Genomic DNA, 115,343 nt, shown 5'->3' with positions numbered 1-115,343 from the left:
CAGTCAGCCGCACACCGGCGAGACGCCCATCGCGATCGCCTACCAGCACGTCAACGAGGACGTCCCGCGTCCCTCGCACTTCCTGCCCGGCCTGCCCGCGGAGGTCGACGCCCTGGTCACCAAGGCCACCGAGCGCGACCCCAGGTACCGCCCCAGCAACGCGGGCCAGTACCTGGCCAAGGTCCTGGCGGTGCTCAACGGCCTGCCCGACACCCCCGCCTCCGCCGCGGACCAGGCCCCGCTGGCACCCGTCGCCCCGGCCGCGGCGGTCACTGCCTCGGTGACCGCCCCCCAGCTCATCGCCGGGGGCGCCGGTCCGGGCACCGAGAACGCGACCATGGTCGTGGACATGGCCTCCGCCGGCCTGGAGGGCGACCGCTACGACGACTACGACCGCGACAAGGACGGGTACGGCGACGACGGGTACGACGACTACCGGGACGGTCCCGACGACCGGCGCCGCCGCAACCTGCTGATCGGCATCGGCGCGGCGGTCCTGGCCATCGTCCTGCTCGGCTCGGGCTGGTGGTTCCTCGTCGGCCAGTACGAGAACGTCCCGGACGTGGTGGGCAGCGACCCCGAGGCCGCGAGCCAGATGATCCGCGACGAGGGCCTGCGCTACGACCTGTCCTCCGAGACCGTCTACAGCGACGCCGAGCCGGGCACGGTCGGCGAGACCGACCCCGAGGTGGGCGCCCGCCTGTCCCCCGACGACGTGGTCACCGTGTACCTGTCCAAGGGCCCGCAGACGGTGGAGATGCCCGACCTGGTCGAGATGGACGCCGCCAACGCCCTCAAGGAGTTGGAGGACCTCGGCTTCGCCCCGGACAACATCGTCCAGGAGGACATGAGCTCCACCGAGATCGAGCCCGGCGCGGTGATCTCCACCTCTCCCGAGGCGGGCGCGGAGGCCGACCGGGAGGAACCGGTCACGCTCACCGTCAGCCAGGGCATCCCGGTGCCCGCGGTGGTCGGCGAGGACCTGGACACCGCCCGCCAGATGCTGGAGGGCGAGGGCCTGTCCGTCGAGGTGGTCGAGGAGGAGAGCGCGGACGTCGAGGAGGGCAAGGTCATCCAGCAGAGCCCCGACAGCGGCTCCAGCATCGGCTCCGGCGGCACCGTCACCCTGACCGTCTCCACCGGCCCGCCCGGCGTGGACATCCCCGACGTGGTCGGCATGCGCGTCAATGAGGCGCGTGAGGCACTGGAGGATGCCGGTTTCAAGGTCAAGGTCGAGCGCGTCTTCGGCGGCCGTGAGGTGGCCCACCAGTCGCACACCGGCAGGGCGCCCGAGGACACGGAGATCACGATCACCGCGACTCCGGGCGGCATCGACCTGGGCGACTTCGGCGAGGGCGGCGGCAACGGCCGTGGCGACGACGATGACGACTGACCCGCCCGGGCCCGGCGCCTGAGGTACGGGCGAGGGGGCGGGACCGGATCCGGTCCCGCCCCCTCGCCGTGTGCGCCGTCCGGGATAAGGTCACCTGCATGGCGAGCGAGGAGATCCGGGTACTGGTGGTGGACGACCACCCGATGTGGCGCGACGCGGTCGCGCGCGACCTCGGCGAGGCCGGGATCGAGGTCGTGGGCACCGCGGGCGACGGCGCCAAGGCGCTGCGCATCGCCCCGGCCGCGCGTCCCACCCTGGCCGTCGTGGACCTGCACCTGCCCGACATGAGCGGGGTCGAGCTGACCGCGGGCCTGGTGGCCCTGTCCCCGCCCCCGCGGGTGCTGGTGCTGTCGGCGAGCGGCGCCAGCGACGACGTCCTGGCCGCGGTGAAGGCCGGGGCGACCGGCTACCTGGTCAAGTCCGCGGGACGGGAGGAACTGCTGGACGCGGTGCGCCGGGTGCACGCGGGCGAGGCCGTCTACACCCCGGGCCTGGCCGGGCTGGTGCTGGGCGAGTACCGCAGGCTCTCGTCGGCGGACCGCTCCGGGGAGCCGGAGGCGCCCGAGCTGACCCCCCGCGAGACCGAGGTGCTGCGCCTGGTCGCCAAGGGGCTGGCCTACAAGCAGATCGCGCAGCGGCTGGGCATCTCCCACCGCACCGTACAGAACCACGTGCAGAACACCCTCACCAAGCTCCACCTGCACAACAGGGTGGAGCTGGTGCGGTACGCCATCGACCGGGGCCTGGACGACTGACGCGCGCCCGCGCGTCCGCTTCGCGCGGTCCGCGCCGTCTGCCCCGTACGCGCCGGGCGCGTTCACCGCCTATTCGCCTCCCCGGGTTGGCCCCGGATCACCGCTCCCACTATGGTCTAGACCATATGGCGCCATGCGCCGTAAAAGCACACAACGTCGAGGAGAGTTCGTATGCGAGTCGGGGTGCTGACCGGCGGTGGGGACTGCCCTGGTCTGAACGCGGTCATCCGCGCAGTGGTCCGCAAGGGCATCAAGGACTACGGCTACGAGTTCGTCGGCTTCCGGGACGGTTGGCGCGGTCCGCTGGAGGGCGACACCATGCCGCTGGACGTGACCGCCGTGCGCGGCATCCTGCCCCGGGGCGGCACGATCCTGGGCTCCTCGCGCACCAACCTCATGAAGATCGAGGGCGGCGTCGAGCGGGTCAAGGACAACATGGCCGGACTGGGCGTCGACGCCCTGGTCGCCATCGGCGGCGAGGACACCCTCGGCGTGGCCCGCCAGCTGCACGACCGCGGCGTCAACGTCGTCGGCGTGCCCAAGACCATCGACAACGACCTCAACGCGACCGACTACACCTTCGGTTTCGACACGGCCGTGAACATCGCGATGGAGGCGATCGACCGCCTGCACACCACCGCCGAGTCGCACCACCGAGCGCTGGTCGTGGAGGTCATGGGCCGCCACGCCGGGTGGATCGCGCTGCACTCGGGCATGGCCGCGGGCGCCAACGTCATCCTCATCCCCGAGCGGCCCTTCGACATCGACGAGGTCGTCAAGCACGTCGAGAGCCGCTTCGAGACCCAGTACGCGCCGATCATCGTGGTCGCCGAGGGCGCGCACCCCAAGGAGGGCCAGATGGAACTGGCCACCGGGGAGACGGACTCCTTCGGCCACGTGCGCCTGGGCGGCATCGGCCAGCGACTGGCCGAGGAGATCGAGAAGCGCACCGGCAAGGAGGCCCGCTCGGTGGTCCTGGGCCACGTGCAGCGCGGCGGCACGCCCACCGCGTTCGACCGCGTGCTGGCCACCCGTCTGGGCGTGAACGCCATCGAGGCCGTGCACGACAAGGCGTTCGGCAAGATGGTCGGCCTCCAGGGCACGGACATCGTCCGCGTGAACCTGGCCGAGGCGACCGACACCCTCAAGACGGTGCCCTCCGCGCGCTACGAGGAGGCCGAGGTCTTCTTCGGCTAGGCACGGCTCCGGCCGGGCACGGCCGCGGACCACGCGGCCCGAGGACCCGGAGCCCGGGAACCGGATTCTTCCGAGGCTCCCCGGCCGCCGGCCACGTGCGCCGACCCCCGCCGGAACGGTCCGCGCCCCCTTCCCAGCTCCCAGGGAGGGGGGCGCGCCGCGTTCGGGGAGCGGCCGCCGTGTGCCCACCGCCTCCCGCCCGTCCCGTCCGGAAACGGACGGAGCGGTGGACGGGATGTTCGATACTGGAGGGTGGCGATGAACGCTCCCGGCCCCGTCACCGCCACTCCCACCTCACACCGGGACACGAAGGTATCCACCGGAGGTAGCACCATGTCCGCGTCGCTTGAGTCCGCGCCGCCCCCCGCAGCCCTGGCCGGGGCCGACGCCGGGCTCGGCGAGCTCTGCGTGCTCATGAAGCTCGGCGAGATCGTCCTCAAGGGCTCCAACCGCAAGCTGTTCGAGCGGCGGCTGCACAACAACATCCGCTCCTCCGTGCGCGACCTGGGCGAGATCCGCCTCTCCCAGCGCGGCGCGGGCGTGATCATCGTGCGCAAGCCCGGCGCCTCCGACCTGGAGGTCGCCGAGATCGCCGACCGCATGGCCAACGTCATGGGCGTGGTCTGGGTGCACCTGGTCCGCCGCGTGCCCAAGGACCTGGACGCCGTCACCGACATCGGCGTGCGCGTCATGGAGGGCCGCGAGGGCACCTTCGCCGTGCGCGCCCGGCGCCGCGACAAGCGCTTCGAGATGACCTCGTCGGAGCTGGCGGGGTACCTGGGCTCGAAGATCATCGAGGCGCACGGCTACAAGGTCAACCTCAAGCGCCCCGACAACACCCTGTTCGTCGAGGTGGACAAGGACGAGGCGTTCGTGTTCACCGACGGCGTGCCCGGCCAGGGCGGCCTGCCCGCCGGGATGAGCGGCCGCGGCCTGGTGCTGATGTCGGGCGGGATCGACTCCCCCGTCGCCGCGCACCGGATGATCCGGCGCGGGCTCAAGGTCGACTTCCTGCACTTCTCCGGTATGCCGTTCACCGGCCCGGAGTCGATCTACAAGGCCTACAGCCTCGTCCGCCAGCTGGACCGCTACCAGGTGGGCTCGCGGCTGTTCGTCATCCCCTTCGGCAAGGCCCAGCAGCAGCTGAAGAGCTCGGGGATCGAGCGGCTCCAGATCGTCGCCCAGCGCCGCCTCATGCTCAAGACCGCCGAGGCCCTGGCCGACGACCTGGGCGCGGAGTGCCTGGTCACCGGTGACGCGCTGGGCCAGGTGTCCAGCCAGACCATGACCAACCTGACCGCCCTGGACGACGCGGTGGACCTGCCGATCCTGCGTCCGCTCATCGGCATGGACAAGACCGAGATCATGGACCAGGCCCGCCGGATCGGGACCCTGGCCATCTCGGAGCTGCCCGACGAGGACTGCTGCACCATGCTGACCCCGCGCCAGGTGGAGACCGCGGCCAAGATCCCGGACCTGCGCCAGATCGAGAAGCGCCTGGACGCCGAGGAGCTGGCCGAGCACCTGGTCACCACCGCGCAGGTGCACAAGCCCAGCTTCCTGGGCGACGCCGCGCCCAAGCGCGTGGCGCCCGCGTCCGCGTCGGTGGCCGCCACCGCCTGACCGGCGACGACGGCGCCCCGGCCCCGCCCCGCGTGCGGGGAGCGGCCGGGGCGCCGTCGTGTTCAGCCCCGCGGTCTCACAGACCGGCCAGTTCGCGGCCGGGCGCCGGGGTCAGGGTGCGGCCGGTCAGGGCGGCCAGGGTGCCCGCCAGGTCCCGCAGCTCGGCCAGGTCCTCGTCCAGGAGGGCCTGCGGGCCGTCGCACAGGGCGTTCTCCGGGTGGGGGTGCACGTCGACGATGACGCCGTCCGCGCCGACCGCCACGGCCGCGCGCGAGAGCGGCAGCACCAGCTCGCGCTTGCCGCCCGAGTGGGACGGGTCGACGATCACCGGCAGGTGGGACAGGTTCTGGGCGACCGGGACGGCGCTGATGTCCAGGGTGTTGCGGGTGGCCTTCTCGAAGGTGCGGATGCCGCGCTCACACAGGACGATGTCGAGGTTGCCGCGCTGGGCGATGTACTCGGCGGCCATCAACCACTCCTCGATGGTGGCGCTCATGCCGCGCTTGAGCAGGACCGGCTTGCCCGCGTCGCCCGCGGCCTGGAGGAGGGCGAAGTTCTGCATGTTGCGGGTGCCGATCTGGAGCATGTCGGCGTAGGAGGCGACGAGCTCGACGTCGGCGGCGTCCACGACCTCGGTGACGATGGGAAGGCCGGTCTCCTCGCGCACGTCGGCGAGGATCCGCAGGCCCTCCTCGCCCAGGCCCTGGAAGGCGTAGGGGGAGGTGCGGGGCTTGTAGGCGCCGCCGCGCAGCAGGGACGCCCCCGCAGCCAGCGCCATCTCGGCTGCAGCCAGGGTCTGCTCGGGGGTCTCGACGGCGCACGGCCCGGCGATGACGGTGACGTTGTCGCCGCCGATCGGCACGCCGCGCACGCTGACGACGGTGCGGCTGTCGTGGTTCTCGCGGCTGACGAGCTTGTAGGGGGCGGAGATGCGCAGGACGTCGCTGACGCCCGGCTTGGCGGCCAGGCCCAGGTCCTGGAACCGCTCGACGTCACCGACGAGGCCGATGATCGTGCGGCTCACACCGCGCGTCACGTAGGCCTCGCCTCCGGCGGAGGAGACCAGCTCGACCAGATCGTCGATGTTCTCGGGGGTGGCGTCCTGCGCCATCACGATGACCATGTGCGTTGTCCCTAGCTGCTTGTCGGTTGGTGAACGAGCCGACCGGCGCCCGGAACGAGAAAAGCCCCGGGCTCTACCGGCCCGGGGCTCAAGTCGTCTGTGTCAGCGCAGCGCTTTACAGGCGACCGGGGTGTCGGGCCGGTAGCCATAAAAGCGCCAGAAGTTCCGCTGCATGGCTGGAACTATAGCGCACGGTCGCCGCGTGTCCGCACGACCGGGGTGAGTGACCTGCCTCTCGTCGGCGCCTGACAGGATGGCCGGACGCACGTTCCCCCATGGGGAGGGCGTTCGCTCCGGCCCTGCCGGTCGGGCGCGCCGCGGGGGTCCGAAGACGAGCAGGGGGACGGAAGTGTCCGAGGGAACGGACGAGGACGATACGGGCAGGGCCCGGCCCCGGATGCCTCCCGGGCAGGCGGTGCGCCATGAGCACAAGCCGCTGCACTACGGACCGGTGCCCGCCTTCCGCCCGCAGCGGTGGGACCTTCGGGTCACGGGGGCGACCGAGGACCTGGGAGCCTACCGCTGGACCTGGGAGGAGTTCGCGAGGCTGCCTCGCACGGACTCCGTGAGCGACTTCCACTGCGTGATGCGGTTCAGCGCCCCGGACGTGCCCTGGCGCGGGGTGCGCGCCCTCGACCTGGTCGCCGCGGCCCCGCCCGCGCCGGAGGCCACGCACGTGATGGCCTGGGGCGAGTACGGCTACGGCGCGAACCTGCGCATGGACGACTTCCTGGCGGAGGGGGTGCTGCTGGCGACCCACCGCGACGGCGAGCCGCTCGCCCCCGAGCACGGCGCGCCGGTGCGCCTGGTGGTGCCGCACCTGTACGGGTGGAAGAGCGTGAAGTGGCTGCGCGCGGTGGAGTACATGGCCGCGGACCGCCGCGGTTTCTGGGAGGAGCGCGGCTACCACAACCGGGGCGACCCCTGGCGGGAGCAGCGGTTCTCCTACCAGGAGGAAGAGGAGGAGCCGGGCCGGGGCCCGCGGCGGTGAGCCGTGCGGGGCCTCAGCGGCGCGGGACGCGCATCTCCACCTCGGTGCCCTGGCCGGGGACCGACACGTACTCGACGGTGCCGCCCAGGTCGCGCACACGGCCGAGCACGGACTGGGCCACGCCGATGCGCCCCTCGGCACGGGCCCGCTCCAGGCGGCCGGGTTCGATGCCGGGGCCCTCGTCGCGGACGGACACGGTCACCGCGTCGTCCTCGTCCTCCACCAGCACCCAGGCGCGCGTGCCCTCGGGGCAGTGCCGCTCCACGTTGTCCAGGGCGGCGAGGACCGCGGCGGCCAGCTCGTCGGCGGTGTGCGCGGGCAGGATGACGGGCGTGGCGGGCGCGGACACCGACACGCGGACCGACTCGGCGCGGCGCAGCGGCTCGCACAGGTCCACCGCGGCCTCGCTCCCGGACGAGGCCGCGCGTCCGGAACCCCCCGCCCCCGCGGCAGCGCGTCCGGAGCCCTTGCGCCCCGAGGCCGCGCGCCCCGTGGAAGGCGGCGCCGCACCACCTGCCCCGTTGGTACCGCTTCCCCCGTCCGCCCCGGCGGAGGCGCCCTCCGACAGCCCGATCGCGACCAGCGCGCGCAGACGCGCCTCCTGCTCACCGGCCATCCGGCCCAGTTCGGCGGCCTCTCCCCCGGCCTCGGCGCCGCGCCTGCTCACCAGGGACAGCACCTGGAGCACCGAGTCGTGGATCGAGCGGGCCAGCTGCTCGCGCTCGCGGGTGCGCGCCTCCAGCGCGACCGCCTGCGCGAAACGCCGTTCGGCCCGCTCCGACATCCAGGACATGTACCCGACCGCCAGTCCGGCCAGGAGCAGCAGGACCACCCCGCGCGCGGTCGCGGCGGTGACGGCGGCGTCCATGACCGTGCGCAGGGTGAGGTCGGCGACGCCGTAGAGCACGGCGACGGCCGCGGCGGCGCGCCCGCCCCAGATGACGCTGGCCGCCAGCGCGGTGCCCGCGAACCAGTAGCCGCTCAGCGGCGGGGCCTGGGTGAGGTAGAACGGCGTGGCCGCCAGCGCGGTGGCGAACAGGCACGCGAAGGCCACCGCGAGGTCGGCGGTGAGCAGGCGCCAGTCGCGCAGGTGCGGGCGGGCGTAGGCGCGGGTGGTGAACACCGTCCACACGACCATGACCGCCAGCACCGTCCAGGCCAGCCAGGGCCGGGTCAGGTGCTCGTGGTGCTGGACGAGGAGGAGCAGGGCGTAGACCAGGGACGCTGCGCGGAAGACGGCGAAGGCGCGCCAGAGGGGGAAGTCGAAGCCCAGGGGTCAGACCACCGCCCCGTTGTCGGGCCCGCCGTCTCCGGGCGGACGGGAGTCGGTCATGCGCAGGATGAGCACGACGAAGCTGACCAGGAAGGCCAGCACCGCGGCGAACATCAGCCAGTTGGGCAGGGTGACGCCGACGAAGGCGGCCCCGAACACCAGCACCGGCGCGCCCAGCAGGCACAGCCAGGCGGCGATGCCCACCCGGTCGCCCTGGAGCAGGGGCGGCGGCGGTGGCGGCTCGTAGTGGCCCTCCAGGTCGGCCTCGGCCCGGCGGCGGGCCTCCTCCCCCTCCGCCTCACGGTCCTCCCCGTCCCCGGCGCCGACGGCCCCTCCGGCCAGGAGGTCGCCGCCGGAGGAGGCGTCCCCTCCCGAGGCGCTGAGGTTCTCGGCGTCGGGCCAGGCGGCGCGGCGGCGCTGCCCCCGGGTGTCGGCGTCGTCGTAGAAGCGGGCGACCAGGTCGTTCCAGACCTCGTCCTCGTCCGCGGGCCGGGCGGGCGCAGCGTCGGGGTCGACGTTGGCGGGCGGGCCGTCCAGGAGGTCGCCGCCGACCGGTGCGTCGGAGGCCTCGTGCGCGGCGGCGGCCTCCCCGCCCTCCTCTGCGTCGGCGTCGGAGCGGGGCTCGCCGCGCGGCGCCAGCAGGTCGGGGGCCGTCTCGGGCTGTCCGTCCAGGTCGGGCAGTTCGGTGCCCAGGACCCTCTCGGCGGCGGCCCGCTCCTCGGCGTCCACGTACAGGTGGTCGGTGGGCGGGTCGTCGGCCTGGCTGCCCGCGGGCTCCAGGACGTCCTCGTCCAGCGGCACGGCGTAGGCGGCGATACCGCTGCGCCGGAGCGCCTCCAGCATGAGGTCGGCGTGCGAGGGCGCGAGCAGGATCAGCGGAACGTAGGCGTCGGCGAGCAGGCCGTTCCCCCGACGTTGCGTCATCGGTCGGCTCCTTCCCCGCTTCTACTGTGCTCTCGCACGAAGGCGAGGCTCCCGTCGAAGACGACGGCGGCGTCATGGTCGAGGGTCGCCACGTGGTAGCTGTCGTGGAGCAGGTGGATCGTCAGCCCGGTGTTGACCGCTCTCCTAGCGAGGATACGCAGACTGCGCGGTCCGACAACGTGGTCCTGGGTGCTCCGGTAGGCCAGGATCGGCGCTCGCAAACCGGACATGCCCTCCTGAACCTCGCGCCACAGCTTCGGGAGTGTCGCCGCGGCCGCGGTGGGGACGCGGTCGTACCCGCCCTCGGTGGTGTCGTCCTTGGAGACGTCGCAGCCCAGACCGGGCGTGGAGGGCATGATCCGGGAGACCAGGCGGCGGACCGGTGCGATGACGGGCAGGCGCCGGTCCTCCACCGCCAGGGAGGGGTTGACGAGCACGACCCCGCGCACGAGGCCGGGGTGCCTCTGGGCCAGGCGCAGACTGAGGGCGCCGCCCATGGACAGTCCCATGACGAACACCTCCTCACAGCGCGAGGCCAGGTCCAGCAGGGCTCGTTCGGCCTCGGCGAGCCAGTCGTCGCTGGTGGTGAGGTTCATGTCGTGCCAGACCGTGCCGTGGCCGGGCAGCAGGGGCGCCTCGACGCTGAGCCCCGCGGCGGCCAGGTGCTCGCCCCAGGGGCGCATCGAGTACGGGGAGCCGGTGAAACCGTGGCAGAGCAGGACGCCCGTGCCCGACCCGCGGTGACTGAACGGCTCAGCGCCCGGGATCAGGGGAGGGGCGTCGGTCGGTCTCACGGAGCGGCTCCAGGAATCGTGCGGTGCTCGGGAAAAAAAAAGGGGGTTGCGGCGACCGGAGCGGAGGCACGAGAACCCTGGCTCCTGCCGTGAGGCTAACCGTTCGGCGGTCCGTTCGCCATGAGTGCACAGTAACGTCCCCGTCCCCCGCGACCGGAGGCAGGCACCCGCCACGCGGGCCGACTGAGTATCCTCTTCTGCGTCGGGCCGACGGCCCGTTCGGGGGCGCTTTGGCACTTGCGCTCGCACGGTGGGAGGATGGCGCACGTCAGGCGGCGGCTCCTCCCCCACTCTCCGGGCGCGAGCCCTCCTGGCAATGTCGGCAGAGCGGGACGGTGAATCGTGGCAGACCCTGCCCAGTGCTCCCCGCGTGTGCAGGGGTGATCTGAGCGATGTTCTACTGGGTGGTCAAGGCGTTCCTGGGGCCGGTTCTGGCCGTGCTGTGGCAACCGCGGGCCGAGGGTGTGGAGAACGTGCCGCGCCGCGGCCCGGCGATCATGGTGAGCAACCACCTGTCCTTCTCCGACCACTTCTTCGGTCCGCTGCCGCTGCCGCGCAGGATCACCTTCCTGGCCAAGGCCGAGTACTTCACCGGCACGGGCGTCAAGGGCCTGCTGAGCCGGGCGTTCTTCACCGGTGTGGGGCAGATCCCCATCGACCGCTCGGGCGGCAAGGCCAGCGAGGCGGCGCTGCGCACGGGCCTGAGGGTGCTCAAGCGCGGTGAGCTGCTGGGCATCTATCCCGAGGGCACCCGCTCCCCCGACGGCAAGCTCTACCGCGGCCGGACGGGTGTGGCGCGGCTGGCGCTGGAGGCCAAGGCCCCGGTGGTGCCGATGGCGATGATCAACCTGGAGAAGATCATGCCCCCCGGCCGCACCGTGCCCAAGCTGGGCGTGCGCCCCAAGGTCAAGTTCGGCAAGCCGCTGGACTTCTCCCGCTACCACGGCATGGAGAAGGACCCGCGCGTGCTGCGGGCCGTCACCGACGAGATCATGTACGCGCTGATGGAACTGTCCGGCCAGGAGTACGTGGACCGCTACGCGCAGTCGGTCAAGGCCGAGCTGGAGGCGGAGGCCAAGGAGGCCAAGCGCGAGCAGCACGCCAGCGACAAGGACCGCAGGCGGAGCGAGCGCGAGCGGCGCAAGGAGGACCGCCGGGCCCGACGCGAGGAGAAGCGGGCCGCGCGCAAGAACAAGGACAAGGACGCGGAGGAGTAGCCCGACACGCCGGACGGCCCCCGCGACCTCCACAGGGAGGTCGCGGGGGCCGTCCGTTCTCCGGTGGCCGGGTCAGTGCCGGGCGAGGTCTCCCGCGCCGACGATGCCCGCCTCACCGCCGAGCTCGGCCAGGCGCACCTCGGCCATGCGGCGTCCGGGGCGGCCCGGGACGTTGCGTGCGAAGGAGGCGCGGACCGGGTCCAGCAGGATGGACCCGGCGTCGGAGACGCCGCCGCCCAGGACGAAGCACTCGGGGTCGAGGATGGCGGCGAGGTCGGCCAGGCCGTGTCCGGCCCACTCCCCGACCTTGGCGAAGCACTCCAGGGCGGCCCTGTCCCCCTCCAGCGCCGCCTGGGTGATGACGTGGCCCTCGACCTGGTCGATGACGCCGTCGGCGAGCTTGAGCATGCGCTCGGCGGCCGCGGGGTCGGTCAGCGCCAGGTCCTGCGCCTCGGCGACCAGGGCGCGACCGCTGGCGTACTGCTCCCAACAGCCGTGGTTGCCGCAGGCGCAGCGGCGCCCGTGCGGGACCATCCGGTAGTGCCCGACCTCCGCGGCCACGCCGTAGCGGCCGCGGTGCAGGGCGCCGCCGATGACCAGGCCGCCGCCGATGCCGGTGCCCAGGGTGATGCACACGATGTGGTCGCTGCCGCGCCCGGCGCCGAACCTGGCCTCGGCCCAGGCGGCGGCGTTGGCGTCGTTCTCGATGACCACGGGCAGCCCGACGCGCTCCTGGACGTGGTCCCGGAGGGGCTCGTCGCGCAGGCCGAGGTTGACGGCGACCTGGACGGTGGCGCGGTCCTCGTCCACGAACCCCGCCACACCCACCCCGACGGCCTGGACCGCGTCGGCGTCCCGTCGGCCGCGCAGCTCCCCTACGGCCCCGGCCACGACGTCGGCCAGGGCCTGCGGGTCGTTGGAGGGGGTGGGGTACTTGACCTTGTCGAGGATCTGCCCTTCGGGGTCGACGACCCCGGCGGCGACCTTGGTCCCGCCGATGTCTACGCCGATGGTCAGCATGGGGGCAGCTCCTTCGTACTTACGCCCGAACTCTGACATAAGTCTCAAGGTTCATGGCAAAGTGTTTTCAGATGATGTGTGCCATCTGATTAAACCAGGCATGAGGCGACCCCCGACACCCCCGGAGTCGAACCGTGATCTCCTCCCGTTCACCCTGCGGTGACCTGGCGTTCGTCACCTTCCGTATTGCCTTCGCCACCCCGCGGGCGGCGCCCGTCGGCGTCGTCGGCACGGGTCTGCTCCAGGGAGCGCTCGACCACGTCCCAGGTGCGGCCCAGGGCGCCGACCGCGGCCAGTCCGGCGCGGCCGAGGTGTCCGACGACCTCGGGGCCGGACGTGCGCACGATGTCGAGGAGCTCCTCCAGCGGGGGGCGCCGGTCACCCGTCTCCAGGCGGATGGCCTCCTCCCACACGTCGCCCTTGCTCGGGGGCGGCGAGGTCACCGCGCTCACGCCGCGCTTGACCCCGGCCGTCAGCAGCCTGCGCTGAAGCGTGGTCACCAGCTTCAGCGCGTCGTCGATGAGGTCGGGGTCCTCACCCCTGCCCGCACCCGGACCGCCGTTGCGACCGGTGTTCTCCGTCATGTCACTTCCTCCTTCGCGCCGCGTTCTGCTTCACGGTAACCGGCCGCCCAGGCGCCGGGGAGGTTTCTCAGGGCAGGTTCAGGGGCGAACCAGGGACGCGGGCCGTGCGGCCGAGAGAAACCCCAACAATCCTTAAGTCTCACAAAGCACACATAAGCCACATAGCACTCACTACGTGCGTAAACGCTACGTCGGGCGTATAGTCTCGCGTGCGTACGGGGAGTGACCCGGATTCCCGCCTCCACGACCCAGGGTCACCGTTGGGTACCGAACGACAACGTGTTCTACTCATGAGTAGGGTGGTGTTGTTACGGTCATCACGTCCCGTACTACCCGAACCCGTACACGTCCAGGAGCACCACGTGCGCGAATACAGCTCTCCCGCGAAGGCTGAGATCTCCGACGACGCGCGACTGACCGACACGCTCTACGCGCGTGCGGCCAGCGAGCCCAACGTCGTCACCGCCCGTCGCCAGGAGTCCGGCCAGTGGCACGACGTCACCGTGGCGGAGCTGCACGCCGACATCGCCGCGTACGCCAAGGCCCTGATCGACGCGGGCATCGAGCACGGCGACCGCGTCGCCCTGATGTCGCGCACCCGTTACGAGTGGACGGTCGTCGACTACGCCATCTGGTCCGTCGGCGGCGTGACCGTCCCGATCTACGAGACCTCCTCCGCCGAGCAGATCGAGTGGATCCTCTCCGACTCCGGCGCCAGGGCCGCTTTCGTGGAGAACGACGCCCACGCCGAGCGCGTCGAGTCGGTCCGCGCCCGGACCCCCGAGCTCGGCCCCGTCTGGCGGTTCGACGACCCCGGATACGCCGAGCTGCGCTCCGCGGGCTCCGAGGTGGGCGACGAGACACTGGAGAAGCGCCGCACCGCGGTCAAGGCCGACGACATCGCCACCCTCATCTACACCTCGGGCACCACCGGCCGCCCCAAGGGCTGCGAGCTCACCCACCGCAACTTCCTGTTCATCTCCCGCAACGCGCTGGAGGGCCCGGCCCGCCAGGTCCTGCGCAGCAAGGAGAACCCCTCCACGCTGCTGTTCCTGCCGCTGGCCCACGTCTTCGCCCGCTTCGTCCAGGTCATGGTCATCGAGGCCAAGGCCACCCTCGGCCACTTCCCCTCCACCGGCCCCGAGCTGATCGAGCAGTTCTCGGCGTTCCGGCCCACCTTCCTGCTCGCGGTCCCCCGCGTGTTCGAGAAGGTCTACACCAAGGCCGAGCAGAAGGCCACGGCCGAGGGCAAGGGCAAGATCTTCAACGCCGCCGCCGAGACCGCCATCGCCTACAGCAAGGCCCTGGCCACCGGCCGGATCCCCCTGGGCCTCAAACTCAGGCACGCGCTGTTCAGCAAGCTGGTCTACGGCAAGCTCCTGGCCGCCCTGGGCGGCAACGCCGAGTACGCCGTCTCCGGCGGCTCCGCCCTGGGTGCGCGCCTGGGCCACTTCTTCCGCGGCATCGGCTTCACCATCATCGAGGGCTACGGCCTCACCGAGACCACCGCCCCCACGTCGGTGAACAGCCCCGAGTTCAACAAGATCGGCACCGTGGGCCAGCCCCTGCCCGGCACCACCATCAGGATCGCCGAGGACGGCGAGATCCTGCTCAAGGGCGACCACATCATGGTCGGCTACTGGAAGAACGAGAAGGCCACCAAGGAGGCCTTCACCGAGGACGGCTTCTACCGCACCGGCGACCTCGGCGCGCTGGACGACGACGGCTTCCTGAGCGTCACCGGCCGCAAGAAGGAGATCATCGTGACCGCGGGCGGCAAGAACGTCGCCCCGGCCGTCCTGGAGGACCGCATCCGCGCCCACGCCCTGGTCAGCCAGTGCATGGTGGTCGGCGACAACCGCAAGTTCATCGCCGCGCTGATCACGATCGACCCCGAGTCGTTCGTCCAGTGGCGCGAGGCCAACGGCAAGAGCGGCGAGATCGCCGACCTGACCGGGGACGCCGACCTGAACGCCGCCATCCAGGAGGCCGTTGACAACGCCAACAACGCGGTGTCCAAGGCCGAGGGGATCAAGAAGTTCAAGATCCTGCCCAGCGACTTCACCGAGGAGAGCGGTCAGATGACCGCCTCCCTGAAGGTCAAGCGCCACGTGGTCAGCAAGCAGTGGAGCAGGGAGATCGACGACATCTACGCCGGCTGACCCACCCGAACCCACAGGAGCCGGTCCCCTCGGGGTGACCGGCTCCCGTCGTTCGCGCAACCCGCACGCCCGTGGGGTCGAGGAAGCCGCTCCGGTGACGGCCGGGCCGCCCCGGAAATCGGCGTGGAGCGCTCAGCGGCGCTCCACCGCGGGGGTTGGGCCCTGCATCGAGCACAGCCATCCGCCCGTGGAGCGCGCAGCGGCGGCCCGCCCCGGCGGGCGCCCCTTGTCAGGTGTGCTCGGCCGGGCACCCGTGGAGCGCGGGCCGATGCTGGGGACAGCGGGGCCGGCGCGGAACCTCCGGCAGACCCCGGCCACACACCCGTGGAGCCCCGCCTGACGCTGACCCAACGGGGCCGGCGTGGAACGTCGCCGGGTCGGCGGCCACCCACCCCTCTCCCCGCAGTCCGCGCCCTTCCTCCCGCGGGCCCCGGCCACAACACGACGGACCCGGCCGCGCCGCGACCGGGTCCGTCGACAAGAGGGAGGAAGCCCTAGTGGGCCGCCTCCTTCTCAACCTCCGAAGAGGAGGAGTGGTGCAGGTGGTGGCCGTTGTGCGCCTCCACCCCCTCCAGGGACACGTCGTCCTTGGTGTACCAACGCGCCAGGGCCTTGCGGAGCCTGCCGCTGCCCTTGCGGGCCTCGGGGTTCTCCACACCCTTGTCGTCGACGTCGGCGTCATCGGCCAGCGCCGTCGAGGTGATGACCGGCTTGCTCTCCAGGACGTGGACCGTCTCCGGGGAGCTGCGCTTGTGCACCTCCACGAACTCACCGCTGGGCAGCTGCTGGATCGTGCCGCTCTCGTAACCGTGCTCCAGGGTCTCCCTGTCACGGCGCTGGAGCCCCAGGCAGATCCGCTTGGTGATGAAGAAGGCCGCGATCGGACCGACGATGACCAGCACACGGAAGATGTACGTGGTCAGGTACAGGTTGATCGAGAAGGTCTCCGACAGGATGTCGTTGGACCCGGCCAGCCAGAGCAGACCGTAGAAGGTGATGCCCATGGCGCCCACGCCGGTGCGCACCGGCGCGTTGCGCGGACGGTCGGCGACGTTGCGCGCGCGCTTGTCACCGGTGATCCACTGCTCGATGAACGGCCAGGCGGCCAGGCCGCCGAAGACCAGACCCGGGATGATCAGACCCGGCACCAGCACGGCCGTCGGGATCGCGTAACCGAAGGGCGCGATGTCGAACCAGTTCGGGAAGATGCGCAGCGACCCCTCCATGAAGCCCATGTACCAGTCGGGCTGGAGCCCGGAGGTGATGGACGTCGGGGTGAAGGGCCCGAACAGGTGGATCGGGTTGATCTGGACGAACGCGCTCAGCAGGGCGATCACGGCGAACGTGAAGAAGAAGAACCCGCCGGCCTTGACCGCGAAGGCCGGGAACATGGGCGTTCCGACCACGGTCTTGTCCGTGCGCCCGGTACCGGGGTACTGGGTGTGCTTCTGGTGCCACAGGATCATGAAGTGCGCCACGATCAGGCCCAGCAGCAGGGCCGGGATCGCCAGCACGTGCAGCATGTACAGCCGCGTGATGATGTCCTCGCCGGGGAACTCCCCGCCGAAGAGGAACATCGACACGTACGGGCCGACGAGCGGCAGCGCCATCATCACACCCTGGAGGATGCGCACGCCCATGCCCGAGGGCAGGTCGTCGGGCAGCGAGTAGCCGAAGAGGCCCTCGAGCATCGCCAGGGTGAAGATCGCGACGCCGATCAGCCAGTTGATCTCGCGCGGCTTGCGGAACGCGCCGGTGAAGAACACCCGGAGCATGTGCACGACGAGCGAGGCCACGAAGATCAGCGCGGCCCAGTGGTGGATCTGGCGGACCAGGAGCCCGCCGCGCACCTCGAAGGTGATGTGGAGCGTGGAGGCGTAGGCCTCCGACATGGGAACGCCCTGGAGGCGCTCGTAGGAGCCGTCGTAGATGACCTCCACCATGCTCGGCTTGAACCAGAGCGTGAGGAAGACACCCGTGAGCAGCAGGATGATGAACGAGTACAGCGCGATCTCGCCCAGCATGAACGACCAGTGGTTCGGGAAGACCTTGCGCAGGTTCTTCTCGCCGGTCTTGGCCAGGTGGAAGCGGTCGTCGATGAAGTTGCCGACGCCGCGAAGCGCCTTGGGTGCTTGCGTGGTCTTACTCATCGACTAGTCCTTCGCGTAGTCCCAGAACGTCGGACCGGGCGGCGCGGTGAAGTCGCCGGTCGCGATGAGGTAACCCTCGTCATCCACACCGATCGGCAGCTGCGGGAGCGGCCGGTGCGCCGGACCGAACACGACCTCGGCCGCGTTGGCCGCGTCGAACGTCGACTGGTGGCACGGGCACAGGATGCGGTGCGTCGTGCGCTCGTACAGGGCCGCGGGGCAGCCCACGTGGGTGCAGATCTTGGAGTAGGCGACGACGCCGTTGTGCGTCCAGTTCAGACGCGTCTGGCCGTCGGTGCCCTCGATCTCCTCCGTCATCCGCTCCTGCCAGTCCTCCTCCGGGATCTTGATCAGGAGGATGACGGACTTGGCCTGGTCGTCGAGGCTGATCCCGTGCGGGTAGTGGTCGTCGTCGATGGCGGGCAGCGCCGAGACCATACCGTTGGGGTCGTTGTCGAAGTCCTCCGCGCGGATGGCGCGGTGGGTGCCCTCGACGTACATCCGACGGCCGTTCTGCCACGGCGTGGTCTTGAGCTTGTCGCCGGGCAGCGGGCCGGTGTCGCGCAGCAGCACGATCGGGGCCAGGCCCAGCGGCAGCATCGCCAGGATGAGCGTGCGGCGCATCAGCGGACGCTTGGTGAAGCCGCTCTCGTCGGCGCCCTGCATGAAGAAGGCGCTGAAGGAGCCCTTCTCCTTCTCGTCCGAGGGCAGCTCGTCGTAGGGCGAGGCCACCTCGTAGTGCGGCATCACCTGACGGGCCCAGACCGTCATGCCCGCGCCGATGCCGAACATCGCCAGCGTCAGCGTGCCGCCCAGCAGCATGTTCGAGTACTGGGCGATCTGCGGGTCGGCGATCTGGCTCGGGCCGAACAGGAAGTAGGCGACCAGGAAGCCGATCCCGGCCAGGAAGGCGATCACGAACCACACCGAGGCGACCTTCTCACCCCGGCGCTGCGTCTCCTCCGGCCGCGTGTGCGTCTCGGAGGCCTTGTACGGGCCCTCGTGCCCCCCCTCCGAAGTCGTGGAGGTGCCGGAGACCACGGGGTCCCCGGCCTTGGGGGTGCCGACCACGCGCTCGGGCGTGGGGTCCCCCCCGTTGTTGTCGTTGGTGTTGTTCTCAGTCATGGGCTCGCTGCTTCGCGGTGATCCAGATCGCGCAGGCAATGATCAGGGCAAGGCCGACGACCCAGCCGATGAAGCCCTCAGCGACCTGGCCGACACGGTCGAGGTCGAAGATGCCTCCGGCGTTGGGTTCCGCCTGGAGGGTCTTGATGTAGGAGATGAGCTCCTGCTTCTCCTCCGGCTCGACGACGGTGTCGCTGAACATCGGCATGGCGCCGGGACCGCTGACCATGGCCTCGTAGATCTGACGCGGGGACGCGTCGTGGATCTCCGGGGCCCAGCGGCCGTCGGTGAGCGCGCCGCCGCCGCCGGACCAACCGTGGCAGTGCGCACAGTTGGTCAGGTAGAGGCGCATGCCCATGTCGGTGTTGTCGGCGCCCTCGACGTAGGCGTCGTACTCGGCCTCGTACTCCTCGAGCGCGGCCTCGTAGGCGGCCTCGTCCTCGAACTGGTCGCGCTCGGGCGCCTCGTCGGGGACGTCGTAGGGAACGTCGGGCCCGCCGGTCCTGATCTGCGCGTTGTAGTACGCGATCAGGTCCTGGAGGTCCTCCTCCGACATCGCCATCGGCTTGCGCGGCATCTGCGCGTCGGGGTTCATGGACGGCATGCGCCCGGTGCTGACCTGGAAGTCGATGGCCGCGGCGCCGGAGTCACGGAGGTCCGGACCCCGGGTGTACTCCCCGTCCTCGCCGTACGTGCCGCTGCCGTCGTAGTTGTGGCAGGTCGCACACGTCTGGTTGAAGATGTCCTCGCCGTTGGCCACGTCGACGTCGTCCGGCGACGGAGGAGTGTCAGCGGCGAGGGTCTGCGCCTGGGCCTGGTCGGCGGTGGGCGCCAGGGCGGCGTACCCCACCCCGAACAGGGCTAGCGCGAGGATGACGACGACATACCCCGCAAGGGGATGCCGCCGCCGCGCGGTAATCCATTTCACGGTTTCCCCGTTTCGGGTTACTGGATGAAGTAGATGGTGAAGAACAAAGCGATCCAGACCACGTCGACGAAGTGCCAGTAGTAGGACACGACGATCGCGCTGGTCGCCTGCTGGTGGGTGAAGCGCTTCGCGGCGTACGTGCGTCCCAGCATGATGAGGAACGCGATCAGCCCACCGATGACGTGGAGTCCGTGGAAGCCCGTGGTCAGGTAGAACATCGACCCGTAGGCGCTCGACTGGAGAGTCAGGCCCCCGTGGAAGATGAGCTCGTAGTACTCGTAGGCCTGTCCAAGGACGAAGAACAGGCCCATGAAGAACGTGATGAAGAACCACATGCGCAGCTTCTTGACGTCGCCGCGCTCGGCGGCCCAGACGCCTGCCTGCGCGGTGAAGCTGGAAGCCACCAGGACCACGGTGATGGCCGACGCCCACGGCACGTTCAGGTGGGTGTCGGGCCACTGCCCCAGATCGGGGTTTCCGTTGGTCACCGATCGGATGGTGAAGTACATCGCGAACAGCGCAGCGAAGAACATGAGCTCGTTGGCCAACCAAACGATGGTGCCAACGCTCACCAGGTCAGGACGCTTTGCCGCACCATGTGCTGGTGTCGGTGCTGATTTTGGGTTCGCGGTTGCTGTCGCCACGGGAGCATTATTACGGCATCTCGCGGAGGGCCGTACCCGACCCCCCGTAACGGGGCGGATCAGCGCCGACTCGAAGTGCTCCCGGCGCCGCTGACGTCCTGTTCGCCGTGACTGGGACGTTACTGTAGCGGCCCGGCGGCCCCGCCGGGTCCCGTGGCGCACCGGGGAGGACCGAAAATCGCGATCCGGGGCGGCTGAGGCCTTCCGTACCCCTGCCAATGACGCCTCAACCTCCGCCGGTCAACGCCCAGGCATCGAAAGCATCACCGTTGCATAACGCCGAACCGGGGGCGGGTGAACGGGCGGCCCCGGGGTGCTGGCATCCTTGGTGTCGAAGGTCTCAGTGCCGGGTACGGCCTCCGTGCCGCTTCTGTGCAGCGGGGCCGCAAGGCAATACAGTCAGAGGGCATACAGCCAACGAACGCCTCGGCCGCACCCCCCACGGCGGCGGCCGCGGACAGACGCGATGGGACGGTTGCGCGATGGTGGTCAGCGGTACGGACACGGGTGCCAGGATGCGCGTGCTGGTCTACAGCGACAACGCCGACACCCGCGAGCAGGTGCGGCTGGCGGTCGGCCGCCGCCCCGCCCTCGACGTCCCCCGTGTGGAGTTCGTCGAGTGCGCGACCGCGCCCATGGTCCTGCGCAGGCTGGAGGACACCGATCCCGCCGCGCGCGTGGACGTGGCCGTCTTCGACGGCGAGGCCTCCCCCGTCGGCGGGATGGGCCTGTGCCGCCAGGTCAAGGACGAGATCTACCGCTGCCCGCCGGTCCTGCTGCTGGTGGGAAGGCGCGACGACGGCTGGCTGGCCACCTGGTCCCAGGCCGAGCAGGTCGTCAGCCACCCGATCGACCCCGTCGCGCTCGCCGAGGCCCTGGCCGAGCTCATGCGCCAGCGGGTCGCGGCCCTGAGCGGGTGACACGGGTGCGACACGGTCTCGGAACGGGTCACCACGGCGACGCGGAGCCGCGCCGCCGCCGCGCGGTGGGCGCGGCCCTGCACCACGGCGCCGACATCGGGCGATGGCGCACGCACGCCGTGCCCCTCCTTCCCAACGTCTGAGGGCGGTCCGCCCACGCGCCGCGCCCAGGCCCCTCCGTGCCCGTTCCTTCACCGTGGAGCAACCGAGATGAACGTCCCCGCCGCGAACTCCCCCGCCGACTCCGGAGCCGCGGGCTCCGACGAGCGGTCCGCCGTCACCGAGCGGACCTGGTCCAGCCTCATCACCGCCCTGCTGGGCGGACGGTCCCTGAGCGCCGACGACACCGCGTGGGCGATGAACGAGATCATGTCCGAGGCCGCGACCGACGCCCAGATCGCCGGGTTCGCCATCGCGCTGCGCGCCAAGGGCGAGAGCGTGTCGGAGGTGACCGGGCTGGCCCGGGGCATGCTCGACAACGCCGTGCGCATCCACGTCCCCGGCCCGACCCTGGACATCGTCGGCACCGGCGGCGACCGCGCGCACACCGTGAACGTGTCGACGATGGCGGCGATCGTGGCCTCGGCCGCGGGCGCCCGCGTGGTCAAGCACGGCAACCGGGCGGCGTCCTCCTCCTGCGGCACCGCCGACGTGCTGGAGTGCCTGGGCGTGGTCCTGGACCTGCCGCCGGAGCTGACCGTGCGGGTGGCCGAGGAGGCGGGCATCGCCTTCTGCTTCGCCCCGGTCTTCCACCCCTCGTTCCGCTTCACCGCCAAGCCCCGCCGCGAGCTGGCGGTGCCCACGGTGTTCAACTTCCTGGGCCCGCTGACCAACCCGGCCCAGCCCACCACCTCGGCCATCGGGGTGTTCGACGAGCGCATGTGCGAGGTGATCGCCGGTGTGTTCGCCCGCCGCGGCTCCTCGGCGCTGGTGTTCCGGGGCGACGACGGACTGGACGAGCTGACCACCACGACCACCTCCACGGTGTGGGTGGTGCGCGACGGCGGGGCCCGGCGCGAGACGCTCGACCCGGCCGACCTGGGCATCGCCCGCTCCCGACCCGAGGACCTGCGCGGCGGCGACGTCGGGTTCAACGCCCAGGCCGTGCGCGACCTGCTGGCGGGCCGCACCGGCCCGGTGCGCGACGCCGTGCTGCTCAACGCGGGCGCCGCCCTGGCCGCCGTGGACGGCGTGCGGGGCTCCCTGCTGGAGGCGGTGCGCACCGGCTACGAGCGGGCCGCGGCGGCGGTGGACAGCGGCGCGGCCGAACGCGCGCTGGAGCGCTGGGTGGAGACCAGCCAGCAGTACGCCAAGGCGCTGTAGGCGCGAAGCGGGGGCGCGGCGCCGGGGAGGACCCGGCACCGCGCCCCGGTGTTCGGCCCGCCCGCCGGGACCGGTGGTCCGCCCACGGCGGGGCTCAGGCCTCGAAGCGGGCCACGAAACGGCGCTGCCAGGGGGTCTCCACCGCACGCGGCAGGTAGTGCGCGCGGACGTAGGCGACCGCCTCGCGCGCGGGGACGCCGTCCAGCACCGCCAGGCACGCCAGCGCCGTGCCGGTGCGCCCCCGACCGCCGCCGCAGGCGACCTCGACGCGTTCGGCCCCGGCGCGCTCCCACGCCTCGCGCAGCGCCGCGCCCACGGCCGCGGGATCGGAGGGCAGCCCGAAGTCCCGCCACCGCAGCCAGCGCCCCTCCCAGGGCACGGGCGCCGGTTCGCGGCCCAGCAAGTACAGCCCGAGGTCGGGCGGGGGTCCGGGCGGCAGCGGGCGCCTCAGGCCCCGGCCGCGCACCAGCCTGCCCGAGGGCAGGGCGAGAACCCCCGCCTCCTGCGCGCTCCAGGTACCGGCTACGACCGGCTACCAGCCCAGAGCGAAGGCCGACTCCAGGTCGTGCCTGGAGTAGGCCTGGAAGGAGATGTGGGTGTCGGAGGAGAGCACGCCGGGCACCTTGTTCACCCGACCGGGGATCACCTCGGCCAGGTCCTCGTGCTTGCGGACCCGCACCATGGCGATGAGGTCGACGCCGCCGGTGACCGAGTAGACCTCGCTCACCCCGTCGATCTCCGCGATCGCCCCGGCGACCTCGGGGATGCGGTGGACGTCGGCCTTGATCATGACGATCGCGGTGATCACTGTGCCTCCAGGACGGTTCCTCGGAAAAATATCGGGACGGGCGCGACGACCCCGCCGGGGCGCACCAGGGCGTGTGCCTAGTAGACGTCGGAGAGCCGCGTCCCGGAGCGCCATCGCAGCCGGTAGACCACCAGTCCCACGACCACCCCCGCGACGAACCCGTACACGTGCGCCGCGTAGGCGACGCCGCCTCCGGCGCCGGGGGCGCCCGATGTGGTGACGTAGAGAAGATACTGAAGAGCGAAGTAGCTGCCCACCACGGCCCACCCGGGCAGGCGCATCGGGATCACCCCGAACACCAGCGTGGTCACCCGGCTGCGGAACTGCACGACCAGGTAGGCGCCCAGCACCCCCGAGATGGCCCCGGACGCGCCGACCATGGGCATGGTGGCGTCGACGTCGGTCAGCGCGAAGCCGTAGGCGGCGGCGACCCCCGTGGCCAGGTACAGCCCCGTGAAGCGCAGCTTGCCGATCCGGTCCTCCACCACGGGCCCGAACACGAACAGGTACACCAGGTTGCCGATCAGGTGCCCCGGCCCGCTGTGCAGGAACATCGAACTGAACACCGAGAACCACACCGGCTTGCCGTCGAGCCGCCCGCACTCGGGGACCGCGTGCGGGACCAGGTCGGTCCGGCCCGTGATCTCGGCGGGCACCGCCCCCCAGTACATGAAGTAGTCCTGGATCGCGCAGAAGCGCTCGAACATGTCCGCCGGGTACCACACCGCGGTCAGCGCCTGCGGCGACACCAGGTAGACGAGGACGTTGACCGCGACCAGCGTGTACGAGACGACGGGGACGCGGCGGACGGGGTAGTCGTCATTGAGCGGAAGCGCGGCCATGCGCCCAGTGTGTCATCCCGGTGTGCGCCTCGGCGCTGCGCAACGGGCATGTCCACTCCCCGTCGATCTCGACCAGCCGCGTGGCGGGGTCGGCGAGCCAGTCCAGGACCAGCTCGGTCTCCCCCGGCAGGGCGCCGGGGCCGGTCCCGGGCCCGGCGGGCACGTACTCGGCGGTGGCCACGAGGGAGGCCAGGAACGCGGCGGGGTCGGTGCCCGGGCGCAGCACGGCGCTGGCCGCAAGGCGTCCGTGGCGGACCACGCAGGTCTCCCAGCCCGCGGCGGTGCGGCGGGAGGCCACCAGGTGCGCGACCGAGGCGATGGCCGACAGGCGCTGGGCACGCCGGGCACCGCGCAGGAACGCGGTGAGGCGGTCGCGCAGGTGCGCGGCCTCCTCGTAGCGCAGGTCGGCGGCGAGCTCGCCGATGCACGCGGTGTGCGCGTCCACCACGGCGGCGGGGTCCCCGGTCATCGCCGCGCGGGCGGCCTCGGCGTGCACCGCGTACTCGGCCTCGCTCTCGCTGCCGTCGCAGGGAGCGCCGCAGCGGCCCAGCTGGGCCACCACGCACGGGCCCGTCCACCGCGCACCCGAGGTGACCACCTCCGGGGCGACGCGGGCCCCGCCGCTTCCCCCTGCGGTCGCCTTCGGCGGCCGGAAGGTGTGCGCGCACTGGCGCAGCGGGAAGACGTGGAGCAGCGCCTCCCGGGCCTGCTCGGCCTCGCGGGGCGAGGCGTAGGGCCCGATGTGGGCCGCGCCGTCGCCGCTGACCGCGCGCACCACGGACAGGCGGGGGAAGGCGTCGTCGGTGAGCCGGACCCAGGAGGCGCGCTCGGGGTTGCGCGAACGCCGGTTGTAGGGCGGTTTGCGTTCGGCGATGATGCGCAGCTCGCGGACGGAGGCCTCCAGCTCGCTGGAGCACACGATCGGGGTCACGCCCGCCACCAGGCCCGCCATCTCCCGGATGCGCTGGCGGCTCTCGGCCGCGGTGAAGTAGGTGCGCACCCGGCGGCGCAGGTTCTTGCTCTTGCCGACGTAGAGACTGGCGCCGCGGGCGTCGGTGAACACGTACACGCCCGGCTCCTCGGGCAGGTCCTCGGCCAGGTGGCGCCTGCTGCGCTGGGCCTTGGTGGGCGGTTTGGTGACCGCCCGCAGCTCCTCCACGCTGGACACGCCCATGGGGCGCAGGCGCTCCACCAGACCGTGCAGGACGCCGACGGTGGCGCGGGCGTCCTCCAGGGCGCGGTGGTTGGGCGCGACCGGGACCCCGAAGTAGGCGGCCAGCGTGGCCAGCCGGTGGTTGCGCGTCTCGCCGCGCGCGAGCACGGCGCGGGCCAGACGCAGTGTGTCCACGACCGGGTAGCCGGGCCAGTCCGTCCCGTGGCGCTCGCACGCGGCCTTGAGGAAGCCGGTGTCGAAGGGCGCGTTGTGGGCCACCAGCACGGTGTCCGGTTCGGCGTCGAGGAAGGCCAGCAGCCGGGGCAGGACCTCCTCCATCGGCGGGGCCGAGGCCACCATCGACTGGGTGATCCCCGTCAGGAGGGTGATGTTGGCCGGTATGGGGGTACCGGGATCCACCAGGGTGGTGAACTCGCCGACGACCTCGCCGCCGCGCACCCTGACCGCGCCGACCTCCGTGATCCGGGAGCCGCTCGCGCTGGTGCCGGTGGTCTCCAGGTCCAGCACCACGAAGGTCGCCGCGGCCAACGGCGTACCGAGGTCGCTGATGCTGGTTTGGACGCCGGCGGGCGCCGCGGACTGTCGAATCACCCGGTCAGGGTAGTCGGCGGCGGGGACAACCCGTCGGAATACGGTCTGACCTGCCCGACATGCAAAGATGTGGGTCATCGGGGCGGCGGCCGGACCGCCGACCCGCCAGAGCACGACACGAGGGAGGAACCGTGGGGATCGCGATGCCGGGTGACAGTGAGCGGTGGCGGTGCACCGGATGCGGCAATCTCACGCGGTTCGACGTGACCCGGACCGTACGCTCCCAGGACTACGTCCACCTGGACCTGGCCGGTGAGGGCGGCGTCGAGGAGCGCACCGTGCTCTCCGAGACCATCGAGCGGGTGCGGTGCCGCTGGTGCGGCGCCACCGACAGCGTCGAGATCATCGCCCGCCCCGACGCCGACCGGTCGGTTCCCGGTTCCTCGGCGGAGAGCCCGACGGGTCGGGCATGAGCGCCCGCCCCGGCGCGGGCGGCGACTCCGACAGCGGCGACCCGCTCGACGGGGACGCCCACCCGGCGAACGACGGCGGCCACGGCGGCGACGGCGCTGACGGCGGCGAGCGGCTGGCCCGACCGCTGCCCGAGCCGGTGCGCGCCCGGGTCGTCGAGTACGGCTCGGACGTGCTCGGCGGCATGCGCGCGAGCGACCTGCCGCCGCTGCTGCGCAGGGTCGCCAGGTTCGAGCCGCGCCGCAGGGCCCGGCTCGCCGGACCGCAGATCGCCGCCCAGCTGGAGAGCGACGAGGCCTTCCGCGGCATGGTCGCGGCCCGCGTCGACCAGGTGTGGCCCGAGCTGGCCGAGGGCCTGCGCTCGGGCCTGGTGCCCCCCGCGGCCGACCCCGTGGCCGTGGCGGCCTGCGCCTACCTGCTGCGGCCCCCGGGGTGGCCCGGCATCGTCGAGGACGTCCACCGGGAGCTGGAGCGCCAGACCAGTGCCAAGGAGGCGGACCTGGCCGCGGAGGCGCTGGACAGCGCCCGCCGCCAGCTGGACGAGACCCGGCACGGCCACCAGGAGGAACTGGAGCGCCTGCGGAGCCAGATCAAGGCCCAGCGCACCGAGATCGCCGAGCTGCGCCGCAAGGTGCACACCGAGCGGCAGCGGGCCAAGGAGGCCACCGAACAGGCCTCGCGGGCGCTGACCGAGACGGCCGGACGCGAGTCGGAGACGGCCGCGCGGGTCGGCGCCCTGGAGTCGCAGAACCGGCGGCTGAGGTCGCGGCTGGCCGCCGCCGAGGCCCAGTTGGACAACGCCAGGCGGGCGGTGCGCGCCGGACGCAACGCCGACGAGGCCCGGCTGCGCGTGCTCCTGGACGTGCTGGTGGAGGCCTCCCACGGCCTGCGCCGCGAACTGGCGCTGCCCACCGCCCTGGACAGCCCCGCCGACCTGGTGGCCGAGACCGAACAGCAGCGGCGGGTGTCGCTGGGCGGTCTGCCCGACGACGATCCCGGTCTGCTGGAGCACCTGCTCACCGCGCCCCGGGTGCACCTGCTGGTGGACGGCTACAACGTCACCAAGACCGGCTACGGGACCCTCCCCCTGGCCGACCAGCGCACCCGGCTGATGAACTCCCTGGAGGGGCTGGCCAGCCGGACCAAGGCCGAGATCACGTGCGTGTTCGACGGCGCGGACGTGGACACCCCGCCGGTGATGGCGGCGCCGCGCCGGGTGCGGCTGCTGTTCAGCGCGCCCGGGGAGACCGCGGACGAGCTGATCGTGCGGCTGGTGCGCGCCGAACCCCCCGGGCGGCCGATCGCGGTGGTCACCTCCGACCGCGAGATCGTGACGGCGGTGCGCCGCGCGGGGGCGCGCGCGGTGCCCTCGACGATCTTCCTGCGCCGCCTGGAGTCGCACGGCTGACGGGGCCGGGCGCCCGCCGCACGGGCGGGCGCGGCCCCGCCCCGGCGCCGTGGGGACACACCGACCCCAGACGTTACCTCTTCGTTACCCCGCTCGGCCCGCGGCTCCCTCCCAGGAACGACGCGCGTGCCGCGGACCGCGGCACGCGCTGTGAACACCGGCACGTACGGGGTCCCGTGGTTGAGCTGTGCAGAACGGTCCGCTAGGTTCTTCCCGGAACGTGAGTGCTCCACCGGACAGCAAGGCCGCGACTGAGCCCGCCGGTCGGGACCCGCACACTCACCCGCGCCCGCGCCCCGCGCGGGCCCCGTCACTGTTCTCCCCGCACCCCTATGCGGACTTGCCCGACCCCAAGGAGCGTGGACCGCCATGAAGAACCCCGGTGGACGACGTACGGCTCGCCGATTCGCCGCCACGACCGGAATCAGCGCGGTCGTCGCGGGCACCATGCTCGTCCCGGGCACCGCCTACGCGGAGCCGACCCAGGACGAGGTCGAAGACAAGATCGAGGAGCTGCGCGAGGAGGTCTCCACCGCGGTCGAGGAGTACAACCAGGCCAAGGAGGACCACGACGTCGCCGAGACCCTCTACGAGGACCTCGACGAGCAGGTCGGCGACGAGGAGGAGCGCTACGAGGAGCTGCGCACCAAGGTGCAGGAGCTCGCCAGCGCCACCTACCAGTCCGGCGACCTGGACTCCATGACCAACATCCTCTCCTCCGACGGCCCCGAGAGCCTGCTGGAGCAGAACGCCGACCTGAACTACCTGTCGGAGGCCCAGAAGGCCCAGCTCGACGAGTTCGGCGCCTCCCACGAGCGGCTGTTCGCCCTCAAGGACGAGGCAGAGGAGGCCCTGGAGGAGGCCGAGACCGCCCTGGAGGAGGCCGAGGAGGCCAAGACCAGCGTCGAGGAGAAGCTGGAGGAGCAGGAGACGCTCCTGGCGCAGTTCCCCGACTCCGACCCGGCCGCCGAGGGCGCCGACAGCAGCGGCGGCCAGTCCTACACCGGCTCCGCCTCGGGCAGCGCGGGCGCGGCCCTGGACTTCGCCTACTCCAAGGTCGGCCTGCCCTACGTCTGGGGCGGCACCGGCCCCAACGGCTACGACTGCTCCGGCCTGGTCCAGGCGTCCTGGCGCGCGGGCGGCGTCGACCTGCCCCGCACCACCTACGCCCAGGCCGAGGTGGGCAACCGCATCTACGACATGAGCGCCCTCCAGCCCGGCGACATCATGTTCTTCTTCGGCGGCCTGAGCCACAACGGGCTCTACGCCGGCAACGGCCAGATGGTGCACGCGCCCAGCAGCGGCCGCAACCTGGAGGTCGTCGGCCTGGCCGCCTACTGGGGGAGCGAGTTCCAGTTCGCCGTCCGCCCGTAGAGGGGACCGAAGCACGCAGGGCCGTCACCCTCCGGGTGGCGGCCCGCCGCTATTTAACGGACAGCAACCCGGTTTTCGGACACGTAGCACCAACCGGTGGAACATCACGAAAAGGTTGAGAGCGACCCGGCGGATGCACTAGTGTTCATCGCCGAGCGCGGTTGCCACCTCATTCACCGCCCCCTGGCGGTGACGGCCGCGCCCCGGTCGGGCCGACCCCACCCCGCGGGTCACGGCCCCGCACCCTCCCGGCCCCGCCCGGAAGGCCCCCAGCCCCCGCCCGGCGCATCCCTCGACCCTTCCCCACGGCATGGGACAAGGGGAGAAAGGTCTACCACGTGTTGGCATCCCGTCACGTCCGCAGGCGCCGCACCGCGGCCCTGTCCTCCCTGACCGCCGCCGCCCTTCTGCTACCCGCCGCGGTGGCCCACGCCGATCCGACCGCCGAGGAGGTACGCGAGGAGATCGAGACCCTCGAAGAGGAGTACATCGAGCTCAACGCGGCCTACAACGAGGCCAAGGAGACGCACGAGGCCGCCCAGGAGGAGCTGGAGGGCATCCTGGAGGAGATCGAGGCAGCCGAGGAGAAGACGGCCGAACTCGGTCTGGGCGCCCGACAGCTCGCCAGCTCCACCTACACCGGCGTCGACTTCACCTCCTTCCACCGCCTGCTCAGCTCCACCGGCCCCGAGGACGCCCTGACCCACCAGGCCGACCTGGACTACCTGTCGGCCCAGCACAACGGCAACCTGGAGCAGTACGTCACCGAGCTGGAGAACCTGGAGGTCCTGGAGGCCGAGGCCAGCGCGACCGAGGAGGAGGCCGCCGAAGCCCTCAAGGAGGCCGAGGAGGCCACTGAGGCTGCCGAGGAGGCCATCGAGGAGCAGGAGGGGCTCCTCTCGGAGCTGACCGCGGAGGAGCAGGCGGCCGCCACCCAGAACGTCGGCCAGACCGGCGGCGGGGGCAGCGGCGGAAGCGGCGGCGGAGGAGGAGGCGGCGGCAGCTACACCGGCCCCGCCTCGGGCAACGCCAGGACCGCCCTGGACTTCGCCTACGCCCAGATCGGCAAGCCCTACGGCTGGGGCGCCACCGGCCCCGGCTCCTACGACTGCTCCGGCCTGACCCAGGCCGCCTGGGCCTCCGCCGGAGTCAGCCTGCCCCGCACCACCTACCAGCAGGTGAACGCGGGCCAGCGCGTCTCCTGGGAGAACAAGCAGCCCGGCGACCTGCTGTTCTTCTACCCCGGCGGCAGCGGCCCCGAGCACGTGGGCCTGTACGCGGGCGACAACGTCATGGTGCACGCCTCCACCTCGGCCCGCCCCATCGGCACGGTCACCCTGAACGACTACTACCGCGCCAACTTCGTCACCGCCGTCCGCCCCTGACCGGCGCCCGGCCCCGGTGCCCCGCGACGCACACCGTCGCGGGGCACCGCCGTCTCCGGGGCCGCCACGCACCGCGGCCCGACACGCGCGCAGCACCCCCGGCGGCCCCGCCGCGCCTAGACTCGCCCCTGTGTCGCGAACTCTGATCATCACCAACGACTTCCCGCCCAAGGCCGGGGGCATCGAGGCCTTCGTCCACGAGATGGCCCTGCGCCGCCCCCGCGGATCGGTCGTGGTCTACTGCTCCTCCCCCGCCCGGGCCGACGCCGCCGCCGACCCGCACTTCGACCTGCGCCAGCCCTTCCCCGTCGTGCGCGACGCCGCCCGCGTCCTGCTGCCCACACCCCGGGTGGCGCGGCGGGCACGCGCCATCGCCGACCTGGAGGGCTGCGACACGGTGCTCTACGGCGCCGCGGCCCCGCTGGGGCTGCTCGCCGCCGGACTGGGCGAGCGCACCCCCGTCAAGCGCCAGGTGGCCATCAGCCACGGCCACGAGACCTGGTGGGCCGCGATGCCCGGGTCCCGCGAGGCGCTGCGCCGTATCGGCGACACCACCGACACCGTCACCTACCTGGGCGAGTACACCCGGCGCCACCTCGCCCGGGCCCTGTCCCCCGACGCGGCCGCCCGCATGCGCCAGCTCACGCCCGGCGTGGACACCGAGGCCTTCCGGCCCGGCGCCGGCGGCGAGGAGGTCCGCGCGCGCCTGGGCCTGGGCGACCGCCCCGTGGTGGTGTGCGTGTCCCGGCTCGTACCGCGCAAGGGCCAGGACACCCTGATCCGCGCCTGGCCCCGCGTCCTGGCCGACGTGCCCGACGCGGTCCTGCTCGTCGTCGGCGACGGCCCCCACCGCCGGAGCCTGCTCTCGGCCGCGCGCGGGACCGACTCGGTGGTCTTCACCGGCTCGGTCCCCCACCGTGACCTGCCGCCCTACTACGACGCCGCCGACGTGTTCGCCATGCCCTGCCGCACCCGCAAGGGCGGCCTGGAGGCCGAGGGGCTGGGCATCGTCTACCTGGAGGCCTCGGCCTGCGGCCTGCCGGTGGTCGCGGGCGACTCCGGAGGCGCCCCCGCCACGGTCCGGGACGGCGAGACCGGCCTGGTCGTGGACGGTTCCCTGCCCGGCCCCTCCGCCCGCGCCCTCATCGCGCTGCTGAAGGACCCCGAGCGCGCCGCCCAGATGGGCGCACGCGGCCGCGCGTGGGTGAGCCGTGCGTGGACCTGGGAGCACACCGCCAAACGCCTGGACGCCCTCCTGGAGGGCTCCCCGGACCTGCCCGCCTAGCCGCACTGACCGCGGCGGGCCCGCCGGGCCGCCACTCCCACGTGCGGCCCGGGACATCAGGCGTCACACCGGCAGCGTCCGCGACCGGCTCAGCTAGTTCTCCTCGCCGTGCACGGAACCGGGGACGCCCGACCCGTCGGTCACCTGCGGCTCACCGGTGGCGCTGTTGGACAGCCACTCGTCCCAGGACCTCTGCCAAAAGCCCCACCCGTTGTCCCACTCCAGCTCCCGGTCGGTCCCGGTGGTCTCCAGGACGTCGCCCATCAGGGAGTTCTCGTAGAACCAGCGGGCGTCCTCCACCGACATGTTCGTGCAGCCGTTGGAGGTGTCGGCCGACCCGATCCGGTTGTTCCAGGGGGCGGCGTGGGCGAACTCGCCGCTGTTGGAGGTGCGCACCGCCCAGTCCACGTCGAGCTTGTAGTAGTCGGGCGAGTCCTCGGGGATACCCAGGGTGGCCGCGTCCATGACCAGGGACTCGTACTTCTCCATGGTCAGGTGCGTCCCCGAGGTGGTGGTGTTCAGCCGCTTGGAGGCCTCGCCGTTGCTCACGGGGATGGTGCGCGCCGCCTCGCCGTCGATCTCCACCAGCATCTCGTGGTCGGGCACGTGCATGGTGGCGACCAGCTCGCGGCCGACCTCGAACTCCAGGCGGTGGTTCCCGACCCCGTAGACGCCCTCGGAGGCCTCCACCCCCGACAGGCGCATGTCCACGCTGACCTGCTGGTGGGGCTCCCAGTACTCACGGGGCCGAAACACCGCGGTCTTGTCGCCGACCCAGTTCCAGGCGCCCTCCACCTCCTGCTCGGAGGTCACCTCCATGGAGTTCTCCACCTGGGCCTTGTTGGTCACCGGCAGGTCGAAGTTGACGATGACCGGCATGCCCACGCCCACGGTGTCGCCGGAGGCCGGGAAGTTCGAGGCCAGTTCGAGGCGCCGCCCGGGTACGGCCGCCTCGGTGGAGAACCCCACGACGGCCTCGGAGGCCTGCCCCGCGTCGTCCTCGGCGGTGGCGCGGACGGTGACCGCCGAGCCCGGGTCCAGGTTCCAGTCGCTCACCCACCGGGTGCCGTCCTCGCTCAGGGTGCCGGTGAACTCCCACTGCCCGGCGTCCCCTGCCGCCCCGGCATCCCCGCCCTGTTCCCCGGAGGGGACCTGTTCGACGCGGACGCCGGTGAGCGAACCCTCCTCCACCGACACCCGCACCGGGGTGTCGGGGGCGACGGAGGAGGCCCCCTCCTCGGGGGTGACGGTGATCCGCGGCCCCGTCTCGGCCTCCTCGCTGGGAGCCGCCGCGGGCTCCTGCTGGGCGGGGCCGGTGCAGGCCGACGCGGCGAGCGCGACCGCGACGGCGGCCGCCGCCAGACCGCGGGGTGCGCAAACTCGTCCCTTCACGCCAAGGACCTCCAGCGTCCGTTGCGACGGGACCTCGGCGCGCGGGGCGCACCCGTGTCCGCGGTGCCCTGTCGGATCAGGTCAAGTGCACGGAAACCCTACCCAGGCGAACAGTCATGTCACACAGGACACCGTTTTCCGGGCAGTGACAAGAAAGACGGCCGGACGCGTCCCGGGGACGCGTCCGGCCGTCGGGCGGGGGCCGCGGCGCGGCGGCCCTCCCCCTAGTGCTGGAACTCGTTGCGGTAGTACTCGAAGATCCAACCGATGGCGGTGAGGATGATGGCGAAGGCGCCGATGAACACCATCCACCAGCCGATCGCCACGCCCACCGCGGTGAACGCCACGGCCAGCGCCACCCACAGCGGCCACGAGCTGTGCGGGCTGAAAAAGCCGTACTCGCCGGAGTTCTCGGAGATCTCCCCGTCCAGCCGCTCCTCCGCGGGAAGCCCGTGGAAGTGCTCGCTGCGGCGGGCCGCCTGCCAGAGCCAGAAGCCGATCATCCAACCGAAGCCGATGGAGACCACCAGGGCGGTGGTGCCCGTCCACTCGATCGCGCCGGTGTCCTGCCAGGACCAGTACACGTACAGGGCGGCGGCCAGACCGAAGAAGGTCGAGACGCCCATGAACAGATAGGCCTGCGTCTTCATTGCGCCCTACTCCTTCGTGACGCCCACCGGGACGGCGCCCGGGGCCGCGGCGTGCGGGTGGTTCAGGTCGAACGCGGGACGCTCGGAACGGATCCGCGGCAGCGACGTGAAGTTGTGCCGCGGCGGCGGGCAGGACGTCGCCCACTCCAGCGAGCAGCCGTAGCCCCACGGGTCGTCCACGGTGACCAGCGGCGCCTTCTTGGAGGTGATGTAGACGTTCCAGAAGAAGATCAGCGTCGAGGCCGCCAGCACGAACGAGGAGACCGAGGAGATCTGGTTGAGCTCGGTGAACCCGTCGGTGGGCAGGTAGTCGGCGTAGCGGCGCGGGAAGCCCGCGGCGCCCAGCCAGTGCTGCACCAGGAACGTGCCGTGGAAGCCCAGGAACAGCAGCCAGAAGTGGAACTTGCCCAGCTTCTCGTTGAGCATCTTTCCGGTGAACTTGGGCCACCAGAAGTAGAAGCCCGCGAACATCGCGAACACCACCGTGCCGAACACCACGTAGTGGAAGTGGGCCACCACGAAGTAGGAGTCGGTGACGTGGAAGTCGATCGGCGGGGAGGCCAGCAGCACACCGGTCAGACCGCCGAACAGGAAGGTCACCAGGAACCCGATGACGAAGAGCATCGGCGTCTCGAAGGTGATCTGGCCCCGCCACATGGTGCCGATCCAGTTGAAGAACTTCACGCCGGTCGGGACCGCGATGAGGAAGCTCATGAACGAGAAGAACGGCAGCAGGACCGCGCCGGTCGGGAACATGTGGTGCGCCCACACGGTGACCGACAGGCCGGTGATGGCGATGGTCGCCGCGACCAGGCTCTTGTAGCCGAAGATCGGCTTGCGGCTGAACACCGGGATGATCTCGGTCACGATGCCGAAGAACGGCAGCGCGATGATGTACACCTCGGGGTGGCCGAAGAACCAGAACAGGTGCTGCCACAGGATGGCGCCGCCGTGCTCGGCGTTGAACACCTGGGTGCCGACCATGCGGTCCGCGCCCAGCGCGATCAGGGCCGCGGTCAGGACCGGGAACGCGATGAGCACCAGCACGCTGGTGAGCAGGGTGTTCCAGGTGAAGATCGGCATGCGGAACATCGTCATGCCGGGCGCGCGCATGCACAGGCCGGTGGTGATGAAGTTGACCGCGCCCAGGATGGTGCCCAGACCCGAGACCACCAGGCCCAGGATCCACAGGTCACCGCCCAGGCCCGGCGAACGCACCGCGTCCGACAGGGGCGTGTAGGCGAACCAGCCGAAGCTGGCCGCGCCGCCCGGGGTAAGGAACCCGCTGATGGCGATGAGGCTGCCGAACAGGAACAGGTAGTAGCTGAACAGGTTCATCCTCGGGAACGCCACGTCGGGCGAACCGATCTGCAACGGCATGATCACGTTGGAGAACCCGACGAACAGCGGCGTCGCGAACATCAGCAGCATGATCGTGCCGTGCATGGTGAACAGCTGGTTGAACTGCTCGTTGGACATCGCCTGCATGCCCGGGAAGAACAGCTCGACGCGCATGAGCACCGCGAGCAGACCACCGAAGAGGAAGAACACGAACGAGGTGATCAGGTACATGTACCCGATGACCTTGTGGTCGGTGGACGTCATCCATTTGACGATCATCGACCCCTTGCGTGACGGTACCTGACCGCCCGCGGGAACGGGGTTTGGTGTGGTGCTCATGACTGCTCATTCTCCTCGGCGTCGGCCCCGCCGGAACCGGTGTCCTGCTCGTCGGTACCGGAGCCCTCGGCCTCGGAGCCGCCGCTGCCGGTGCCCTCCTCGTCGGTGCCGGCGCCCTCGGCGCCCGCGCCCTCGGCGCCGGAGCCCTCACCGGAGGCCGGCTGGTCACCGGTCTCGGCGGCCTCGAGCTCGGCCTCCTCGGCGGCCTGCTGCTGCTCGGCGGCCCAGGCGTCGTACTCGTCCTGGGGCAGGACCTCGACGTTGAAGAGCATGCGGGCGTGGTCGACACCGCACAGCTCGGCGCAGCGGCCGACGTAGTCGCCCGCGGTGCCCTCGTTGATGTCGGCCTGGAAGGCGTTGTCCCGGCCGGGGATGACGTCCATCTTGAAACCGAACTCGGGGATCCAGAACGAGTGGATGACGTCCGGCGAGTGCAGGTCGAAGTGGACGGTCGCGCCCTCGGGCAGCACCAGGGTCGTCTGGGTGGAGGGGTCGGCGCTGCCGTCCGGGTTGGGGATACCCGTCTCGGAGAAGAGCACCTCCCCGCCGTTCTCCTTCTTGTCGTCGAGGTAGTTGAACTGCCAGGCCCATTGGAAGGCCACGACCTCGATGTTGACGTCCGCCGGCTCGTCGGTGTCGAGCAGGATCGCCTGGTCCCGGGCGGTGAAGAAGAACAGCACCGAGATGATGACGATCGGCAGCACGGTGTAGAGCGCTTCGATGGGCATGTTGTACCGCACCTGCGGCGGCAACTGCTCAGAGCGCTTGCGGTGGAAGATGACCGACCAGACGATCAGCCCCCACACGAGAATGCCGACCGCGAAAGCCGCCACCCAGGAGCCCTGCCAGAGCGAGAGAACACGCTCGGCCTGGTTGGTGATCGGCTCCGGCATGCCCAAACGAGTGAGATCGTTCGACGCGCAGCCGGTCGCGGCCAGCCCCAGCACGGCGAGCGCGGCGCCGCGTGGTGCCCATCGGCGCAGGTTGCGGCGCCGATTCTCTTGGCGGGTCGGACTCACGGATTGCCTTCCCAGCGGTGTAGCCCGTGGAACCTCCACGGGCGGCCTAAGTATCCAAAGCTTTTCAGGGGGAAACATTATCGCGAACCGCCCAGCGCCCAGTTCAGGGGCTTGCCTGGTCAGCGTGTTGCCGACGCCCCCCGAGCGGAGCTCGCGGCGGTACGTGGAGCCGGGCCCGTTCGCCCGCGGAGGATATCCTCCCGGCTGGCTACGGAGCGCGGCCCGGCGTTCCCCCGGGCCCTCTTCCTTTCTTCGATCGCGTCCCCTCCGCCTCTCGGGGGCGGCGCGGACGTTTCACGAGGAGAGAACAAGGTGAGCGTATCGCTGGGTTTACGACGCCCTTAACCGGGTTCGCCTTAGGGGCGGGACCAGGTCAGGATGGGCGTCAGCAGACGACGACACACGGGGGTTTTCCGTGCCCGAGTACCCGCCCCGGCCTCCCCTGGTCACCGTGGAGGCTGTGGGCCGCAAGTGCCCCATCCCGATCATCATGCTCGCCGCCAGACTGCACGAGGTGCCCATAGGCGCGGTCATCGCGGTCACCGCGGACGATCCCGCCGCCAGCGCGGACATCCCCGCCTGGTGCCGGATGAAGATGCACGAGTTCGTCGTGGAGCGGCCCCTGGCGCGGGGCAGCGCCTTCCACGTCCGACGCATGTACTGACCCGCTCCGGAGCCCGGCGGCCGCCCGCCGCCCCAGGGGCGGGAGAAAGGGGACACGGGGGTGAAGCGGAGGGTTTAGAGGAGGACCGAAAACCCCGTAACAGGAGGGCTCGGGAGTTCCGGTTCCGGTGCGATAACGATTCACGCCCCGCCGAATCCTGGGCGTGGCGTGTTCCACACCGACCCAGGACACGGCGAGGCCGCGCGGACCCTGTCCGCGCGGCCTGCCTGCTCCGCATCGGCCGCCCCCCAGGGAGGAGGCGACCGCGCACCCGGCTCGGCGGGTGGCTAGCGGGCGTAGAACTCCACGACCAGCTGCTCGTCGAAGGGCACCGGGATCTGCTCACGCTTGGGGCGGTCGACGACCGCGATGCGCAGGTCCTTGTGGCTCACGGCGAGGAATCCGGCGATCTTGTCGTCGGCGTGGACACCCTCGGTGGCCTCGACGAACGGCACCATGTTGCGGGACTTCTCCCGAACACTGATGATCTGACCCGGCTTGACCTGGTACGACGGGATGTCGACCTTCTTGCCGTCCACGGTGATGTGACCGTGGTTGACGAACTGGCGCGCGGCGTAGATCGAGGCGGCCAGACCGGCGCGCAGCACGACCGTGGCCAGACGCAGCTCCAGCTCGGCGAGCATCTCCTCACCGGTACGCCCCGGGCGCTTCTTCGCGCTCTCGTAGACGCGCAGCATCTGCTTCTCGGTCAGGTCGTAGTACCAGCGCACCTTCTGCTTCTCCGCCTGGCGGACCGCGTAGTCGCTGCTGTTGCGGCGGACGCGGCGGCCGTGCTCGCCGGGCGGGTAGGGACGCTTCTCGAAGTAGCTGACCGCCTTACGGGTCAGCGGAGTGCCGGCGCGCCGGGACAACCGCACCTTCGGTCCGGTGTAGCGCATGCAATGTCCTTTCCGGATGAATCCGGGGAATCCCAGGTAAGGCTGGCCTAGATCTGGGAGGCGCTCAACGCGCCCGGGCCCGCGTGGGCGTGCCGGAGCACACGCAGCGGGACAGGTTCCCCACCGTCGCGGCGACCCGGCGCGGACGGCTTGGGCTGGGTAACCGGCACGCGTTTCAGCGCACCGGCGGGCACGGGGCTCCCCGTGCGGGACACCGGCTCCCAGGGAGCGGCGGCCGTGCGGGGCGCGGCCCGGTCCGACAGGCGGACACGGGTCGTGCGGGTCGCGGCTACCCACTCTACGGGCTCGCGGACACCACCCCGACCCGTTCCGGCTACACGAAGGGCGCGACCTCGGCCGAGACCCCGGCGCCGTAGGACTCCTCCAGACGCGCCAGGAGGGACGCCCCGGTCAGCGTGTACTCCTGCGGCCCGTCGGCCTCCAGGCAGTGCACAGCGGTCGCGTTGCCCACCTGGGCGGCCCGCTCCAGGGACAGCCCCCAGGAGTGCGCGGCCAGGAAACCCGCGCGGAACGCGTCCCCCATACCCGTGGGGTCGACCAGCTCCCCCACCGCCGCGGCCGGGACGTGCACGCTCGGCTCGCCCCCGCGGTCGATACGCGCCCCCTTGGCCCCCAGCGTGGTGACACGGGTACCCACCCGCTCCAGGACGTCGGCGTCGGACCAGCCGGTCTTCTGCTCGGCCAGCGCCTTCTCGTACTCGTTCGTGAACAGGAAGGTCGCGCCCTCGATCAGGCCCCGCACCTCGGGCCCCTCCATCCGCGCCAACTGCTGGGAGGGGTCGGCGGCGAAGGCGATACCGCGCGTACGGCACTCCTCGCTGTGACGCACCATCGCGGCCGGGTCGTCCGCCCCGATCAGCACCAGGTCCAGCCCGCCCAGGCGGTCCGCGATCGGCTGGAGCTCGATGTTGCGGGCCTCGGCCATGGCCCCGGCGTAGAAGGACGCGATCTGGTTCTGGTCCCGGTCCGTGGTGCAGATGAACCGGGCGGTGTGGCGCAGCTCGGAGATGTAGACCGCGGAGGTGTCCACACCGTGGCGGTCCAGCCAGGCGCGGTAGTCCTCGAAGTCGGCCCCGGCCGCACCCACCAGCACCGGGCTGAGGCCGAACCCGCCCATGCCGAAGCAGATGTTGGCCGCGACGCCGCCGCGCCGGACGTCCAGCTCGTCGATCAGGAAGGACAGCGACAACTGCTGGATCTGGTCGGGGATGATCTGTTCCGCGAAGCGCCCCTCGAAGGACATCAGGTGGTCGGTGGCGATGGATCCGGCAACCGCGATACGCACGGGACGAAGACTCCTTGGTCGGGAGGTGTCGGTCTGCTGACCGGACGGGGGCTGCGGGCATGGCAGAGGACGTGCCCGGTTCGGACTGCCCCAGGTTAGTGCAGTGCGCCCGCGGCGCCGTGGACACCCGCTCGCGGCCGCCCGCTTCCCCGGCGCCCCGGCGGGCACGACAGCACCCCGCGCACGGCGAGGGGGAGGGCGGCACGAACCGCCCTCCCCCGAAAACCGCGTCCCCGGTCCACCGGAGTCCTGAGCCCCGGCCCGACCGACGGCACCCCAGAACACGTCACGTCCTGGGTCGCGTTCCCCGCGACACCCCGGGCCCACCGGCCCGGAAGCCTCCCGGGGGACACCCCCTAGTTGAAGGAGTCACCGCAGGCGCAGGAGCCGGTGGCGTTGGGGTTGTCGATGGTGAACCCCTGCTTCTCGATGGTGTCGACGAAGTCGATCGTGGCGCCGATCAGGTAGGGGGAGCTCATCCGGTCGGTGACGACCTCCACACCACCGAAGTCGCTGACCACGTCGCCGTCGAGCTCGCGCTCGTCGAAGTAGAGCTGGTAACGCAGCCCCGAGCAACCACCGGGCTGAACGGCCACGCGAAGACGCAGGTCGTCCCGCCCCTCCTGCTCAAGGAGCGCCCTGACCTTGCTGGACGCCTCGTCGGTGAGGATGATGCCCTCGGTGGTCTCGCTCTGAACCGTCATGCTGGAAAGCTCCTCTGGAAAGGGGTAGCGGCTGGCCGGCGACCCCCTTGGTCGCGTCTGGACCGGCCCGCCGCGGCGGGTCCCGTCCTCTTCAACGGTTCTCAACGCCCGACACCGGTACCGCATTCCTGCGCACCGGCGGACACGGGCGTCACAGCGCCGCTGTGTTCTCCCCCGCCCCCGCCCGCACTGCGGACGGGGCCGCGGCCGGGCACGGACGTGCCCGTCCCCCCAGGGTAATTTGTCCCGACCCGGGACGCCATCTCCCGGCCGGCCTGTGCACGAAGCCACCCGCCCCCGCGACACGCACCGGCGGCGCCCCGCACAGAAGCGGGGGCGGAGCCCGCCACGGACCCCGCCCCCTCCCCCGACGCCTCAGCCCTTGGCCAGCGTCCCCAGGTACAGCTCGATCACGTTGGGATCGTTCAACAGGTCCGCACCCGTACCGGTGTAGGCGTTACGCCCCTGGTCCAACACGTAGCCGCGGTCACAGATCTGGAGGCAGCGACGCGCGTTCTGCTCCACCATGACCACCGACACACCCGTCCGGTTGACCTCCTTGACCCGCTGGAAGACCTCCTCCTGGTAGATCGGCGACAGACCCGCGGTCGGCTCGTCCAACAACAGCACCGACGGCTCCATCATCAGCGCACGCCCCATGGCCACCATCTGGCGCTCACCGCCCGACAACGACCCCGCCTTGGCCCTGCGCCGGTCCGCCAGCAGAGGGAACAGCTCCGCCACCGCCGCGAACCGCTTCGTGAACGACCGCGGCCGCAGGAACGCCCCCATCTGGAGGTTCTCCTCGATGGTCAGCGACGGGAACACGTTCTGCGTCTGCGGAACGTAACCCACCCCCCGCTCCACCAGGCTGTGCGCCGGCAGACCCGCGATGTCGGCCCCCCGCAGCGTCAGAGCGCCCTCACGCACCGGGATCAGCCCGAACACCGTCTTGATCAGCGTGGACTTACCCGCCCCGTTCGGGCCGATGATCGCCACGACCTCGCCCTCGGACAGCGTCAGGGTGCACCCGTTGAGGATGTTCACCCCCGGCACGTACCCCGCCACCAGCTCACTGGCCAACAGCAGGTAGTCCTCCGGACCACCCACCGGCGCCGCCCCGCCGGCGCGCTCCAGGACCTCCTCACGGTGCTCCTGCACGGCGGCCGCCTCCCCGGCCTCCACCGGGACCTCGTCCGAAACCTTCGCCACCTTCTCCGGACTCGGCTTCGCGCTCTCAGTCATCACCACTCCCCGGGGCCTCGGCCGTCTCCTCCTGGGCGCCCAGGTAGGCGTCGATCACCTGCTGGTTGGACCGGATGTCCGAAGGACGGCCCTCCGCGATCACCTGACCCTGCGCGAGCACCACGATCCAGTCGCTGATGCCCATGATCACGTCCATGTCGTGCTCCACGAAGAGCACCGTCTTGCCCTCGTCGCGCAACGACGTGATGTGCCCCAGCAACGACTGCACCAGCGCCGGGTTCACCCCCGCCATCGGCTCGTCCAGCATGATCATGGTCGGATCGGTCATCAGCGAACGCGCCATCTCCAACAGCTTGCGCTGACCGCCCGAGAGCGAACCCGCCATGTCGTCGCGCTTGTCGATGAGCTTGAACCGCTCCAACAGGTCCAGCGCGCGGCGCGTGTTCTCCTTCTCCTGCCCTTGCCACACCGGCCGCAGGAACGCACCCGCCATCCGCTCACCGAACTGGCCCGGCGCGCCCAACAGCATGTTGTCCAACACCGTCATCCGGGTCAGCGCCTTGGTCAGCTGGAAGGTCCGCACCATCCCCGCACGCGCCACCTGGTGACCGCGCCTGCCGTTGATCGGCTTCCCCTGGAAGGTCCAACGCCCCCCGTCCACCCGGTCGAAACCGGTCAACAGGTTGAACAGCGTCGACTTACCCGCACCGTTCGGACCGATCAACGCCGTGATCGTCCCCCGCTGCACCTGCAGATGACCCACGTCCACCGCGGTCAGACCGCCGAAGGAACGGCGCACACCGTCCGCCACCAGGATCGGGTCCGGCTTCGCCGAACCCGGCACCGGCTCCGCACCGGCCACGCGGTCGACCCCGGACCCGACGCCGCCGCCCACCTTGTCACTTGACATTGATCAGCATCTCCTTGCGGTCGCCGATGAGACCCTGCGGCCGGAAGACGATCAGCAACACCAGCAGCAGACCCACGAAGGCCAGCTGGATCGCACCGTAGTCCGGACCGTCCAGGAACGGCAGCCACCCCATCGAGCCGAAACCCTGGAGCACACCGTCGGTGAAGTTCATCAGGAACCAGAACACCATCGCGCCCAGCACCGGACCGAACACCCGACCGGCACCACCCAGCAGCAGGATCACCCACAGGAAGAACGTCACCTGCGGCTTGAACTGGTCCGGCTGGATCGACGCCTGGTACACGGCCAGCATGCACCCCGCCAGGGCACCCACCAGACCGCCCAGCACCAGCGCCTGCATCTTGTACGCGAACACGTTCTTGCCCAGACTGCGGACCGCGTCCTCGTCCTCCCGGATGCCCTTGATGACACGCCCCCACGGGCTGTGCATCAGCATCCACGTCAGCCCGGCCATCAACAGCACCAGACCCCACGTCACCACCAGGACCCACAGGTGGTTCCCGTTGTAGGACAACGCCCCGAAGCCGTAGCGCTCACCCCCGTCGAACGGGTTGATCGCGCGAAAGTCCGACGCCAGGTTCTGCAACCCGTAGACACCGCCGGTCAGCGGCTCGGCGAAACCCGCCCGGTACACCAGACGGATCACCTCCGCCGCCGCGATCGTCGTGATCGCCAGATAGTCCGAGCGCAACCGCAGCGTCGGGATACCCAGCAACAGGGCCATCACGAACGCACACAGCAGGCCCACACCGAAACCCACCACCAACGGCAGGTCGAACACCGCCACACTGACGCCCACGCCGTAGGCGCCCACCAGCATGAACCCCACCTGGCCGAAGTTCAGCAGCCCGGTGTAACCGAAGTGGAAGTTGAGTCCGATCGCGGCGAGCGCGTAGATCGCCGCGATCGGGCCGAGCGCCGATCGGGTGGACTCGGCGAGGATCGAAAGGATATCCATCGTCTTCTCTCCTAGCCGACCCGCTCACGCCGACCGAGCAGGCCCTGGGGCCTGACCAGCAGCATGAGGATCATCAGCGCCAGAGCCCATGCCTGCATGAGCTGGGACGGGAACCACAGGGTGGACAACATCGCCACCAGGCCGACCGCCAGGCCGCCGACCATCGCACCGTAGGCCGTGCCGAGACCGCCGAGGATCACCGCGGCGAACATCATCAGCAGCAGACGGAAGCCCATCTCGTACTCGACCACCTGGTTGAGCCCGTAGAGCACACCGCCCAGAGCGGCCAGACCGCCACCGAGCCCCCACACGTACAGCGTGACCCGGTCCACGTCGATACCCGACGACTCCGCCAGGTCCCGGTTGTCGGACACCGCGCGCATCGCCTTGCCGATCCGGGTGAACTGCAACAGACAGGCCACCCCCACCAGCACCACGATCGCCACCGCCATGACCACCAGGTCGCGCGGCGGCATCGACACCGGCCCCAGACGCACCATCTCCTGGAGCTGGAAGCCCGCGTAACGCTCCCGACCGGCCCCGAAGAGCACCAGGATCACGTGCCGCACGACCAGCGCCAGACCGATCGAGACGATGAACATCTGGATCATCGCCACGTTGCGGTGCCGCAGCGGACGCCAGATGTAGCGCTCCATCGACCCGCCCAGCACCGCGCCCATCAGGACCGCGACCACCGCCGCCAACCACAGCGGCACACTCCAGCCGACCGCGTCCCCCATCACACCGAGAACCGTCGCCAACGCGATACCCGCGAAGATCGACAGCCACTGCGCGACGACCAGCGCCGTCCGCGACAACCTGGTCTCCAGGAAGGCACCGATCAGCACCGCCGCGCCCAGCCCCAGGAAGAGCGCCAGCAGCGCGTTGCCCATACCCGCGGCACCCGTGCTGAAGAGCAGCGCGATCATCGCACCGAAGGTGACCAGGTCACCGTGGGCGAAGTTGATCAGCTTCGTGGTGCCGAAGATCAGCGAGAGCCCGATCGCGGAGACCGCGATGACCAGGCCGAACAGCAGACCCGCAGCGGTGAGCTGGATCGCCCGGTCCGCGAAGGAGCCACCGGCGTCGGTGTTGGGCGCCAACGACTCCTCGTCGGCCGCCTCCCCGCCGGAGTCCTCGGTTTCCTCCTCCGAGGGCGAGGCCGACTCCTCACCGGCCGCGCCCGCCGCCTCCAGGGCGACGATCAGCGGCCGCTGGTCGTCCGCCTCGACCTCCACCTCGGTCTCTCCGTCGACGAAGAGGGCCTCGATCACCGCGAACTCCTCGGGGACGGACTCCTGGTCCACCACCACGCGGTAGGTGCCCGGTCCGGGCAGGCCCACTTCCCACATTCCTTCAGAGTCGGTCTCCGCCGCCCCGACCTCGTCCTCGCCGTCGTAGACCGTGATCATGATGCCTTCGACACCCTGGTCCCGGTTCTCCGGATGGAGGATCTGACCGTGCAGCGCTTCACCGCCCTGTTCGTCTGCCGTCGCCGCTGGCCCCGGGATCACCAGGATGGCGGTGATCAGGGCGAGCAACACGGTCACAAGACGTGTGCGCACGCGCGCTCCTTGCGCATCTGAGGGTGGCGGTGGCGAATGCGCGCACGCGCCACCGCTGTCCTTTGCTGTTCGGTGCGGTGAGTTTAGCCCGATTTAGGCAAGTTGTTCAGATGCGCTAATGCCACGTGACCCAACCGTCATCCCATCGTGTGCAAACGAGACCAAACTGGTACACCTGGCACATTGACCCTGAACATCTGTCTCGTTTCCACCGCGTTAAACGCCTGAACTGCATAGTTTCTCCACACCCGGCGTACCGGAGTGATCACGAGGAGCCGGGAGGAGAAAGCGCGGGCGGAGACGACGAAGGGGGGCCGCACCCGGTCGGGTGCGGCCTCCCTTGTCCAACCTGTTCAGTCCGGCTGGCGCGGACGCGTAAGCGCCGCTTACCGGCGGCGGCTCACTGCTTGCCGCCCAGGGTCTCCACGACCGTCTCGGCGACCCTGCGCATGGTGAGCCGCCGGTCCATCGAGTTCTTCTGGATCCAGCGGAACGCCTCGGGCTCACTCATCCCGTGGCGGCTCTGGAGCAGACCCTTGGCCTGTTCGACCAGCTTGCGGGTCTCCAACCGCTCCTGGAGGCTGGAGACCTCCGACTCCAGCGCGGACAGCTCCGCGTAGCGCGAGGTGGCCATCTCGATGGCGGGCACGAGGTCGGCCTTGTTGAACGGCTTGACCAGGTACGCCATGGCCCCGGCCTCGCGCGCCCGCTCGACCAGCTCCCGCTGGGAGAAGGCGGTCAGGATCACCACCGGGGCGATGCGCTCGGCGGCGATGCGCTCGGCGGCCGAGAGGCCGTCGAGCACGGGCATCTTGATGTCGGTGATCACCAGGTCGGGCTTGAGCTTCTGGGCAAGGCGGATCACGGTCTCACCGTCACCGGCCTCGCCCACGACGGCGTAGCCGTCCTCCTCAAGCATCTCCTTGAGGTCCAGGCGGATCAGGGCCTCGTCTTCCGCGATCACCACACGGCTCTGCGTCCTCGTCACGTACACGAGGTTACCGAGATCAGCTAGGATGCTGGACGTCGGGACGGGCATGCGCGTCAATCGTGATACCACTGTTGACGGAGCAACCCCGACCGAACAGGTAGACGAACACCAGCCAGGATGTCCGTTTCACCCAAAAAAGCCCTGATACCCCAATCGGCAGAGGGAAATAGCTCAAACCTATTACAGTGTGGGTTCGAGTCCCACTCAGGGCACAACACCCCAGAGCCGCCCCATTCGGGCGGCTCTCTTCATTTAGGGCATATCAACCCACGGTAGTCACACCATCGACGGAATGTCACAGGCATGAGCAACTATTCCTGTCATGTACTCACGTGACGTAGTAGACGAAACCTTCCGCCTCAAAGCCCTGGGCCTGACCGACAAAGCCATCGCGGCACAGTGCGGCGTCTCCGTGCAGGCGATCAGGCACTGGCGCTACGGCAACAGGCGTGCGCCCGCGACAGAGGGAAGGCGCCGAGACCGGACGACCTACTGCCCCAAGTGCCACAACGCGCGTCTTGATGACAACGCCTATGCCTACCTACTGGGGCTCTACCTCGGAGACGGTCACATCACCGCCTCAAGGCACGGGGTGTACGTTCTCTGGATCTTTTGCGACAACAAGTACCCGGGACTGATGGACCTCTGCGGCGATGCCATGCAGAAGGTGTTCCCGATCACCTCTTTCCGTGCCAGCCGCGGCGAGGGGTGCACGGCTGTCAAAGCCGCCTCCAAACACTGGCTCTGCCTGTTCCCCCAGCACGGACCGGGCCACAAGCACTCCAGGAGGATCGCCCTGGAAACCTGGCAGCAGGAAGTCGTCGACCACCACCCTGAGCTGTTCGTCCGGGGCCTGGTTCACTCCGACGGATGCCGTGCCCTCAACCGGATACGCAAGAGGGGCAGGAGGGACGAGTACTACGAGTACCCGCGCTACCACTTCTCCAACACGTCGCAGGACATCGTGGACCTCTTCACGTCGTCCCTGGAGCGGCTCGGCATTCCCTGGACGAGCCACATCCAGCGCCAGCCCCCGTTCAAGGACAAGACCGCCATCTCAGTGTCGCGGAAGGAGGCCGTGGCGCGTATGGACGCCTTCATCGGGCCGAAGTACTGAGGGACCGGACAGACGGGCCAGAACCTGCGTAACTACCCAGCCGGTACCGCCCTAAATAGGCCCTTTGTCACTTTATGCCGGGGCAACACGGCGGAACCGGTCACATCACGGCCACAACCTGAGTACAACCCGTGAGTTCGGTCGCCTACTCGGGCGCGCGTCCTTGATCCTGGAGTTCCAGAAGCGAGTTCTCAGGAGAGGAGCAGCGGGTGCTGACCGCGGTGGCCGGGATCGTCGGCGCACTGGTTATCGGCGCCTGGGTGGTGGTGGCGTGGGGTTCCCAGCGCCGCCAGCCGTGGCTGCTGACCCCCGTCGCGCTGCTCATCGTCCTTCTCGTGGCCGTCGGCCAGCCGGGTTGGGCGTTCGTGCCCGTCGTGGCGCTGGTCGCCGGTTCCTTCGCTGAGCTGGTGGTGGGCTCGCGCGAGTCCCCCGCCCTGCGCACCAAGGACCCCGACGCGCCGTTGAGCACGGAGCGCTGGGCGGCGGCCGTGGCGGCGCCGTTCCGGGTGGCGCTGGCCGAGCCGTGGGACGTGGTCGCCCGGCCGTCGCTGCGCCGTCCCTACCAGCGGATGCTGGAGCGCCAGTGGGGGGTGACCGACCGGGAGTCTCTGCTGGAGGCGGTGGACGCCCTGTTGGAGGAGCTGCGCACGGGTCCGAAGCTGGATCTGGTGGTGGATCTGAGCGCGGGGGTGGCCAGGTCGCGTCTGCCGCGTGAGCGGGGCGGGCAGGTGACGGGGGCGCACGTGCGGCTGGGTGAGGAGCAGGTGGCGCGGTTGCGCGCGGTCACGGGGGTGGCCGAGGCGGACGAGACGGTGCTCATCGGGGCCTACCAGTGGTGGAAGTCGGTGCACGTGATCCGGCTGGTGTGCGGGGGTGCGTCGTTGGACTGGTTGAGTCCGGTGGAGACGCAGACGCTGTTGCGTCGGGTGGCCTCGGATCTTCAGCGGCGGTACGCGTCGTGGCAGCAGTTGTCGATGGCTTTCCACGCGGGTTACCTGTTGTGGCCGGAGAAGGGTGTGGAGGGCGACCACGGCGGGACGGACCGGGTGTGGGCGGCGCTGGGTCTGCTGACGGAGGACGAGCGCAGTCCGTGGAACCTGTTGCCGTGGGACATGCCGTTGGAGCGTGTGCTGCCCGAGGGCGGGGCGGCGGCGACCGGGTCGGAGTCGCGGGGGGATGTGCGCGGGGAGTCGGCGGCCTGAGGTGGTGCGGCGGGGCCGCACCTGGTCCTGACCCGGTGGGCGGCGCGGCTCATACGCCGTGTCCTCCGGGCCGGACCTGATGCGGCACGTCGGGGGCGCCCTGTGCGGGGCGCCCGGGTCTCCCTACTGCGCCGCGAGGGCGACGGCGTCGCCGAGGCGGTGGACGCGCAGGGAGTTGGTGGAACCGGTGGTTCCGGGCGGGCTGCCCGCGACGATGACGATCTTGTCGCCCTTGTGGTAGTCGCCGAGTTGGAGGAGTTCGGCCTCCACCTGGCGGACCATGTCGTCGGTGTTGTCGACCCAGGGCACGAGGTTGCTCTCGACTCCCCAGGTGAGGGAGAGCACGCCGCGGGTGGTCTCCTCGGTGGTGAAGGCCATCAGCGGGATGGGTGAGCGGTAGCGGGCCAGGCGTCGGGCGGTCTCACCGGACATGGTGAAGGCGACCAGGGCCTTGGCTCCGACGGTGGCGCCGATCTCGGCGGCGGCGCGGGCGATGGCTCCGCCGGTGGTCTCGGGTACCCGGTTGAGGATGTGCGAGGCGCGCAGGGACTCCTGCTCGGCGGCGCTGACGATGCGGGCCATGGTCTCGACGGTCTCGACGGGGTACTTGCCGACGCTGGTCTCTCCGGAGAGCATGACGGCGTCGGCGCCGTCGAGGACGGCGTTGGCGACGTCGGAGGCCTCGGCGCGGGTGGGCCGGGGTGATCCGATCATGGATTCGAGCATCTGGGTGGCGACGATGACCGGTTTGGCCTTGTCGCGGCAGCGTTCGACGGCGCGTTTTTGCACCATGGGGACGTTCTCGAGGGGGAGTTCGACGCCGAGGTCGCCGCGGGCGACCATGACTCCGTCGAAGACCTCGATGATGTCCTGGAGCCGTTCGACGGCCTGGGGCTTCTCGACCTTGGCGATGAGGGGGACGGTGATGCCCTCCTCGTCCATGATGCGGTGGCACTCCTCGGCGTCGGCGGGGCTGCGGACGAAGGAGAGGGCGACCATGTCGACGCCCTGGTGGAGGGCCCAGCGCAGGTCCGCCTCGTCCTTTTCGGTGAGTGCGGGGACGCTGACGGCGACGCCGGGGAGGTTGAGTCCCTTGTGGTTGGAGACGGTGCCGCCGACGATGACGCGGGTGTGGACGTCGGTGCTGGTGGTCTTGGTGCACTCCAGCGCGATGCGGCCGTCGTCGATGAGGACGCGGTCGCCGGGGCGGACGTCCGCCGGGAGTCCCTTGTAGGTGGTGGAGACGCGGTGGGCGTCGCCCGGGACGTCGTCGGTGGTGATGGTGAACTCGTCGCCGACGTTGAGGTCGACGGGGCCGTCGGCGAAGGTGCCGACGCGGATCTTGGGCCCTTGGAGGTCGGCGAGGACGCCGACTGCTCGTTGTGCGGCCTCAGCGGCGCCTCGCAGGTTGGCGAGGTTGGCCCTGTGGTCGTCGTGGGTTCCGTGGCTGAGGTTGAGTCGGGCGACGTCCAGTCCGGCTTCGACGAGCTTGCGGAGGACTTCCGGGCTCGAGGTGGCGGGACCGAGGGTCGCGACGATTTTTGCTCGACGTGTCACGCATAACACTCTAGAGCGTCTGGAGGATGGAGTGGTCTAAACCAGGTTGCGAATGGACGTATGTGGGGCTGCGGGAAGTCGAACGGCGGGCACCCTGGGTGAGGGTTCGCTGCGGTGGGTGGGGTTGTGGGCTTGGGCTGGTGGGTGGGGGTGTGGGATTGTGCCGGATCGCGCGGGGGTGCGGGGCCCGGCCCTGGCGGGCCCGGTGTCCGCCGGGTTCGGTGGGGGCCGGGTTCGGTGGGGGCCGGGTTCGGTGTGTCAGCTGTCGCGGCGGCGGGGCGGGAGGGAGCACTGGACGCGGCCGTAGGCGCACAGGATGCGCAGGCGTTGGACGGTGCGCATGCCTTCGCGTTCGAGGGTGGCGGCGGTGTCCCAGTGCTGCCAGGTGGCGTCCCAGCCGCCGTCGGGTCGTTGGGTCTGTTCGAAGAAGTCGAGGTTGCGTTGGATCTCGGCGTCGGTGAACAGGGGTCGGGCGATGTGGTCGGGGTGGGTGGCGAGGTCGAGTGCGGTGTGGGCGTGTCGGCGCGGGTTGGGTTGGGGGTCGGTGTCGATGACGGCGCGGATCATGGGGTGGAGCCGGCTGGTGGTGCGTAGGGCGCGGTCGCGGTCGGGGACGTGTTGGAGGAAGGCGCAGATGCCGATGGCCTGGTGCGGGTCGGTCCAGTGCAGGGCGTTGATGTGCTTCCAGCAGTAGGCGGTGGCGTTGTCGCGCCAGGTGTGGCTGATGTTGTGTTTGTGGAGGTATCCGGCGAGGAGTGCGGTGAGGCCGAGGTCGCTGGTGAAGTCGTGGTGCTGTCGCCACCAGGGGGCGGATTCGGTGTGGCGGACGTTGGGTCGTACGCAGGGCAGGCCGCCGTCGGGGTTGGTGACGGTGGTGAGGTAGCGGCAGATGCCGGTGCCGAGGCTGGTGGGGATGGGGCCGAGGTCGTCGAGGTAGCGCAGGGCGAGTTCGGTGGCGGCGGGTTGGCTGGTGTGTCCGCGCAGGTCGGGGTCGAGTCCGTTGCCGTAGCCGCCGTCGAGGTTGCGGTAGGCGGAGAGTGCTGAGCGGATGGGTTCGGTGGGTCCGCCCTGGAAGAGGTGGGCGAAGCGGAGCCGGTCGATGAGCCGGGCGTTTCGCATGGTGAAGTGTTCTGCGGCGCGAAGGGATTCCCAGGTCACAACGGTCATGTCTTCGACGGTACGTCCGTGTCCGGGGCGGGGAAATGGTCGGTGGCCCAATCCATTCGCGATCTTTACGCGCGGTCCGGGGTGGTGTTGCGCGTGCGTCTTCGGGTGAGGACGACGGGTGAGGACGAGGAGTCCGGCCCAGGAGGCGAGGACGGCGAGGGCGACGGCGAGTTGTGCGGTGAGCAGGTGTTCGGCGGGGTAGACGATGCCGGTGAGGTAGTGGTCGATGAAGCCTTCCGGGGGGAGTCCTTGTTGTCCGGCGCGTCGGCGGGCCCAGTTCTCGACGTGGGTGAGGGGGCAGGGCCAGCCGATGAGGGTGATGGCGAGTCCGTAGAGGGCGCAGCCGAGGTGGATCCAGAGGGTGCGGGGCCACTTCCAGGCGAGGAATCCGCCGAGGGCGAGGTAGGCGAGGAAGGCCAGGTGCACGACCATGGCGGTGTCGGCGATGAGCCGGTAGGTCATCGTCTGGCCTCCTGGCCGTGCTGTGTGGTGGGTCCTGCTGGTTTCCAGTATCGGCGTCGTTTCTGGGCGGGTCCAGGGGGTGTTAGCGGTTGTGGGTTCTTCTGGTGGGAACCCGGATGACCTCTCGTGTGGCGCTGTCCGGCTCCGGCGGTCGGGGGCGGGCCGCGGGACCCGGGGGTGGACACGACGACGCGCCGGGTGCGGAGGTCTCCCTCCGCGCCCGGCGCGCGTGTGTGCCTGGTGGTGACTAGACCAGCGGTCGTGCGGTCGGCGGGATGGTGACCGGCAGTGCGCTGTCGTCGGTGAGGTAGCGGTCCACTCCGGCGGCGGCGGAGCGGCCCTCGGCGATGGCCCAGACGATGAGCGACTGGCCGCGGCCCATGTCCCCGGCGCAGAAGACGCCGTCGACGGTGGTGCGGTAGTCGGCGTCGCGGACGACGTTGCCGCGTCCGTCCAGCTCCACGCCGAGCTGGTCGAGCAGGCCCTCCTTCTGGGGTCCGACGAAGCCCATGGCGAGGGTGACGAGTTCGGCGGGGATCTCGCGTTCGGTGCCCTCGACGGGTTCGAAGCCCTTGTCGGTGCGCTTGACCTCGACGAGTTTGAGGGCGCGGACCTGGCCGTTGTCGTCGCCGAGGAACTCGACGGTGTTGACGGCGTAGATCCGCTTGCCGCCCTCCTCGTGGGCGCTGGTGACCTTGTAGAGCATGGGCATGGTCGGCCAGGGCTGGTTGTCGGGCCGCGTGGCGGGCGGCTTGGGCATGATCTCCAGCTGGGTGACCGACGCGGCGCCCTGGCGGTGGGCGGTGCCGACGCAGTCGGCGCCGGTGTCGCCGCCGCCGATGACGACGACGTGTTTGCCCTGGGCGCTGATGGCGGGCGTGTCGTAGTCGCCCTCCTGCACCCGGTTGGCCAGGGGCAGGTACTCCATGGCCTGGTGGATGCCGCCGAGTTCGCGGCCCTTGGCGGGCAGGTCGCGCCAGGCGGTGGCGCCGCCGCTGATGACGACGGCGTCGTGGTCGGCGCGCAGCCGCTCGGCGGTGATGTCGACGCCGACGTCGACTCCGGCGCGGAAGGTGGTGCCCTCGGCGCTCATCTGGGCGAGGCGGCGGTCGATGTGCCGCTTCTCCATCTTGAACTCGGGGATGCCGTAGCGCAGGAGGCCGCCGATGCGGTCGGCGCGCTCGTAGACGGTGACGTCGTGTCCGGCCCGGGTGAGCTGTTGGGCGGCGGCGAGTCCGGCGGGGCCGGAGCCGACGACGGCGACCTTCTTGCCGGTGCGGGTGGTGGGGGGCAGGGGCTTGACCCAGCCCTCCTCCCACGCGCGGTCGATGATGGAGACCTCGACGTTCTTGATGGTGACGGCGGGCTGGTTGATGCCGAGCACGCATGCGGACTCGCACGGGGCGGGGCAGAGCCTGCCGGTGAACTCCGGGAAGTTGTTGGTGGCGTGCAGGCGTTCGATCGCCTCGGCCCAGTCGTGGGTGTGGACGAGGTGGTTCCACTCGGGGATGAGGTTGCCGAGCGGGCAGCCGTTGTGGCAGAAGGGGATGCCGCAGTCCATGCAGCGCGAGGCCTGCTTGGTGACGGTTCCCCGGTCGAAGTCCTCGTAGACCTCGCGCCAGTCCTGGATGCGCACGTCGACGGGTCGGTGCTTGGGGAGCTCTCGCTCGGTGGTCTTCAGGAAGCCCTTGGGGTCGGCCATGTGCCTTCCTCCTCTCGTGTCAGGACTGTGCGGAGGCCATGACGGCCTCGTTGACGTCGCGGCCCTCGCGTTCGGCCTCGGCCTGGGCGAGCAGGACGCGCTTGTAGTCGCGGGGCATGATCTTGGCGATGCGGTCGAGTCCGTGCTCGCCGTCGGTGAGGATCCGTTCGGCGACGGCCGATCCGGTCTCGGCGCGGTGGCGGGTGAGGACGTCGGTGAGGAACGCGCGGTCCTCGTCGGTGAGGGCCTCGATCTCGACCATCTCGGTGTTGACACGTTCGCGGTCCAGGTCCAGGACGTAGGCGACGCCTCCGGACATGCCGGCCGCGAAGTTGCGGCCGGTGCGGCCGAGGACGACGGCGCGGCCGCCGGTCATGTACTCGCAGCCGTGGTCGCCGATGCCCTCGACGACGGCGAGGGCGCCGGAGTTGCGGACGCAGAAGCGTTCGCCGACGACGCCGCGCAGGAGGATCTCTCCGGAGGTGGCGCCGTAGCCGATGACGTTGCCGGCGATGATGTGGTCCTCGGCGACCAGCTGGGAGGCGGTGTCGGGGCGGACGATGACGCGTCCGCCGGACAGGCCCTTGCCGACGTAGTCGTTGGCGTCGCCGGACAGGCGCAGGGTGATTCCCCTGGGCACGAAGGCGCCGAAGGACTGGCCCGCGGATCCGGTGAAGGAGACGTCGATGGTGTCGTCGGGGAGGCCGGCGGCGCCGTGGCGCTTGGTGACCTCGTGTCCGAGCATGGTGCCGACGGTGCGGTTGACGTTGCGTACGGGCAGTTCGAGGCGTACGGGCTGGCCGAAGTCCAGGGCGCCCTCGCTGAGCTGGATGAGGGTGTTGTCCAGGGCCTTGCCCAGGCCGTGGTCCTGGAGGCGCTGCTGGACGCGGTGGTCGCCCGCGCGGGGCTCGACCTCGTGCAGGATGGGCGACAGGTCCAGGCCTTGGGCCTTCCAGTGGTTGACGGCGTCGGCGGTGTCGAGCAGGTCGATGGATCCGATGGCCTCGTCCAGGCTGCGGAAGCCGAGCTGGGCGAGGTACTCGCGGACCTCCTGGGCGATGAACTCGAAGAAGTTGACGACGTACTCGGCCTTGCCGGAGAAGCGCTCGCGCAGGAGCGGGTTCTGGGTGGCGACGCCGACGGGGCAGGTGTCCAGGTGGCACACGCGCATCATGACGCAGCCGGAGACGACGAGGGGTGCGGTGGCGAAGCCGTACTCCTCGGCGCCGAGCAGGGCGGCGATGACGACGTCGCGGCCGGTCTTCATCTGGCCGTCGGCCTGGACGACGATGCGGTCGCGCAGGCCGTTGAGCAGCAGGGTCTGCTGGGTCTCGGCGAGGCCGAGCTCCCAGGGGGTGCCCGCGTGCTTGAGGGAGGTCAGCGGCGAGGCGCCGGTGCCTCCGTCGTGGCCGGAGATGAGGACGACGTCGGCGTGTGCCTTGGACACGCCGGCGGCGACGGTGCCCACGCCCGCCTCGGAGACCAGTTTGACGTGGACCCGGGCGGAGGGGTTGGCGTTCTTGAGGTCGTGGATGAGTTGGGCGAGGTCCTCGATGGAGTAGATGTCGTGGTGGGGCGGCGGGGAGATGAGCCCGACGCCGGGGGTGGAGTGGCGGGTCCGGGCGACCCACGGGTAGACCTTGTGGCCGGGCAGCTGGCCGCCCTCGCCGGGCTTGGCGCCCTGGGCCATCTTGATCTGGATGTCGTCGGCGTTGCTGAGGTAGTGCGAGGTGACGCCGAAGCGGCCGGAGGCGACCTGCTTGATGGAGCTGCGCCGCAGGTCCCCGTTGGCGTCGGGGGTGAAGCGGTCGGGGTCCTCGCCGCCCTCGCCGGTGTTGGACTTGCCGCCGAGGCGGTTCATCGCGATGGCGAGGGTCTGGTGGGCCTCGGCGGAGATGGAGCCGTAGGACATGGCTCCGGTGGAGAAGCGCCGGACGATCTCCGAGACGGGTTCGACCTCGTCGACGGGCACGGGTTCGCGCACGCCGTCCTTGAAGCGCAGGAGACCGCGCAGGGTCATGAGCTTCTCGGACTGGTCGTCGATCTGGGAGGTGTACTCCTTGAAGATCTCGTACTTGCGGGTGCGGGTGGAGTGCTGGAGCTTGAAGACGGTCTCGGGGCTGAACAGGTGCGGTTCGCCCTCGCGGCGCCACTGGTACTCGCCGCCGACCTCCAGGCGCCGGTGGGCGTTGGGGTTGGCGGTGTGGGCGCGGCGGTGGCGGATGGCGACCTCCTCGGCGAGGACGTCGAAGCCGACGCCGCCCAGGCGGGAGGTGGTGCCGGTGAAGCAGCGGTCGATGACCTCGGCGCCCAGGCCCAGGGCCTCGAAGATCTGGGCTCCGGTGTAGGAGCTGACCGTGGACACGCCGATCTTGGACATGACCTTCAGGACGCCCTTGCCGAACGCCTTGACGGTGTTGCGGACGGCCTGGTCGGCGTCGACGCCGCCGAGGCGTCCGCGCTCGACGAGGTCGCGGACGGTGGCCAGCGCCAGGTAGGGGTTGACCGCGGAGGCGCCGTAGCCGATGAGCAGGGCGACGTGGTGGCATTCGCGCACGTCGGCGGCCTCGATGAGGAGGCCGACCTCGGTGCGGGTCTTCTCGCGGACGAGGTGGTGGTGGACCGAGCCGGTGAGCAGCAGCGACGGGATGGGCGCGCGGCCCTCGTCGGCGCCGCGGTCGCTGAGCACGAGGATGTGGGCGCCGTCGGCGATGGCGGCGGAGACCTCGGTGTTGATCTGCTCCAGGCGGGCGGAGAGCGCGTCGCCGCCGCCGTCGACGGGGTAGGTGCCGTCGACGGTGAAGCTCCTCAGGGCCGGGTTGCCCTGTCCGGCGGCGACGATGGCGGCCAGTTCGGCCTGGTCGACGACCGGGGTGGGCAGGACGAGGCGCTGGGTGCTGCCGGGAGCGGCGTCGAGGATGTTGTGCTCGGCGCCCAGGAGGGTGGCCAGGCTGGTGACCATCTCCTCGCGGATGGCGTCCAGGGGCGGGTTGGTGACCTGGGCGAAGTTCTGCGAGAAGTAGTCGAAGAGCTGGCGGGAGCGCTCGGAGAGCGCGGCCACCGGGGTGTCGGTGCCCATGGAGCCGATGGGTTCGGCTCCGGTGCGGGCCATCGGGGTGAGGATGACGCGCAGTTCCTCCTCGGTGTAGCCGAAGACCTGCTGGGCGCGCTGGAGTTCGGTGACCGGGACGGGTTGGGCGTCGGGCAGGTCGGCCAGGCGCAGGACGCCCGTGTCGATCCACTCCTGGTAGGGGTGCTGCGCGGCGAGTTCGGCCTTGATCTCCTCGTCCTCGACGATGCGCCCCTGGGCGGTGTCGACGACGAAGATGCGGCCGGGCTGGAGGCGTCCCTTGCGCACGACGGTGGCGGGGTCGATGTCCAGGACTCCGGCCTCGCTGGCGAGGACGACGAAGCCGTCCTCGGTGACCCAGTAGCGGCCGGGGCGCAGGCCGTTGCGGTCCAGGACCGCGCCGACGACGGTGCCGTCGGTGAAGGACACCGAGGCGGGGCCGTCCCAGGGCTCCATGAGGGTGGAGTGGTACTCGTAGAAGGCCCGGACGGCCGGGTCCATCTCGGTGTGGTTCTCCCAGGGCTCGGGGATCATCATGAGCACCGCGTGCGGCAGGGAGCGTCCGCCCAGGTGGAGCAGTTCCAGGGCGTCGTCGAAGGAGGCGGTGTCGGAGTCGTCGGGGTCGACGATCGGGAAGATCCGGTCGAGGTCGCCGGGGATGAGGTCGCTGGCGAGTTTGGCCTCGCGCGCCCGCATCATGTTCCGGTTGCCCTTGACGGTGTTGATCTCGCCGTTGTGCGCGACGTAGCGGAACGGGTGGGCGAGCGGCCAGGACGGGAACGTGTTGGTGGAGAAGCGGGAGTGGACCAGGGCCAGGCCGGAGGCGTAGCGCCGGTCGGACAGGTCGGGGAAGAACGGCTCCAGCTGCGGGGTGGTGAGCATGCCCTTGTAGGCGATGGTGCGCGGGGACAGGCTCGGGAAGTAGACGTCGCTCTCGTGCTCGGCGCGCTTGCGTACGCAGTAGGCGTGGCGCTCCAGCTCGATGCCGGTGAGGCCCTCGGTGGCGGTGCCCGGGGTGCCCGTGATGAAGAGCTGCCCGAAGTAGGGCATGGCCTGGCGGGCGGCGGGGCCGCTGTACTGGGGCTCGAAGGGCAGTTCGCGCCAGCCGAGCAGGGTCAGGCCCTCCTCGGCGACGATGGCGTTGATGTGCTCCACGGCGGCGGCGCGCTCGGCGGCGTCGACGGGCAGGAAGCCGATGCCGGTGGCGTAGGCGCCGGCATCGGGCAGGGTGAAGTCGCAGACTTCGGTGTAGAGCTCGTGCGGGATCTGGGTGAGGATGCCCGCGCCGTCTCCGTCGTCGGGGTCGGCACCGGAGGCTCCGCGGTGGTCGAGGTTGCGGAGTACGGTGAGCGCCTTCTCGACGATGTCGTGGCTGCGACGTCCAGTGAGGTCGGCGACGAAGCCCACACCGCAGGCGTCGTGCTCGAAAGCGGGGTCGTACAGGCCCTGGGAAGTGGTCTCGGGGTTCGTTCGGACGGACGAACGCCGCACCTGGCCAGCAGGCATCTACCCTCCTGTCGTCTTGCGTGGCTTCGTGAAAAGCGCATCCGGGACGACGTTGGCCCTGCTGCGTGCGGATGAAGTTGTGTCGCCGCGTGGTGCGGCGGTGACCGTCCTGTGGGCGCCGTGGCCGCCTCCGTCGTGCGTCCACGTCCTCGTGGTCGCCGGTGGCGGGTGGGTTCGCCCGTGACGGGCAGGTTCCCTTATACATGCCGGTCCAGCCGCGACGTTAATCGCAGGTCTAGACCATGTGGCGCCGCGGTGCGCCGGTGGCCCCCTGCCGTGCCCGTGTGTGCGGGCTCGGGCACGGTCCCTTCCGGGAGGGTTCCCGGTGTGGGCTGGCCTAGCGGGTTTTTCCACGAGGGAACTCCGCTAAACCTCCCAAAGGGGCCGAAACACCGACCTCGGAGGTCGGGTACGCCACTTCGGGCACGCGGGCGCGACGCGCCGCGGCCCCACATTACCCCGCTGTTATCCCCGTCCCCAAGAGGGTGGGGGACGGGTCGCCGAGTGATATGCCCCTCACCGGCCGGTGCCGCTGACCTGCGTGGCGGTGGACCGCGCGCCGCCCCGGCGCGCGTGGGACGATCGACGCATGCACGCGACTCCTCCGGGCCCGGACGGCCCCCCTTCCGCTGCCCCTGGCCGGGTACCGGCCGCGGACGCCCGCGCCGACCGCTCCCCCGACGGCCCGTCTCCCCTTCCCGAGCCCGCCTCGGAACTGCTGCGCGGCCACGGTGTGGACGCGCCCCGGCTGCGGCGTGTGCTGGCGCTGCTCTCGGACGGGCGCGAGTGGGAGGCGAACGCGCTGGTGCGCGCCAGCGGTGTCGCGTACGCGCTGGTGTCCTCCCTGGTGGAGGCCCTGACGGAGGCCGGTGAACTGGTGGCCGGGGAAGGGCGGGGCCGGGTGCGCCTGGTGCGGCCGGAGCGCTACGCGGGCGCGGCCGGGGAGGAGCCCGCCGACCCGGTGGCCCACCTGCTCCCCCGCTACTCACGGGCGCTGGCGGAGCTGGCGCGCGCCGTGGAACAGGGGCCCGCCTCGGACCTGGACCTGGACCACGTCGCGGCGACGGCCGAGACCGCGCTGCGTCGGGCGCTGCTGCTGTCCACCCGGTTCGACCTGCGCGACCGCACGCTGCTGTGCGTGGGCGACCACGACCTGACCTCGGTGGCGCTGGCCCTGGTGTGCCCGGGCGCCCGCGCGGAGGTCGTGGACATCGACGAACGCGTCCTGGCCCACATCGACGCCCTGGCGGCCGACCTGGGGCTGGCGGTGCGCACGCACGCCGCGGATCTGCGCCTGGGGTTGCCGCCCGCGGTGCGCGGCGTCGCGGAGGTGGTGTTCACCGATCCCCCCTACACGCCCGACGGGGTGGAGTTGTTCGTGCGGCGCGGTGTGGAGGGGATGGCCGACCCCCGCCGGGGCCGGGTGCTGGTGGCCTACGGGGCCAGTGAGACCACTCCGCGGCTGGCCGCGGCCACGCAGGCGCGGCTGGTGCGGATGGACCTGCTGTTGGAGGCGGTGTGGCCGGACTTCAACCGCTATCACGGGGCCGAGTCGATCGGCGCGGCCTCGGACCTGTACGTGCTGCGTCCGCTGGCGCGCACGCTGCCCGCGCCCTCGGGTGAGGTGGCGCGTGTGTACAGCCAGGGGGTGAACGCCAAGGAGGCCCGGGGCGGCCTGGACGCCGACGGGGCCCGCGCCGTGCTGGACCGGGTGGCCGAGGAGACCGGGAGGGCCGGGGAAGCCCGGGAGACGGGTGAGACCGGTGGCGACCGTGCGCCGACGCTGGTGGGCGCGTGGCCCGGCGAGGTCGCCGGGTCGGGGCGGGTGCGCCTGTCCACGTGGATGGAGGCGCCCGGGCAGGGCGGCGGCTGCGCGGTGGTCAATCTCACGGGCGGGTGGGACCGCTGGGCGGCGCGCGCGGCCCTGGCCGCCGCCGGGGACACCGTGTACGTGCTGGTTCCGTCCTCCGCGGCGTGCGTGCGCGACGAGGCGGGCCAGCGGGGGCTGCGCGCCCTGGTGGAACCGCGCTTCGGGGTGCGGTTCCTGCGCGGGTTCGGCGCGGACGGCCTGACCGCGGTGCGGCTGACCCGGCGCCCGGACGCGGACTCGGCGGTGGAGCGGCTGCTGGTGCACGTGCAGGAGCGGGCGCACGGCACGCTCACCGCGACCCTGCGGGCGGGGCTGGTGGAGGTGTCGGCGTGGCGTGGAGGTCCGGTCAACAAGCGCACGGCGCGCCACGCGGTGGCCGCAGCGCCGGAGTGGGTGTCGGGCCACACCCTGCTGGACCTGCCCGAGCACCGCTTCGGCGAGCTGCGCGGGGTGGCCGCCGACCTGTTGGAGCGGGTCCAGGCGCTCCCGTCCTGATCCGGTGTCCGGAAAAGGTGCGCCGGCCCGCACCCTTCGCTGTGATCTTGTACTTATAGCCGATGTCGGCGGTCGAGCCTCGCTATAAGTACAAGATCATCGCAGGTCAAGGGCTCACGCTTCACATCGGAAACGATTCCGGCCAGCCGACGGGCTGGTGCGTGCCCGCCCCCGGGACGACGAAGGGGTCCGCGATGCCGCGGACCCCTTCGTGTGTGCAAAAGGTCAGCCGGTGCCGGTGGTCCCGGGCAGCTCCGTGCCCGTGCCTTCGGTGCCGGTCACACCCTCGCCCTCCGTCCCTGTGCCCGTTCCCTGGGTCCCGGTGCCCGCACCCTCGGTCCCGGTGCCCTCGACACCCGTGCCGTCGGTCCCGGCGCCGTCGGTGCCCGTGCCCTCGGTCCCCTCCGTCGTCCCCTCACCGCCTCCGGTGGTGCCCTCCTGCTGCACCATGCGCCGGTAGAGCGGGTCTCGGAAGTTGGCCAGCGCCACGAGCGGGCCGGACAGGCTGACCCTGTCCTCCACCGACTCCGACTCGGTGGGCTGCACCCACACCAGGACCAGGTAGTGGCCGCTGACGACCGCGTCGCTGGCGCTGTAGCCGCTGCCCAGGCGGTCGAAGGGCTCGGCGCCGGACGGGGAGAGCACGAAGCCGGGGTCCTGGGCGTCCTCCCCCTCGGGCTCGGTGAGGGCCGCGGCGACCGCTCGGCTGCCCTCGGTGTCGGCGAGGTTGAACACGGCCACGACGCCGAAGTAGGTGTCGGAGAGGTAGGTGGCGCGCCCGGCCTGGGTGCAGTCGGCCTCGGCCAGGGCGGCCTTGGCGGGCTCGCCCCACACCGCGGCGGCGCAGTCCTCGGCCAGGGTCGAGTCGCGCAGGGTGAAGTCGATGCTCTGGCTGGAGATCTCGGCGTTGCGGTCCCCGAACAACTCGTTCTCGTTGAGGGGACGGCTGTCGGCCTCGCGGGTGGCGAGCACCTCGTTCATGCTGCCGGCGTCGATGACCCGGTACACGGCGGGACGGGTCTGGGGGGCGGCCTGCCCTTCGCCGCCCTCCTCCCCCGCGTTGAGGTACAGGACCACGCCGAGGGCGATCAGCGCCACGACCAGCACACCGGCCACGATGGCGATGAGGGGGCCCAGGCGCCTGGACTCCCTCTTCCTGCGCCCCCCGGCCCGGCGGCGCCCGCCCTCCCGGGAGGAGCGCCCCTCGGGCTCGGTGTCGGGCTCGCTGCTCTTCCTCCGACGCCCCGCGGGTCCGGACGCCGACGGTTCAGAAGGGGACACCCAATGGACCTTTCCTCGGATGCGGTCCGGCCCGCGCGTACGCGGGCCGGACCGGTGTGTTCGGGGGTGTGTGAGGCCGGGAATCCTCGCCGCGCCTCGTGTGACCTCGGGTCGGTCTGTCGCAGATCCTATCGGGGCCTCCGACAGGCCGGGACAGACTACTCCTCGGCCTGCTCCGCCGCCTGGTTCACGGCCACGACCTCCTCGTAGACGTAGCGTGCCGCGTTCATGGAGGCCACGCTCAGCGTCGCCATGTCGGTGTTGTCCCCGGGCGGGGTGCCGTCGGTGTCGGCCACCCAGAACACGGCCAGGTAGTGGCCCATGACCTGGGTCGTGGCCTGGCTGTAACCGTCCTGCAGGCCGGGGACCTCGTCGCCGGTCTGCGTGAGCAGGAACCCGGCGCCGCTCTCGGCGTTGGTCGGGTCCAGCTCGCGCTCGACCTCGGCCGCGGCTTCGGCGTTGGCCAGGTCGAACAGGGTGAACTGGGCCACGTGCTGCTCGTCCCCGTCGGTGTACACACCGGAGGCGGCCTGGACGCAGTTGGCGTCGATCAGGCTCTGGCCGAGTTCCTCGCCCCACACCAGGGAGGTGCAGGAGTCGGTGATCGAGCCCTGGCGCAGTTCCAGGTTCACGTCGTCCAGACCGATCTCGCGGACCGGGTCGAAGACGCTCTCCTCGGTCATCGGTTCGGTGCCCTCGGGGCGCTCGTTGATGGCGCCGAAGACGTCCTCGCGGTTGGGCTCGGACAGGTACAGCTCCGGGGTGAGGGTGCTGTGCCCCTCGGGCGGGGCCACGACCGTGTCGTCCCCGCCCGCGACGGCGCCGCCGTTCCCGGCGAAGAGCTGGTAGGACAGCAGGCCGAGGAGGGCGACCAGCGCGAGGCTGAACGCTCCGAGCAGGAGGCCGAGCACGGCGGTGCCGCGCTTGCGCTTGCTCTGCTCGGCGAGGGTGTACACGATCTGGTTGGGGCGGTCGCCCAGGACCGAGACCCTCTTGATGGCGGCGGCGGAGAAGGCCGAGACCTTGTTCACCCCCGTGGCTCCGGCCCGCCTGCCTCCGGCGGCCCGGTTGCCCGGGGCCCTGCGGCGGGAGGAGCCGCGGGCCCCGCGCCCCTTCTTTCGGCGCGAGGCGCGGCCGCCGGTCTCCTCGGCGCCGTCCGCGTCGGCGCCGTCGGCGCCCTCTTCCTCGTCGTAGGCGTCCTCGTCGTAGGACGCGTCGTCATAGGGTCCGTCGTCGTAGCCGTCGTCGGCGGGGCGGGTGTGGCCGTACTCCGCGGAGAAGTCCTCCTCGGGGTCGTACGCCTCCTCGTCCCGGTCCAGGATCTGGTCGTCGGCGCGGTCCTCGGTGTGGGCGCGTCGGCCTCTGCGGCCGTACCCGGACTCAGCTCTGCTCACGGTCTTTCTCAATCGTCAACCCGTGGTCTGCTCGAAAGGTACAGGGGCCCAGATGCGTGTCCGGACACGGCCGGTCCACGTGGCTTCCCTGTGTCTACTCGGGCTTCGTCCCGGGTTCGGTTCCCGTGTCCCCGGCGTCCCTGTCGGTCGAGCCCTCGCTACTAGATCGTTCAGGGCTCGGGTGGTATTCCGTCCCCGCCTCCCGTGAGCTGGAGCTTTGCGAACCGACACGCGATTCCTCGCTGTCCAGGGCGCTGTAGACGGTGCTGTCGTCGCGCGTCTCACCGTCGGTTGTGGGCCCGAACACCTGGGTTCCGGCGTCGTGGCCGTGGGGGACGACGGCGCTGGAGAAGGAGTCGATGCGCCGTCCGGCCCACACGAAGTAGGCCAGGGCCGCGAGGAGGACCAGGAGGGAGGTCCAGTTGTTCAGGCGCAGGCCCAGGAAGTCGTTGGCCGGGTCCACGCGCAGGTACTCGATCCAGAAGCGGCCCGCGCAGTAGCCCGCGACGTAGAGGGCGAACAGGCGCCCGCCCTGGAGGGAGCGCTCGTAGCGCCGTCCCGCCCAGGCCAGCAGGACGGCCAGGCCCAGGCACCACAGGGACTCGTAGAGGAAGGTGGGGTGGTAGGTGCTCACGCCCAGTTCCATGCCCGGGCGCAGGGCGCCGTTGGGGTAGGGGGTGATCTCCACGGCCCAGGGCAGGTCGGTGGGCCTGCCGAACAGCTCCTGGTTGAAGTAGTTGCCCCAGCGGCCCAGCGCCTGGGCCAGGGGGAGGGTGGGGGCGATGGCGAAGGAGAGCTTGGACATGGACAGGCCGCGCCTGCGGGCGACCAGCCACACGCCCAGGGCGCCCATGGGGATGGCTCCCCAGATGCCGAGTCCGCCCTCCCAGATGTACAGGGCGCGGATGGGCTCGCGGCCCTCGGCGAAGTACAGCTGCGCGTCGCTGATGACGTGGTAGAGGCGTCCGCCGATCAGGCCCAGGATCACGGCCCACACGGCCATGTCCATGATGGTGCCCTTCTCACCGCCCATGGCGGCCCAGCGCCGCTCGCTCCACAGCACCGCGACGATGACTCCGGCGAGGATGCACAGGGCGTAGAAGTGGATCTGCAGCGGCCCGATGGGGATGGAGTTGACCTGCGGGCTGGGGAAGGCCGCGAGGGCCCGGCCGAACTCGACCGCGCCCTCCGTGGCTGTCGACGACAATGTCACTGGTCTGCTCTCGGGTTCGCCCCGCGTGCGGGGGTGTCTTCGGGGGTGGCTACTCCGCGCCACCCCCGTCGCCTGTGGGTTGGGTGTCGACCTCGCCGGGCTCCGCTGAGGCGATGGCCTCGTTGAGGCCCCGGGCGGTCATGGCGGTGTCGTTGTCGAGCAACTCACCGTTGATGTAGACGGAGGGCGTTCCGCGGAAGGCGTTGTCTCCGCTATAGCGAGTGTAGGCGTTCCCGGTGGCTTCGATGATCTGGCCCGTGTACGTCCCCTCCAGGAAGGAGGGGTCGTGGCCGTGCTCGGCACCCCAGGCGAGCAGGTCGGACAGCACCATGGTGGCGAGGGTCTCCTCGCCGATCTGCGCCACGGCGTCCTCGGTCAGGGCGGGCAGGAAGTCCTCGGTGAACCGGGAGACCACGGCGGCCTCGTCGTCCACCCGCTGGTCGAACCGCTCCTGCTGCTCCGGGGTGGGGTCGGTCTCGGCGAACCACTCCTTGAGCTGGTCGACGGTGAAGCCCTCGGTGCGCTCGGTGGGCTGGTTCTCGAAGAGGATGTCGTTGTAGCGCACGAACCGGTCGTGTTCGGCGGCGGCGCGGGCGGCGGCCCCGGCTCGCAGCGAGTTGCTGCTCAGGGGCACCGGCTGCTGGGCGAAGATGCTGACCGGCCGGTAGTGGACGATGGCCTCGCCCTGTGCGGCGTTCTCCTTGAGGACGCCGCCGTTGAGGAGTTCGAACTGGCGGCAGGCGGGGCACTGGTAGTCGGCGTAGACCTCGACGACGGGGGCCGAGGCGCCCTCCTGGGCCATGACGACGCTGCCGTCCTGCTGGAGGGTGGTCGGCGCCAGGGCCCCCTCGTACTCGCCGCTTTGGCGGTCGGCGTTGAGGGCGGCGTAGCCGATGCCGACGATGAGCAGCACCACCGCGGCGGCGGCGCCCACCACGATGAGGGTCCTGTTGCGCTTGGCTTTGCGCTTGTCCCTCTCCCTCTGCTCCTTGAGTTTCTCGCGGGAGCGCCTGCGCGCTTCACTGCCCATGTCTTCCCCTGTTCCTCACTGCTGGATACGGTCGGCCGTCCGGGGTCACCGGAAGAGGCCGAGGGCGCGGTCGACGGCGAAGGGCGAACGCGGCCAGACCGCGACGAAGGCGCCCATCGCCGCGAAGGCGATGTCGCGGGCGATGGAGAGCCCGTAGGTGGTCTCCTCCGGGTCGACCTGGCCGCCGCCGCCGAAACAGCCGCAGTCGATGCTCAGGCCCCGGGCCATGGCGGAGAGGATCCCGGCGATGAAGACGACCATGAGCAGCGCGCTGACGGCGCCGACGTAGCGGGTGGCGAGCCCGACCAGGAGCAGGGCGGCCAGGGCGAGTTCGAACAGGGGGAGGGTGTAGCCGATGAACAGCGCGACCTCGGCGGGAAAGAGGTCGTAGGCCTCGACCGCCTGGACGGACAGGGCCGGGGGGAACTTGGAGACGGCGGCGAAGACCAGGACGGCGGCCAGTCCGACGCGGCAGGCGAGGCTGAGCCAGGGCTGGACGGCCTCCCAGCGCGATCCGGGCGCGGGTCGGGTGGCGGGTGTCTGGTCGGTGGTGTCCATCACTGCGGCCTCCGGGGAGAGAGCGGGCGGGTCATCGGATGTGCGGGGCGGGTGCCCCCGTCTGCGGGCGGGAGCGGGAGCCCCTGCCTCCTTCCGTTCGGTGCGGCCGTGGCCGTGGCGCCCGCCGGAGCGGACGCGGGTCCTTCCATGGAGTCGTCGCCGGGCCGTGCGGGGTTCCCGGGATGCGGGGATGTGGCCACCGCCACCGCGCGCCGCCGCCCGTCCCGTGCGCGTCCGGGACGAACACGGCCCGGTGGGCCGGAGGGACGGGTGGGCGTCGGGAAAGGGGCCCCGCGACCACGGTGCGTGGGCGCGTCGTCGCCCTTCGCGTCGGGTCAGATCCTACTGCCTGTGTCGAGTGCGTGACGCTGGGTCCGGGATTTCGGGTGCGGCGACCGGCGCCTCCCGGGGCGGAGTGCGCCCCGCCCCTCCATGGGTACCTGGTCAGAGGGGTGCCACGAGGTTCTTCGGGGGCTCTCCCAGTTCTTCGGGGACTCTCCCACCCGGTTCTCACCTGCCTGGCCGTGGTCCTGTCCGGCACGGCGGCGGGGCCCCGCGGGGAGCGGGGTCGCACGACGAAGGCGGGGGCCGTCCCGTGGACGGCCCCCGCCGGTGTTCACGCGTCCCGCTGTCCGCGGGCCCCTCGGGTCAGGTGCGGCCCGAGCGCACCCCCTGCGCCAGTTCCTGGGCGAAGGAGCGGACCGCGACGAGTCCGGTCTCCAGGTCCGGCGCGTCCAGGACGCGCTGGCAGAACCCGGCGCCGACGATCACGCCGTCGGCGTAGGCGGCCACCTCGGCGGCCTGGGCGCCGGTGGAGATGCCCAGGCCCACGCAGACGGGCAGGCCGGAGTCGCGGGTCGCCTCGCGGGTGCGCCGCACCAGCGCGGCGGCGGTGTCGGCGACCTGGGTGCGGGTGCCGGTCACGCCCATGAGCGAGGCGGCGTACACGAAGCCGGTGCACTCGCGCGTGGTCAGGGCCAGGCGCCGGTCGGTGGAGGAGGGCGCGACCAGGAACACCCGGTCCAGGCCGCAGGCGTCGGAGGCGGCCACCCACTCCTCGGACTCCTCGGGGATGAGGTCGGGGGTGATCACCCCGGACCCTCCCGCCTTGGCCAGGCCCGCGGCGAAGCGCTCGACCCCGTAGCGCTCGATGGGGTTCCAGTAGGACATCACCACGGCGGCGGCACCGGTGGCGGCGGTGGCCTCGACCACGCGGAACACGTCGTCGGTGGTGGTGCCCGCGGCCAGGGCCCGGTCGGCGGCCCGCTGGATGGTGGGGCCGTCCATCATGGGGTCGGAGTAGGGCAGGCCGACCTCGACGACGTCGCAGCCCCCCTCGACCATGGCCTGGATGACCCGGACGGAGGACTCCACGTCGGGGAACCCGGCGGGCAGGTAGCCGATCAGGGCGGCGCGTCCGGCCTCGCGGGCCTCGGCGAGCTTGGTCTGTAGTGCGGTGGCGCTCACGCCTGTCCCTCCGGGTCAACGAGGCCGAAGTAGGCGGCCGCGGTGTCAACGTCCTTGTCGCCGCGCCCGGAGAGGTTCACCAGGATGACGGCGTCCGGGCCGAGGCGCTCGCCGAGCTTGCGGGCGCCGGCCAGGGCGTGCGCGCTCTCGATGGCCGGGATGATGCCCTCGGTGCGGCACAGCAGCCGGAAGGCCTCCATGGCCTCGGCGTCGGTGATCGGTTCGTAGTTGGCGCGGCCGGTGTCGGCGAGGTAGGCGTGCTCGGGGCCCACCGCCGGGTAGTCGAGTCCGGCGGAGATGGAGTGGCTGGGCAGGGTCTGGCCGTACTCGTCCTGGAGCACGAAGGTGCGCGCCCCGTGGAAGACGCCGGGGCTGCCCGCGGTGATGGAGGCGGCGGTGCGGGTGGTCCGCGCTCCCTCTCCCCCGGCCTCGAAGCCGTACAGGGCGACCTCCTCGTCGGGGATGAAGGCCGCGAAGACCGCCATGGCGTTGGATCCGCCGCCCACGCACGCGGCGACCGCGTCGGGGAGCCTGCCGACGCGCTCCAGGACCTGTTCGCGGGCCTCCTGGCCGACGACGAAGTGCAGGTCGCGCACGAGCTTGGGGAAGGGGTGCGGACCGGCGACGGTGCCGAACAGGTAGTGGGTGCGGTCGACGTTGGCCACCCAGTCGCGGAAGGCCTCGTTGATGGCGTCCTTGAGGGTGCGGCTGCCGATGGTGACGGGGACGACCTCGGCGCCGAGCATGCGCATGCGGGCGACGTTGAGCGCCTGGCGGCGGGTGTCCTCCTCGCCCATGTAGATCACGCACTCCAGGCCGAGCAGGGCGCAGGCGGTGGCGGTGGCCACGCCGTGCTGTCCGGCGCCGGTCTCGGCGATGACGCGGGTCTTGCCCATCCGCTTGGTGAGCAGGGCCTGGCCGAGGACGTTGTTGATCTTGTGCGATCCGGTGTGGTTGAGGTCCTCGCGCTTGAGCAGGACGCGCGCGCCGCCGCAGTGTTCGGAGAAGTTGCGGGCCTCGCTCAGGGCGCTGGGGCGTCCGGTGTAGTCCTTGAGCAGTTCGGCGAGTTCGGCCTGGTACCGGGGGTCCTGTTTGGCCTTCTCCCACTCCGCGGCCACCTCGTCGAGGGCGGCGATGAGGGCTTCGGGCGCGAAGCGGCCGCCGAAGCGGCCGTAGTGCCCGCGCTGGTCGGGCAGGGGTTGGTCGTGACTCATTGCACGCTCTCCTGGGAAGGGCCGACCGCGGGGCTCCCCCGGCCTCGCGCCGCGGGGTCCGCGCGCCGACCGGCTGTGCGCCGCCCGGCTCCGGCGGCGCGTTCTGACTGTGGGTCAACGCGGCGGCGGGAACCCGCGGCTCACTGGCGCGGGTTCCCTAGAGCCATCGCCATCTGCGGACGGGGCGTGTCGTCGCCGCGTCCGCCGGTGCCTGCGTCGACCCTCTCACGGGCTGCGGCCCCCTAGTTCCGGTCCCGCAGGGCGGGGTGGGCCCCGGCGGTGACCAGGTCGGCGACGGCCTCGCGCGGGTTGCGGCCGCGGACGAGGCTCTCGCCGACGAGGACGGCTCCGGCTCCGGCCCCCGCGTAGGCCAGCAGGTCGTGCGGGCCGCGGACACCGGACTCGGCGATCTTGACGACGTCGGAGGGGATGAGGGGGGCGAGCCGGGAGAAGGTGTCCCGGTCCACCTCCAGGGTCTTGAGGTTGCGGGCGTTGACGCCGACGACGGTGGCCCCGGCGTCGAGTGCGCGCGCGACCTCCTCCTCGTCGTGGACCTCCACCAGCGGCATCAGGCCGAGCGAGCGGGCCCTCTCCACCAGGGAGACCAGGGCCTCCTGCGGCAGGGCCGCGACGATGAGCAGCACGGCGGAGGCTCCGAAGACGCGGGCCTCCCACAGCTGGTAGGAGCTGACCACGAAGTCCTTGCGCAGCAGCGGGGTGTCGACCGCCTTGTGGACGGCCTGGAGGTCGGCGAGGCTGCCCTTGAAGCGGCGCTGCTCGGTGAGGACGCTGATCAGGGCGGCGCCGCCGGCCTCGTAGTCGCGGGCCAGGGACGCGGGGTCGGTGATGGCCGCGAGGGGGCCCTTGGAGGGGCTGGCCCGCTTGACCTCGGCGATGACGTGCACACCCGGGCGGCGCAGGGCGGCTTCGGCGTCCTTGGGGGTGGGCACCGACCCGGCCTGGGCCTTGAGGCGGTCAAGGGGCAGGTCCTCCTGCCGCTGCGCCAGGTCAGCGCGTACTCCGTCGAGGATCTCGTCGAGCACGCTCACCAGTTACTGCTCCCTCGTGAAAGTGGGCCGGCACGGTGGTGGCCCGTGGTGCGGGCCCCTCGCGCGGCGGGATCGGACACCGCCGCACCGTGTTGCTGGTCATCGTATCCACCCGTGGGGACCGCGGGGCCGCCGACCCCGTGGGAGACCGCCGCGGTGGCGGCGGTGGGAGCCGGAAAGGGGACTCGCGCACCGGTGTGTCGGTGCGGCGCGCCGACCGGCGGTCACATGGCCGCCAGCATCGCGAACATGAACAGGAAGTACACGAGTACGACCAGGAGGTAGAGGGCCGCGGGGACGAAGCAGACCAGGCCGATGATGCCCAGCACCTTGGCGGTGTCGGAGGCGGACTGGGCTCCCATGTAGTCGCCCGTCTCCCACTTGCTGTTGACCTGGAGGGCGAAGACCAGACCGATGACGCCGATCAGCGGGATGCAGCTGACGATGCCCAGGATGTTGAACACCAGGTAGTTCCTGGGCGGCCCGCCGGGGGGCGGGGCGTAGTAACCGTAGCCGCCGGGAGGGCCGTAACCGCCGGCGTGGGGAGGGCCGTAGCTCATGTGATGGCACCTTTTCGGAGCGTTGTTTCCGCGTGCGGCGGCGCGCGGCCGCGTTCGCGGAGTAGGACTGCGGTGAGCCCGTCCTGGTTCTGCTACCAGCCGGGGAGGAGGGGTGTCCCGGGGGCGAGGAAGGAGAACCAGGGCAGGTTGCGCAGGATCCAGTGCGCCATGATGACGATGAGCATGCCCCACAGGAACCAGCCCGGTGTCAGTTTGGGGTACCTCTTGGGCGGTCGGACGGAGTGGAGGAGCCAACGCCCGTAGGTCCAGGCGACGTAGGGCAACAGCAGCCACAGCAGGGGGTTCATGCTGATGGAGGCGAGGATCTCCCCGTGGGTGAGCAGGGCGATCGCGCGCATGCTGCCGCAGCCGGGACAGAAGGTGCCGGTGATCAGCAGCCAGGGGCAGGTGGGGTAGTTACCGGGCTCGTTGGGGTCCACGAAGTGCAGGAGGGTGGCTCCGGCCAGACCGAGCACGCCCAGTCCGGCGGGCCACACGACCGGGTGCAGCGACGCGGCCCACCGCCTGAGCCGGTCTCCCGGGGAGCGCGGCTCGGCCGGAGGACGGGGGGGCTGGCTCTGGGGCGGCTCTTCGTGCTGTGGGTACACGTGACCAGCCTAGGGGTTCGAAGGCATACAGAAAGGGCGCCCCCAAGCGCCGGAGCGCTCGGGGGCGGGCGGAGCGTGGTGGGACCCTGGGCCCCGCCTCGCTAGTAGGTGGTGTACGTCGGAGCGGTGGCCGCGGCGCTCAGTCCGATGAAGAACAGGATGGCGTAGAAGGCGATGAGGAGCAGCCACAGGATGCCACCGCAGATGAAAGCGATCTTCGTCCACTTCTTCGCCTGCTTCTGGGCCTCCATGGCCCCCGCCTGGTCACCGCGGTTCCACAGGTCGTTGACCTTGGTGGCGTTGATGATGCCGGGGATGGCGAAGGGCCAGCAGCAGAAGATGGCGACGATGGCCCAGACCAGGCCGTTGTCCGGCGGAGGACCGCTGGGGGCGCCGTAGCCGCCGGAGGGCGGGCCGTAGCCGCCGCCCCCGGGGGGACCGTAGCCGCCGCCGGGGGGCGGGCCGGGGTTGCCGGGGGGAGGGGGACCATAACTCATGCTCGGTGCAACTTTCCGGAAGAGGACAAGGGATTTGCGCGGCGCACGGAGAAGCACTCCGGTCCAACACGGGGCAGGGTTGGATCACCAGGTCGCGTACACCGCGGGCAGAAAGGAATGATGCCAGATCGGTGAGACTCCTACCGAACCGAACCAACGCGGCAGTCGTGGCCGGTGGGCCGAATCTACCCGCCCCGTGGGACCTTCGTCCATATTTCCGTTACTCACTCGTTGTGAGCTGGTGCTTTCCCGATGTCCCGTGTTCCTCAGACCTTGGTCGCGTCGGGGTCCAGGGCGGGACCGGGCTGCGCGGCGGCGGGCTCGGGCTGCGCGGCGCCGGACTTGCGGCCGGCCTCCCACTCCTCGCGCGTGGGCGGAACCGGGCGGGGCTCCTTGCGGCCGTAGCCGGCCTTCTTCATGACGCCGGCGATCGCGGCGAGCACGACGCTGGCGACGAGGGCGACGGCGGTCCACAGCAGCAGGTCGCCGCCGAGGAAGACGATGGCGAAGGCCGCCACGGACCACGCCACGATCCAGGACACGGTGAGGAACCAGGCGGACAGGGTGTTGCCGTGGTCGTCGTGGTGCTCGTCAGCCATCAGGTCTTCTCCTTAGGTTCGGCTGGGCGTGCTGCCAGCGGTGCGTGTGCGGCGCTGTCGGAGTCCGCGGGCGTGGCGCCTCCGGGCTCGGCGTCGAGTGTGGGGTCGTCACCGGCGTCCAGCGACCTCCACAGGTCGGAGGGCGTCTCGGACCGGGTCGCGCGCGGTGCGGCGTCCCGATCGTACCGGGTGCCCATACCCGGCCAGGCAGGGGCTCGTAGGACCGCGACCAGCCCCGCCGCGACCAGGAGCACGGCTCCGGCCACGGCCATGGCGGGCCCCAGGGCCAGCAGTCGGGGGTCGGCTGCCACCTGGGCGGCCCCGGCGGTGTCGGTGGTGTTGTCGGCCACCGCGTCCAGGAGCGCGCTGGGACGGGTGGCGCCCCAGACGGCGTTGAGAGCGGCCGCTCCGCCCAGGGCGACGAGGAGGCCGACCGCGCGGCGGGCCCAGCCCCGGGTGGCGTACAGGCCCGCGATCCCGGCCAGCCCGGCCCAGCCGATGCCGCTCAGGGCACCGGTGAGGTCGGTTCCGGTGAGTTCCACGGAGACGGGGGCGACCGGCCCCGGCGCGGTGAGCTCGCCGGTCGCCCACTGGCGTCCGGCGGCGGCGAGCAGCAGTCCGGCCCCGGCGGCCAGGGCGAGCATGGCCAGGCCGTACTCCCGGCGCGCGCGGGGCGGGAAGGCGGACGAACTCACAGGAGTCTCCCGGCGTCGAAACAGGTGTGGTCGCCGGTGTGGCAGGCGGCGCCCTCCTGGTCGACGCGGACCAGCAGGGTGTCCCCGTCACAGTCGAGTGCGACCGATACCACACGCTGGGTGTGTCCGGAGGTGGCGCCCTTGACCCAGTACTCGCCGCGGCTGCGCGACCAGTAGGTCGCGGAGCCGGTGGTGAGGGTGCGGTGCAGGGCCTCGTCGTCCATCCAGGCGAGCATGAGTACCTCCCCGGTGTCGTGCTGCTGCACGACGGCGGGGACGAGGCCGTCCGGGTTCCGCTTGAGGCGGGCGGCGATGTCCGGGTCGAGGCTGGTGACGCTCATGCACTCCAGGTTATGGCCGCCGCCGGAGCGCCCCGCACCGGGTGTCCCCTGTCTCTGGGGCGGCGCGGGGTGGCGCGGGGCTGCTCGGAGCGGAGCGGTCCGGAACGGAGGGCCGGGGGACGGCGGGTGCCGGGAGGCGGGGGGCGCGGATGTCCTAGAGTTCGTGCGTCGTCCTTCGCCCTGCCTTCGTACCCTGGGGGTTTCGTGACCGCCGAGTCCCTGTCCCGCGACCTCGCGGGCAAGCCCGAGGCGCTGACCCGGCTCGCCGACCGCTTCCCGCGGTGGGATCCCTACGCCGCGCTGCCCGCGCTGCTCGACGACGAGCCCGCGGCGGTGCGCTTCCTGGGTCTGGGCACGGCGCGGCACGCGTGCGAGGTGGCGGCGGCGCGGCTGCGCCGGGCGGGGGTCGCGGCGAGTGCGGACTTCTCCTCGTCGGCGGAGGAACCGCCCGCGGGGCCCGAGACGCTCGTGGTCGCGGTGAGCCTGGGCGGCGGGCAGCGCGAGCTGTACACGGCGCTGGACCGCTACGTGGCGCGGTCGCCGGTGATCGTGCTGGCCCCGTCGGTGGACTCGGTGGTGGGGCGCCAGGCGGACCTGCTGGTGCCGCTGCACGCGGGCGAGGAGGCGAGCGGGGTGGGTTGCCGCGCCTACCCGCACGCGCTGGCCCTGCTCCTGCTGCTGGGGCACCGCCTGGGCGCGCCCCGGCCGGGCAGCAGCCAGACCCTGCCGGGGCTGCTGCGCCGTGCGGCGAACGCGACGGCGTCGCTGTTGGAGAGCGCGCCGGGGTGGGTGCCGGAGGTCGCCCGTGTCCTGGAGTCGCCGCACGGTGTGCACATGGTGGCTCCGGCCGAGCGTATGGCGTCGGCCTGGCAGGGGGTGCGGGTGATGCGCCAGGGGCCGGTGCGGGTGGCGCACGCGTGTGAGACCGGGGAGTGGTCGCACACCGACCGCCACCTGGCGGCGGTGACGGACTACCGGGCGCTGCTGTTCGCGGGTTCGGCCTACGACGAGCGCTTCGCCCAGCACCTGGGGCAGCTGCGGGGGTCGTTCGTGGCGGTGGGCCCCACCCCCGGCCAGGAGCGGATGCCGGAGGCGGAGCTGACCGTGCGCTACCCGGGCGACACCGACCAGGACGTGAGCCTGCTGGTGGAGCCGCTGGTGGCGGAGCTGCTGGCGGCGCACTGGTGGCGCGGCCGGTAGAGGTCACCGCGGGCGCAGGAAGCTCCGGACGTCGTCACGGCCGTCGAGGGCCCGGGCGTCCACGTCCGAGGGGTCCGCCTCGGCACGCGCCGCCAGCGACTCCGCCAGCGCGCGGGCTTCGTCGCTGAGGTGTCCGAAGCGTCGGGCGATGTGGCCCAGGCACAGGCACGCCAGCCCGAGCAGCGGGCTGCCCGGCGCGGCCCGTGTCCCGACCCGCACGCACCAGCGTTCGACGAACTCGCCGTCGTCGTCGTTCAACGCGCTTCCGACCAGGGCGCTCGCCGCCGCCCCCTCCTGAGAGCGGTCGCGCAGAGCACGCTCCACCGTCTCGGCCACCGCCTCGTGCGGCAGCGCGGGAGGGTTGACGAAGTCGGGCTGGGGGCGCATACCCCCGACACTACGCGCCCCGCACCGACCGCACGGGGGCCGCGGGGGCCGGACGTCCACAGGCCCGGTCCGGGTGTCGCACCAGCTCAGGTGGCACGGGGAGAATGGATTCGGGGGGACCGCCCCCCACCACGGGAGGAACGCGGCACCCCCGAATCAACGGTAGCCCGGCGGCCGCGCGGGCGCACCCCCTTCGGCCGGCCTGTGGACAGCCCGGGTCAGGCCGAGGAGCGCACCCAGGAGGCGTACAGGTCGGCGTACACGCCGGGCCTGTCCACCAGCTCGGCGTGTGAGCCGCTCTGCACGATGCGCCCGTCGTCGAAGACGAGGACCCTGTCCGCGGCCTCGGCGGTGGACAGCCGGTGCGCGATGGCCACGGAGGTGCGCCCGCGCGTGAGCCGGTCCAGGGCGCGCTGGATGCGCACCTCGGTGTGCGGGTCCACCGCCGAGGTGGCCTCGTCCAGCACCAGCAGGTCGGGGTCGGCGATGTAGGCGCGCACCAGGGCCACCAGCTGCCGCTCCCCCGCCGAGAGCGACTCGCCCCGCTGGCCCACGGGGGTGTCCAGCCCGTGGGCGAGGCTGTCGAGCCACTCCGCCAGCCCCAGTTCGGTGACGGCGGTTTCCAGTTCGGCGTCGGTGCTCTCGGGGCGGGCGAAGCGGATGTTGTCGCCCAGGGAGCTGTCGAAGAGGAAGCCCTCCTGCGGGACCATCACCACGCGGCTGCGCAGGGAGGAGAAGGCCACCTCGCGCAGGTCGACGCCGTCGAGCCGGACGGTGCCCCGCGCGGGGTCCATGAGGCGGGTGAGCAGCTTGACGAAGGTGGTCTTGCCCGAACCGGTCTCCCCCACCACGGCCACGCGGGTGCCGGGGGTGATCTCGACGCTGACGTCGTCGAGGACGACGGGCCCCTCGGGATAGGAGTAGGTCACCTCGTCGAAGGAGACCCGGACCGGTCCGCGCGGCAGCACCCGGCCCGCCTCGCCGGGGTCGGCGATGTCGGGGACGGTGTCGAGCACGCCCAGGACGCGGCGCCAGCCCGCGATGGCGTTCTGGGCCTCGTTGAAGATCTCGGTGGCCATCATCATCGGCTGGATGAACAGGGTCATCAGGAACAGGAAGGCGATGAGCTGTCCGGCGGTCAGTCCTCCGCCCAGGCCGAGCCAGACGCCGATGAGGACGACGGCGGTGTTGCCCAGGGCCGCGATGATCTCGGCGAAGGGCGAGACCGCCATGGACAGCCGCTGGGCGCGCACCTGGGAGCGGCGCGTGGTCAGGACGGTGGTGTCGATGCGCTCGGCGGTGCGCCGCTCGGTGCCGTGGGCGCGGATGACGGAGGCGCCCATGACGGTCTCGCCGATGACGCCGAGCATGTCGCCGGTGTTCTCGCGGACCTTGAGGTAGGCCTTGGACAGCAGCTTCTGGAGCCAGCGCACGCCGAACAGCAGCGGCAGGAAGCAGATCCACACCACGAGGGTGAGCTGCCAGGAGTAGACCGCCATCAGGACGGTGGCGACCAGGAGCTGGCCGCTGCTGACCAGCAGGAGCAGGCCGCCCCACTGCATGAAGGTGCTGATCTGGTCGACGTCGCTGGTGACGCGGGAGACCAGGGCACCCTTGCGCTCGCTGTTCTGGGTGAGCACGGACAGGTCGTGCACGTGCCGGAAGGCCTTGCGGCGCAGTGTGGCCAGGCCGGACTCGGTGGCCCGGTACAGGCGCACGTTCATCAGGTAGGAGCAGATCATGGTGACCACGAGCAGGGCGGCGCAGACGGCCACCATGCGGGTGACGAAGCCCAGGTCGGGTCCGTCCGGCCCGGACAGCCCGTTGTCGATGATCTGCTGGACGGCGACGGGTACGACGACCTTGCCCGCGGTGGCCACGACGGCGAAGGCCAGGGTGAGCCACAGGCCTCGGGCGAACTCCGGGGAGAGCCGCAGGCCGCGCTTGAGCGTGTCCATCGCGCCCTCGGAGGAGCGGTGCAGCGACACGGCCGGGTCGTCGGGGGCGCGGCCGGGCCGCTCCTCCCCCTCCCGCTCTCGCTGCTCGTCGCGGGTGGGCGCGCTCATCGGGTGGCCTCCTCGGCGGCGTCGTCACGGGTGGGGCGGGCGGGTTCGAGGGGGCCGGGCTCCTCGGGCAGCGGGGCGTTCTCGGCCTGCCCCTCGGCGGAGGCGCGTTCGTAGGCGGTGACGAGCCTGGTGTAGCCGGGCGAGGTGGTGAGCAGTTCCTCGTGGGTGCCGCGGGCCAGCACGCGTCCGCGCTCCATGTAGACGACCTCGTCGGCGAGTTCGATGGTGGCGCGGCGGTAGGCGACCACGACCACGGTGGCGGCGTCGTCGCGTTCGCGCAGGCCCGCCAGGATCTGCGCCTCGATCTGGGGGTCGACGGCGGAGGTGGCGTCGTCCATGATGAGCAGCCGCGGACGGCGCACGATCGCGCGGGCCAGGGCCAGGCGCTGGCGCTGTCCTCCGGAGAGGGTGGTGCCCTTCTCGCCGAGCCGGGCGTCGAGCCCGCCCTCCAGTTCGCGGACGAAGCCGTCGGCCCGGGCCAGGCGCAGGGCGGCCCAGACCTGGTCGTCGTCGGCGTCGGTGCCCAGGGTGATGTTGTCGCGGACGCTGTCCTCGAACACGAAGGTGCCCTGGGGCACCAGGGCGGCGTGCCGGGGGATCTGGTCGCGGGCCAGGTCGCGCACGTCGACGCCGTCGAGGCTGACGGTGCCCGTGTCGGCGTCGACCAGGCGCATGAGGACGGTGGTGAGCGTGGACTTGCCCGACCCGGTGGGGCCGACCAGGGCGACGGTGCGCCCGGGGGCGATGTCCAGGTCCACTCCGTTGAGGACGGTGGTGCGCGGTTCGGTGTCGGCGCCGCCGTCCATCAGGTCGCGCGCGCCGCCCCGGGCGTCGTAGGAGTCGGCGTAGGAGAAGGTCACGCCGCGGGCGCTCAGGGCGATGCCGGTGGGGGTGTCCTCCAGGGCGCGGGTGCCGTACTCCATGGCGCCGTCGGAGTCGAGGACGGACTGGACGCGGTCCCAGCCCACGACGCTGCGGGGCAGGTCGCCCAGGATCCATCCGAAGGAGCGGATGGGCAGGGCCAGGAGGGTGAACAGGAAGGCGATCTGGACCAGGTCCCCGGCGTCGATGGCGCCGGTGGACAGCCGCCACATGCCCAGGAGCAGGACGGCGAGCACGCCGAAGTTGGGCAGGGCCTCCATGACCGGGTCGAACATCGAGCGCATCCGGCCGACCTGGATGAGCGCGTCGCGCAGGCGGTGGGCGGCGGAGGTGAAGCGCTCGGTCTCGGTGTCCTCGCGGCCCAGGGTCTTGACGACGAGGGCGCCGTCGAAGGACTCGTGAGCGACGCCGCTGACCTCGGCGCGCAGCGCCTGGGCGCGGGAGGCCATGGGTGAGACGCGGCGCTGGAAGACGACGTTGGCGGCGGCCAGGACCGGGAAGACGACGAAGGCGACCAGGGACAGGACCGGGTCGGTGGTGACCATGGCGACGGCCGCGATGACCAGCATGAACACGCTGCCGACGGCCATGGGCAGCGGGGCGAGCGGCTGCCAGGCGGCCTCGACGTCGGCGTTGGCGTTGGACAGCAGCTGTCCGGTGGGGTGGCGGTGGTGCCAGGACAGGGGCAGTTCGAGGTACTTGCGGGCGACGGCGCGGCGGTAGCGGGCCTGCATGCGGAACTGCATGAGTGCGGCGAGCATGCGGCGCATGGCGATGCCGGTGCCCTTGCCCAGGCCCACGCCCATGAGGAGCGCGGCGGCGCCGAGGAGGGCGGCGGCGGTGGTGCTGCCCTGCTCGAAGGCGGGGAGGATGGTGGCGTCGGTGAGGTAGCCGAGGACGGAGGCGGAGCCGACGGTGACGGCGGCGTGCAGCATCGCGCCGACGACGGCGGCGAGGAAGACCCACGGCTCGGTGCGGGCGGCGATCCACAGCACGCGCATGCCGCGGGCGAAGACCCCGGTGTGCTCGGCGGCGTCGGATCCCCCGCGTGCTCCCGGCCCGTCCGCCGTCCTGTGTGCTCCCGGTCCCTCCGCGGCTCCGGGCGGCGCCGACCCCTCCTCGTTCTCCGGTTCCCTGGTGCTCGTACCCCGCGCCATACGCCCCCCGTTCTCCTCCGTGGCCGGGCAGGCCCGGCGCAGCCCGACACGCGCACGGCGGCCTCCGGGCATGCCGGAGGGCGTGGATGTGCGCGTGTCGTGTCAACCTATCCAGCGGCACCGACAAGGTTCCACCGGATTGTTTCAGCGCACGGCGCGACGGGGCTATTCCGTCTGGTTCGGGGCGGAACGGGGCCCGGGCCCCGGGAGGGCGGGCCCGGACACCGCGGGAGAGGGCGCGTCCTGGTTCCCGGCGCGGGTCACCGGGGCGCCGCGGGGCCGGTCAGCGGGCGTAGTCCTGGTAGCTGATCACGGCGTGGAAGGAGACGGGCCCGAAGACACCGTCGACTCCGATGCCGAAGTACTCCTGGGCGTCGCGGACGGCCCGCTCCGTGGCGGGTCCGTAGACGCCGTCGGTGGCCAGGTGGGCGTTGAACTTGGCGTTGAGCTCGCGCTGGATCATGGTGACGACCGGGCCGGTGTCGCCGCGGCGGAACTGGTGCTGGCCGAAGACCAGCTCCTGGAAGTGCTCCCAGGTGTCGGGGTTGAGGTCGCCGTCGTCGTGCAGGCCGAAGGCCTCCTGGTAGGTGACGAGGGTGTCGTGGAGGTCCTGGTCGAACTCCAGGTCGAGCTCGCCGGGGTTGATCTCACCGTAGGAGAGCAGCATCTTGGCGGCGTAGACGTCGATGCTGGAGTCTCCGAGGGTGTACTCGGGCCAGACCTGGGACTCGATGGCGGCGAGGGCCTCGGGAGAGGTCTGGTCGAGGTCGTCCGCCAGGGCGGCGGGCGCGGTGGCGAGGGCGGTCGTCGCGGCGAGGGCGGCGGCCGCGAGAAGGGACGCGGCCCGCCCGGTGGTGGTGGACATGGAGAGGTTCCTTTCCCCTGTGGTCCCCGTGGTCGGTGCTACACGGCGGTTCGGTGTTACACACTGTTCGATGTGTGAGACCCGCGTCACGTTCACAAAATGCACGCCAATACCACCAAAAGGACACAGTTCTCTGCCCTTGTCCCTTTTTCTCAGCACATACGCCAACCGATTCGACGGCGTGCGCGTGTACGGGGCCGCCGAACGTAACCGGACTCCGGCCGGGGGCGGTGCCCGGCCAGGGGGCGGGCGGGCCCGTGCACACGGACGGCCTCCGCGCGCTCGCGAGCGCGCGGAGGCCGTGTGCCCGGAGCCAGCCGAGCCGTTCGGGGCCGGGACCCGCACCGCTCAGCGGACGGGGTGGCCCGCCTCGCGCAGGCTCTTCTTGACGTCGGCGATGGTGAACTGCCCGAAGTGGAAGACCGTCGCGGCCAGCACCGCGTCCGCGCCCGCCGCCACGGCCGGGGCGAAGTGCTCCACCGCGCCCGCGCCGCCGGAGGCGATCAGCGGCACCTCCACCCGCGAGCGCACCGCCCGGATCAGCTCCAGGTCGAAGCCCGACCGGGTGCCGTCGGCGTCCATCGAGTTGAGCAGGATCTCCCCCGCCCCCAGCTCCGCGGCGCGCTCGCACCACTCCAGGGCGTCGACCCCGGCGCTGCGGCGCCCGCCGTGCGTGGTGACCTCGAACCCGCTCGGGGTCGGCCGTCCGCCCTCGCGCACCCGGCGCACGTCGGCGGAGAGCACCAGCACCTGGCGGCCGAAGCGCTCGGCGATCTCCCGGATGAGCTCGGGCCGGGCGATGGCGGCGGTGTTGACGCCCACCTTGTCCGCGCCCGCGCGCAGCAGCCGGTCCACGTCGTCGGGGGTGCGCACCCCGCCGCCCACGGTCAGCGGGATGAACACCTGGTCGGCGGTGCGGCGCACCACGTCGTAGGTGGTCTCCCTGTCACCGCTGGAGGCGGTGACGTCGAGGAAGGTGAGCTCGTCGGCGCCGTCGGCGTCGTAGGTGCCCGCCAGCTCCACCGGGTCGCCCGCGTCCCGCAGGTTCTCGAAGTTGACGCCCTTGACCACCCGCCCGGCGTCCACGTCCAGGCAGGGGATGACGCGTACCGACACGCTCACCGCCGCACGCTCCCGGCCTCGCGCACCGTGGCCAGGGCGTCCTCCAGGGTGAAGGCGCCCTCGTACAGGGCGGTGCCCATGATGGCGCCCTCCACGCCCAGCGGCACCAGCGTGGCGATCGCCCGCAGGTCCTCCAGGCTGGAGACGCCGCCGCTGGCCACCACCGGCTTGTCGGTGCGCTCGCACACGGTGCGCAGCAGGTCCAGGTTGGGGCCCTTGAGGGTGCCGTCCTTCTGGACGTCGGTGACGACGTAGCGGGCGCAGCCCTCCGACTCCAGGCGCTCCAGGGTCCGCATGAGGTCGCCGCCGTCGCGGGTCCAGCCGCGCGCGGCCAGGGTGGTGCCGCGCACGTCCAGGCCGATCGCGATCCGGTCGCCGTGCTCGGCGATGATCCTCGCGCACCACTCGGGGTTCTCCAGGGCGGCGGTGCCGATGTTGACCCGCCTGCACCCGGTGGACAGGGCGGCGGCCAGCGACTCGTCGTCGCGGATGCCGCCGGACATCTCCACCTTCACGTCCAGGCGGCCGACGATGTCGCGCAGCAGGTCGCGGTTGTGGCCGCGGCCGAACGCGGCGTCCAGGTCCACCAGGTGGATCCACTCGGCGCCGGCGGACTGCCAGGCCAGGGCCGCCTCGAAGGGGTCGCCGTACTGCCCGCCGGAGCCCGCCTTGCCCTGGACGAGCTGGACGGCCTGGCCGCCCGCCACGTCCACGGCGGGGAGCAGTTCGAGTACGGGGGTGGTGGTCTCGCCGGTCATGGAGTCATCTCGTTCTCGTCGGTCGGTCGGAAAAACGGCGTGTCAGAGGGTGTCGACCCAGTTGGCCAGGATGCGGGCGCCCGTGTCCCCGGACTTCTCCGGGTGGAACTGGGTGGCCCACAGCGGCCCGTTCTCGACGGCGGCCACGAACGGCTCGCCGTGCTCGGCCCAGGTCACCCCGGGCGCGGGGATGCGCTCGTTGGTGGGTGTGAACCCCCACTCGCGCACGGCGTAGGAGTGCACGAAGTAGAAGCGGTCCTCGGGTCCGATCCCGGCGAAGAGCCGGGTGTCCTCGGGCGGGCGGACGGTGTTCCAGCCCATGTGCGGGACGACGGGCGCGCGCAGGCGGTCCACCGTGCCGGGCCACTCGCCGCAGCCCTCGGTGACCTCCTCCCCCGCCTCGGAGCCGGAGTCGGCGCGCTCCACCCCCTGCTCGAAGAGCACCTGCATCCCCACGCAGATGCCCAGGACCGGACGTCCCCCGGCCACACGCCTGCCGATGATCCGGTCGCCGCCAGCGGCCCGGAGGCTGGACATGCACGCGCTGAAAGCGCCCACGCCCGGGACGACGAGGCCGTCCGCGTCGAGGGCGGCGTGCGGGTCGGAGGTGACGGTGACGTCGGCTCCGGTGCGCTCCATGGCGCGCTGCGCCGAGCGCAGGTTGCCGGAGCCGTAGTCGAAGACGACCACTCGTGACGGCATGGTGCTGCCCTTCCCCTTCAGAAGTAGTCCAGGCGCAGTACGCCGGAGGCCAGCGCGAGCGCCGTGCATCCGGCCAGGACGACGGCGAGGGGCCGGTTGACCCTCCACAGGGCGTACGCGCCACCGGCGAGGAAGCCCCCGAGCACGATGAGGGCGATCCCCCACAGGTATCCGTCCATCTACAGGGCGCCCTTGGTGGACGGGATGCCGCTGACGCGCGGGTCGTCCTCGGTGGCCGCGCGCAGGGCGCGGGCCAGCGCCTTGAACTGGCACTCGACGATGTGGTGGGCGTTGCGGCCGTAGGGCACGCGCACGTGCAGGGCGACGCGCGCCTGGGCCACGAACGACTCCAGGATGTGGCGGGTCATGGTGGTGTCGTAGTCGCGGCCGATCAGCGGGGCCATGCCCTCGGGCTCGCTGTGCACCAGGTAGGGGCGGCCGGAGACGTCGACGGTGACCTCGGCCAGGGCCTCGTCCAGGGGCACCTTGGCGTCGGCGAAGCGGCGGATGCCGCGCTTGTCGCCCAGGGCCTCGCGGAAGGCGGCGCCCAGGGCCAGGGCCGTGTCCTCCATGGTGTGGTGGGAGTCGATGTGCAGGTCGCCCTCGGTGCGCACGGTCAGGTCGAACAGGCCGTGCTTGGCGAGCTGGTCGAGCATGTGGTCGAAGAAGCCGACGCCGGTGGAGACGTCGGCGACGCCGGTGCCGTCCAGGTTGATCTCGACCAGGACCTTGGTTTCCTTGGTGGTGCGCTCGACGCGTCCGGTGCGGCTCATGGTGGTGGGACTTCCTCGCTCGGTGCGGTGGGTGCGGGGCTCGGCCGGGTCGGCCCCGGCGGCGGTTTCGGGGTCGGCGGGCACGGCTCAGCGTCCGGTGGCGCGGAGCAGGGCCCGGCGGAAGGCGGCCATCTCCTCCGGGGTGCCGACGGTGACGCGCAGCCAGCCGGGCGGGCCGGTCTCGCGGATGAGGACCTGCTGGTCGAGCATGTCCTGCCAGACCCGGGTGCGGTCCTCGAACTCGCCGAACAGGACGAAGTTGGCGTCGGACTCGGCGACGGAGAAGCCGTGCTCGCGCAGCCAGGCGACCAGGGAGTCGCGTTCGGCGCGCAGGTCGGCGACGGCGGCGAGGAGTTCGTCGGCGTGGTCGAGCGCGGTGAGCGCGACCGTCTGGGTGACGGCGGACAGGTGGTAGGGCAGGCGGACCAGCTGGAGGGCGTCGACCACGGCCGGGTGGGCGGCCAGGTAGCCCACACGCGCACCGGCCAGGGCGAAGGCCTTGGACATGGTGCGCGAGACGACGAGCCTGGGGTGGTCGGGCAGCAGGCTCAGCGCGCTGGGCGTGCCCTCGCGGCGGAACTCGGCGTAGGCCTCGTCCACGACCACGACGCCGGGGGCCGCCGCGAGGACGCGCTCGGTGTCGGCGAGGTCCAGGGCGGTGCCGGTGGGGTTGTTGGGCGAGGTGAGGAAGACGACGCTGGGCTGGTGCTCGGCGATGGCGGCCAGGGCGGCGTCCACGTCGATCCGGAAGTCGGCTCCGCGCGGCACGGACACCCAGCCGGTTCCGGTGCCCCGGGAGATGATCGGGTGCATGGAGTAGGAGGGCTCGAATCCCATGGCGACCCGGCCGGGGCCGCCGAAGGCCTGGAGGACCTGCTGGAGGACCTCGTTGGAGCCGTTGGCCGCCCACACGCGGTCGGCGGTCAGGCCGTGGCCGAGGTAGGCGGCCAGGCCCTCGCGCAGGCGGACCGCGTCCCGGTCGGGGTAGCGGTTGAGGCCCAGGGCGGTGTCGGCTACCGCCTCGGCCAGCGCCTTGGCCAGGCGCGGTGAGGGCGGGTGCGGGTTCTCGTTGGTGTTGAGCACCACGGGCACGTCCAGCTGCGGCGCGCCGTAGGGCGAGCGGCCGCGCAGGTCGTCGCGCAGGGGCAGGTCGTTCAGGGTGAAGCTCACGGTTGCACGCTCATGGTCGGTCGGAGGCGGGCGGGTGCGCGCGGGTCGCGGCCGGTGCGGCCGCGGGGTCCGCGCTCCCGGGTCCCGCCGGGCGGGTGGCCGTCGGGCTCAGGCCGGGTCCGTGCGCGCGGCGACGGCCTCGCCGTGCGCGGGCAGGTCCTCGGCGTTGGCCAGGGCGACGACGTGGTGGGCGACGTCGGCCAGCGCCTCGCGGTCGTACTCGACCACGTGCACGCCGCGCAGGAAGGTCTGCACGCTCAGGCCGCCGGTGTGGCAGGCGCAGCCGCCGGTGGGCAGCACGTGGTTGGACCCGGCGGCGTAGTCGCCGAGGGAGACCGGCGAGAAGTCGCCGACGAAGATCGCGCCCGCGTTGCGCACGCGCGCGGCCCACGCGGCGGCGTCGGCGGTCATGACCTCCAGGTGCTCGGCGGCGTAGGCGTTGACGACGGCGAGGCCGTGGTCGAGGTCGTCGACCAGGACGATGCCGGACTGCGGGCCGGACAGGGCCTCGCGGACGCGGTCGCCGTGCTTGGTGGCGGCCACGCGTACGGCGAGGCGGTCGGTGACCGCCTCGGCGAGCGCCTCGTCCGGGGTGACCAGGACCGAGGCGGCGACGACGTCGTGCTCGGCCTGGCTGACCAGGTCGGCGGCGACGTAGTCGGGGTTGGCGGTGGCGTCGGCGAGGATCGCGATCTCGGTGGGACCGGCCTCGGCGTCGATGCCGATGACACCCTTGAGCAGGCGCTTGGCCGCGGCCACCCAGATGTTGCCGGGGCCGGTGACCATGTCGGCGCGCTCGCAGGGGCCCGCCCCGTAGGCGAACATGGCGATGGCCTGGGCGCCGCCGACGGCGTAGACCTCGTCGACGCCGAGCAGGGCGCAGGCGGCGAGGATGGTCGGGTGCGGCAGCCCGCCGAAGGCGCTCTGGGGCGGTGAGGTGACCGCCAGGGAGCGCACTCCCGCCTCCTGGGCGGGGACGACGTTCATGACGACGCTGGAGGGGTAGACGGCCCGGCCGCCCGGCACGTAGAGGCCGACGCGGTCGACGGGGATCCACTTCTCGGTGACGGTGCCGCCGGGCACGACGCGGGTGGTGTGGTCGGTGCGGCGCTGGTCGCGGTGGACCGTGCGGGCGCGGCGGATGGACTCCTCCAGCGCGGCGCGCACGGTGGGGTCGAGGCCGTCCAGGGCGGCCTCGATCGCGTCCTTGGGCACGCGGATGTCGGTCAGTCTCACGCCGTCGAAGCGCTCGGTGAGTTCGACCAGGGCCTCGGCACCGCGATGGCGTACGTCCTCGCACAGGGGGCGTACGCGCTCGGCGGCGGCCGCCACGTCCAGTTCCGCGCGCGGAAGGGCCTGACGCGGGTCGCCTTGGGTGCCTCGGAGGTCGATTCGACTGATCACGGTCCCAGTCTAGGGGGAAGTGCCCATTCGGTGGGCGGTGCCGTCCGGATGATGGACGCCACACGCGCGCCACCGGCGGGTACGCGCCGGTCCGGGAGGTCGCCGACGGGGCTCCCCGCACACCCGCATAAGTGCGCCCTAAGTTTGGGACACCTAACCTTATTAATCTTCAGAAAGGCTTGCCTAAGAAATTCGAGTCACACCGATAAATGTCGCGAAATGCTTTTGTGTGCGTTATCGTGTACCCATGACTTCGAACAAGAGCAGCGATATCGGCCTTTCCAAGTTCCACCGGCTCCTCGTCGACCAGGTGCGGCACGAGTTCACGGCCTCGCACCAGTACGTGGCCATCGCCGCCTGGTTCGACGACCACGACCTGCCCCAGCTGGCGCGGGTCTTCTACGAGCAGTCCCTGGAGGAGCGCGACCACGCGATGATGATCGTGCGCTTCCTCCTGGACACCGACGTTCCGTTCTCCCTTCCGGGCGTGGACGAGATCGAGACCGATTTCGCCGTGCCCCGGGACCTGGTCGCCCTGGCCCTTCGCCAGGAGCGCGAGGTGACCGACCAGTTCCAGCGCCTGGCCAAGGTCGCCCGCGACGAGGACGACTACACCGGCGAGCAGTTCCTCCAGTGGTTCATCCAGGAGCAGACCGAGGAGGTCGCCAAGATGTCGACCCTCCTCAACGTGGTGGACCGCGCCAACGGCAACCTGTTCGACGTGGAGACCTTCGTCGCCCGCGACATGCCCAGCGAGGACAGCGGCGGCCAGGGCGCGCCCGGCACCGCCGGTCCGTCGGTCTCCTGACCCCGCGACCCGGGACCGCCGGCCGCCTCCGGGCGGCCGCCTCCGAGGCCCGGGGCACCGGACGCCCGTTCCAGAGGGGGGACGCGGGCGCCGTGCCCCGGGCCGCTCCGCGTGGCGGGGGCCGTGGCCGGACGGGGACGCGCCGCCGGTTTCGGCGCCCGCGTTCCCGGCATGAGGGGCATACTGGAACCATGCCCTTGGCCCTGCCGATCTTCCCGTTGAACACCGTGCTGTTCCCCGGTATGACCGTTCCCCTGCACGTCTTCGAGCGGCGCTACCGCCGACTGGTCGCGGAGCTGCTCGGGCCCTCCTTCGCCCAGGGGGACGAGATCGGGCGCGGCCGGGGGCCGCTCAGGTTCGGTGTGGTGTGGATCGAGCTGGGCCAGGAGGTGGCCTCGGAGTCCGGCCAGGGCGCGGGCGGCGCCGACACGGGGACGCCCACCACCGGTGGAGCGGGCACCGCGCTGCCCCGGATCAGCGCGACCGGGTGCACCGCCCTGGTGCGCGACGTGCGCACCTACGAGGACGGCCGCTACGACCTGGTCGTGGAGGGCGGCGCGCGGTTCTCCATCACCGACCTGTCGGAGGTGGACGCCTCCTCCCCGGAGGAGTACTCGACCGCTTCGGTGGCCTTCCTGCCCGAGTCCACGGGCCCGGACGTGGAGGAGCACGCCGAGCGGGTGCGCGACCTGTTCGGGACCTACTCCCAGCGCCTGGCCTCGATCGGGATGTCGCCGGACGCCTCGCCCGACCTGCCCAAGGACCCCATCGCGCTGTCCTACGCGGTGGCCTCGGCCGCGGTCCTGGACCAGGCGGAGAAGCAGCGGCTGCTGGAGGCCGAGGACGCCGCGACCCGGCTGGCCGTGACCGCCCGTTTCCTGCGCCGGGAGAACCGCATCGTGGCCGCTCCCACACTGCCCAACCTCCCCGCGGGCCCTTTCCTCAACAACGGCGTGTCGTTCAACTAGGCAGCGTTTCTTTGGACCTCCGCTCGCTTCGGTCCGTGTTCGGGCGCCCGAAGAACGGGAATCGGGCTGAAGGAGCGCAGTGGCGTCTACGGTGAGACGGCTCGTTCCTCGCAGTCTCACCTCCGCCGCCTCCAGAACCCCGTGGGCGCCCGAACCAACCCCCCTACGCTGAGACACGTCCAAAAAACAGACCCCCGGCCTCAGCGCGCCCCGGAGTGCGCGGCGCGTTTTCCGGTCCCTTTCCGGACCGAAGGTCCCGATACCGGTTGTCCAGCGGAGGAAACACCGCCTTTCCCCGCACGCCTGCGCGCGGTCCGGCCCCGTGTTGGCCTAGCCTGCTGTGCGGACCGGTGCGGCGTGCCCGGAACTCCGACCCGGGCTGTTGCGACGCACGCACCAGCGCGTTCGCGCGCAGAGAAGGAACCAGGTACTCAATGAGCGCAAAAGCCACACCCGCGACCGTGGCCGCCGGGCGGACCAAGACCACGTACACACTGCACCCGTACGAGGTGGACGGCTCCTCGGACGGGCACTCCTACGGCACCGACGCGGCCGACGCGCTCGGCGTCCCCCGCGAGCACGTCTTCAAGACCCTGATCGCCGAGGTGGACGGACAGCTCACCGTCGGGGTGGTGCCCGTCAGCACCACGCTCGACCTCAAGGCGCTGGCCGCCGCGGTCGGCGGCAAGAAGGCGGCCATGGCCGATGCGGCCCTGGCCGAGAAGGCCACCGGGTACGTGCGCGGCGGGATCAGCCCCCTGGGCCAGCGCAAGCGGCTGCGCACCGTGATCGACGCGTCGATCACCGAGCTGCCCACGGTCTACGTCTCGGCCGGGCGGCGGGGTTTGCAGATGGAGCTCAAGCCCCGGGACCTGATCACGCTCACCGAGGCGGTCACCGCACCGATCAGCGCCTCCTGAGCTCGGACGGGGACCGTTTCCGAGGGCGTGCGCGGGCTGTTGCCGGGTTACCTACCCAGGGGTAGTTTTGTGACATGCGCAACAATTCATCCCCCTTTTCCTCCGTTCCCGGTATGTTCCTCTCCCGCGTCGCCGAGTCAGCCGACTCCGAGGCGTTCAGCCATCCCCTCCCCGGCGCGTCCGGCGCCCCCGAGAAATGGGAGACCCTCACCTGGTCGCAGACCCGTGACCGGGTGCGCGACATCGCGTTGGGCCTGCACGACCTGGGCGTGACCCCCCAGGCCCGGTGCGCGATCGTCTCCAGCACGCGCGTCGAGTGGATCCTCGCCGACCTGGCCGTGCTGTGCGCGGGCGGCGCCTCCACCACCGTCTACCCCTCCTCCACCCCGCCCGACTGCGCCTACATCGTCTCCGACTCGGGCAGCATGGTGGCCTTCGCCGAGAACGACGAGCAGGTCGCCAAGCTGGTCGACCAGCGCGCCCAGATGCCGGGGCTGTCGCGGGTGATCGCCTTCGAGGGCGCGGCCGGGGGCGACGACGACTGGGTGATGTCCCTGGAGGAGCTGACCGCCCGGGGCGCCGAGATCCACGCCGGGGATCCCGACCTGTTCGAGGCGCTGGTCGCGGCGGTCGAGCCCGACCACCTGGCCACGCTGATCTACACCTCCGGCACCACCGGCAGGCCCAAGGGCGTGCGCCTGGACCACGCGAACTGGCTCTACGAGTCCCAGGCCATGGCGGACCTGGACACCGAGCTGCGCGCACAGGGTTGGGACCTGATGGGCGCCGACGACGTCCAGTACCTGTGGCTGCCGCTGTCGCACGTGTTCGGCAAGCTCATGCAGGTCAGCCAGTTGCGGATCGGCTTCCGGACCGCCGTGGACGGCCGCCCCGAGCGGATCGTGGACAACCTGGCCGTCGTGCGGCCCACCTTCATGGCCGCCGCTCCGCGCATCTTCGAGAAGGTGTACAACCGCGTGGTCATGCAGGCCCGGGAGGGCGGCGCGGCCAGGTACCGGATCTTCCGGTGGGCCGCGGGGGTGGGCGACCGGGTCGCCCGGCTCAGGGAGGAGGGCCGCGAGCCCAGCGGGCTGCTCGCCGCGCAGTACCGGGTCGCCGACAGGCTCGTGTTCGCAAGGCTGCGGGCTCGCTTCGGCGGGCGGCTGAAGTTCTTCATCTCCGGCAGCGCGCCGCTGTCCCCCGAGATCGGCCGGTTCTTCTACGGCGCCGGGATCGTCATCCTGGAGGGCTACGGGCTCACCGAGACCAGTGCCGGGACGTTCGTCAACCGCCCCGGCGACGTGCGCTTCGGCACGGTCGGACTGCCCATGCCCGGCACCGAGGTGCGCATCGCCGAGGACGGCGAGGTCCTCATCCGGGGCGGCGGCGTGATGCGCGGCTACCACAACCTCTCCGGCGCCACCGAGGAGGTGCTCACCGCGGACGGCTGGTTCGCCACCGGCGACATCGGCGCCCTGGAGAACGGCCGCCTGCGCATCACCGACCGCAAGAAGGAGCTGATCAAGACCTCCGGCGGCAAGTACGTGGCGCCCCAGAGCATCGAGAGCCGCTTCAAGGCGCTGTGCCCCTACGTCAGCAACCTGGTCGTGCACGGCGACCGGAGACCCTACTGCGTGGCGCTGGTGGCCCTGGACCCCGAGTCCATCGACGCCTGGGCGGCGGAGCACGGGTTGGGCCACCTCAACTACACGGGCCTGACGCGGGAGCCGAGGGTCCGGGAGATGGTCCAGGAGGCCGTCGACGAGCTCAACAGGGGCCTGCCCCGGCACGAGACCGTGAAGAGGTTCGCGATCCTGCCGAGCGACCTGACGATCGAGGAGGGCGAGATGACGCCCAGCCTGAAGATGCGGCGGCGGGTGGTCGAGGACAGGTACCGCGACCTGCTCGACGGCATGTACGAGGAGAGCGTCCGCGGGCTCTGAGGACAGGGGCAAGGGGCCGGGGCGGGGTCAGCCGCGGGGCTCCTCCGGTCCCGCCTGGTCGCGCTCGGCCGGGATCGGCTCACCGGGGGGCGGGGGCGCCGCGGGGCCCGTGTCCGGACCGTGGCCGAGCGGCGCACCGGGTTCGGCGTGTGCGTCCGCGTCCGCGTCCGGGGCCCGCCGCACGAGCACGTGCCGGGGCACGCCGGGCAGGTCGCGGCGCACGAAGCTGATCGCGTCGAGCAGCCCGTACTGGAGGACGAACACCAGGGGCCAGATCAGCAGGAAGGCGGTCGCGTCGAGCTGGAGTCCGGTCTGGACGGCGGCACCGGGCTCGGCGGCGTCGACGGCGGCGTGCGCCGGTCCGTCCAGGGCCACACCGATGCGCCAGGTGAGCACGGCCCCGCCCAGCGAACCGAGGAAGCCCGCGACCAGGCACACCATGCGCAGGTCCTGGAAGCGGCGGCGCGACAACGGGAACTGGGCCATGTAGGCGGTGTAGCCCGTGATCAGCCCGGTGAGGGCGGTGATGAGGGCGAACCAGCCCTCGCCCGCGAACACGTCCTCGGTGGTTCCGGTGAAGATTTCGCCCCCGCCCAGCGCGGTGCCCTCCGCGCGCGGCGCCAGGCCCCACCACAACGGCCCCAGGGACGCGCCCAGCAGGAGCAGGACCCCCAGGACGCACGCTCCCACGACCAGTCGGCGTGTCGGCGCCGACGTCTCCCCCCGGTTGCGGTCCGCCATCTCCCCCACTCTCCGCGCCCCGTCCCGGCCTGCGGAAAACCAGTGGATACGGGGTATAGCCGGAACGGAGAATACCGGCATGAGTGACAAGAACAGCCCTCTGGCCGTCCCCGGACTCCATCGTGTCGACCCGCCCAAGGCCGCCGACGAGCGCACCATGCTCACCAGTTGGTTGGACTGGCACCGCGCCACGGTCCACGCCAAGTGCGCCGGGCTGTCCCCCGAACACGCCGCCGCCACTCCCCTGCCGACGTCCCCGCTGATGAGCGTGGGCGCCGTCGTCTCCCATCTGCGCTGGGTGGAGCACGCCTGGTTCGAGGTGGTCCTGCTGGGGCGGCCCGACGAGGGCTACGCCACCCCGGAGGACCCCGACGCCGAGTGGCGCCGGGGCGGGCAGCTCCCCCTGGCCCGGCTCCTGGAGGAGTACGAGGCCCAGTGCGCCCGCTCCCGCGAGATCACCGCCCGGCTGGAGCTGGGTTCGGGCTCGCGGCGCGCCCACCGCTCGGAGGGGCACACCACACTGCGGTGGGTGCTGGTGCACATGGTCGAGGAGACCGCCCGCCACAACGGCCACCTGGACGTCCTGCGCGAACTCGCCGACGGAACGACCGGCGAGTAGTCCGCGCGTCGGGGCGACGGGCCCCGGGGCGAACGACGCGTCCCCCGGTCCGGGGCACCGGCGGGCCCGGCCCCAGGGGGCCGGGGCGCTGACAGGTGGGACCGCTGACCGACAGGGCGCCGGCACAAGGGGCACCGGCGCAGCAGGGGTGCCCGGGGGCGTGTTCGCGCCCCCGGGCACCCCAGCGTCGTCGCCGTCACCGGCCGGTGCCCGGCGCCTCAGTCCTCGTCGTCGTCCGCCGGGGCGGAGGCGGTGTCGGCCTCCTCCTCCGCGAGGATGAGGTAGAGGCCCCGGCGGGTCTCGGCCAGGAGCCGTTTGGCCCGCTCCAGCTGGTCGGCGCTGCCCGCCTGGGCGACCTGCGCCGCGGCCGCGCTGAGCTGGTGGGCCAGTGCCGCGACCTCCTCGTAGCGGGACCGGGTGTCGGCGTAGGCGTCGGCGACCGCCTCCCAGGGCGGGGTGAGCCCGGCACCGTGCTCCTCCAGGTGGGCGATGCCCTCCTCGGTGAGCCGGTAGGGGCGGCGGCGCCCCTCGCCCTCCTGCTGGACGACCAGGCCCTCGTCCTCCAGTTGCTGGAGCATGGGGTAGACCGAGCCCGGACTGGGCCGCCACATGCCGCCGCTGCGGTCTCGGCCCTCCCGGATGATCTCGTAGCCGCTGCGCGGCTCCTCCGCGAGCAGCAGCAGGATGCCGGTGCGCACGTCGCCCCGCTTGGCGCGGTGCCCGCCCCCGCGCCGACCGCCTGGGCCGCCTCCCGGGCCGAACCCCGCACCCGGCCCGAAGCCGCCGGGACCGCCGGGACCGAAGCCGCCGAACGGGTGGTCGGAGCCGAAGGGCCCCGCTCCCCAGGGCGGCCGCCCCGGTCCCATCGGGGGTTCGGGAGGCGGAGGCGGACCGAACGCGAACCGCTCTCCGCCGCCTCCCGGACCATGGTGGTCCCCGTGCTCGGCAAACCCGCGTCGCTCCTCCTGCGGCCGGCGGCCCCAGGGGCGGCGCGAGCGGCGCGGTCCGCGTGCGTCCCAGGACCAGGGGCCGGGCAGTGCCATGGCGCTCATGGTGTTCTCCTTGAGGTTGTGCGATACAGAGCGACTATCTCCCTCTGTTCTGATAGCTCAAAGATATATCGCTAACTTCGATCGGGCAAGGGCGGATACGAAAAAGGTCCCCGCCCGCCCGAGGGCGCGCGGGGACCGTGAGGCCGCGGGGCGGTGGTCAGTAGTCGACCGCGAAGGCCCCCAGCAGGCTCTTGACCTCACCGTTGAACTCCGGGGAGATCCGCACCGAGTAGCGGTCCACGGCGTAGACACGCGACCGGACCGGGTTGTCCACCCGGATCCGCACCGGGGTGTCCCCCTTGTGCGTGGCCAGCACCTGGCGCAGGTCACCGACCAGCTCGGGGGTGAGGCGCTCCTCCGCGACGGTCAGCAGCACCGGCGGTTCTCCCTCGGTGACGTGCGAGATGTCCAGGATCGACATCTCCGAGGCGAACATCGACCACGTGCCGTCCCGGTCGTTGAGCCTGCCCTTGACCGTGACCGCGGTGTCCTCCAGCAGGGCCTGCACGTACAGCGGATAGGTCTTGGGGAAGAACAGCACCTCCATCGAGGCGTCCAGGTCCTCGACCGTGGCGATCGCCCACTGGTTGCCCGCCTTGTTGGTGCGCTTGTCCACCTTGGAGATCAGGCCGGAGATACGCACCTCACCGCGCTCTCGGGCCAGCTCCCCCGCCACGATCTGCGCGATGGAGGTGTCGCGCGAACGCGCCAGCACCCGCTCGGCACCGGCCAGCGGGTGGCTGGAGACGTACAGGCCCAGCATCTCCCGCTCGAAGGCCAGCTTGGTCTTGCGGTCCCACTCCTCATCACCCCAGTTGATGTTGAGGCCGATGGGGGTGGAGTCGCCGTCGTCGCCGCCGCCGAACAGGTCGAACTGTCCGTGCGCCTCCTGCTTCTTGGAGCTGATCATGCCGTCCACCGCCGTCTCGTGGTGGCGGTACAGCTCACGGCGGGGCTGACCGAGCGAGTCGAAGCCGCCCGCCTTGATCAGCGACTCGATGACGCGCTTGTTGCAGGCCGCCAGCTCGATCTTGGACAGGAAGTCGGTGAAGGAGCTGAACTTGCCCTTCTCGGTGCGGGTCTTGATGATCGAGTTGACGACGTTGGCGCCGACGTTGCGGACCGCGCCCATGCCGAAGCGGATGTCCTTGCCCACCGGGGTGAAGCGCAGGCCCGACTCGTTGACGTCGGGGGGCAGCACCTTGATGCCCTGGGTCCGGCACTCGGCCAGGTAGATCGCCATCTTGTCCTTGTCGTCGCTGACCGAGGTCAGCAGCGCGGCCATGTAGGCGGCGGGGTGGTTGGCCTTGAGGTAGGCGGTCCAGTAGGAGACCAGGGCGTACCCGGCGGCGTGCGACTTGTTGAACGCGTAACCGGCGAAGGGCAGCATGACGTCCCACAGCGCCTGCGTGGCCTCCCGGGAGAAGCCGCGGGCCTCGGCCCCGGGGAAGAACTTGGCCTCCTCCTCCTCCAGGGCCTCCTTCTTCTTCTTGCCCATCGCGCGGCGCATGAGGTCGGCGCCGCCCAGGGTGTACCCGGCCAACTGCTGGGCGATGGCCATGATCTGCTCCTGGTAGACGAGCAGGTGGAAGGTCTCCCCCAGGATCGGATCCAGGGCGTCCTTGAGCTCCGGGTGGATCGGGGTGACTTCCTGCCGCCCGTTCGAGCGGTCGGCGTAGTCGTTGTGCGCGTTCGCGGCCATCGGACCGGGCCGGTACAGCGACAGCACGGCCGCGATGTCACCGAACTTCTTGGGTTCCATGCGCTTGAGCAGGTTGCGCATCGCGCCGCCGTCCAGCTGGAACACGCCCAGGGTGTCGCCGCGCGAGAGGAGCTGGTAGGTCTTCTTGTCGTCCAGGGGGAGCTTCCCCAGGTCGATGTCGATCCCCTCGGCCTCCTTGATGGACTTGACCGCGTCGTCCATGATCGTGAGGTTGCGCAGACCCAGGAAGTCCATCTTGAGCAGGCCCATGTCCTCGCACTGAGGGTAGGGAAAGCCCGTGATGATGGCCCCGTCGGTGTCGCGCTTGTGCAGCGGGATGACGTCGAGCAGGGGCTCCTTGGACAGGATCACCCCGGCCGCGTGCACGCCCGTGCCGCGGGTCAGGCCCTCGATGCCGCGCGCGGTCTCCATCACCTTGGCGACCTGCGCGTCGTTGTCGATGAGGCTGCGCAGCTCGGTGGTCTCGCCGTAGCGCTCGTGCTCGGTGTTGGTCACCGCCTCCAGCGGGATCTCCTTGCCACCGACCGCGGCGGGGAAGGCCTTGGTGATCTGGTCGCCCACCGAGTAGGGCATGCCCAGGATGCGCGTGGAGTCCTTGACCGCGGCCTTGGCCTTGATGGTGCCGAAGGTCAGGATCTGCGCGACGCGCTCCTCGCCGTACAGGCGGGTGACGTACTCGATCATCTCCCCGCGCCGACGCTCGTCGAAGTCCAGGTCGACATCGGGCATGGTGACGCGCTCGGGGTTGAGGAACCGCTCGAACAGCAGCCCGTGCTCCAGCGGGTCCAGGTCGGTGATGCCCAGGACGTAGGCGATCATCGACCCCGCCGCCGACCCTCGTCCCGGGCCCAGCGCGATCCCGTTCTTGCGCGCGTACTGGCAGATGTCGGCGACCACGAGGAAGTAGGCGGGAAAGCCCATCTCGTTGATGATGCCGAGCTCGAAGTCGACCCGCTGGCGGATCTCGTCGTTGATCCCGTCCGGGTAACGGCCCGCGAGCAGCCGGTCGACCTCCTTGGCCAGCCAGGAGGCCTGGGTCTCCCCCTCGGGCACGGGGAAGACCGGCATCAGGTCACGGTGGGCGAACACCGCGTCGTAGGCGCCCGGGTCGATGCGCTCGGCCACCAGCAGGGTGTTGCGGCACCCCTGTTCCCACTCGTCGAAGTTGAGGAGGCCGCGCATCTCGTCCGCGGTCTTGAGGTAGTAGCCCGAGCCGTTGAACCGGAACCGGGTGGGGTCGTCCAGGTTCTTGCCCACGCCCACCGCCAGCAGCGCGTCGTGCGCCGCGGCCTGGGACTCGTAGACGTAGTGGGAGTCGTTGGTCACCAGCGGCGGGATGTCCAGTTCGCGGCCGACCCTGAGCAGGCCGTCGCGGACCTCCTTCTCGATGGGCACGCCGTGGTCCATCAGCTCCAGGAAGACGTTCTCCTTGCCGAAGATGTCCTGGAGTCCGGCCGCGTAGGCGACGGCCTCCTTCTCCTGGCCCAGCCGCAACCGCGTCTGCACACCGCCCGAGGGGCAGCCGGTGGAGACGATGATGCCCTCGCTGTACTCCGACATCAGCTCCAGGTCCATGCGGGGCTTCATGTAGTAGCCCTCCATGGACGCCAGCGAGGACATCCGGAACAGGTTGCGCAGGCCCTTCTCGTTCTGCGCCAGCATCGTCATGTGCAGGTAGCGGCCACCGCCGGAGATGTCCTTGCCGCCCTCGGACGAGGCGTCCTCGGAGCCGCTGGCCCGCCCCCAGAAGACCCGCTTCTTGTGGAAGCGCGACTCGGGGGCGACATAGGCCTCGATACCGATGATCGGGGTGACGCCGGTGCCCTTGGACTGCTGGTAGAACTCGTAGGCCCCGAACATGTTGCCGTGGTCGGTCATCGCGACCGCGGGCATGCCCAGCCGCGACGCCTCCTTGAACAGGGGCTTCAGCTTCGCTGCCCCGTCGAGCATCGAGTACTCGGTGTGGACGTGCAGATGGGCGAAGGAGTCGGCCATGGCTCGGGTGCCCCCAGGAGGGTCGGTGGACGGGTGTTGACTCCTGAGCCTACGACTTTCCCGCGACACTCGCAGACCCCTGTGGACAACGTGTCCCGTCCGCCTCGCGGAGCCCCCACCCGTCCCCTGCGGAGCTCTCACCCGCCCCTCTCGGAGCCCTCACCCGCCCCTCCTCCATCCCCAGCCCCTCTCTCATCCAGGATGTGAAGCCAGGCACACCGGCCAGGAGCCGGGAAGGGACTTTTGAGGGACGGAAAGGGGCGGGGAGGGGCCGCCGCCAGGGCCCCTCCCTACGCCGTTCCCGCCCGGGGTCATCGGCGCCGACGAAAGCGCACCAGCTGCCGCGAAAAGGCGCGGGCGGCGGGGAACGGTCGGGGTCGGCGGAATGCCGGGCACCCGACGAACAGCGGCGCCAAAGGCAGGAGCGACCGCCGGAGGGCGGACAACGCCTGAGGCCCGAGGCGGCTGGACTGCACAGCGAAAAACGGCACCAAAGACAGGCGGACATTTGGGGCACATTTTCAGTCGCGCTTTTCGGGCGCACACATTACAGCTTGCCGAGAAGTCTCAAATCCCGAAAAGGAAGCTGGAAAAAGACCGAACGCAAGCTGTGAATTCATGGTCGAATGGCATATCTTCACCTATAATAAGAACATGGAGACGATGACCGCAGCACCCAGCCGAAGCCCCCGGGGTTGTTCCCCGGCCGTGGCCGCGCTGGCCGGTGCGTGCGAGGTCATCGAAGAGGTCCTGGGCCGGGACGTGCCCGTGGGGGCGGACGAGGCCGCCGCCGAGGAAGTCGCCGCCCTGTGGGCCCAGGTGGAGAGGATTCGCCACCAGGCGCTGGCCCGGATGGCTGGCCTGTACGCGCGCGGTGAGGTGGCCCGCTACAGCGGCTACGCCACGTTGGACAAGTGGCTCACCCACCACGGCAAGATGCCCACCGCCCAGGCCAAGGACCTGGCCCGATGGGCTGAGCACACCCACCAGAACACCCTGCCCGCCACTGTCCAGGCAGTAGGGGAGGGCGCTCTGGCGCTGGGTGAGGCGGTGGCGATCGCCAAGGTCACCGACAAAGCCGTCCAAACCCGGGATGAGGACCACTTCCCCGATGAGGGGGAGTACCGGCAGGGGTTTGAGTCGGCGTTGGTGGCGGCCAAGGCAGAGCGGCCCGCGTTGTCGGTCAACCAGCTCCAGTCGGTGGCCCGCCAGGTCGCTTACCGTTTGGACCCCCATCGCCTGGACCGTGACCACGAGGCCGCCCACGCCGGGCGTGGTCTGGTCGTGCATGACACGTTCCAGGGCAGCTACCAACTCCAGGCCTGGGGCGGGGCCGGAGACGCGCTGATCGTGCGCGCCGCTATTGACACCTTCACCACCCCACCCGGCGAGGGTGACACCCGTAGCCGGTCTCAGCGCGAGCACGACGCGCTCATCGCGGCGCTGCGTTTTGCCACCACCCACACCGGGTGTGACAACACTCCGGCTCCGTTGGCGCAGATCCGCATCCTGGTGCCCGTGGAGACCTACCTGGACACCGAAGGCCAGGAAAGGCCCGCTCTGGACGAGAACGGCCGGGTAATCCCCGTCGGGCTGGTCCACGAACTGGCTGGGGACTCCGAGGTGGTGCGGATGCTCACCGCACCCTCCACCGGACACGTGCTAGATGTGGCTCCCAGTCGCCGCCTGGCCTCAGCCCGACAGCGCACGGCCGCCTTCCACGGGCACGCCACGTGTGCGCACCCGGGCGGGTGCGAGGTGCCGATCACCTGGTGCCAGGCCGACCACATCACCTCCTTCTCCCGGGGTGGGCGCACCGAGGTCGCGAACCTGCAACCACTATGCGGCCCGCACAACCGGGCCAAGTACCAACGCGAACTGCGCACACACCAGCAGCGGGGGCGAGGGCGGCACCACCCGCCCGGCAGAGACCCGGACCCACCGCCCCGGGAGTGACCTCCGGCCGGGCCGGGCCCCGGCATGCCCGCACCCGGCAGGCGGCCCGGGTCCCCTACCCACCGCTGCCGTCGTCGCCCGCCCCCACCCCCGGGGCCGGTAGCGCTGTCCGAGGCCGGAGGGCCCGCTCGCCTTTGGTGCCGACGCAGCAGAGCCCCATCACCCCCGAACCCCCACCGTTGGACGCCCTCCTCCACCACTACGCGGCAGCCGGTGCCGCCGCCTCCGGCCACCATCCACGACCAGAGCGTTGAACGGGAACCCCAAACACCCGCCGCCTTCGCTGCCAACGCAGCAGAGCCCCACCACCCCCCAACCCCCACCGTTGACCGCCCTCCCAAGCCACTACGCGGCAGCTGCTGACGCAGGAGCGAGCGACCACACGCGTACAGCAAGCGTTGACCGCCCTCCCGGAGTCGCTCCCGCCCTTGATGCCAACGCACCAAAGACCCGCCACCCCCGAACCCCGAACCCCGACCGCTGACCGCCCTCCCGGACCACTACGCGGCGGCTGACGTGCGCTCACCATCGCCAGCCCCTTCCTCCGTGTGTCCGTCTGGAACAAGGGTTCCCCTGGGAGAGCCCGACACAGAAGCGGCCGGTACGGACCGCGACGGTCCGCACCGGCCTACTTCCGGCCAGGCCCATTTCCAATCGGCTTTCCAATCGGCCTACCCCCAGCCCGGCGTGCGCCGGACCGGAGCGCCGACTACCCGGCCAGCGCCGTGTCGATGGCGTTCATGAGGCTGCCGTTGGCGTCGTCGCCGTCAACGGACCAGATCATGACGCCGCCCAGGCCCTGGGCCTGGGCCCAGTCGGTCTTCTGGGCCATGGAGACCTCGTCGTCGTAGGTCCAGAAGGTGTCACCGTTGTACAGCCAGGCGGTGCCCAGCGCGTCGTCGCGGTGCAGCTCGTAGCCGCCGGTACCCACCAGGTCCTTCAGGACCTTCCAGTCGTCGATCCCCGCCTCGTAGCTACCGGGAGCGGGTCCGGTAGCGCTCTGGAAGAGACCGTCGCCGTTCGGACCGGGCTCCACGCCGGTCCAGCCGCGGCCGTAGAACGGCACGCCGAGCACCATGTCGGCGGGGTCCACTCCGCGGTCGAGGTAGGCCTGGACCGTGATCTCGGTGGAGTACAGGTCCGGTCCGGGGTCGGCGGGGTCCAGGAGCAGGTTGGACTGGTGGTTGGCGGTGGTCTCCCAGCCGCCGTGGTAGTCGTAGCCCTGCACCGTGATGAAGTCGAAGTCGGTCATGAGCTGCGGCATCTCGAAGCCGAGCTCGATCTTCTCCGGGTCGGCGGGCAGGAACGCGGTCAGCTCGTACTGGCGGCTCGTCTCGGTCTCCAGGGCGTCCAGCTGGTCGCGGAACTCCTGTACCAGGGCGGTGAAGTTCTCCTTGTCCTCAGGGCGGATGGTGTTGTGCTCATGGCCCGCCGATCCCGGCCACTCCCAGTCCAGGTCGATGCCGTCGAAGACGCCGTAGGCGGAGCCGGGCCCGCCCGCGCCGTCGAAGAGGGGCAGGTTGCCGCGCAGGAACTGGTCGACGCACGAGGAGACCATGCGCTCGCGGGACTCCGCGGTCAGCGCCGCGTCGGAGAAGTGCTCGGACCAGGTCCAGCCGCCGAGGGAGATGTTGACCTTGAGGTCGGGGTACATCTCCTTGAGCTCGCGCAGCTGGTTGAAGTTGCCGCGCAGGTCCTGGTCCCAGGTGTCGCCGACCCCGTCGACGCTGTCGGCGGCCCCGAAGGAGCGGCCGTAGTCGGCCCAGGCGTCGCCCTGGCCGAGCTGGTTGGCCATGAAGCACTCGCCGTTCGCGTTGATGTTGCCGAAGGCGTAGTTGATGTGGGTGAGCTTCTCGGCGGTGCCCGAGGTGACCAGGTCGTTCACCAGGTAGCCGCGGTCGTAGATGCCCCACTGGGTGAAGTAGGCGACCCGGCGCTCCTGGGGCGGGTCGGTGGGGCCGCCGCCGTCCGCGTCGGTGGTGGCGGTGACGGCGCCGCTCTCGGGGCCCCTGTTGTTGGAGGTGTCGTAGGCGCGCACGGTGAACGTGTGCTCGGTCTCGGGCGCCAGCCCGGTGACGGTGGCGGTGGTACCGCTGACCGCGCGGACGACCTCGCCCCCGGAGAGGACCTCGTAGCCCGCGACCCCGGCGTTGTCGTCCGCCGCGCCCCACTCCAGGGTCACGGTGGTCGAGGTGGTGCCGGTGACGGCCAGGCCGGTCGGCGCGGTGGGTGGCTCGGTGTCCTCCTCGCCGGGCTCGCCCGAGCAGCTGCCGCCGTTGACCGTGCAGTCCACGGGAGCGGTGTCGCCGCCGCCGTGGGTGCCGTTGAACCCGATGGAGTAGCTGCCGCCCGCCGGGACGGACGCGCCCCACGCGGGCGGGGTGATGGTGTAGGCGTCGCCGGAGCGGCTGAGGGTGGCGTTCCACAGGCTGGTGATCGCGGTGCCGGAGGGGAGCCGGAGGCCGATGCTCCAGTCGCTCAGCGCCGCGCCCGAGCCGTTGGCGATGGTGAGCTGCCCGCCGTAGCCGGTCTCCCAGCGGCTGGTCTCCACGTAGGTGACGGTGACGCCCGCGGTGTCGGCCGACGCTGCGGGGGCGGGTGCCAGTGCGAGGGGTAGGGCGATCGCGGCGGCCAGTGCCGCGATCCGTTGGCGAAGTCGTGCTCTCACGGTTGCTCCTGGTGCGTGAGCGGTGTGGGGGTTGGCCTTCCGCCGCGGGGGGCGGACGGCTGCGGGGTGTGCGCCCAGGGAGTGCGGTGTCGCGAGCTGACCGGTGGTGGTCTCGGCGGCGCGCGTGAGAGGTGGCGTGTGCGTGGCAGGGGCATGGCGGGCCTCCGACATGGGGGAGGAGGGGGTGTGGGGGCCGGTGCGGACCGTCGCACATCGGTCCGCACCGGCCGTGGCGGCGGTGCTCCCCGGATCAGAGCACCGACGCCGCTCGGTCCCGGTCCGGGATCGCCGGACCGGAAGTCTGTCGGTTGCGGGGGCGGGCGGTTGCTAGTCGCTCAGCGCCGTGTCGATGGCGGCCATGAGGCTGCCCTCGGCGTCGTCGCCGTCGATGGACCAGATCATGACCCCGCCGAGGCCGTTGTCCTGGGCCCAGTCGGTCTTCTGCGTCATGGCGGTCTCGTCGTCGTAGTTCCAGAGGGTCTCGCCGTCGTAGATCCAGGCGGTCCCGGCCTCCTCGTTGCGGAAGACCTCGAACTCACCGGAGTCGACCTTCTCCTCCAGGACCTTCCAGTCCTCGGTGCCCGCCGCGTACGTCCCCTGCGCGGGGCCCGTCGCGGGCTGGAAGAGGCCGTCGCCGTCGGGGCCGGGCTCCACACCCGTCCACCCCTGTCCGTAGAAGGGCACGCCCAGGACGAGCTTGTCGGGGTCCACGCCCCGGTCCAGGTAGGCCTGGACGATGAGCTCGGTGGAGATCACCGGCTGGGGGTCGCGGGCGTCCACGACCAGGTTGGACTGGTGGTTGGTCGTGCTCTCCCAGGTGCCGTGGTAGTCGTAGCCCTGCACCGTGACGAAGTCGAAGTCGGTCATGAGCTCGTCCAGCTCGTACCCGGCGTCCAGGCGCCACCCCCCGGCGGGCATGAACGCGGTCAGCTCGTAGTGGCGGTCGGTCTCCCCGCCGAGCGCGTCCAGCTGGTCGCGGAACTCCTGCACCAGGGCGGTGAAGTTCTCCTTGTCCTCGGGGCGGACCGTGTTGTGCGGGTGGCCGTCGGAGCCGGGCCACTCCCAGTCCAGGTCGATGCCGTCGAAGACCCCGTAGGCGGCGCCCTCGCCGCCCGCGCCGTCGACCTCGGGCAGGTTCCCCCGGAGGTACAGGTCGACGCAGGAGCTGACCAGCCTCTCGCGGGACTCCTCGGTCAGGGCCGCGTCGGAGAAGTACCGGGACCACTCCCAGCCGCCGAGGGAGATGTTGACCTTCAGGTCGGGGTACATCTCCTTGAGTTCGCGCAGCTGGTTGAAGTTGCCGCGCAGCTCCTGGCCGGGGTCGTCGGCGGTTCCGTCGACGCTCTCCGAGGCGGGCACGGGGTGCGCGTAGTCGGCGACGGCGCCCTCCTGGCTGGTCCCGTCGCCCGTGGCGCACACGCCCTCGGCGGTGACGTTGCCGAACGCGTAGTTGATGTGCGTGAGCTTCTCCGCGCTGTCGCTGTCGACCAGGTCGCGGACGTGGTAGTCGCGCTCCCCGGCGCTCCACTGGGTGTAGTAGGCGACGCTGCGGCTGTCGTGGGAGGGGCCGCTCCCGTCGTCCCCGGCGCAGGGGGAGCCGTTGACCAGGCAGTCCACGAGGTCGGTGGCGCCGTCGGAGTGCAGCCCGTTGAAGCCGAAGGAGTAGCTGCCGCCCGCCGGGACGCTGGCGCCCCAGTGCGGCGGGGTGATCGTGTAGCCGCCGGGGGTGCCCGCGAGGGTGGCGTTCCACAGCTCGTGGATGCGGCTGCCGTCGGGGAGCGAGAACTCGACGGCCCAGTCGTCGACGGGGGCGTCCGAGGCGTTGTGGACGGTGATCTGGCCGGTGTAGCCGGTGTTCCACCGGGCCGACTCCGTGTAGGTGACCGTGAGGTCGGCGGGGCCGGCCTCCTGGGCGGCCGCGGCCGGGACCGAGGTCGCCGTGAGCGGGGCGAGCAGCACGGCGGCCGCGACGGCCGCGAGGCGGGTACTGAAACGTCGTGCTCTCACGTCGTGGCATCTCCTGGTGCGGGGAGGGGGATCGGGGGGATGGACGACCGTGCTCTTGGAACAGAGGGGATGGGCTGCGGTCGTGTGCGGGGGCCGCGGGGGAGAGCCGCGGTCCGTCAGCGGGGTTCGGCGCCTTTCCTGCGGGTGGTCCACGGGCCAAGTGAGGACAGGTCTTCACCTTGAGCCTCTGACGTGGGGGGATAAATTTTTAGGAAACTTAACTAATAATTCCTTGCTCCGTCAAGACCCGGCGCGGACTCTCCGGCCGCCCCCGTGTGCGCGGCGACGGACTTCGCGGGCCCTTCGCCGGAGGGGCGACGGATTTGCCGAGTTGGCGGGGTGGACCAGTTTCGAATGCGGAATCTGTCCCTTTGTGGCCACGGGAAAGTCTTGCTTTCTTTCTCGTCCGCTGTTAGGTGCTCGGTGTGCTTCTTGCTCCTGCGTCCCTTCCGGCCAGGCGAAAGCCCCACGTCACTCTCGCCCCGGAGCGCTGGCTCCGTCACTTCCGTCGGCCGGGGCGGACCTCCGGGACGTGCCCGGCGCGGCACCCGGGGGTCGCGCCACGCGGAAGCGGGGCCGGGCTCCTCCGGTCAGGCGGGCGCGCCCGTCCCGCTGGCTAGAGTGAACCCGTGGGTAACCCGTTGAATCTCCCGTTCGACCCGATCGAGCGGGCACACGACAACTGGACACGCAGATGGGGGCCCTCGCCCGCCATGGCTGCGGTCACCTCGGTCATGCGAGCTCAGCAGATCCTGATCGGGGAGCTGGACGGCGCCCTCAAGCCGTTCGGCCTGACCTTCGCCCGCTACGAGGCGCTCGTCCTGCTCACCTTCAGCGGTTCCGGCTCGCTGCCCCTGGGCAAGATCGGTGAGCGCCTCATGGTGCACCCGACCAGCGTCACCAACACCATCGACCGGCTGGAGGGGCAGGGCTTCGTGCGCCGCCTCCCCAACCCGAGCGACGGTCGCGGCGTGCTGGCCGAGATCACCGACGCCGGGCGCAGGGTCACCGAGGAGGCGACCGGGGCACTGCTGTCCATGGACTTCGGGCTGGGCTGCTACTCCGACGAGGAGCTGTGGCGCATGCACGAGATGTTCACCCGGCTCAGGGTGGACTTCGGGGACTTCCCCGAGCCCGTCGCGGAGGCCGCCGAGGGCCGCTGACCGCCCGTCGCGCCCCGGCGCCGCGGGCGCCCTCCCTGTACATCATTAGTTGGACGTCCTACTATTTCGGTATGGCGAACACCACGAGCGTCCCCACCGACGGCGGCGGGGCCCAGGAGATCGAGGCCGGGCGCGAGCGCTGGCAGCGCCGCTACGACTCCGCGCGCACACGCGACGCCGACTTCACGTCCCTGTCCGGGCGCACCCTGGAACCCGTCTACGGCCCCCGCCCCGGCGCCGAGGTCCCCGGCTTCGAGCGCGTCGGCTGGCCGGGGGAGTACCCCTACACCCGCGGCCTCCACGCCACCGGATACCGGGGGCGGGCGTGGACCATCCGCCAGTTCGCCGGGTTCGGCAACGCGCGCCAGACCAACGAGCGCTACAAGATGATCCTGGCCTCCGGCGGGGGCGGGCTCTCGGTCGCCTTCGACATGCCCACCCTCATGGGCCACGACTCCGACTCCCCCCACGCGCTGGGCGAGGTCGGCCACTGCGGCGTGGCGATCGACTCCGTCGCCGACATGGACCTGCTCTTCGACGGCATCCCGCTCGGCGAGACCACCACCTCCATGACCATCAGCGGTCCGGCCGTCCCGGCCTTCTGCATGTACCTGGTGGCGGCCGAGCGCCAGGGAGTGGACGTCCGCACCCTCAACGGCACGCTCCAGACCGACATCTTCAAGGAGTACATCGCCCAGAAGGAGTGGCTCTACCCGCCGGAGCCGCAGCTGCGGCTGATCGGCGACCTCATGGAGTACTGCGCGGCCGACATCCCCGCGTACAAGCCGCTGTCGGTGTCGGGTTACCACATCCGCGAGGCCGGGGCCACGGCCGCCCAGGAACTCGCCTTCACCCTCGCCGACGGCTTCGGCTACGTCGAACTCGGCCTGTCCCGGGGGCTGGACGTCGACACCTTCGCGCCGGGGCTGTCCTTCTTCTTCGACGCGCACATCGACTTCTTCGAGGAGATCGCCAAGTTCCGCGCCGCGCGCCGCATCTGGGCGCGCTGGCTCCGGGACGTCTACGGCGCCAAGACCGAGAAGGCGCAGTGGCTGCGGTTCCACACCCAGACCGCAGGGGTCTCCCTGACCGCCCAGCAGCCCTACAACAACGTCGTCCGCACCGCCGTGGAGGCGCTCTCGGCCGTCCTGGGCGGTACGAACTCGCTGCACACCAACGCCCTGGACGAGACCCTGGCGCTGCCGACCGAGCAGTCCGCCGAGATCGCCCTGCGCACCCAGCAGGTCCTCATGGAGGAGACCGGGATCGTCAACGTCGCCGACCCGCTCGGCGGATCCTGGTACCTGGAGTCGCTCACCGACGAGCTGGAGGCCGAGGCGGAGCGGATCTTCGCCCACGTCCTGAGCATGGGCGGGGGTGAGGGCGCCGAGCACGCGATCGGCCCGATGACCTCCGGCATCCTCGCCGGGATCGAGAACGGCTACTTCAGCTCCGAGATCGCCGAGTCCGCCTTCCAGTACCAGCAGGCCCTGGAGAAGGGCGACAAGAGGATCGTGGGCGTCAACTGCCACACCAACACCGTCTCCGGCGAACTGGACATCCTCCGGATCAGCCACGAGGTCGAGCACGAGCAGAAGCGCGCGCTCGCCGAGCGCCGCGCCGCCCGTGACGGCGCCGCCGTGGACCGCGCCCTGGCCGCCCTCCTGGCGGGCGTGCGCTCCGAAGGGGACAACCTCATCCCGCTGATCATGGACGCGGCCCGCGCCGAGGCCACGCTCGGCGAGATCTGCGCGACCATGGGGGAGGAATTCGGGACCTACACCGAGGACCCGCGGTTCTGACCTGCTGCTTCGGGGTTCCGCTCCGCTTTTCCGGACGGTCGCCCGCCACCGCCCCCGACGGACGCTACGCGCAGTCCTTTCCGGGTTCGGGCGCCCAAAGAGCGGGAACCGGGTGGTACCAGGCACGGTGGACCCCTCGGCCTCCGGCTGTCCGGGCGCCCCCCGACGCGGGAGGCCAGAACCCCGGGGCGCCCGGACCGACTCGTCCACAGGCGGTCCACGTCCTGCCCGCGCATACGGCAGGATGGAGTCATGCAGCCTTCGGACTTTTCACCGAACAGTGCCGTGGACCTCGGCGCGCGCAAGGCGGCCATGGAACGCGAGGCCAAACAGCGCGCGGCGGAGTCGGCGGGTCGATCCAACCCCTACGCCCTCAACGTCGACGAGTCCACCTTCCAGGCCCAGGTCCTGGAGCGGTCGATGTCGACCCCGGTCGTGCTGGCCGTCCTCGCGGGCTGGTCCGAGCAGTCCAAGCAGGTCGAGGACGCCCTGGACAAGATCTCGGCGGCCTCCGGCGGCACCTGGTTCCTGGCCAAGGTCGACAGCGAGGCCAGCCCGCAGCTGGTCCAGGCCCTGCGGGTGCCCACCACCCCGATGATCGTCGTGGTGATCCAGGGCCAGCTCCTGCCCGGCCCGGCGGGCCCGGCCACCGAGGAGCAGCTCACCGCCTGGCTGGTCGAGGCGTTCGCCGCCCTCCAGGAGCAGGGCGCGCTGCCCCCGGGCCACCCCGGCACCATCACCGGTGAGCCCGGCGCGGAGGGAGCGCAGGGCGCGCAGGCGGCCCAGCCCGAGGAGCCCCAGGGCCGCCCCGTGGACGTCGAGGCCCAGGATGCCCTGGACCGGGGCGACTTCGAGGCCGCCGCGGCCGTCTACGCCAAGGCCGTGGAGGCCGACCCCGGCGACGCCGAGTCCCGGGCCAAGCTCGCCCAGGTCCGGCTGGTGGGCCGCCTCCAGGACGTGGACGCGGGAGCGGCCCTCCAGGCCGCGGCCGACCGGCCAGAGGACGTATCCGCCCAGGCCACCGCGGCCGACGTCGAGATGTACGGCGGCAGGTTCGAGGACGCCTTCGGCCGCCTCGTCGACACGGTCAGGCGCACCGCCGACGGGGACCGCGACAGGGCGCGCACCCACCTGCTCGGCCTGTTCGAGCTGCTGCCCCCGGGCGACCCGCGGGTCGCCGCCGCCCGCCGCAAGCTCACCTCCGCGCTGTTCTAGAGGCAGGGGAGGGGCCGGGGGATCCGCGTGGCCGGGGCCCGCGCCGAATACCGGCGCGGGCCCCGCCGGCCGCTACCTCCCCGCGCACCGCGGTCCCACCGTGCCGGGTGCGGGAGACAACCCGCGCACAGCGGGTACAACCCCGTCAGGAGACGGGCTCACGGCCCGTCGCGGACCTGGCAGGTTTACCCCATGGCGACCGACGGCATCCCCGGCAGACACGGCGAGCCCGTGGTCACGATCTCGGCCACCTACGGCGCGGGCGGCAGCGCGGTGGGCCCCGCCGTCGCCGCCCGGCTCGGCGTGGCCTTCCTCGACCGGGCCGTCCCCAGCGCGGTGGCCGCCCGCATCGGCTGCTCGCTCGACGAGGCGCTCCAACGCGACGACCGCGCCCCCGGCAGGCTCGAACGCCTGCTCGCCAGTGCCGCGCGTCTGCCCACCGTCACCCTCGGCAGCGTGGACACCGCCCTCATCGGCACCACCGACGAGGAGGGCCGCCTCCTCTACGACCACGAGTTCGTGGAGCACACCGAACGGGTTCTGGGAGAGGTGGCCCAGCAGGGCGGCGTCGTCCTCGGCCGCGCCGGGGCCGTCGTCCTGCGTGACCACCCCGGCGCCCTTCACGTGCGCCTGGACGGCGATCCCGACGCGCGCCTGCGTCGGGCGCGCAAGCTGTGGGAGTCCGGCGACCGCGGCGAGTGGACGGGCGCTGAATCCGACGAGCCGCCCAACGCGCGCCTGCTCGACGACAACGACCGCGCCCGGGCGGCCTACGTGCGGCGCTTCTACCGCGTCGACCCCGCCGACCCACGCCACTACCACCTGGTCCTGGACGCGGCGTCGCTGTCGCTGGAGACCTGTGCGGACCTCGTCGTGCGCGCCGCCCGCGACCGTGCGACCGCCCCTTCCGAGGGCGCCTGAGCCGAACCGCGCGTTGTCCGCCGTGACACCCTCGCACTGGCGTAATTTATGCGATTTTTTACCATCGCGGTAATTGTCACCTTGTGCTGACGGTTGGGCCTTGACTCAGGTAAGGTAAGGCGACTCGGTCACGGGTCAGCCCCCGCCCGGAACCGGGGTCCGAGTGGCGGTGCGTGAGCACCGCGCACACAGGACACACGGCACCCCCCATCCGCGCGCACGCGCAGGCGGCGCCGTGCACCGGCGAGCGCCCCGGCGGGGCGCCCCGGACGCACCACACCAGCCAGAGCCAAGGAGCAACACGTGGCCACCCTTCCCAGCGTTTCCTACTCCATCACCGTCCGCCTCGAACTGGACGCTGGGGGCAGTGCGGTCGGCAGTCTCACCAACGCCGTCGAGCAGGTGGGCGGCATGATCACCGCGCTGGACGTGGCCGCCGCCGGACACGAGCGCATCCGCATCGACGTCACCTGCGCCGCCCGCGACACCGAGCACGCCCAGGCCATCGTCGACGCCCTGGGCGCCGTCGAGGGCGTGGTCGTGCACAAGGTCAGCGACCGCACCTTCCTCATGCACCTGGGCGGCAAGATCGAGATGAAGTCCAAGGTGCCGCTGCGCAACCGCGACGAGCTCTCCATGGCCTACACCCCCGGTGTCGCCCGCGTCTCCCAGGCCATCGCCGCCAACAAGGACGACGCCCGGCGCCTGACCATCAAGCGCAACAGCGTCGCCGTGGTCACCGACGGCTCCGCGGTCCTGGGCCTGGGCAACATCGGCCCCGAGGCCGCCATGCCCGTGATGGAGGGCAAGGCCGCCCTGTTCAAACGCTTCGCCGACATCGACGCCTGGCCCATCGCCCTGGACACCCAGGACGTGGACGAGATCGTGCGCACCGTCCAGGTGCTGGCCCCCGGCTTCGGCGGCATCAACCTGGAGGACATCTCCGCCCCCCGCTGCTTCGAGGTCGAGGCCCGCCTGCGCGAGCTGCTCGACATCCCCGTCTTCCACGACGACCAGCACGGCACCGCCATCGTCGTGCTCGCCGCCCTGCGCAACGCGCTGCGCGTGGTGGGCAAGAAGCTCGGCGAGGTCCGCATCGCCATGTCCGGCGCGGGCGCGGCCGGAACCGCGATCCTCAAGCTGCTCATGCACGCCGGGGCGCGCGACGTCATCGTCAGCGACGTGCACGGCGCCGTGCACGGCGGACGCGAGGACCTCGACTCCAACCTGCGGTGGATCGCGGAGCACACCAACCCCGAGGGCTACAGCGGCGACCTGCGCGGCGCCGTGGCCGGGGCGGACGTCTTCATCGGCGTCTCGGCCCCCAACCTCCTCAACGGGGACGACATCGCCGAGATGAACGAGGGCGCCATCATCTTCGCCCTGGCCAACCCCGACCCCGAGGTCGACCCGGACGTGGCCCACCTGCACGCCTCCGTCGTGGCCACCGGCCGCAGCGACTACCCCAACCAGATCAACAACGTGCTGGTCTTCCCCGGCTTCTTCCGAGGCCTGCTGGACGCCCAGAGCCACGACGTCACCTCGGACATGATGGTCGCCGCGGCCGAGGCACTGGCCGACGTCGTCACCGAGGACGAGCTGGGCCCCAACTACATCATCCCCAGCGTGTTCCACTCCGACCTGTCCAACCACGTGGCCACGGCCGTGCGCGAGGTCGCCCAGCGCGGTCAGGCGGCCGGACCGGCATAACGGCCTGGAAACGCCGGCTGTCCGCCCGGCGCTGCCGGGGTAGGTGGGAGGGCATGGACCAGCCGATGACCGGACGCCTCCTGGTGGCCGCCCCCATGCTCCAGGAGGACTCCTTCCGCCGCTCGGTGGTGTTCGTCGTTGACGACGCCGCCGACGGCACCCTCGGGGTGATCCTCAACCGCCCCCTGGGTATGGCCGTGGACGAGGTCGTCACCGACTGGGGCGCCTACGCCAGCGAGCCGGCGGTGATGTTCTCCGGGGGGCCCGTGGGCCTGGGATCCGGCATCGCCCTGGGGATGGCCGGTCCCGGCGAGCCTCCCCCCGGCTGGTCCCCGCTGGAGGGCCTGGACCCGCACCTGGGCCTGGACGGGATCGGCGTGGTCGACCTCGACGGTCCCGCCCAGGTGCTCGGCGGGGCGCTCGGCGCGTTCCGCGTCTTCGCGGGCTACGCGGGGTGGAGCGAGGGCCAGCTGGCCGGGGAGGTCGACGAGGGGGCCTGGTACGTCGTCGACGCGGTCGCCGACGACGTCTTCACCACCGCGCCCGAGGAGCTGTGGTCGCGGGTGCTGCGCCGCCAGGGCGGGGACATGGCGCTCCTGTCCACCTTCCCCGACGATCCCACCATGAACTGAGCAGCCGGGGTGGGGCACGGCACCCTATACCGTGGAACGCAGACGTCGAAAGGTGTGAGGCACGATGGCGATGGACATCTTCAACAAGGTCCTCCCGGACAGTGAGACCAAACCGGACATCTCCCACGACGGCGGGGACCGGGAGCGGTTCGCCCACTACGTGCAGAAGGACAAGATCACCGCGAGCGCCGTGACCGGCGACCCCGTGATCGCCCTGTGCGGCAAGGTGTGGGTGCCCAACCGCGACCCCAAGAAGTTCCCCGTGTGCCCCGAGTGCAAGAAGGTCTACGAGGAGATGATGAAGTAGTCCTCCCGCCCGGACGGCCGACGCCTCCCGAGGGGACGGCCGCGCGTCCGGCGCGGACCCCGCCGTGCCCGGGCACCGCGCGCGGCGAGCACGACGAAGGCCTTGGCACACGGCGTGTGCCAAGGCCCTCGTGCTGTCCGGGGGTGCGCCCGGTTCCGTGGCGGGGCCCAGGGCACCCAGCCGCTCCTGCCGGACGGGCCGACCGCCGCCCCGGACATCCGGCACCAGGAACTCGTACTGGATCTGGCTTCCCAACTCGCGGAGCGCGGCGGTGCGGTTATCGTGGTCCTGCACGATTTGGGGCTTGCGGCAGCCTACGCCCATCGTGTGGCGATACTCTCCCGAGGGCGGGTCGCCGCTCAGGGCTCCCCCGCCGACGTGTTCACCGCGTCGCTGCTCGGCTCCGTATACCAGCACGAGGTCGAAGCCCTACCGCACCCGCGTACCGGAGTCCCGCTGGTCGCCCCCCTCAGGTAGGGGACGGGTGCACACGGAAGCGTCCACAGGAGTAGGTCGTATTGGTGTCCACAACTGAACGGCAGTTCCACGAGGGTCCCCGGCCCGGACGCGGGGAGGGGCGTGGACGGCGGGCCCCCGGCGGCCGTCGGCGCCGCCCCAAGCCCAGGGCCACCCCCGGCGACGTCGTGCGCGGCATCGTCCGGTTCTTCGGCGAGATCATGCTGACCGCCGGGCTGCTCATGCTCTTCTACGCCGGCTACGAGGTGTACGGCTCCCAGTGGGAGACCGACCGCGAACAGCAGGACCTGGCCCAGGGGCTGGAGGAGGCCTGGTCCGCCGACCAGGCGGCCGCGGAGGCCGGCCCGGACTCGGAGCCCCTGCCGGGCAGCGCCGACAGCCGCCTGTACGTGCCGAGCCTGGACCTGGACTGGGTGGTGGTCAACGGCACCACGCAGGAGGACATCCGCTACAGCCCCGGCCACTACACCGAGTACCCCAGCGACCCCGGCGGGGAGGGCAACTACGCCGTGGCCGCCCACCGCACCCCGGGCCTGTTCTGGGACCTGGACCTGCTCCGGAACGGCGACGTCATGGTGCTGGAGGACGGCGAGAACTTCTACACCTACGAGGTCTTCCGCGACGAGACGGTCCTGCCCACCGACGTGTGGGTGATCGAGCCGGACCCGTTCGACGATGCCACCGACGAGGAGCCGGGCAGGTCCCTGCTCACCCTCACCACGTGCGCGCCCAAGCTGAACAACACGCACCGCCTCATCGTCTGGGCGGAGCTGGTGGAGACCACGCCCAAGTCCGAGGGGATGCCCGACTCGATCGCCCACATGGCCCCCGAGGCCTAGCGAGTAAGGAAAGCGAATGTACGGTCTGATCTGGCGTGTCCTGCCCGGTCCGTGGGTCTCCAAGCTCATCCTGGCGCTCGGTCTGGCGGTGGGCGCGGCCCTGCTGCTGTGGTTCTTCGCCTTTCCGGCGATCTCCCCGCACATGCCCTTCAACGACGGCGCCGTCGACGTCGAGGGCGTCCAGACCGGGGACGGGGCCGGGTCCGGCGGGTAGTCCGGAGCGCTTGTGGACGATGAGGGAACCGGCGGGGACCGGTGGCCTTTCCGGGGCCTGGGACACGCCGTGTGCGCGGCGCCACTGGCCAGGCTCCCGGAACGGTCCACGGTGCCCGCTAACCTCATGGGGGTGAGTAACGGGGGACGGTTCGCAGCATGACGGTGACGCAGACCACGACGGAGGACCGGCTCAGAGGCCTTCGGGCATGGCAGCGGGAGGCGTTCGAGGAGTACTTCCGCCGGGAACCGCGGGACTTCCTCGCCGTGGCCACCCCCGGTGCGGGCAAGACCACCTTCGCCCTCACCCTGGCCAGCGAACTCCTCCACCGGCACACGGTGCGCGCCATCACCATCGTGTGCCCCACCGACCACCTCAAGAAGCAGTGGGCCGAGGCGGCCGCCCGGTTCGGCATCGCCATCGACCCCGACTTCCGCAACGGGCAGGGCGCCCTGGGCCGCCAGTACGTCGGCGTGGCCGTCACCTACGCCCAGGTCGCCGCCCACCCGATGCTGCACCGCAACCGGACCGAGGCGCGCAGGACCCTCGTCATCTTCGACGAGGTCCACCACGCCGGGGACGCCCTGTCCTGGGGCGACGCGGCCCGCGAGGCCTTCGACCCGGCGGCACGGCGCCTCTCCCTGACCGGAACCCCCTTCCGGTCCGACATCAACCCCATCCCCTTCGTCGACTACGTCCAGGACGCCGCCGGGGTGCGCCGCTGTTCCTGGGACTACAGCTACGGGTACGGGCCCGCCCTGGCCGACGGGGTCGTGCGCCCCGTCATCTTCATGGCCTACTCCGGCGAGATGCGCTGGCGCACCCGCGCGGGCGACGAGCTCGCCGCCAGACTGGGGGAGCCGCTCACCCAGGACGCGCTCTCCCAGGCGTGGCGGGCCGCCCTGGACCCCAAGGGCGACTGGATCAAGCGCGTGCTCCAGGCCGCCGACCGCCGCCTGACCGAGGTCCGCAAGACCCACCCGGACGCGGGGGCGCTGGTCATCGCCAGCGACCACGAGAACGCCCGCGCCTACTCGCGCATCCTGCGCCAGATCACCGGCAAGGGCGCCACGGTCATCCTGTCCGACGACCCGGGGGCCTCCAAGAAGATCTCCCGGTTCGCCGCGGGCGACGACCGCTGGATGGTCGCGGTGCGCATGGTCTCCGAGGGCGTGGACGTGCCCCGGCTGATGGTGGGCGTGTACGCCACCTCCACCAGCACCGCGCTGTTCTTCGCCCAGGCCATCGGCCGTTTCGTGCGCGTGCGCCAGCGCGGCGAGGTCGCCTCGGTCTTCCTTCCCTCCGTGCCCACCCTGCTGGAGTACGCGGGCGAGATGGAGCGCGAGCGCGACCACGTGCTCGACCGGACCCCGGGGGAGGGTGACGAGTACCCGGAGGACGACCTGCTCCGGGAGGCCAACAAGAAGCGGGACACCCCCGACGCGGGGGAGGAGCTGCCCTTCGAGACCATGGAGTCGGCGGCGGAGTTCGACCGCGCCCTCTACGACGGGGCCGAGTACGGCGGAGTGCCGGGGTCCACCGAGGAGGAGGACTTCCTGGGCCTGCCCGGTCTGCTCGACCCGCAGCAGGTCTCCCAGCTCCTGCGCAAGCGCAAGGCCGACCTCAAGGCGAGTGAGATCAGGACCCGCAAGGTGGAGGAGCCCGCCGAGGAGGAGGGGCCCACCCACCAGGTCCTGGCCGACCTGCGCCGTGAGCTGAGCGGCCTCGTGGGCGCCTGGCACCACCGCACCGGCAAGCCGCACGGGGTGATCCACAACGAGCTGCGCCGCGCCTGCGGCGGGCCACCGGTCGCGCAGGCCACCCCGACGCAGATCCGCGAGCGGATCGCCAAGATCCGCGTCTGGGCCGTCGGCGGGCGGTAGCCCGCCCAAAACGGGCAAACACTTCGCAAGCTCGTGCATGTCCCATAAGCCCTCGGTGTCCACTTCATTACCTTGTGTGAGATGAGTGGACACAGCTCTCGCGGCGGCTCAGCCGCGCTCTGCACCGGACTGCTGATGTGCGGGTTCGCCCTGGCCGGAATGGTCACGGCCACGATGCCCGGCACCGTCGGAACCGACTCCTCGCGCGCCCAGCTGGCGCCGGGGGAGTCCGAAGCGCTGGAGCCCTGTCTGCCCGGCGCCGCCAGGGTCACCGATCCGGACGCTGCCGCCCGGCCCCCAGGCGGCAGCGAGGTGACTCCGCGTCAGGCCGCCCTCTACGAGCAGCAGCTCCAGGAGGCACTCGTGCCCCTGCGGGGACAGGAGCTCCAGCCGCCCCGCACCGTCCCGGTCGTGGTGCACGTCATCTCCGCCGAGGACGGCAGCGGCGAGGTCAGCGACGAACGCGTCCAGCGGCAGGTCGACGTCCTCAACGCCGCCTACGGCGGAGACGCCGCAGCTGATGCGGCCCAGGCGGCCGAGGCCGCACGGCGGACCGGGGCCGCGGGCGGCGCCGAGCCCATCGACACCGGCTTCCGCTTCGAGCTCAGCGAGGTCACCCGCACGGTCAACGACGACTGGTTCGCCAGCTTCGCCGAGCACCGCGACACCGTCCGCGCCGAGCTGCACCAGGGTGACGCGGGGACCCTCAACATCTACACCTCGAACCTGGGCACCGGCCTGCTCGGCTACTCCTCCTTCCCCCAGGACTACGAGGAGGCGCCCGAACAGGACGGCGTGGTGATCGCCCACGACACCCTGCCCGGCGGCGACCGCGACCGGTTCAACCTCGGCCACACCGGTACCCACGAGGTCGGCCACTGGCTCGGGCTCTTCCACACGTTCCAGAACGGCTGCTCCTCGCCGGGCGACTACGTGGACGACACCGCGTACGAGCGCGAGGCCGCCTCCGGCTGCCCCGAGGGCCGCGACACCTGCCCCGAGCAGAAGGGCGAGGACCCCGTCACCAACTTCATGAACTACAGCGACGACGCCTGCATGACCCACTTCACCGCGGGCCAGGCCCAGCGCATGGTCGAGCACTGGGCGGCCTTCCGCGCCTGACGCGGCGGCGGCCCCGGGCGAGGGCCGCCTCCCGCCCGGGGCGTGGCCGCGACCGTGCGCGGGCCCGGCCGCCGCTAGGCTTGGCACCATGGCAGCGAACACGTACCTGACCGGGATCAAGCCCACCGGCGACTTCCACCTGGGCAACTACATCGGCGCGATCAAGCCCGCCCTGAGCGCGGCCACGGCCTACGACACCTACTACTTCATCGCCGACTACCACGCGCTCAACACCATCAAGGACGCCGACGAGCTCCGCCACAGCATCCGGTCAGGCGCTGCCACCTGGCTCGCGTGCGGGCTCGACCCCGAGCGGACGATCGTCTACCAGCAGTCCCGGGTGCCCGAGACCTTCGAGCTCACCACCATCCTGAGTGCCCTGACCCCCAAGGGCCTCATGAACCGCGCGCACGCCTACAAGGCCGCCCGCGACCGCAACAACGAGGCCGGGATCACCGACCTCGACGCCGGGATCAACATGGGGCTGTACAACTACCCCATCCTCATGGCCGCCGACATCCTCGTCATGGAGGGCACCCACGTCCCCGTGGGCCGCGACCAGTCCCAGCACATCGAGTACACCGCCGACATCGCCGGGTACTTCAACCACCGCTTCGGCGGGACCTACAGCTTCCCCGTCCCCAAGGGCGTCATCGACGACAGCGACGCGAGCATCCTGCCCGGCGTCGACGGCCGCAAGATGAGCAAGTCCTACGACAACCACATCCCGCTCTTCCTGCCGGAGAACAAGCTCAGGAAGGCCGTCCGCCGCATCCCCACCGACTCCACGCCGGTCGAGGACCCCAAGGACCCCGACAGCTCGGTGCCCTTCCAGCTGCTCACGCACTTCGCCGGCGCCGAGAAGGTCTCCGAGGTGCGCAAGCGCCTGGAGGCGGGCGGCATGGGCTGGGGCGACCTCAAGAACGAGCTGTTCGAGGCGATCAACACCGAACTGGGCCCCAAGCGCGACCGCTACGAGGAGCTGATGGCCGACCCGGCGCGGATCGACGCGATTCTGGCGGCCGGGTCCGAGCGCGCCCGCCAGCGCGCCCGCGCCACCCTGGAGCGCGTGCGCGCCGCCGTCGGCGTCTCCTGACACGCGGGGGCGGCGGGTCAGCGCGCTGACCCG

At 71.4% G+C, this 115,343-nt stretch carries 98 protein-coding genes, 1 tRNA gene and 1 pseudogene (1 of these 100 running past the window's edge); 39 read left to right on the top strand and 61 right to left on the bottom strand.

What is annotated here, in order from left to right:
- The 4 genes from pknB to thiI all read left to right on the top strand — a co-directional run.
- Nucleotides 1-1,393, top strand: partial view of a Stk1 family PASTA domain-containing Ser/Thr kinase gene (gene pknB / locus HGB44_RS13550; protein WP_061080930.1) — the 3' portion only. It extends 644 nt beyond the left edge of the window; the window shows 1,393 of its 2,037 coding nt (coding positions 645-2,037); its start codon lies off the left edge, out of view; it ends in the stop codon at nt 1,391-1,393.
- Nucleotides 1,394-1,491: 98 nt separating this feature from the next.
- Complete coding sequence (locus HGB44_RS13545) at nt 1,492-2,148, top strand: response regulator (protein ID WP_061080931.1); 657 nt, start codon at nt 1,492-1,494, stop codon at nt 2,146-2,148.
- Between the two features lie 171 nt (nt 2,149-2,319).
- A complete protein-coding gene (locus tag HGB44_RS13540; protein WP_061080932.1) occupies nt 2,320-3,345 on the top strand; it encodes a 6-phosphofructokinase in 1,026 nt (341 codons plus the stop codon).
- Nucleotides 3,346-3,678: 333 nt separating this feature from the next.
- Nucleotides 3,679-4,968, top strand: a complete 1,290-nt coding sequence (gene thiI, locus HGB44_RS13535; protein WP_061080954.1) for a tRNA uracil 4-sulfurtransferase ThiI — start codon at nt 3,679-3,681, stop codon at nt 4,966-4,968.
- A 76-nt stretch (nt 4,969-5,044) separates the two neighbouring features.
- On the opposite strand, the gene aroF is transcribed toward thiI, so the two are convergent.
- On the bottom strand, nt 5,045-6,091 hold the full coding sequence (gene aroF, locus HGB44_RS13530) for a 3-deoxy-7-phosphoheptulonate synthase (RefSeq protein WP_061080933.1): 1,047 nt from the start codon (nt 6,089-6,091) through the stop codon (nt 5,045-5,047).
- Nucleotides 6,092-6,488: 397 nt separating this feature from the next.
- Between aroF and HGB44_RS13525 the strand changes: the two genes are divergently transcribed.
- Nucleotides 6,489-7,082 (top strand): molybdopterin-dependent oxidoreductase, encoded by a 594-nt coding sequence (locus tag HGB44_RS13525; protein ID WP_061080934.1) that lies wholly within the window; start codon nt 6,489-6,491, stop codon nt 7,080-7,082.
- A gap of 13 nt (nt 7,083-7,095) precedes the next feature.
- Here HGB44_RS13525 and macS read toward each other — a convergent pair whose 3' ends face one another.
- Genes macS through HGB44_RS13510 form a run of 3 tightly spaced genes read right to left on the bottom strand, consistent with a single transcriptional unit; the run spans nt 7,096 to nt 10,073 of the window.
- A complete protein-coding gene (gene macS, locus HGB44_RS13520; RefSeq protein WP_267909087.1) occupies nt 7,096-8,355 on the bottom strand; it encodes a MacS family sensor histidine kinase in 1,260 nt (419 codons plus the stop codon).
- 3 nt (nt 8,356-8,358) lie between these two features.
- Nucleotides 8,359-9,279, bottom strand: a complete 921-nt coding sequence (locus HGB44_RS13515) for a hypothetical protein (RefSeq protein WP_061080936.1) — start codon at nt 9,277-9,279, stop codon at nt 8,359-8,361.
- Nucleotides 9,276-10,073: an alpha/beta hydrolase gene (locus HGB44_RS13510; RefSeq protein ID WP_061080937.1), complete on the bottom strand. Its 798-nt coding sequence runs from the start codon at nt 10,071-10,073 to the stop codon at nt 9,276-9,278. Before HGB44_RS13510 ends, HGB44_RS13515 begins: the two co-directional genes overlap by 4 nt.
- A 392-nt stretch (nt 10,074-10,465) precedes the next feature.
- Between HGB44_RS13510 and HGB44_RS13505 the strand changes: the two genes are divergently transcribed.
- A complete protein-coding gene (locus HGB44_RS13505; RefSeq protein WP_061080938.1) occupies nt 10,466-11,290 on the top strand; it encodes a lysophospholipid acyltransferase family protein in 825 nt (274 codons plus the stop codon).
- A gap of 72 nt (nt 11,291-11,362) precedes the next feature.
- Here HGB44_RS13505 and HGB44_RS13500 read toward each other — a convergent pair whose 3' ends face one another.
- Together HGB44_RS13500 and HGB44_RS13495 are read right to left on the bottom strand one after the other, a co-directional pair.
- The gene (locus tag HGB44_RS13500) at nt 11,363-12,310 is read right to left on the bottom strand and encodes an ROK family glucokinase (RefSeq protein ID WP_061080939.1); all 948 of its coding nucleotides are present in this window, start codon (nt 12,308-12,310) and stop codon (nt 11,363-11,365) included.
- A gap of 149 nt (nt 12,311-12,459) precedes the next feature.
- Entirely contained in the window at nt 12,460-12,894 is a 435-nt protein-coding gene (locus HGB44_RS13495) for a hypothetical protein (protein WP_061080940.1), read from the bottom strand.
- A gap of 362 nt (nt 12,895-13,256) precedes the next feature.
- Here HGB44_RS13495 and HGB44_RS13490 point away from each other — a divergent pair, with 362 nt between their 5' ends.
- On the top strand, nt 13,257-15,056 hold the full coding sequence (locus HGB44_RS13490) for an AMP-dependent synthetase/ligase (RefSeq protein WP_061080941.1): 1,800 nt from the start codon (nt 13,257-13,259) through the stop codon (nt 15,054-15,056).
- Between the two features lie 494 nt (nt 15,057-15,550).
- On the opposite strand, the gene qcrB is transcribed toward HGB44_RS13490, so the two are convergent.
- Genes qcrB through ctaE form a run of 4 tightly spaced genes read right to left on the bottom strand, consistent with a single transcriptional unit; the run spans nt 15,551 to nt 19,903 of the window.
- Nucleotides 15,551-17,206 carry a cytochrome bc1 complex cytochrome b subunit gene (gene qcrB / locus HGB44_RS13485; protein ID WP_061080942.1) on the bottom strand — a complete coding sequence of 552 codons (1,656 nt, stop codon included), beginning with the start codon at nt 17,204-17,206 and terminating at the stop codon, nt 15,551-15,553.
- A 3-nt stretch (nt 17,207-17,209) separates the two neighbouring features.
- Complete coding sequence (gene qcrA, locus HGB44_RS13480; RefSeq protein ID WP_061080943.1) at nt 17,210-18,331, bottom strand: cytochrome bc1 complex Rieske iron-sulfur subunit; 1,122 nt, start codon at nt 18,329-18,331, stop codon at nt 17,210-17,212.
- Nucleotides 18,324-19,259: a cytochrome bc1 complex diheme cytochrome c subunit gene (gene qcrC, locus HGB44_RS13475; protein WP_082768391.1), complete on the bottom strand. Its 936-nt coding sequence runs from the start codon at nt 19,257-19,259 to the stop codon at nt 18,324-18,326. The genes qcrA and qcrC overlap by 8 nt, the downstream gene beginning before the upstream one ends.
- 17 nt (nt 19,260-19,276) lie before the next feature.
- Complete coding sequence (gene ctaE / locus HGB44_RS13470; RefSeq protein WP_013154151.1) at nt 19,277-19,903, bottom strand: aa3-type cytochrome oxidase subunit III; 627 nt, start codon at nt 19,901-19,903, stop codon at nt 19,277-19,279.
- Between the two features lie 482 nt (nt 19,904-20,385).
- Here ctaE and HGB44_RS13465 point away from each other — a divergent pair, with 482 nt between their 5' ends.
- The 3 genes from HGB44_RS13465 to trpD all read left to right on the top strand — a co-directional run bounded on the left by HGB44_RS13465 (nt 20,386) and on the right by trpD (nt 22,146).
- A complete protein-coding gene (locus HGB44_RS13465) occupies nt 20,386-20,823 on the top strand; it encodes a hypothetical protein (RefSeq protein WP_061080944.1) in 438 nt (145 codons plus the stop codon).
- 5 nt (nt 20,824-20,828) lie between these two features.
- On the top strand, nt 20,829-20,966 hold the full coding sequence (locus HGB44_RS13460) for a hypothetical protein (RefSeq protein WP_168444014.1): 138 nt from the start codon (nt 20,829-20,831) through the stop codon (nt 20,964-20,966).
- Nucleotides 20,967-21,033: 67 nt separating this feature from the next.
- Nucleotides 21,034-22,146: an anthranilate phosphoribosyltransferase gene (gene trpD, locus HGB44_RS13455; RefSeq protein ID WP_061080945.1), complete on the top strand. Its 1,113-nt coding sequence runs from the start codon at nt 21,034-21,036 to the stop codon at nt 22,144-22,146.
- Between the two features lie 94 nt (nt 22,147-22,240).
- Here the strand turns inward: trpD and HGB44_RS13450 are convergent, their stop codons facing one another.
- From HGB44_RS13450 to HGB44_RS13435, 4 genes are all read right to left on the bottom strand, one after another.
- Nucleotides 22,241-22,630: a protein-tyrosine phosphatase family protein gene (locus tag HGB44_RS13450; protein WP_061080946.1), complete on the bottom strand. Its 390-nt coding sequence runs from the start codon at nt 22,628-22,630 to the stop codon at nt 22,241-22,243.
- Nucleotides 22,631-22,678: 48 nt separating this feature from the next.
- A complete protein-coding gene (locus HGB44_RS13445) occupies nt 22,679-22,954 on the bottom strand; it encodes an Lrp/AsnC family transcriptional regulator (RefSeq protein WP_013154155.1) in 276 nt (91 codons plus the stop codon).
- A 77-nt stretch (nt 22,955-23,031) separates the two neighbouring features.
- On the bottom strand, nt 23,032-23,796 hold the full coding sequence (locus tag HGB44_RS13440; protein WP_061080947.1) for a rhomboid family intramembrane serine protease: 765 nt from the start codon (nt 23,794-23,796) through the stop codon (nt 23,032-23,034).
- Nucleotides 23,774-25,561: a DEDD exonuclease domain-containing protein gene (locus HGB44_RS13435; protein ID WP_231972453.1), complete on the bottom strand. Its 1,788-nt coding sequence runs from the start codon at nt 25,559-25,561 to the stop codon at nt 23,774-23,776. Before HGB44_RS13435 ends, HGB44_RS13440 begins: the two co-directional genes overlap by 23 nt.
- 131 nt (nt 25,562-25,692) lie before the next feature.
- Between HGB44_RS13435 and HGB44_RS13430 the strand changes: the two genes are divergently transcribed.
- From HGB44_RS13430 to HGB44_RS13410, 5 genes are all read left to right on the top strand, one after another.
- Nucleotides 25,693-25,974: a hypothetical protein gene (locus HGB44_RS13430; protein ID WP_013154158.1), complete on the top strand. Its 282-nt coding sequence runs from the start codon at nt 25,693-25,695 to the stop codon at nt 25,972-25,974.
- Nucleotides 25,971-27,380, top strand: coding sequence for an NYN domain-containing protein (locus HGB44_RS13425; protein WP_061080948.1), 1,410 nt, complete (start codon nt 25,971-25,973; stop codon nt 27,378-27,380). The genes HGB44_RS13430 and HGB44_RS13425 overlap by 4 nt, the downstream gene beginning before the upstream one ends.
- Nucleotides 27,381-27,749: 369 nt before the next feature.
- Nucleotides 27,750-28,754, top strand: a complete 1,005-nt coding sequence (locus HGB44_RS13420; protein WP_231972454.1) for a C40 family peptidase — start codon at nt 27,750-27,752, stop codon at nt 28,752-28,754.
- 338 nt (nt 28,755-29,092) lie between these two features.
- Complete coding sequence (locus tag HGB44_RS13415; protein WP_061080949.1) at nt 29,093-30,139, top strand: C40 family peptidase; 1,047 nt, start codon at nt 29,093-29,095, stop codon at nt 30,137-30,139.
- Nucleotides 30,140-30,269: 130 nt separating this feature from the next.
- Nucleotides 30,270-31,424 carry a glycosyltransferase family 4 protein gene (locus HGB44_RS13410; protein ID WP_061080950.1) on the top strand — a complete coding sequence of 385 codons (1,155 nt, stop codon included), beginning with the start codon at nt 30,270-30,272 and terminating at the stop codon, nt 31,422-31,424.
- Between the two features lie 93 nt (nt 31,425-31,517).
- On the opposite strand, the gene HGB44_RS13405 is transcribed toward HGB44_RS13410, so the two are convergent.
- The 4 genes from HGB44_RS13405 to ctaC all read right to left on the bottom strand — a co-directional run bounded on the left by HGB44_RS13405 (nt 31,518) and on the right by ctaC (nt 36,165).
- Entirely contained in the window at nt 31,518-32,816 is a 1,299-nt protein-coding gene (locus tag HGB44_RS13405; protein ID WP_061080951.1) for a L,D-transpeptidase, read from the bottom strand.
- Nucleotides 32,817-33,040: 224 nt separating this feature from the next.
- The gene (locus HGB44_RS13400) at nt 33,041-33,466 is read right to left on the bottom strand and encodes a cytochrome c oxidase subunit 4 (protein WP_061080952.1); all 426 of its coding nucleotides are present in this window, start codon (nt 33,464-33,466) and stop codon (nt 33,041-33,043) included.
- A gap of 6 nt (nt 33,467-33,472) precedes the next feature.
- Nucleotides 33,473-35,146 carry an aa3-type cytochrome oxidase subunit I gene (ctaD, locus tag HGB44_RS13395; RefSeq protein ID WP_168444013.1) on the bottom strand — a complete coding sequence of 558 codons (1,674 nt, stop codon included), beginning with the start codon at nt 35,144-35,146 and terminating at the stop codon, nt 33,473-33,475.
- Nucleotides 35,143-36,165 (bottom strand): aa3-type cytochrome oxidase subunit II, encoded by a 1,023-nt coding sequence (gene ctaC, locus HGB44_RS13390; RefSeq protein ID WP_449289537.1) that lies wholly within the window; start codon nt 36,163-36,165, stop codon nt 35,143-35,145. Before ctaC ends, ctaD begins: the two co-directional genes overlap by 4 nt.
- 415 nt (nt 36,166-36,580) lie before the next feature.
- On the opposite strand from ctaC, the gene HGB44_RS13385 reads away from it, so the two are divergent.
- On the top strand, nt 36,581-36,829 hold the full coding sequence (locus HGB44_RS13385; RefSeq protein WP_061083031.1) for a sulfurtransferase TusA family protein: 249 nt from the start codon (nt 36,581-36,583) through the stop codon (nt 36,827-36,829).
- Between the two features lie 287 nt (nt 36,830-37,116).
- Here HGB44_RS13385 and rpsD read toward each other — a convergent pair whose 3' ends face one another.
- The 8 genes from rpsD to HGB44_RS13345 form a co-directional block, all read right to left on the bottom strand.
- Nucleotides 37,117-37,728 carry a 30S ribosomal protein S4 gene (rpsD, locus tag HGB44_RS13380; RefSeq protein WP_061083030.1) on the bottom strand — a complete coding sequence of 204 codons (612 nt, stop codon included), beginning with the start codon at nt 37,726-37,728 and terminating at the stop codon, nt 37,117-37,119.
- Nucleotides 37,729-38,062: 334 nt separating this feature from the next.
- Nucleotides 38,063-39,034 carry a carbohydrate kinase family protein gene (locus HGB44_RS13375; protein ID WP_061083029.1) on the bottom strand — a complete coding sequence of 324 codons (972 nt, stop codon included), beginning with the start codon at nt 39,032-39,034 and terminating at the stop codon, nt 38,063-38,065.
- A gap of 356 nt (nt 39,035-39,390) precedes the next feature.
- On the bottom strand, nt 39,391-39,738 hold the full coding sequence (locus HGB44_RS13370; protein ID WP_013154170.1) for a HesB/IscA family protein: 348 nt from the start codon (nt 39,736-39,738) through the stop codon (nt 39,391-39,393).
- Between the two features lie 375 nt (nt 39,739-40,113).
- Nucleotides 40,114-40,983 carry an ABC transporter ATP-binding protein gene (locus HGB44_RS13365; protein WP_061083028.1) on the bottom strand — a complete coding sequence of 290 codons (870 nt, stop codon included), beginning with the start codon at nt 40,981-40,983 and terminating at the stop codon, nt 40,114-40,116.
- Entirely contained in the window at nt 40,976-41,854 is an 879-nt protein-coding gene (locus HGB44_RS13360) for an ABC transporter ATP-binding protein (RefSeq protein WP_061083027.1), read from the bottom strand. Before HGB44_RS13360 ends, HGB44_RS13365 begins: the two co-directional genes overlap by 8 nt.
- Nucleotides 41,844-42,833, bottom strand: a complete 990-nt coding sequence (locus HGB44_RS13355; RefSeq protein ID WP_061083026.1) for a branched-chain amino acid ABC transporter permease — start codon at nt 42,831-42,833, stop codon at nt 41,844-41,846. The genes HGB44_RS13360 and HGB44_RS13355 overlap by 11 nt, the downstream gene beginning before the upstream one ends.
- Before the next feature lie 11 nt (nt 42,834-42,844).
- Nucleotides 42,845-44,398: a branched-chain amino acid ABC transporter permease gene (locus HGB44_RS13350; RefSeq protein WP_061083025.1), complete on the bottom strand. Its 1,554-nt coding sequence runs from the start codon at nt 44,396-44,398 to the stop codon at nt 42,845-42,847.
- Nucleotides 44,399-44,798: 400 nt separating this feature from the next.
- On the bottom strand, nt 44,799-45,365 hold the full coding sequence (locus HGB44_RS13345; RefSeq protein ID WP_061083024.1) for an ANTAR domain-containing response regulator: 567 nt from the start codon (nt 45,363-45,365) through the stop codon (nt 44,799-44,801).
- Between the two features lie 162 nt (nt 45,366-45,527).
- On the opposite strand from HGB44_RS13345, the gene HGB44_RS13340 reads away from it, so the two are divergent.
- The 3 genes from HGB44_RS13340 to HGB44_RS13330 all read left to right on the top strand — a co-directional run bounded on the left by HGB44_RS13340 (nt 45,528) and on the right by HGB44_RS13330 (nt 47,708).
- Nucleotides 45,528-45,601 (top strand) — tRNA-Leu (locus HGB44_RS13340).
- A gap of 110 nt (nt 45,602-45,711) precedes the next feature.
- Entirely contained in the window at nt 45,712-46,506 is a 795-nt protein-coding gene (locus HGB44_RS13335) for a helix-turn-helix domain-containing protein (protein ID WP_061083023.1), read from the top strand.
- Nucleotides 46,507-46,715: 209 nt separating this feature from the next.
- Nucleotides 46,716-47,708, top strand: coding sequence for a DUF1266 domain-containing protein (locus HGB44_RS13330; protein ID WP_061083022.1), 993 nt, complete (start codon nt 46,716-46,718; stop codon nt 47,706-47,708).
- 123 nt (nt 47,709-47,831) lie between these two features.
- Here the strand turns inward: HGB44_RS13330 and pyk are convergent, their stop codons facing one another.
- From pyk to gltB, 5 genes and pseudogenes are all read right to left on the bottom strand, one after another.
- The gene (pyk, locus tag HGB44_RS13325) at nt 47,832-49,265 is read right to left on the bottom strand and encodes a pyruvate kinase (RefSeq protein WP_061083021.1); all 1,434 of its coding nucleotides are present in this window, start codon (nt 49,263-49,265) and stop codon (nt 47,832-47,834) included.
- A gap of 258 nt (nt 49,266-49,523) precedes the next feature.
- Nucleotides 49,524-50,423 carry a hypothetical protein gene (locus HGB44_RS13320; protein WP_061083033.1) on the bottom strand — a complete coding sequence of 300 codons (900 nt, stop codon included), beginning with the start codon at nt 50,421-50,423 and terminating at the stop codon, nt 49,524-49,526.
- Between the two features lie 198 nt (nt 50,424-50,621).
- A pseudogene (locus tag HGB44_RS13315) lies at nt 50,622-50,864 on the bottom strand (DUF2784 domain-containing protein); the annotation flags it as partial.
- 277 nt (nt 50,865-51,141) lie between these two features.
- The gene (locus HGB44_RS13310; RefSeq protein ID WP_061083020.1) at nt 51,142-52,596 is read right to left on the bottom strand and encodes a glutamate synthase subunit beta; all 1,455 of its coding nucleotides are present in this window, start codon (nt 52,594-52,596) and stop codon (nt 51,142-51,144) included.
- A gap of 19 nt (nt 52,597-52,615) precedes the next feature.
- Nucleotides 52,616-57,172, bottom strand: a complete 4,557-nt coding sequence (gene gltB / locus HGB44_RS13305) for a glutamate synthase large subunit (RefSeq protein ID WP_061083019.1) — start codon at nt 57,170-57,172, stop codon at nt 52,616-52,618.
- 589 nt (nt 57,173-57,761) lie between these two features.
- Here gltB and HGB44_RS13300 point away from each other — a divergent pair.
- Entirely contained in the window at nt 57,762-59,537 is a 1,776-nt protein-coding gene (locus tag HGB44_RS13300; protein WP_061083018.1) for a bis-aminopropyl spermidine synthase family protein, read from the top strand.
- 225 nt (nt 59,538-59,762) lie between these two features.
- On the opposite strand, the gene HGB44_RS13295 is transcribed toward HGB44_RS13300, so the two are convergent.
- The 14 genes from HGB44_RS13295 to hisI all read right to left on the bottom strand — a co-directional run bounded on the left by HGB44_RS13295 (nt 59,763) and on the right by hisI (nt 72,043).
- Nucleotides 59,763-60,818: a hypothetical protein gene (locus HGB44_RS13295; RefSeq protein ID WP_061083017.1), complete on the bottom strand. Its 1,056-nt coding sequence runs from the start codon at nt 60,816-60,818 to the stop codon at nt 59,763-59,765.
- A 158-nt stretch (nt 60,819-60,976) separates the two neighbouring features.
- Nucleotides 60,977-62,212 (bottom strand): hypothetical protein, encoded by a 1,236-nt coding sequence (locus HGB44_RS13290; RefSeq protein WP_061083016.1) that lies wholly within the window; start codon nt 62,210-62,212, stop codon nt 60,977-60,979.
- A gap of 94 nt (nt 62,213-62,306) precedes the next feature.
- Entirely contained in the window at nt 62,307-63,419 is a 1,113-nt protein-coding gene (gene lgt, locus HGB44_RS13285; RefSeq protein ID WP_061083015.1) for a prolipoprotein diacylglyceryl transferase, read from the bottom strand.
- 55 nt (nt 63,420-63,474) lie between these two features.
- Nucleotides 63,475-64,455, bottom strand: coding sequence for a DsbA family protein (locus HGB44_RS13280; RefSeq protein WP_061083014.1), 981 nt, complete (start codon nt 64,453-64,455; stop codon nt 63,475-63,477).
- A gap of 45 nt (nt 64,456-64,500) precedes the next feature.
- The gene (locus HGB44_RS13275; RefSeq protein ID WP_061083013.1) at nt 64,501-65,013 is read right to left on the bottom strand and encodes a MauE/DoxX family redox-associated membrane protein; all 513 of its coding nucleotides are present in this window, start codon (nt 65,011-65,013) and stop codon (nt 64,501-64,503) included.
- 648 nt (nt 65,014-65,661) lie between these two features.
- On the bottom strand, nt 65,662-66,480 hold the full coding sequence (gene trpA / locus HGB44_RS13270) for a tryptophan synthase subunit alpha (protein WP_061083091.1): 819 nt from the start codon (nt 66,478-66,480) through the stop codon (nt 65,662-65,664).
- Nucleotides 66,477-67,694 (bottom strand): tryptophan synthase subunit beta, encoded by a 1,218-nt coding sequence (trpB, locus tag HGB44_RS13265; RefSeq protein ID WP_061083092.1) that lies wholly within the window; start codon nt 67,692-67,694, stop codon nt 66,477-66,479. The genes trpA and trpB overlap by 4 nt, the downstream gene beginning before the upstream one ends.
- Nucleotides 67,695-67,936: 242 nt before the next feature.
- Nucleotides 67,937-68,743 carry an indole-3-glycerol phosphate synthase TrpC gene (trpC, locus tag HGB44_RS13260; RefSeq protein ID WP_061083093.1) on the bottom strand — a complete coding sequence of 269 codons (807 nt, stop codon included), beginning with the start codon at nt 68,741-68,743 and terminating at the stop codon, nt 67,937-67,939.
- 224 nt (nt 68,744-68,967) lie between these two features.
- Nucleotides 68,968-69,303, bottom strand: a complete 336-nt coding sequence (locus HGB44_RS13255; protein ID WP_061083094.1) for a CD225/dispanin family protein — start codon at nt 69,301-69,303, stop codon at nt 68,968-68,970.
- A gap of 92 nt (nt 69,304-69,395) precedes the next feature.
- Nucleotides 69,396-69,911, bottom strand: coding sequence for a DUF2752 domain-containing protein (locus HGB44_RS13250; RefSeq protein WP_061083095.1), 516 nt, complete (start codon nt 69,909-69,911; stop codon nt 69,396-69,398).
- 101 nt (nt 69,912-70,012) lie between these two features.
- Nucleotides 70,013-70,408: a CD225/dispanin family protein gene (locus tag HGB44_RS13245; protein ID WP_061083096.1), complete on the bottom strand. Its 396-nt coding sequence runs from the start codon at nt 70,406-70,408 to the stop codon at nt 70,013-70,015.
- 266 nt (nt 70,409-70,674) lie between these two features.
- Complete coding sequence (locus HGB44_RS13240) at nt 70,675-71,007, bottom strand: HGxxPAAW family protein (protein ID WP_061083097.1); 333 nt, start codon at nt 71,005-71,007, stop codon at nt 70,675-70,677.
- Nucleotides 71,007-71,702 (bottom strand): Trp biosynthesis-associated membrane protein, encoded by a 696-nt coding sequence (locus tag HGB44_RS13235; RefSeq protein ID WP_231972631.1) that lies wholly within the window; start codon nt 71,700-71,702, stop codon nt 71,007-71,009. The genes HGB44_RS13240 and HGB44_RS13235 overlap by 1 nt, the downstream gene beginning before the upstream one ends.
- Nucleotides 71,699-72,043 carry a phosphoribosyl-AMP cyclohydrolase gene (gene hisI / locus HGB44_RS13230; protein ID WP_013154196.1) on the bottom strand — a complete coding sequence of 115 codons (345 nt, stop codon included), beginning with the start codon at nt 72,041-72,043 and terminating at the stop codon, nt 71,699-71,701. Before hisI ends, HGB44_RS13235 begins: the two co-directional genes overlap by 4 nt.
- Before the next feature lie 204 nt (nt 72,044-72,247).
- On the opposite strand from hisI, the gene HGB44_RS13225 reads away from it, so the two are divergent.
- On the top strand, nt 72,248-73,243 hold the full coding sequence (locus HGB44_RS13225) for an SIS domain-containing protein (protein WP_061083098.1): 996 nt from the start codon (nt 72,248-72,250) through the stop codon (nt 73,241-73,243).
- A gap of 3 nt (nt 73,244-73,246) precedes the next feature.
- On the opposite strand, the gene HGB44_RS13220 is transcribed toward HGB44_RS13225, so the two are convergent.
- The 11 genes from HGB44_RS13220 to hisD form a co-directional block, all read right to left on the bottom strand.
- Nucleotides 73,247-73,630: a hypothetical protein gene (locus tag HGB44_RS13220; protein ID WP_210751600.1), complete on the bottom strand. Its 384-nt coding sequence runs from the start codon at nt 73,628-73,630 to the stop codon at nt 73,247-73,249.
- A gap of 218 nt (nt 73,631-73,848) precedes the next feature.
- Entirely contained in the window at nt 73,849-75,696 is a 1,848-nt protein-coding gene (locus tag HGB44_RS13215) for an ABC transporter ATP-binding protein (RefSeq protein ID WP_061083099.1), read from the bottom strand.
- Nucleotides 75,693-77,735: an ABC transporter ATP-binding protein gene (locus tag HGB44_RS13210; RefSeq protein ID WP_061083100.1), complete on the bottom strand. Its 2,043-nt coding sequence runs from the start codon at nt 77,733-77,735 to the stop codon at nt 75,693-75,695. The genes HGB44_RS13215 and HGB44_RS13210 overlap by 4 nt, the downstream gene beginning before the upstream one ends.
- 283 nt (nt 77,736-78,018) lie before the next feature.
- Nucleotides 78,019-78,600 carry a peptidoglycan-binding domain-containing protein gene (locus HGB44_RS13205; RefSeq protein ID WP_061083101.1) on the bottom strand — a complete coding sequence of 194 codons (582 nt, stop codon included), beginning with the start codon at nt 78,598-78,600 and terminating at the stop codon, nt 78,019-78,021.
- A 348-nt stretch (nt 78,601-78,948) separates the two neighbouring features.
- Entirely contained in the window at nt 78,949-79,722 is a 774-nt protein-coding gene (gene hisF, locus HGB44_RS13200; protein WP_061083102.1) for an imidazole glycerol phosphate synthase subunit HisF, read from the bottom strand.
- Nucleotides 79,719-80,480 carry a bifunctional 1-(5-phosphoribosyl)-5-((5-phosphoribosylamino)methylideneamino)imidazole-4-carboxamide isomerase/phosphoribosylanthranilate isomerase PriA gene (gene priA / locus HGB44_RS13195; RefSeq protein WP_061083103.1) on the bottom strand — a complete coding sequence of 254 codons (762 nt, stop codon included), beginning with the start codon at nt 80,478-80,480 and terminating at the stop codon, nt 79,719-79,721. Before priA ends, hisF begins: the two co-directional genes overlap by 4 nt.
- 42 nt (nt 80,481-80,522) lie before the next feature.
- Nucleotides 80,523-81,182 carry an imidazole glycerol phosphate synthase subunit HisH gene (gene hisH, locus HGB44_RS13190; protein WP_061083104.1) on the bottom strand — a complete coding sequence of 220 codons (660 nt, stop codon included), beginning with the start codon at nt 81,180-81,182 and terminating at the stop codon, nt 80,523-80,525.
- A gap of 17 nt (nt 81,183-81,199) precedes the next feature.
- On the bottom strand, nt 81,200-81,361 hold the full coding sequence (locus tag HGB44_RS13185) for a hypothetical protein (RefSeq protein ID WP_013154204.1): 162 nt from the start codon (nt 81,359-81,361) through the stop codon (nt 81,200-81,202).
- Complete coding sequence (gene hisB / locus HGB44_RS13180) at nt 81,362-81,955, bottom strand: imidazoleglycerol-phosphate dehydratase HisB (protein WP_061083117.1); 594 nt, start codon at nt 81,953-81,955, stop codon at nt 81,362-81,364.
- A gap of 87 nt (nt 81,956-82,042) precedes the next feature.
- Nucleotides 82,043-83,125, bottom strand: a complete 1,083-nt coding sequence (locus tag HGB44_RS13175; protein WP_061083105.1) for a histidinol-phosphate transaminase — start codon at nt 83,123-83,125, stop codon at nt 82,043-82,045.
- A 108-nt stretch (nt 83,126-83,233) separates the two neighbouring features.
- Nucleotides 83,234-84,529, bottom strand: coding sequence for a histidinol dehydrogenase (hisD, locus tag HGB44_RS13170; protein ID WP_231972632.1), 1,296 nt, complete (start codon nt 84,527-84,529; stop codon nt 83,234-83,236).
- A gap of 247 nt (nt 84,530-84,776) precedes the next feature.
- Between hisD and HGB44_RS13165 the strand changes: the two genes are divergently transcribed.
- The 4 genes from HGB44_RS13165 to HGB44_RS13150 all read left to right on the top strand — a co-directional run bounded on the left by HGB44_RS13165 (nt 84,777) and on the right by HGB44_RS13150 (nt 89,168).
- Entirely contained in the window at nt 84,777-85,337 is a 561-nt protein-coding gene (locus tag HGB44_RS13165; RefSeq protein WP_061083107.1) for a ferritin, read from the top strand.
- A gap of 191 nt (nt 85,338-85,528) precedes the next feature.
- Entirely contained in the window at nt 85,529-86,305 is a 777-nt protein-coding gene (locus HGB44_RS13160; RefSeq protein ID WP_061083108.1) for an LON peptidase substrate-binding domain-containing protein, read from the top strand.
- Between the two features lie 434 nt (nt 86,306-86,739).
- Nucleotides 86,740-87,225, top strand: a complete 486-nt coding sequence (gene ybaK, locus HGB44_RS13155; RefSeq protein WP_210751599.1) for a Cys-tRNA(Pro) deacylase — start codon at nt 86,740-86,742, stop codon at nt 87,223-87,225.
- A 74-nt stretch (nt 87,226-87,299) separates the two neighbouring features.
- A complete protein-coding gene (locus tag HGB44_RS13150; RefSeq protein ID WP_061083110.1) occupies nt 87,300-89,168 on the top strand; it encodes an AMP-dependent synthetase/ligase in 1,869 nt (622 codons plus the stop codon).
- Between the two features lie 27 nt (nt 89,169-89,195).
- Here HGB44_RS13150 and HGB44_RS13145 read toward each other — a convergent pair whose 3' ends face one another.
- Complete coding sequence (locus HGB44_RS13145) at nt 89,196-89,909, bottom strand: hypothetical protein (RefSeq protein WP_061083111.1); 714 nt, start codon at nt 89,907-89,909, stop codon at nt 89,196-89,198.
- A 79-nt stretch (nt 89,910-89,988) separates the two neighbouring features.
- On the opposite strand from HGB44_RS13145, the gene HGB44_RS13140 reads away from it, so the two are divergent.
- Nucleotides 89,989-90,528 (top strand): DinB family protein, encoded by a 540-nt coding sequence (locus HGB44_RS13140; protein ID WP_061083112.1) that lies wholly within the window; start codon nt 89,989-89,991, stop codon nt 90,526-90,528.
- A gap of 218 nt (nt 90,529-90,746) precedes the next feature.
- Here HGB44_RS13140 and HGB44_RS13135 read toward each other — a convergent pair whose 3' ends face one another.
- Nucleotides 90,747-91,580, bottom strand: coding sequence for a PadR family transcriptional regulator (locus HGB44_RS13135; RefSeq protein WP_061083113.1), 834 nt, complete (start codon nt 91,578-91,580; stop codon nt 90,747-90,749).
- A gap of 157 nt (nt 91,581-91,737) precedes the next feature.
- Nucleotides 91,738-95,298 carry a DNA polymerase III subunit alpha gene (gene dnaE / locus HGB44_RS13130; protein ID WP_061083114.1) on the bottom strand — a complete coding sequence of 1,187 codons (3,561 nt, stop codon included), beginning with the start codon at nt 95,296-95,298 and terminating at the stop codon, nt 91,738-91,740.
- A gap of 654 nt (nt 95,299-95,952) precedes the next feature.
- Between dnaE and HGB44_RS13125 the strand changes: the two genes are divergently transcribed.
- The gene (locus tag HGB44_RS13125) at nt 95,953-97,254 is read left to right on the top strand and encodes an HNH endonuclease signature motif containing protein (RefSeq protein ID WP_233458705.1); all 1,302 of its coding nucleotides are present in this window, start codon (nt 95,953-95,955) and stop codon (nt 97,252-97,254) included.
- 709 nt (nt 97,255-97,963) lie between these two features.
- On the opposite strand, the gene HGB44_RS13120 is transcribed toward HGB44_RS13125, so the two are convergent.
- On the bottom strand, nt 97,964-99,922 hold the full coding sequence (locus HGB44_RS13120; protein ID WP_061083473.1) for a glycosyl hydrolase family 18 protein: 1,959 nt from the start codon (nt 99,920-99,922) through the stop codon (nt 97,964-97,966).
- A gap of 327 nt (nt 99,923-100,249) precedes the next feature.
- Nucleotides 100,250-101,929, bottom strand: coding sequence for a glycosyl hydrolase family 18 protein (locus tag HGB44_RS13115; RefSeq protein WP_061083472.1), 1,680 nt, complete (start codon nt 101,927-101,929; stop codon nt 100,250-100,252).
- A 641-nt stretch (nt 101,930-102,570) separates the two neighbouring features.
- Between HGB44_RS13115 and HGB44_RS13110 the strand changes: the two genes are divergently transcribed.
- The 12 genes from HGB44_RS13110 to HGB44_RS13050 all read left to right on the top strand — a co-directional run bounded on the left by HGB44_RS13110 (nt 102,571) and on the right by HGB44_RS13050 (nt 115,310).
- Nucleotides 102,571-103,092, top strand: a complete 522-nt coding sequence (locus tag HGB44_RS13110) for a MarR family winged helix-turn-helix transcriptional regulator (RefSeq protein WP_026115238.1) — start codon at nt 102,571-102,573, stop codon at nt 103,090-103,092.
- A 71-nt stretch (nt 103,093-103,163) separates the two neighbouring features.
- Nucleotides 103,164-104,894 carry an acyl-CoA mutase large subunit family protein gene (locus HGB44_RS13105; protein WP_061083471.1) on the top strand — a complete coding sequence of 577 codons (1,731 nt, stop codon included), beginning with the start codon at nt 103,164-103,166 and terminating at the stop codon, nt 104,892-104,894.
- 252 nt (nt 104,895-105,146) lie between these two features.
- On the top strand, nt 105,147-106,109 hold the full coding sequence (locus HGB44_RS13100) for a tetratricopeptide repeat protein (RefSeq protein ID WP_061083470.1): 963 nt from the start codon (nt 105,147-105,149) through the stop codon (nt 106,107-106,109).
- Between the two features lie 192 nt (nt 106,110-106,301).
- Nucleotides 106,302-107,030, top strand: coding sequence for a cytidylate kinase-like family protein (locus HGB44_RS13095; protein ID WP_061083469.1), 729 nt, complete (start codon nt 106,302-106,304; stop codon nt 107,028-107,030).
- A gap of 303 nt (nt 107,031-107,333) precedes the next feature.
- Nucleotides 107,334-108,740 (top strand): NAD-dependent malic enzyme, encoded by a 1,407-nt coding sequence (locus HGB44_RS13090; protein ID WP_061083468.1) that lies wholly within the window; start codon nt 107,334-107,336, stop codon nt 108,738-108,740.
- A 53-nt stretch (nt 108,741-108,793) separates the two neighbouring features.
- Complete coding sequence (locus HGB44_RS13085) at nt 108,794-109,372, top strand: YqgE/AlgH family protein (protein WP_061083467.1); 579 nt, start codon at nt 108,794-108,796, stop codon at nt 109,370-109,372.
- A 64-nt stretch (nt 109,373-109,436) separates the two neighbouring features.
- The gene (locus tag HGB44_RS13080) at nt 109,437-109,679 is read left to right on the top strand and encodes a DUF3039 domain-containing protein (protein WP_017567454.1); all 243 of its coding nucleotides are present in this window, start codon (nt 109,437-109,439) and stop codon (nt 109,677-109,679) included.
- A gap of 518 nt (nt 109,680-110,197) precedes the next feature.
- Nucleotides 110,198-110,995, top strand: a complete 798-nt coding sequence (locus tag HGB44_RS13070) for a class E sortase (RefSeq protein ID WP_061083466.1) — start codon at nt 110,198-110,200, stop codon at nt 110,993-110,995.
- 16 nt (nt 110,996-111,011) lie between these two features.
- The gene (locus HGB44_RS13065) at nt 111,012-111,209 is read left to right on the top strand and encodes a hypothetical protein (protein WP_061083465.1); all 198 of its coding nucleotides are present in this window, start codon (nt 111,012-111,014) and stop codon (nt 111,207-111,209) included.
- 158 nt (nt 111,210-111,367) lie between these two features.
- Nucleotides 111,368-113,092 carry a DEAD/DEAH box helicase gene (locus HGB44_RS13060; protein WP_061083464.1) on the top strand — a complete coding sequence of 575 codons (1,725 nt, stop codon included), beginning with the start codon at nt 111,368-111,370 and terminating at the stop codon, nt 113,090-113,092.
- Nucleotides 113,093-113,227: 135 nt separating this feature from the next.
- Nucleotides 113,228-114,214 (top strand): zinc metalloprotease, encoded by a 987-nt coding sequence (locus HGB44_RS13055; protein ID WP_061083463.1) that lies wholly within the window; start codon nt 113,228-113,230, stop codon nt 114,212-114,214.
- Between the two features lie 88 nt (nt 114,215-114,302).
- Complete coding sequence (locus HGB44_RS13050; protein WP_061083462.1) at nt 114,303-115,310, top strand: tryptophan--tRNA ligase; 1,008 nt, start codon at nt 114,303-114,305, stop codon at nt 115,308-115,310.
- Nucleotides 115,311-115,343: the final 33 nt, after the last annotated feature.

This window comes from Nocardiopsis alborubida, assembly GCF_012396365.1.
GTDB lineage: Bacteria > Actinomycetota > Actinomycetes > Streptosporangiales > Streptosporangiaceae > Nocardiopsis > Nocardiopsis alborubida.
The sequence above is the reverse complement of the archived record's forward strand: the minus strand, read 5'-3'. Positions and strand labels throughout refer to the sequence as shown.

Bases quoted from the DNA above. Each gene is read 5' to 3' on its own strand.
- HGB44_RS13545 (WP_061080931.1), top strand. From the start codon at position 1,492: ATGGCGAGCGAGGAGATCCGGGTACTGGTGGTGGACGACCACCCGATG.
- HGB44_RS13540 (WP_061080932.1), top strand. From the start codon at position 2,320: ATGCGAGTCGGGGTGCTGACCGGCGGTGGGGACTGCCCTGGTCTGAAC.
- thiI (WP_061080954.1), top strand. From the start codon at position 3,679: ATGTCCGCGTCGCTTGAGTCCGCGCCGCCCCCCGCAGCCCTGGCCGGG.
- aroF (WP_061080933.1), bottom strand. From the start codon at position 6,091: ATGGTCATCGTGATGGCGCAGGACGCCACCCCCGAGAACATCGACGAT.
- HGB44_RS13525 (WP_061080934.1), top strand. From the start codon at position 6,489: ATGCCTCCCGGGCAGGCGGTGCGCCATGAGCACAAGCCGCTGCACTAC.
- HGB44_RS13515 (WP_061080936.1), bottom strand. From the start codon at position 9,279: ATGACGCAACGTCGGGGGAACGGCCTGCTCGCCGACGCCTACGTTCCG.
- HGB44_RS13505 (WP_061080938.1), top strand. From the start codon at position 10,466: ATGTTCTACTGGGTGGTCAAGGCGTTCCTGGGGCCGGTTCTGGCCGTG.
- HGB44_RS13500 (WP_061080939.1), bottom strand. From the start codon at position 12,310: ATGCTGACCATCGGCGTAGACATCGGCGGGACCAAGGTCGCCGCCGGG.
- HGB44_RS13495 (WP_061080940.1), bottom strand. From the start codon at position 12,894: ATGACGGAGAACACCGGTCGCAACGGCGGTCCGGGTGCGGGCAGGGGT.
- qcrB (WP_061080942.1), bottom strand. From the start codon at position 17,206: ATGAGTAAGACCACGCAAGCACCCAAGGCGCTTCGCGGCGTCGGCAAC.
- qcrA (WP_061080943.1), bottom strand. From the start codon at position 18,331: ATGACTGAGAACAACACCAACGACAACAACGGGGGGGACCCCACGCCC.
- HGB44_RS13465 (WP_061080944.1), top strand. From the start codon at position 20,386: ATGGTGGTCAGCGGTACGGACACGGGTGCCAGGATGCGCGTGCTGGTC.
- trpD (WP_061080945.1), top strand. From the start codon at position 21,034: ATGAACGTCCCCGCCGCGAACTCCCCCGCCGACTCCGGAGCCGCGGGC.
- HGB44_RS13440 (WP_061080947.1), bottom strand. From the start codon at position 23,796: ATGGCCGCGCTTCCGCTCAATGACGACTACCCCGTCCGCCGCGTCCCC.
- HGB44_RS13425 (WP_061080948.1), top strand. From the start codon at position 25,971: ATGAGCGCCCGCCCCGGCGCGGGCGGCGACTCCGACAGCGGCGACCCG.
- HGB44_RS13420 (WP_231972454.1), top strand. From the start codon at position 27,750: ATGAAGAACCCCGGTGGACGACGTACGGCTCGCCGATTCGCCGCCACG.
- HGB44_RS13400 (WP_061080952.1), bottom strand. From the start codon at position 33,466: ATGAAGACGCAGGCCTATCTGTTCATGGGCGTCTCGACCTTCTTCGGT.
- ctaD (WP_168444013.1), bottom strand. From the start codon at position 35,146: ATGAGCACCACACCAAACCCCGTTCCCGCGGGCGGTCAGGTACCGTCA.
- rpsD (WP_061083030.1), bottom strand. From the start codon at position 37,728: ATGCGCTACACCGGACCGAAGGTGCGGTTGTCCCGGCGCGCCGGCACT.
- HGB44_RS13370 (WP_013154170.1), bottom strand. From the start codon at position 39,738: ATGACGGTTCAGAGCGAGACCACCGAGGGCATCATCCTCACCGACGAG.
- HGB44_RS13365 (WP_061083028.1), bottom strand. From the start codon at position 40,983: ATGACTGAGAGCGCGAAGCCGAGTCCGGAGAAGGTGGCGAAGGTTTCG.
- HGB44_RS13360 (WP_061083027.1), bottom strand. From the start codon at position 41,854: ATGTCAAGTGACAAGGTGGGCGGCGGCGTCGGGTCCGGGGTCGACCGC.
- HGB44_RS13355 (WP_061083026.1), bottom strand. From the start codon at position 42,833: ATGGATATCCTTTCGATCCTCGCCGAGTCCACCCGATCGGCGCTCGGC.
- HGB44_RS13335 (WP_061083023.1), top strand. From the start codon at position 45,712: ATGTACTCACGTGACGTAGTAGACGAAACCTTCCGCCTCAAAGCCCTG.
- HGB44_RS13310 (WP_061083020.1), bottom strand. From the start codon at position 52,596: ATGGCCGACCCCAAGGGCTTCCTGAAGACCACCGAGCGAGAGCTCCCC.
- gltB (WP_061083019.1), bottom strand. From the start codon at position 57,172: ATGCCTGCTGGCCAGGTGCGGCGTTCGTCCGTCCGAACGAACCCCGAG.
- HGB44_RS13300 (WP_061083018.1), top strand. From the start codon at position 57,762: ATGCACGCGACTCCTCCGGGCCCGGACGGCCCCCCTTCCGCTGCCCCT.
- HGB44_RS13280 (WP_061083014.1), bottom strand. From the start codon at position 64,455: ATGGGCAGTGAAGCGCGCAGGCGCTCCCGCGAGAAACTCAAGGAGCAG.
- HGB44_RS13275 (WP_061083013.1), bottom strand. From the start codon at position 65,013: ATGGACACCACCGACCAGACACCCGCCACCCGACCCGCGCCCGGATCG.
- trpB (WP_061083092.1), bottom strand. From the start codon at position 67,694: ATGAGTCACGACCAACCCCTGCCCGACCAGCGCGGGCACTACGGCCGC.
- HGB44_RS13255 (WP_061083094.1), bottom strand. From the start codon at position 69,303: ATGAGCTACGGCCCTCCCCACGCCGGCGGTTACGGCCCTCCCGGCGGC.
- HGB44_RS13245 (WP_061083096.1), bottom strand. From the start codon at position 70,408: ATGAGTTATGGTCCCCCTCCCCCCGGCAACCCCGGCCCGCCCCCCGGC.
- HGB44_RS13240 (WP_061083097.1), bottom strand. From the start codon at position 71,007: ATGGCTGACGAGCACCACGACGACCACGGCAACACCCTGTCCGCCTGG.
- hisI (WP_013154196.1), bottom strand. From the start codon at position 72,043: ATGAGCGTCACCAGCCTCGACCCGGACATCGCCGCCCGCCTCAAGCGG.
- HGB44_RS13220 (WP_210751600.1), bottom strand. From the start codon at position 73,630: ATGCGCCCCCAGCCCGACTTCGTCAACCCTCCCGCGCTGCCGCACGAG.
- HGB44_RS13215 (WP_061083099.1), bottom strand. From the start codon at position 75,696: ATGAGCGCGCCCACCCGCGACGAGCAGCGAGAGCGGGAGGGGGAGGAG.
- HGB44_RS13210 (WP_061083100.1), bottom strand. From the start codon at position 77,735: ATGGCGCGGGGTACGAGCACCAGGGAACCGGAGAACGAGGAGGGGTCG.
- HGB44_RS13205 (WP_061083101.1), bottom strand. From the start codon at position 78,600: ATGTCCACCACCACCGGGCGGGCCGCGTCCCTTCTCGCGGCCGCCGCC.
- priA (WP_061083103.1), bottom strand. From the start codon at position 80,480: ATGACCGGCGAGACCACCACCCCCGTACTCGAACTGCTCCCCGCCGTG.
- hisH (WP_061083104.1), bottom strand. From the start codon at position 81,182: ATGCCGTCACGAGTGGTCGTCTTCGACTACGGCTCCGGCAACCTGCGC.
- HGB44_RS13185 (WP_013154204.1), bottom strand. From the start codon at position 81,361: ATGGACGGATACCTGTGGGGGATCGCCCTCATCGTGCTCGGGGGCTTC.
- hisB (WP_061083117.1), bottom strand. From the start codon at position 81,955: ATGAGCCGCACCGGACGCGTCGAGCGCACCACCAAGGAAACCAAGGTC.
- HGB44_RS13165 (WP_061083107.1), top strand. From the start codon at position 84,777: ATGACTTCGAACAAGAGCAGCGATATCGGCCTTTCCAAGTTCCACCGG.
- HGB44_RS13160 (WP_061083108.1), top strand. From the start codon at position 85,529: ATGCCCTTGGCCCTGCCGATCTTCCCGTTGAACACCGTGCTGTTCCCC.
- ybaK (WP_210751599.1), top strand. From the start codon at position 86,740: ATGAGCGCAAAAGCCACACCCGCGACCGTGGCCGCCGGGCGGACCAAG.
- HGB44_RS13150 (WP_061083110.1), top strand. From the start codon at position 87,300: ATGCGCAACAATTCATCCCCCTTTTCCTCCGTTCCCGGTATGTTCCTC.
- HGB44_RS13145 (WP_061083111.1), bottom strand. From the start codon at position 89,909: ATGGCGGACCGCAACCGGGGGGAGACGTCGGCGCCGACACGCCGACTG.
- HGB44_RS13140 (WP_061083112.1), top strand. From the start codon at position 89,989: ATGAGTGACAAGAACAGCCCTCTGGCCGTCCCCGGACTCCATCGTGTC.
- HGB44_RS13135 (WP_061083113.1), bottom strand. From the start codon at position 91,580: ATGAGCGCCATGGCACTGCCCGGCCCCTGGTCCTGGGACGCACGCGGA.
- dnaE (WP_061083114.1), bottom strand. From the start codon at position 95,298: ATGGCCGACTCCTTCGCCCATCTGCACGTCCACACCGAGTACTCGATG.
- HGB44_RS13125 (WP_233458705.1), top strand. From the start codon at position 95,953: ATGGAGACGATGACCGCAGCACCCAGCCGAAGCCCCCGGGGTTGTTCC.
- HGB44_RS13105 (WP_061083471.1), top strand. From the start codon at position 103,164: ATGGCGAACACCACGAGCGTCCCCACCGACGGCGGCGGGGCCCAGGAG.
- HGB44_RS13100 (WP_061083470.1), top strand. From the start codon at position 105,147: ATGCAGCCTTCGGACTTTTCACCGAACAGTGCCGTGGACCTCGGCGCG.
- HGB44_RS13095 (WP_061083469.1), top strand. From the start codon at position 106,302: ATGGCGACCGACGGCATCCCCGGCAGACACGGCGAGCCCGTGGTCACG.
- HGB44_RS13085 (WP_061083467.1), top strand. From the start codon at position 108,794: ATGGACCAGCCGATGACCGGACGCCTCCTGGTGGCCGCCCCCATGCTC.
- HGB44_RS13080 (WP_017567454.1), top strand. From the start codon at position 109,437: ATGGCGATGGACATCTTCAACAAGGTCCTCCCGGACAGTGAGACCAAA.
- HGB44_RS13065 (WP_061083465.1), top strand. From the start codon at position 111,012: ATGTACGGTCTGATCTGGCGTGTCCTGCCCGGTCCGTGGGTCTCCAAG.
- HGB44_RS13060 (WP_061083464.1), top strand. From the start codon at position 111,368: ATGACGGTGACGCAGACCACGACGGAGGACCGGCTCAGAGGCCTTCGG.
- HGB44_RS13055 (WP_061083463.1), top strand. From the start codon at position 113,228: ATGTGCGGGTTCGCCCTGGCCGGAATGGTCACGGCCACGATGCCCGGC.
- HGB44_RS13050 (WP_061083462.1), top strand. From the start codon at position 114,303: ATGGCAGCGAACACGTACCTGACCGGGATCAAGCCCACCGGCGACTTC.